The following is a 109,939-nucleotide window of genomic DNA, read 5'->3' as shown; positions in this document are numbered from 1 at the left end:
TGAGGCCCGGCGCGTTCGTCTCCCACTGCGGCTTGCCGAAGTAGGAGTGCGCCGCCCCGGTCGCCACGATCAGGTAGTCGTAGGGGTAGTCGCCGGCCTGCGTCGCCACCGTGCGGGCGTCCAGGTCGACACCGGTGGCCCGCGTCATCACCACCCGCACATTGGCCTGACGGGTCAGCACGTGGCGCAGCGGCCAGGCGATCTCCGACGGCGACAGCGCCGCCGTCGCCACCTGGTAGAGCAGGGGCTGGAACAGGTGATAGTTGCGCTGGTCGATGAGGGTGATCTGGCAGTCGGCTTTGGCGAGCGCCCGGGCCGCCTCCAGTCCGCCAAAGCCGCCGCCCACGATCACGACGCGGGGTTTCTCGGCCTGGGGCATGGGCATCTCCGGTTGCGTTCCTGGCCATCTAGAGGCCGCGCGGCCAGTTCCTGCAAGGCGTCGAACCACATTTGGCGAACGCTGTCCGAGAGCGCATGATGTCGAACAATTGTTTGAGGAATCCCGGCCGGGGGGCCGGGACGATTTCATAGGTGACATTGGTGGGCAGCGAACATTTCGACGTGCTGATCGTCGGGGCTGGGCTCTCGGGCATCGGGGCGGGCTATCACCTGCAGGCCAACTGCCCGGGGAAGACCTATGCGATCCTCGAGGGGCGCGAGGCGATCGGCGGCACCTGGGACCTGTTCCGCTATCCCGGCATCCGTTCCGACAGCGACATGTACACCCTCGGTTACGCCTTCAAGCCGTGGCGCGAGGCCAAGGCCATCGCCGACGGTCCCTCGATCCTCAAATACGTTCGCGACACCGCCGTCGAGAACCGCATCGACCGCCACATCCGCTACGGCCACCATGTCAGCTGCGCGTCCTGGTCCTCGGCCGACGCCCGCTGGACGGTCGAGGCGCAGGTCGGTCCGAACAAGGAAGTGGTCCGCCTGACCTGCAACTTCCTTTTCATGTGCACGGGCTACTACGACTACGCCGAGGGCTACACCCCGCAGTTCGAGGGCGCTGACCAGTTCCAGGGCCAGATCGTCCATCCGCAGAAGTGGCCGGAGGATCTCGACTATTCCGGCAAGAAGGTCGTGGTGATCGGCAGCGGAGCGACCGCCGTGACCCTGGTCCCCGAGATGGCCAAGACCGCCGCGCACGTGACCATGCTCCAGCGCTCGCCGACCTATGTGGTCTCGCGCCCGGCCGAGGACGCCGCCGCCAACTGGCTGCGCGCCAAGCTGCCGGCCAAGCTCGCCTACGGCATCACCCGCTGGCGCAACGTCCTGTTCGGCATGCTGTTCTTCAACCTGGCCCGCAAGAAGCCCGAGAAGACCAAGGCCCAGATCATCGACATGGTGCGCCAGCACCTGGGCCCGGACTACGACGTCGCGACCCACTTCACGCCGCGCTACAACCCCTGGGACCAGCGCCTCTGCCTGGTGCCGGACGCCGACCTGTTCGACGCCATCAAGGACGGCTCGGCCTCGGTGGTCACCGACCAGATCGAGACCTTCACCAAGACCGGGCTCAAGCTGAAGTCGGGCCAGGAACTGGACGCCGACGTCGTCGTCACCGCCACCGGCCTGAAGCTCCAGCTGCTCAGCGGCCTGCAGGTCACCGTCGACGGCGAGCGCGTCGATATGGCCAAAACGATGAGCTACAAGGGCATGATGTACAGCGGCGTGCCGAACCTGGCCTCGGCCTTCGGCTACACCAACGCCTCCTGGACGCTGAAGTGCGACCTGACGTGCGAGTACGTCTGCCGCCTGCTGAACCACATGGAGCGCACCGGCCAGCCGATCTGCACGCCCAAGCCCGACCCGACGGTGGGCGAGGCGCCGTGGCTCGACTTCTCCTCCGGCTACGTCCAGCGCGGCATCGACCAGTTCCCCAAGCAAGGCACGAAGAAGCCCTGGAAGCTGCACCAGAACTACGCGCTGGATCTCGTGGCCTTGCGCTTCGGCTCGGTCGACGACGGCGTCATGCAGTTCTCCAAGCCGCCGGCCCGCGCCAGCCAGGACTTGGCCGCCTAAGCCTGGCTGCCTGATCGAACATCGATATGCGGCGGCTTGCCAAGCCGCCGCCCGCCCGTTCTGATAGTCCCCGCCGGCCGCGACGCCGGCCGGGGCGCAGGGGAGGCGGCCATGGGGGCGTTTGCAGGGCGTGCGTTGCCGGGCTGGTACGACGACGCCAAGTTCGGCGTCTTCATCCACTGGGGCCTGTTCTCGATCCCGGCCTTCGCGCCCAAGGTCGGCAAGATCTCCGACATCTTCCAGACCGACTACCGCCGCGCGGTGGCGCTCTCGCCCTATACCGAGTGGTACGAGAACGCGATCAAGTCGCCGGACACGCCCTCGGCCGCGTTCCATCGGGACACCTATGGCGGCGCGCCCTACCGCGACTTCCGCGAGCCGTTCCTGGCCGGCCTGCGCCAGTGGGATCCCGACGCCTGGGCCGAGGCGATCGCCGGCTCGGGCGCGCGCTATGTGGTGCTGGTCACCAAGCACCACGACGGCTTCTGCCTGTGGCCCTCGCGCGTGGCCCATCCCCACGCCCAGGGCTGGCGCACGGAACGCGACGTGGTCGGCGAACTGGCCGCCGCGGTCCGCCGCGCCGGGATGCGGTTCGGCGTCTACTATTCCGGCGGCATCGACTGGAGCTTCAATCCCGAGCCGCTGCGCACCCTGATGGACTTCGTCGGCTCGGTGCCCGGCGGGCTCTATCCGGCCTACGCCACGGCCCAGACCCGCGAGCTCGTCGACCGCTACGAGCCCAGCGTGCTCTGGAACGACATCTCCTGGCCGACTGACCAGGGCGAACTCGACGACCTCTTTTCCGCCTACTACGCGGCCGTGCCCGACGGCGTGGTCAACGACCGCTGGAAGACCCCGACCTTCACCGCCCGCCTGCTGCGCCACAAGCTGCCCCGCCTGGTGCTCGACCGGATGATCGAGGCCAAGGCCGCCAAGTCCGGGGGCGGGGCCGACGGGGTGGTGCCGCCGCCCGTGCCGCACAGCGACTTCCGCACCCCCGAATATGTCCGCTTCGCCGACATCCAGGCCCGCAAGTGGGAGGCGACCCGCGGCATGAGCCACTCGTTCGGCTTCAACCGCAACGACACCGAGGCCGACTACGAGAGCCCCGAGCACCTGCTGCTGGAGCTCGTCGACAGCGTCTCCAAGGGCGGCAACCTGCTGCTCAACGTCGGTCCGCGCGGCGACGACGCCCAGATCCCGGCGCCGCAGCTCGACCGGCTCAAGGCGATGGGCGCCTGGCTGCGCGACAACGGAGAAGCGGTCTACGGGACCCGGCCGTGGTCCATCGCCGAAGCGCAGACCGACGCGGGCGCCCCGGTTCGCTTCACCGCGCGCGGTGAGCGCCTGAACGTCATCCCGCTGACCGCGGTCGGCGGCGGCGAGCTGGTCGTCCGCGGCGTGGCGCTCAGCGGCCTGGGCGTGCGGCTCTCGGACGGCTGCCCGGTCGAGCTGCGGGCCGAGGGCGAGGCGACCCGGATGATCTTCGCCCGCCCCCAGACCGGCGCCTTCGCCCCGGCTGTAGCGATCGACGGCGGAGCGCTCGCAAGCCCCAGCGTGGGGCGTTCGAACCCTTGACGGCCAAGTCTGGCGCAGGACCAATGGGCATATGAAGCCTGTCCGTACCCGGGCCATTTACGCCGGCTCGTTCGACCCGATCACCCTCGGTCACCTGGATATCATCCAGAAGGCGCTGCTCACCTTCGACGTCGTGCACGTGGCGGTGGGCATCAATCCGCTGAAGAGCGGCCTGTTCGATACCGAGGAACGCCTCGACCTGATCCGCCAGTCGGTGATGGACCTTGAGTTGGGCGGCCCGCGGGAACTGCCGCCTCAGGTGGAGGTCGGAGCGTTCCAGGGCGAGAGCGTCATCAAGTACGCGCACCGCGTCGGCGCCACCCACATCGTCCGCGGCCTGCGCCAGTCGTCCGACTTCGACGACGAATTCCGCTATCACGGCATCCTCGGCCGGCTCGAACCCAACATGCCGATGATCCACATCATCTGCCGCGAGACCTTCCTGCACGTCAGCTCCAGCACCGCGCGCGAGCTGGCCAGCCTCGGCGAGGACGTCGACTGGCTGGTCACCCCCAGCGTCGAGCGCGCCCTGCGGGCCAAGTTCGGCGAACGCGCGGGCTAGAGGCAGTCAAAAATCCGGTCATCCCGGCGAAGGCCGGGACCCAAGTCGTAGGGCTGCGCCTTGGCGCGTAAGGCACGATCTGCCGCGGATCAATCTGGGGCCCGGCCTTCGCCGGGATGACCGGAGAGGTCCTAACCCAGCCGCAGCCGCACCGGGTCCAGCTCCGTGCGCGGCGCATAGTGGTCGCCGAGCAGCCGGCTGCCCTCGATCGACAGCCCGACGGGAATGACGATCTCGCCTGACGCCTCGGTGACGGCGGCCGCCAGGTCCAGCCGCGCGACCTCGACCCGATAGTCGCGCTTGGGGGTGTCGGCGGCGGTCAGGGCCGCGCCCTTGTCGTCCACCTCGATGGCCGGGTCGGCCAGGAACACCGACAGCATGCCGCCGTGGGCCTGGAACTTCACCTCGCCGAGGAACCCGCCGCGGCCTTGCAGCCGCCCGTCGGCGTCCAGGCTGAGCCCGCCGTCCGCCGCGGCGAACACGAAGGCGCCGTCCTCAGTGGTCTGCGCGCCGCCGCCGACCTCGGTGGTGCCGCCGGTCATGGCGACATAGTTGCGAAAGCTCTGCTTGACGCCCCACTGGAGCGACGCCGCCGGCTTGTTCTGGTCGCTCATCGTCGACTCCCTCCCCATACCGAGCCCGGAAAGTAACATCTCTCACCAAACCCGCAGCCGCTGCTTGCCGCCGTCGTGACAATTCCTTTGCGGTGCGACAGTTTGCCGGCCGCCGGCCACAGGGCCGGCGCGGGGTGGGTATGGTCGACCTTCTGTCGTCGCGCGCCGAGGTTCGCGACATCTATGACGGGTTCAACGGACGCGTGGCCGACGGGCCGCGTTCGCCGCGTCATGGGCCGGCCGCTTCGGCCCGGCTGCCGGTCGAGCATGGCGCCGGCCACTGGGACGTCGTTCGGCTCTACGACTACCTGCTCGTTTGCGTCGCCGACAGCAGCTACGACGACCACTACACCTTGCCGATCCGCGCGCCGGAAGACCTCGTCTCGCTGCGCTTCGTGCTGGCCGGCGGCATCGGCGTGCACGACGACGGCCCCAACGCGGTGCGGATCGAGAAGGGCTACGCCTCGGTCCTGACCCTGCCGGCCGGGCGCGACTACGACCTGCATATTCACGGCCGCGAGCGGCTGGCCTCGCTGACCCTGCATTTCCACGCCGGCAACCTGGCCCGGATCATGGGGCTGGAGCCGGACGAACTGCCCAGGCTGCTGCGCGATCTCGACCGCAGGGGGCAGGGCTTCAACCATCTCGGCATGCGGCTGACCCCGGCCATGCACAGCGCGGTCGGCGACATTGTCGGCGCCTCGTTCAAGGGCGCCCTGCGTCAGCGCTATCTCGAGGCCAAGGTCATGGAGATGCTCTGCCTGCTGGTCGACACGGTCGAGAGTGGCGAGCAGGGCCCTCGCGCCGCTTCGCCGGTCCGCCGCAGCGAGCGCGACAGCCTCTACCAGGCGCGCGAGATCCTGATGGCCGAGTTCGCCGATCCGCCGACCATCGAGGCCCTGGCCCGCCGGGTCGGCATGAACCGGACCAAGCTGCAGGGCGGCTTCAAGGAAACGTTCGGGACCACGGTGTTCGACTTCTGCCAGGGCCGGCGCATGGAGCGGGCCAAGGATCTGCTGCGCGACGGCGGCATGACCATCGCCGAGATCGCCGAATCGGTGGGCTACGAGCACCCGACCAACTTCACCGCCGCGTTCCGCCGCCGGTTCAACGCCGCGCCCAAGGACTTCCGCCGAAGGTAGCGCGGGGCGGGGGTGTCACCTGCGGTTGCTGCACTGCAGCGACTGACTGCATCGCGCATCAGAATGGCTGCTTGGCGCATCATTCGCAGAAGCGTCACACGCCTATGGTCCCGCCTCGAAAATTGCGCGCGCCGGCTGGAGCGGCGTCGCGCGCCTGTCATTCGGGAGGGGATTCCTATGACCATGAGCACCAAGTCGCGCCTGCTGGCCGCCTCGGTTCTGATCTCGGCGACGGCGCTCACCGCCGCGCCGTCCTATGCGCAGTCGGCTCGCGACAGCGCCGTCGTCGACGAACTCGTCGTCACCGCCCGTAAGCGGACCGAAAGCGTCCTCGACGTGCCGATGAGCATCAACGTCGTCGGCGAGCAGGCCATGCAGAACATGGGCGCCGAAAGCTACACCGCCCTGCTGGGCTCGGTGCCCAGCCTGACCGCCTACCAGAACGGCCCGGGCCGCACGCGCCTGTCGATCCGCGGCGTCACCAACGGCGGCGGCAACGACAACGACACCCAGAACCAGGAAACCGTCGGCATCTACATCGACGAAATCCCGATCTCGATGGGCGCGCTGAACCCGGAACTGGCGCTGTTCGACCTCGAGCGCGTCGAAATCCTGCGCGGACCGCAAGGCACCCTCTACGGCGCCGGTTCGATGACCGGCACCGTGCGGATGATCACCCATCGTCCGCAGTTCAACGTCCTCAACGGCAAGGTCGAGTACGGCGTGTCGAGCGTCAACGAGGGCGGCGACGGCTTCTCGCTGAAGGGCCTGCTCAACGTGCCGGTGGTCAACGACCGCATCGCGATCCGCGCCTCGGGCTACTACACCAAGACCCCGGGCTACATCGACAACGTCACGACCGGCGAAAAGGACGTCAATGACGGTCTGGCCCGCGGCGGCCGCGTCGAGGCGCGCTTCCAGGTCACCGACGACTTCACCGCCGACCTCTCGTACTTCAAGCATCACTACAAGGACGGCGGCCGTCCCGAGGATCTCGAGCGCGTGCCGGGCCTCGGCCGCGACTACACCTCGAGCGACGGCTACGACGACAAGCTCGACATCTACAACCTGACCCTCAACTACGACCTGGGTTTTGCGAACCTGGTCTCCTCGACCTCGTATTTCGACCGCACGACGGTCAACAAGCGCTCGCTCGACGGCCTGCTGGGCACGATGCCGGGCGTGAAGCCGAGCCCGCTGGTCGACACCACGGATTCGACCTACTTCGCCCAGGAAATCCGTCTCGCCTCGCAGGGCGATGGTCCGTTCAGCTGGGTGGTCGGCGCCTTTACCGACAAGAAGGACATCTTCTATCTGAACACCGTGCCGGTGCCGGGCTTCGACGCCGCCATGGGCATCAACTCGAACGACTTCGGCGCGCCGACCGACAACCCCTACTGGGGCTATGACGACCTCGAGGTGAAGACCTACGCCCTGTTCGGCGAGCTGACCTATGAGATCGGCAAGTGGAGCGTCACCGGCGGCCTGCGCTACTTCAACTGGGAACAGAAGTACAAGCTGTACGCCTCGGGCTTCTTCAACGGCGCCGTCCCCAGCGACCCGCCGCGCCGCACCTCCAAGGAAGACGGCTACAACCCGAAGCTCAACGTCTCCTATGACGTGAACGACGACTTCATGGTCTACGCCCAGGCCGCCCGCGGCTTCCGCTATGGCGGCATCAACACCCCGGTGCCGCAGGACGTCTGCGCCGCCGAGCTGGCCGACTTCACCCGTAGCGGCGGCGACCCGAACACCTTCGCGGCCGACAAGGTCTGGAACTACGAAGTCGGCGGCAAGGGCTCGTTCGCCGACGGCCGCGTCCGCGTCAACGGCGCCTACTTCCACCTGGTCTGGGACGACATGCAGACCCAGCGGGCGCTGGATTGCGGCTTCGGCTTCCGTGAGAACGTCGGCGGCGCGACCAGCGACGGCGTCGAGCTGGAGTTGACCGCCAACCCGATCCAGGGTCTGACCCTGACGGCCGGCGGCGCCTACATCGACTCCAAGCTGTCGACCGACGTGGTGAACCTCAAGGCGAAGAAGGGCGACAAAGCGCCGTTCGTGCCGGAGTTCACCTTCAGCGGCTCGGCCGAGTACGTGTTCCCGATCAGCGACGACATCGACGGCTTCGTCTACGCCGGCTACCAGTACATGGGCGAACGCTTCACCCAGTTCAGCCCGGCCCAGTCCTCGTATCGCAAGATGGACGCCTACAACGTCGTCAACCTGCGCGCGGGCTTGACCCACGAGGGCATCGAGTTCTCGGTCTATGCGAACAACGCGCTCGACAGCCGCGGCGTGATCCGCGCGCTGCCGGCCAGCCCGTTCGATCCCGAGGCGCGCATCCGCATCGTGCCGCGCACGATCGGGGCCAACATCCGGGTGCCGTTCTAACCATCGGAGCCGGCGGGGCGACCCGCCGGCTCTGCGACTGACAAAGGGGAGGGCCGCCGTGGCCGTGCAACTCGTTCGACGCGCCGTGCTGGGCGCGGCCCTCACCCTGGCGATGGCGGGCCATGCGCTCGCCGCGACACCGGTGGTGATGACCACCGACCTCGGCGTCGTGGAGCTCGAGCTCTATCCGGACAAGGCGCCGGTCACCGTCGCCAACTTCCTGCGCTACGTCGACGAGGGCCGCTTCGACGGGGCGACCTTCTACCGCGTCGTCCGCGCCGGGACCGATCCCAATCCCAAGGCCCCGATCCAGGTGATCCAGGGCGGCATCGACACCGACGCCCACCGCGGCCAGATGCTGCCGCCGATCGCCCACGAGACCACCGCCATGAGCGGCCTCTCGCACGCCGACGGCGTCATCTCGATGGCCCGCGACGGCCCCGGCACCGCGACGTCGGAGTTCTTCATCACGGTCGGCGACAACACCAGCCTCGACTTCGGCGGCGCCCGCAATCCCGACGGTCAGGGCTACGCGGCCTTCGGCCGGGTGACCAAGGGCATGGACGTGGTCCGCAAGATCCAGTCCCAGCCGTCCGACGCGCCGCCGCCGGTGGTGTTCGTAAAAGGACAGATTCTGGAACGTCCCGTCGAAATCCTGACGATACGCCGCAAATAGGAGCCCGATTGTGAAGTTCAGCGCACTTTCCGCCATCGCCCTGACGATAGCTCTTAGCGCCGGTCCGGCCCTCGCCGACGACCGCGCCGACGTCGCCAAGGTGCTGGCCGACGCCAGCGCCGGCTGGAGCCGCGGCGAGCTCGACACCTTCATGGCCAGCTACGAAAAAGCCCCGCAAATCAACTATGTTAGCGGTGGAAAGGTCATCCAGGGCTACGACGCGATCCGGGCCATGTACGCCCCGCGTTTCGCCGATCCGAAGGCCATGCCCAAGCTCTCGACCGAGGTCGTCGACTTCGATCCGCTGGGCGCCAACTACGCCGCCGTGGTCGGCAGGTTCAACCTCGACCTGCCGAATGGCGAGAAGGCCAGCGGCCTGTTCAGCCTGGTGTTCCACAAGACCGCCGAGGGCTGGCGAATCGTCTCCGATCACTCGGGCTGAGGCTTGGGCGGCCCGGCCTTGCGAGCCCGGGCCACCGCCGCCTCCAGGGCCGCGTCGTCCAGCCCGCCCTGGATGAGATAGGGCCCGACCAGATAGGCCGGCGTACCCTTCAGGCCGAGCGCGAAGGCCTGGTTTCCGTGCGCCGCAAGTTGACGGTCTATCTCTTTGTCGTATTGGACTAAATCCGCATCGAGGCGGGTCGGGTCGAGGCCCGCCTCGACGGCGATCCGGCGCACCTCGGCGGGGTTCAGCGGGGCGTTGTCGGCCATCAGCGCGCGGTGCATCGCGAGGTACTTGCCCTGCCGCTCGGCGGCCAGCGCCGCCCGCGCCCCGATCGTCGACTGCTCGCCCAGGATCGGCCAGTCCTTGTAGTGCACGCGGACCTTGGGATCGCGTTCGACCAGCCGCTCCAGCGCCGGATCGGTCCGCCGGCAGATCGGGCAGCGGTAGTCGGTGTAGAGCACGACCACGACGTCGGCGTCGGCCGGGCCGACCCGCGGCGTTCCCGGGTCGCCCAATACGTCGGCGACCACCGGCGTCAGGGTAAGCTGCAGCGCCGGCGGCGGCCGGTTCTGGAGGACGAAGGTGATCGCCAGCCCGATAACGACCGCGGTCGCCAGCACCCGCTTTGGATGGGCGTCGGCCCAGTCGGCGAGGGAATCGAACAGTCGCTTCATAGCTCTGGGCGTAGGGGCGGGCGTGGGGGCAGTCTAGGCCCGCCAGGCGCCCTAGACCATGCGATCGACCAGATGGTCGCTGTCCTGAGTTTCCAGCGCGCGCACGTCCTCGCGCCACAGCCGAGCGCGATAGGCCCTGCCGGTGACCCGCAGGTCGCCCAACAAGACGGCTCCGATCTCGCGCGGAGGCGGACGAACGGGCGGCGTAGGGGGCCGGCGGTCGGCGGTCATGTCCTTCCAAACGTGCCGGCGTCCCTTGTGGTTCTTGGGATGGTGAACGTCGGGGGCTAGCTCGCGCCCAACTCCGCCGCCAGCCAGTCGAGGAACGTTCGCGCCGACGGAGACAGCGGCCGGGTCCGGTGCGGGATGGCGGCGAATCCATCGGGAAAGTCCGCGAACTCGGCCACGGCGATCAGCCGGCCGGCGGTCAGGTCGGCGCCCGCCAGCCGGCGCTCGGCCATGGCCACGCCCATGCCCGCGGCCGCGGCCTGTAGGCAGAGATGGGTGTGCGGGAAGCTGACCTGGGCGGGAGCCTCGACCGTCAGGCCGGTGAGTTGGCTCCACTGGGTCCAGGCTCCGGCGGTGTGGTCGTGCGCGATGCGCCGCCCGACGTGCAGGACGCCGTTCCGCCGCTCGAGCGGATAGTCGGGCGCGGCGACTGGGCCGAAACTGGCGTCGGCCAGCCGGATCGCCCGGGCCCGGTCCTCGGCCGGGTAGGGCGCGCGGTCCCACAGGATCACCAGGTCGGCGTCGCGTTCCTCGCGCATCTCCCTGGCCGAGGTCATGGAGAGTTGCAGCCGAACATCCGGATATCGCTCGGAAAAGCCCGACAGGCGCGGGGCCAGCCAGCCCATCGCGAAGCTGGCGCTGCAGGCGATCCGCAGGGCCGGGGCGCGGGCGTCGCGCACCACCTCGGCATAGGCCTCGCCCAGATCGTCGAACGTCCGGCCCACTGCCGCCGCCAACCGCTTGCCGGCGGCGTTGGGGGCCAGGCCCGTGCCGACCTTGTCGAACAGCGGGACGCCGGCGTCCAGGCGAAGGGTCTGCAACTGCTTGCTGACCGCGCCATGGGTGCGGCCCAGCTCCTCTGCCGCGCGGCCGACCGAGCCCAGGCGGGCGACGGCCTCGAAGGCGCGGAGCGCCGAGAGCGGCGGCAGACGGGGGCGCATCACGATCGTCCTTGTTGAATTCGGCTCACGAATAGCACGACCCGAACTCGGTTTTGACGAATGCTGTAAGGAAATAGGTCTCCGCACATTCAAGCGAGTGTGAGGAGAAGTGACGGATGGCCATCGGTGGCGATGTCGATTACGAGCAGACGGGCGCAGGCTATGGCGCCCAGCGGCGGCCCGATCCCCTGCTGGCGCAGCGTATCCGCCAGGCCCTTGGCCCGGCGCGGACCGTGCTCAATGTCGGGGCAGGAGCTGGGTCCTACGAGCCGGAAGACTGCTACGTCCTGGCGGTGGAGCCGTCGGCGGTGATGCGGGCTCAACGGCCGCCGGGGGCTGGCCTGAGCATCGAGGGCTTCGCCGAAGCCTTGCCGCTCGACGACGCCAGCGTCGATGCAGCGATGGCGGTCGCCACCGTTCACCAATGGCGCGACCTGGCCAAGGGGCTGGCCGAGCTGCGGCGCGTGGCGCGCGGTCCGGTCGTGGTCGCCGCCTTCGACGGCGCGGTGCTGTCGCAATGGTGGCTCAACGACTATGCGCCCGAACTGCTGGCCGCCGAGCAGCAGCGCTACCCGGACATCGACGTGATCGCGGAGGGTCTCGGCGGCCAAGTGAGCATCGAGACCGTGCCGATCGCCGCCGACTGCGTGGACGGCATCACCGAGGCCTTCTACGCCCGGCCCGAGCGCCTGCTGGACCAGGCCGTCCGTCGCGCCCAGTCCTCCTGGGGGTTCGTCGCGCCCGAGGTCGAGCCGAGGTTCGTGGCGGCCCTCTCGGCCGATCTCGCCTCCGGCGCCTGGGATACGCGCTACGGCCATTGGCGGCGGTTGCCGACCTATGACGGCTCGCGGCGGCTGATCATCTCGCGTCCATAAGGCGGAGGCCTGTCTTGCGCCTGTCGCGAACCGATATGTAGGCTGTGGTGACAACGCCAGGAGCCGACGCATGAAGTTCAAGCAGCTTGGCCGGACGGGCCTCTACGTTTCTGAGATCTGCCTGGGGACCATGACCTTCGGCGGCAACGAGGAGGCCGGCATCTGGAAGGCCATCGGCTCGCTGCCCCAGGCCGACGTCGACGCGATCATGGGCAAGGCGCTGGACGCCGGCGTGAACTTCTTCGACACCGCCGACGTCTACTCGTTCGGGGCTTCCGAGCAGCGGCTTGGACAGTCGCTGAAGAACCTCGGCGTCAAGCGCAGCGACGTGGTGCTGGCGACCAAGGTGTTCGGCCAGATGGGGCCGGGCCCCAATGATCGCGGCGCCTCGCGTGGTCACATCATGGACTCGGTCAAGGCCAGCCTGGAGCGGCTGCAGACCGATCACATCGACCTCTATCAGATCCACGGCAACGACACGGTCACGCCCATCGACGAGACTTTGCGCGCGCTCGACGACCTGGTGAGCCAGGGACTGGTTCGCTACATCGGCGTCTCCAACTGGGCCGCCTGGAAGATCGCCAAGGCGCTGGGGCTGTCGGAAGCCAAGGGCTATGCCCGCTTCGAAACCCTGCAGGCCTACTACACCATCGCCGGCCGCGACCTTGAGCGCGAGCTGGTCCCGATGCTGACGTCCGAGCAACTGGGCCTGATGGTCTGGTCGCCGCTGGCCGGCGGGCTGCTGTCGGGCAAGTTCGGGCCAGGCTCGAACAATCCCGAGAACGCCCGGCGCACCAATTTCGACTTCCCGCCGGTGAATCTCGACCGGGCCTGGAGCTGCGTCGAGGTCATGCGCGAGGTGGGGCAGGCGCACGGCGCCTCGGTGGCCCGCGTGGCGCTGGCCTGGCTGCTGGCCAAGCCGCACGTGATGAGCGTGATCATCGGCGCCAAGACGGTCGAGCAGCTCGACGACAACCTCGCCGCCGTCGGCCTCGAACTGACGGCCGAAGAGATCCAGCGCCTCGACGAGGTCAGCGAGTTGCCGGCCGAGTATCCAGGCTGGATGTTCGCCCGCCAGGGCGGCGCGCGCGTCCCCGCGCCGTTCACGCCGAAGGCCTGAGCGTGCCCGAGCCGTCCACGCCGATCGCCGTGGTGCGCGGCGCGCCGACGCCGCAGGTCCAGGCGCTGTTCGCCGCCTTCGTCGAGCGGCTCGGGCCGCGCGTGCGCGTCGCCGGGGTGGTCGAGGAGGAGCCGGCCCCCGGCCACGCCCAGCTGCGCAGCCTGGCCGACGGGCGCCGCTTCGAGGTGTTCCAGGCGCTGGGCCGCGGCTCCAAAGCCTGCAGCGTCGACGCCGGCAGCATCGTGACCGCCTGCGAGGCGGTGCGCGGCGACATCGCCGCCGGCTGCGACCTGGTGGTGCTGAGCAAGTTCGGGCGGCTCGAATCCGAGCGCACCGGCCTCAGCGACGCCTTCGCGGCGGGGCTTGAGGCCCAGGTCCCGATCCTGACGTCCGTGGCCCCCAAGTTCGATCCTATCTGGGCCGCCTTCGCCGCGCCGCTGTTCGTCATGCTGCCGCCGCAGCTGGAGGCGCTCGACGCCTGGTGGCGGGGCCTGGAGCGGCGGGCCGCCTAGTCGCGCAGCCGTCGGCGCAGGCGCATCGCCTCGCGCTCGTCGACTCCCGGCGGATAGGCCAGGCAGGCGTCCCAGCGCCGCGCGCCGCACCGCGCGCAGGGCGCCTTGATCCGCGCCGCGACGTCGGCGACCGGCGTCTGCAGCCCGCCGTCGCCCAGGGTGTAGAGCCGGTGCGCGATCCTCAGCGGATCATACCGCCGCCGCCACCCGCATCCGCCGCAGGAGAGCAGCACCACGCATCCGGGAAAGTACCGGGCCTGGTCGAGACGGGGGGCGGGCAGGGGAAGCTTGCGGTCGGGCGGCGTGGGAAACATGCTGCACGAAAACAAAACAAGAACATCTTCGCCATGGCCCCAGGGTGGCTGCGGCGGCTGGGCGCCACCCTCCGTGGTGAGCCCAAGAGCCGCATGCGGGGCGGCGGGTGCAAACCCGGATGTTGTTAGAATTCACGATTGAGCCGACCGGAACACTACGGCAATCTCTTGTGTAGGCAGGCGTCAAGGGTGTCCGGATGCGGATGATTTACCTGGTGCTCGTACACGAAGGTCGAGAGCAGCTCGACGCATTAGTTGATCGGCTCGCGCCCCTAGGCAGTTCGGACAGGGTCATCATTCACGCAGACCGGCGCTCGAAGCTGTGGCGAAGTCTGCGCGATGATCCACCTCCCGACCAAGAGCGTGTGCATGTCATCGGGAATCCCGTCGCGGTGCGGTGGGGCCATCGAAGTCTGCAGACCGCGATCGGCCTGCTGATCGATCGAGCGCTTGGTTTCGATTTCGACTACGCACACCTGGTCAGCGGCGCAGACTGGCCGGTCGCTTCACGGCAAGAGATCTTGCGAGATCTTGGATCCGCTCAGCCGCCGCTTTGCTACATCGACGCCGAGTGTGGGCGCGAGGAAGACCGGATGCAGGGCTTCCGCATCGACGCCCGCTGGCTGCGAGCCGATGCAGAGCGCGATCCCCTGATCTTCTGGATGAAGCCGCACGTCGAGCGCTTCTCCCGATGGCTGGACGCCAGGCGCCGCGGCCTTGGCGACCGGTCCCGGCCCTGGGGGCCGTGGTTCAAGGGCGAGACCTGGTGGTCGTTGCCGAAGGAGGCGCTGCACGTGGTCGCAGTGGAACTGCGAAAGCTGAACGGGTCGAGCCGCCTCGTCGGCACCTACATCTGCGAAGAGCATGTCATCCCGACGATCGTCGCCGCCAAGTTTCCGGATCGGCTGACCGACAGCCGGCGCTACATCGACTGGACCGGTTGCAGCGACAGCCCGCGTCTCCTGGAGCGTGGCGATCAGGAGGCGATCGTCGGGAGCGGGGCATGGTTCGCCCGCAAGGTCGCGCTCGCGCACGACGACTTCTTCCTGCGGCTGCCGCCGTTCAGTTGATGATGTTCGCCTCGTCCGCGTCAGGCGTGCGGGGAGGCGGGCTCGCTGCGCTCTGGCCGCGGACCCGGACCAGCGCGTAGCTGATCGCCAAGGCCAGAACCAGGGCGGCGGCGCCTATCAGGGTTGTCCAGGAGGTGTGTCCAAGGTCGATGAGCATGACGTGCCGCACGACCGCGATCATCGCTACGACCACGATGATCTCCACCTGAACCTGAAATCCGGTGAAGAACGTGGTCAGGCTCTTGAGCAGCTCGAGGCCGAGCATGAGCAGCAGCACGCCGGCGAAGACATGCTCGATCGCCGATTGCACCTCGCCGAGCGTGTCGATCGACCCGAGCGAGCTCGTCATGCGCTCGACGAACAGCGCGTACAGGATCCAGGTCGCCACCAGGATCGAGGTCACCACCAGCAGCTGAGCGGCGAGGATGACGATCGCTTGGCTGACGTGGACGACGCGCTCGCTGGCCGTCCACAGGCCCCGCAGCTTTCGGACGTCTTGGTCTGCCATTGGAAGTCCCGTTGCGAGTTCGCCGGCGCGTACGGCGCTGTCGGACGAGCAAACCATCCGCCGCCTGACCCAGGCATCGGGCGTAACCCTGAGGTCGCGTCGCGGTATTGCGCAGCCTGGCGGCCCCTCCGTTGGGTCCGTCTGGGCGTGGCCCGTCTGGTGGGGAGCCGGCCGCTGAGCCTGGATCAGATCAATTTGGTCTAGATCGAGGGTTTCGCCCGATACTGCGGCGTCTGTTCCTGCGCTTTCATCCGCGGGTTCACTCTACTCCGCAAGGGCGGCGGGACCTGTTCCTTGCGGTCGGCAACGAGGACTTCAGATGAAGACGTTGAAGACTTTCGCGGCGCTCGGGATCGGAGCGACGCTGTGGGCCGCGCCTGCATTCGCGTTGGCCCAGGACCCGGCCTCGCTCAAAGGTCTGGTCATTTCGAACGACGGGACCACCATGGTCGTCCGGACCGACGCCGGCGATACGTCGGTGGCGCTCACCGGCGAGACCAAGGTGCGCGGGGTGACCGGCGTGCTGGGGGTGCGCGGCAGCGACTATCCGACCAGCGCGTTGATCCGCGGATTGCCGGTCGAAGTCGTGACCACCCCGAACGGCGAGGCGGTCACGGCGAGCGAGGTCACCTTCAAGACCAGCGACCTGAAGACCGCCCAGCAGATTTCGGCCGGCCTGGTGAGCACCGACGCCGCCGTCGCCGCCAACTCCGAGCGGATCGACAATGTCGGCGTCCTGGTGCCCGCCGGCAGGACCAAGGTCTACTTCCCGGTCGGCAGCGCCACGCTGTCGGAAAAGGGCAAACAGGACCTCCAGGCCATCGCCGAGCAGGCGAAGGGCATGAAGGGCGCCTATCGACTGGCCGTGGTCGGTCGGGCCGACAAGTCCGGAAACGCGGCGGCCAACCAGCGGCTCAGCGAGGCCCGCGCTGCGGCGGTCACGGAATATCTCCAGCAATCGGCGGCGATCTCGCCGGCCAACTTCATCCCCACCGCCGCGCTGGGCTCCGCGCCCGTCGCCCAAGACCCCGACGTGCCCAAGAACGCGGCCGAAGCGCGCCGTGTCACGGTCACGATCGCGGTCAGCAAGTCGTCGCAGAAAACAGCGGCCAAGTGAGCCGGAGCCCGGGCCCGCGCTGCGGGTCCGGGCCGCCGCCGTCCGTCCGGCTGGATAAGCCAGTTTGATCAGGTGATCGTCGCCGCAGGCGAGGCTTATCCATCGGCGAGGCCCGTCGCCCCTCGGTCAGCCGCACAAGAGAACAGCATTCGCAAAAGGGCCTAGAAGTATATCGGCGCCTGCGCCGCCGGGCGTTTCATGGCGTTGCAGAAGGAAATTGCCGCCAAACACGGTGGCCGGCGTTGATTGACCCGCAGTCTCGGCTGTTGGGAGGATCAAGTAAATTCAAGGTTGTCGTTAGAACTCATCCGGTGGGCGCGCCCCATTCCTCAGTGTTCGACCTGATGCCTCCCCCTAAGGCGAAGGCATAGCGTCCGTTCAGCGTGCAGTGATCCGTCGCAATTCTGATGCGGGATATGATCATGGCAGGAACAGTCGCGGGCAAAGCCGATTCACCGCCGCCTGTCGTTGGCGCAGGAAGCGCCAAGCCCAGGGCGAAGGCCTCGAAGACGACCAGGAACATTGTGTTGCTCCTGCTCGCCGCCGCGGTCATCGGGGCGGCGGTCTTTCTATGGATGACGTTGCGGGCGCCGGCGCTGCCCGTCGGGTTTGCGCAGGGCAATGGCCGCTTGGAGGCGACCCAGATCTACGTTTCCACCAAGTATCCTGGCCGTATCGCCGAGGTGCTGGTGAAAGAGGGGGCCACCGTCGAAGCGGGCCAGATCGTGGCCCGCATGGACACCAACGCCCTCGAGGCGCAGCTGCGCGAGGCGGAGGCGCAGATCCGGTCGGCGCGGGATTCCCGCAATGTCGCCCTGGCCCAGGTGGCGGTGAAGCGCGCCGACTACAATTTCGCGGCCAAGCAGGACGTGCGGTCGCGCGAACTGGTGCCGCGGGGCGCGGTGAGCCAGCGCGAGGCCGAAATCGACCACGCCGCCAGCCTGTCGGCGCAGGCGCAGCTGGAAGGCGCGCAAGCTCAGGCGGTGCAGACGGTCTCGCAGATCGATGCGGCGAGCGCGACGGCCGACCGGCTCCGCGCCGAGATCGCCGACAGCGTGCTGCGTGCGCCGATCCGGGCGCGGGTCGAGCGCCGTCTGGCCGAACCGGGCGAGGTGCTCGGGGCGGGCGGACGCGTCTACTCGGTCAACGACCTCAGCGACGTGTTCATGTACGTCTACCTGCCCGAGGACGTGACGGGGAAGGTGCCGCTCGGCTCCGAGGCCCGCATCGTGCTGGACGCGGCCCCCGACTATCCGGTCCGCGCCTTCGTCTCCTACGTCTCGCCGATGGCCCAGTTCACGCCGAAGACCGTGGAGACGGCCGAGGAACGGCATAACCTGACCTTCCGCGTGAAGCTGCAGATCGATCCGCAGCGGCTGCGCCAGTTCGAGCCGCTGGTGAAGACCGGACTGCCCGGCGTCGGCACCGTGCGCTGGGACAACGGCAAGGCCTGGCCGGCGCAACTGCAGCCGAAGGCCACCGTGCCGCAGAACCTCTGGAAAACGACGGGCGCAGCTCCCGGAGCGCAGTAGTGGACGTGCGCACCAGCGAGGAGGGTTGGTCGCTTCCGACCGACGGCGTCGACCGCTGGGTCGCTCGCGTCGCTGGTGTCAGCCAGTCCTACGGCAAGGCGGTCGCACTCGACGACGTCACGCTGGACATCCCCGCCGGCAAGATGATCGGCATGATCGGGCCGGACGGGGTCGGGAAATCGACCCTGCTCGGCATGCTGGCCGGCGTGCGGAAGATTCAGACGGGCCAAGTCGAGGTCCTGGGCGGCGACATCGCCGACCGCGCCTTCCGCAACTCGGTCTCCTCGCGCATCGCCTACCTGCCTCAGGGGCTCGGCAAGAACCTCTATCCGACGCTGTCGATATTCGAGAACATCGACTTCTTCGGGCGGCTGTTCGGTCAGTCGAAGGAGGAGCGGGAGTGGCGGATCGACGATCTGCTGCGCAGCACCGACCTGGAGCCGTTTCGCGGCCGTCCGGCCGGCAAGCTCTCGGGCGGCATGAAGCAGAAGCTCGGCCTCTGCTGCTCGCTGATCCACGACCCTGATCTGCTGATCCTCGACGAGCCGACGACCGGCGTCGACCCGCTGGCGCGGCGGCAGTTCTGGGAGCTGATCGACCGCATCCGCGAGCGCCGTCCGACCATGAGCGTGCTGGTCGCCACCGCGTACATGGACGAGGCCCAGGGCTTCCAGTGGCTGGTGGCGATGAACGCCGGCAAGGTGCTGGCGACCGGGACGCCGCGCGAAATGCTCGACAGCGTCGGCGCGACCAACCTGGAGAGCGCCTTCATCCGGCTGCTGCCCGAGGAGGCGCGCCGCGGGCATCGTGAGCCGGTCATCACGCCGTTCCAGCCGAGCGGCGGTCCGCCGGCCATCGAGGCGCATGGACTGACCCAGAAGTTCGGCGACTTCACCGCCGTCGACCATGTCGATTTCCGCATCGAGCGCGGCGAGATCTTCGGGTTCCTGGGCTCCAACGGCTGCGGCAAGACCACGACCATGAAGATGCTGACCGGGCTGCTGCCGCCGAGCGAGGGCGAAGCGCTGTTATTCGGCCAGGCGGTCAAGGGCGGCGACGTCGAGTCCCGCCGGAATGTCGGCTTCATGTCGCAGGCCTTCTCGCTCTACACCGAGCTGACGGTGCGCCAGAACCTCATGCTGCACGCGCACCTGTTCGATCTCCCGCCGGCTGCGGGGAAGGCGAGGGTCGAGGAACTGCTGGGCGATTTCGGACTGGAGTCCGTCGCCGACACCTTGGCCGAGAGCCTGCCGCTTGGCATTCGCCAGCGTCTGTCGCTGGCGGTCGCGGTGCTGCACGAGCCGGGCGTGCTGATCCTCGACGAACCGACGTCCGGGGTCGATCCCGTCGCCCGCGACGGCTTCTGGGAACTGCTGATCCGCCTCTCGCGCGAGAAGGGGGTGACGATCTTTCTGTCGACCCACTTCATGAACGAGGCCGAGCGCTGCGACCGCATGTCGATGATGCACGCGGGCAAGGTGCTGGCTCAAGGACCGCCCGCGGCCCTGGTCGCCGAGCGCGGGGCGGCCAATCTGGAGCAGGCGTTCATCGGCTACCTGGAGGACGCGGCGGCAGCCAAGGCGCAGAAGGACGCCGGCGGCGTCGTGGCCGCCGAGCCGCCCCCGCCGCCCGAGGCGCCGGCCGTTGGCGAGGCCGCCAGCCACGCCGAGCCGAGCCGTTTCAGCGTGGGCCGGATCTGGGCTTTCGCGCGCCGCGAAGCGATCGAGCTGAAGCACGACACCGTGCGTCTGGCCTTCGCGGTGCTGGGCCCGATGCTGCTGATGATCGTGTTCGGTTACGGCATCTCGCTCGACGTCAACAATCTGACCTATGCGGTGCTGGACTTCGACCAGACCCAGGCCAGCCAGCGCTACGCTGACGCCTATCGAGGCTCGCAGTACTTCGACGAGAAGCGGCCGATCACCGACTACCGGGAGCTCGACCGGCGGCTGCGCAACGGCGAGCTCAGGTTCGCGATCGAGATTCCGTCGGGCTTCGAACAGGACCTCAATCGCGGCCGCACGCCCACGGTCCTGGCCTATATCGACGCGGCCCAGCCGTTCCGGGCCGAGACCTCGCGCACCTACATCGAGAAGGCGACCAGCGACTACGAAATCCAGCTGCGCCAGGACAAGGGCCTGCCGCCGCGCGTCCAGCCGGTCAACTTCAACACCCGGGCGCTCTACAACCAGTCGTTCGACAGCATCTACGCGATGGTTCCCGGCGACCTGATGCTGCTGCTCATGCTGATCCCCAGCATGCTGACCGCGCTCAGCGTCGTTCGGGAAAAGGAGCTGGGCTCGATCGCCAATTTCTACGCGGCCCCGGCGACCAAGGCCGAGTTCCTGCTCGGCAAGCAGTTGCCGTACGTGGTCATCGCCCTTGTCCAGTTCGTGATGCTGGTCGCGCTAGCGGTGATCCTGTTCCAGGTGCCGATCAAGGGCAGCCTCGGGACCCTGGTGCTGGGCGGCGTGCTCTACGTCCTGGCGACCACGGGCTTTGGGCTGCTGCTCTCGGTGTTCGCCGCCACCCAGACGGCGGCGATCTTCGCGGCGGCGATCATCACCATCCTGCCGGCGGTGCAGTTCTCGGGGATGTTCGTGCCGGTGTCCTCGCTGACCGGAAGCGCCGCCCTGGTCGGTAAGATCTTCCCGAGCACCTACTTCCAGGCGATCAGCGTCGGCACGTTCACCAAGGCCCTCGGCCTGGCCACGCTGTGGCCCAGCCTGGTCGCCCTGGCCGCCATCGCGATGGCCTATTTCGCGCTCTCGGTCGCGCTTCTGCCCAAGCAGGAGAAGTGAGATGCGGCAGCTGGCCCATATCTTCCACCTGGGGCTGAAGGAGCTGCTCAGCCTCGCGCGCGACCCGGTGCTACTGTTCCTGATCGTCTACAGCTTCACTTTCTCGGTCTACACCCCCGCCAAGCGCGCGGTGATGGACGTGGTCAACGCCTCGATCGCCATCGTCGACGAGGACAACTCCGAGGCGGCTCGCAACATCAAGGAGGCGATGCTGCCGCCGATGTTCCTGCCGGCCAAGGAGATTTCGTTCGCCGAGATCAACCGGGCGATGGACACCGGCAAGTTCACCTTCGTCGTCAACGTTCCCCCCGACTTCCAGGAGGATCTGGCGCGCGACGCGCAGCCGGAGGTGCAGATCATCGCCGACGCGACCGCGATGAGCCAGGCGGGCCGCGGGCCGTCCTACATCCAGAACATCATCAATCAGGCCGTGCAGGGGTTCTGGCCCGGCGCCAACAAGCCCGAGAACGCCCCCCTCGTCGAGCTGAACAGCCGCGCGCGCTTCAACCCGAACTTCGAGCAGAGTTGGTTTGTGGCCATCAACCAGGTGATCAACAACATCTCGGTGCTGGCGATCTTCCTGACCGGCGCGGCCGTGCTGCGCGAGCGCGAGCACGGCAACATCGAGCATCTGCTGGTGATGCCGCTGCGGCCGTTCGAGCTGATGTTCGCCAAGATCTGGGCCAACGGGCTGGTGGTGATCGTCGCGGCGATCCTGTCGCTGTTCCTGGTGGTCAAGCTGACAATCGGGGTGCCGATCCGCGGGTCGATCCTGCTCTTTTCGGCGGGGCTCGTCGTCTACCTGTTTTCGGTGACGGCGCTGGGAATCATGCTGGCCACCATGGTGCGGTCGATGCCGCAGTTCGGGTTGCTGGCGTTCCCGGTGTTCATCGTGATGAGCCTGCTGTCGGGCGGCAACACCCCGCTCGAGAGCATGCCGGTGTTCCTGCAGAACGTGATGCAGTTCGTCCCTTCGACCCACTTCGTGAGCTTCTCGCAGGCGGTGCTGTTCCGCGATGCGACGCCCGCGATGGTCTGGCCCGAAATCCTGAAGATGTTCCTGATCGGCTCCGCCTACTCGGTGCTCACGCTCTCGCGGTTCAGGAAGATGCTCGCAGCTGTGCAATAAAGAGGTGCGGCGGTGATGAAGACTAATGCGTGGAGGACGACGGCCTCGACCAGCCTGTTGGCGGCCGCTGCGGCGGGCCTGCTGGCCAGTTGCACGATGGGCCCCGATTACCTGCGGCCGCAGGTGCAGACGCCGGCCGAGTTTCGGGCGCAGCTGACCCCGGCCGAGGCGACGTCGTATGCCGACCTGCCCTGGTGGAGCGCCTTCCAGGATCCGGCGCTGCAGAAGCTGATCGCCGAGGCGGTCAACAACAACTACGACGTCCAGATCGCCGCCGCGCGTATCGAGCAGGCCCGCGCCAACCTCGGCGTGGTCCGCTCCCAGGCGCTGCCGCAGGTCGACTACCGCGTCGGATTGAATGGCGAGCGAACGGTGGTCCAGGGGCTGAATTCCGCCGACGACGTGGACATCGGCACGCTCGGCGCCGCCCTGGAGGCGTCGTGGGAACTGGACCTCTGGGGCCGGATACGCCGGGCTACCGAAGCGACCAACGCCAAAGTCTTCGCCGAGGAAGAGGTCCGCCGCGGCGTGATGCTGTCGCTCGTGACCGACGTCGCCATCGGCTACTTCCGCCTCCTTCAGCTGGACCGCGAACTGGCCGTCGCGAAGGAGAGCTCGACCACCTATCGCGGCACCTTCGACCTGTTCAATCTGCGCTACGAGGCGGGACGCGACAGCAACCTGCCGGTCCAGCGCGCCCAGGCTGTCTACAACGCCAGCCTCGCGCGTAGCGCCGACCTGGAACGGCAGATCCAGCAGCAGGAGAACGCGCTGTGCATCCTGCTCGGCAGCTATCCGCGGGCCATCGAGCGGGGTGGGCTGATGGCCCAGGCGCTTCCGCCCACGCCGCTGGGATCGACCAGCGACATCCTGCAACGCCGGCCCGACATCCGCGCGGCCGAGCAGGAAATGGTCGCTGCCAATGCGGAGATCGGCGTCGCCGTCGCCAACTACTTCCCGCGGGTGGGACTGTCGGCGCTGCTGGGCGGCGAGGGGTTCCGCATCGGCGGCGACAACAGCTCGTTCGGCCTATGGGGCGCAGCGTTGGGCGTCGCCGGTCCGATCTTCAACGGCGGTCGGCTAAAGTCCGTTTATGAAGGCCGCAAGGCTTATTGGGACGAGACGGTGGCCCAGTATCGCAAGACGGTGCTGGTCGCGTTCTCCGAGACGTCTGACGCTCTGGTCGCGCAGCAGCGCCTGGCGGCCCGCCGCCAGGCGCTGGAAGCGCAGATCGTCAGCCTGCGACAGGCGAACGACCTGGCCCTGACCCGCTACGACGGCGGCCGCGCCAGCTACTTCGAGGTGCTCGAGGCTCAGCAGCAGCTCTACCCCGCCGAGGGCGAACTGGCGCAGACGCAGGGCGAACAGCTGATCGCTTCGGTCAATCTCTACAAGGCGTTGGGCGGAGGCTGGCGGCTCACCGACGACGAGTGGAAGCGACAGACGCCGTAGTCCGTCCCGGACCGCGACGGGCGTTCGGCGTGCTTCAGGCGCCTTTCGCCGAAGTGGGCGGGAAATCACCGATGGCGCAGGCTTCGGCGCGGGCCGAGGCTCAACGGCGCCAAGCCATCAGGACAAGAGATCATGTCCGACCGAAGCGCGCAGTCCCAGGAGGCCGAGGCCTCTGCTCAGGGCAAGATGAAGGGCAAGGAGTACCTTGCCGAGCTGGAAAAACTCCAGGTCGAGCTCTGCATTCTGCAGGAATGGATCAAGAGCACCGGACAACGGGTGATCATCGTGTTCGAGGGGCGCGACGCAGCCGGCAAGGGCGGGTTGATCCGCGCCCTGACCGAGCGCGTGAGCCCGCGCGTGTTCCAGGTGGTCGCGCTTTCCGCCCCCTCCGATCGCGAGAAGAGTCAGCTCTATCTGCAGCGATACCTGAAGTGGTTTCCGGCGGCCGGCGAGGTGATCATCTTCGATCGCAGCTGGTACAATCGGGCCGGCGTCGAGCGGGTCATGGAGTTCTGCAGCCGCAAGGAATGTAAGCGGTTCCTGCAGCTGGTTCCGAAGATGGAAGAGCTGGTCGTCAAGGAGGGCATCATCCTCCTGAAGTACTGGTTGGAGGTCGGCAACGCCGAGCAGAAGCGCCGCTTCGCCGCCCGGATCGACGATCCGCTGCGCCAGTGGAAGCTGTCGCCCATCGATCTGCCTTCGCGCGAGCGGTGGTACGACTATTCGCGGGCGCGGGACGACATGCTCGATGCGTCCGACACCGACCTGTCGCCTTGGTACATCGTTCGGTCCGACGACAAGAAGCGCGCACGGCTCAACTGCATCGCCGATCTGCTGTCGCGCATCGACTACAAGCCGGTGCCGCGCGAGAAGGTGAAGCTGCCCGAGCGTTCGGACAAACACGCCTACGACGACAAGGAAACGATGAAGCACCGCCGCTGGATCGAGGAGCGGTACTGACGCTCAGGCGACCGTCTCTGCTTGCCGCGTCGAAAAGGCCTCCACGGCGTCCTCCAGATCGTCAAAGACCATGTCGCCGCCGATCTTGCTGACGATGCCCGCCCGCGTCAGCGTTTCGAGCGGTTCCTGGTGCAGTTCGACCATCGCGAACTTCAGGCCGTGCGCCTCGGCGAACATCCGGACGTCGTCGAGCATCAGGACGGCGGTGCTGTCGATCTGCGGCGTCGACGCGCCGTCGAAGATGAACCACACGGTGTCGGGCGGCAGGTCTTCGATCACCTGCCGGATCCTAGCTTTCACATAGTCGACGTTGAAGAACAGCAGACTGCCCTGCAGCAGGAAGACGCAGAGCCCGGGGATCGGCTGGGAGTCCTCGTAGCGGTGCAGCTTGTAGAAGCCCTCGCGGCCGGGGATCCGGCCCAGCAAGGCGTCCCGGGGCTGGAGGCCCTTCATGATCACGTAGAGCAGGGTGGCGGCGATGGCGACGATCACGCCGTTGAGCACCCCCAACACCACCACGCCGGCGATGCTGATCATCGCGAAGGCGAATTCGATGCGGCTGATGCGCCAGAGCTCCCGCAGGGTCTGCAGATCGATGAGGCTGACGGCCGCGGACGCCAGGATAGCGCCGAGCGCCGGCGCGGGGAGGAGGGCGATGGCGTCTGCGAGAAAGAGCACTGAGAGGGCGAGGGCGGCGGCCGACACCAGGCCGGCCACCTGCGTCTTGCCGGCCATCATGTCGTTGACCGCTGTCCGCGAGTCGGACGCCGTCACCGCGAAGCCTCCGAAGAACCCGGAGGCGACGTTGGCCGCCCCGAAGCCGACAAGTTCGCGGTTGGCGTCGACCGGATACCGGTTCTTCGCGCCGAAGCTGCGGGCGGTGACGATGCCTGCGCCAAAGCTCACGATGAGTACGGCGACCGCGCCGAGAAACAGGTCGACGATGGAAACACCGTGCGGGATCGGCGCGACGGGCATCGGAAAGCCTGGCGGGATCTTCCCCACCACGGCGATGCCCAGCCCCTTGAAATCGAACATCGCCGAGAGCGCGGTGGCCAACCCGACCGCGACGAGCGGCCCCGGGATCGCTGGGGCGATCGCGCCCATAACCCGGAGCAGCACGAACAGCGCGCCGCCCAGCAGCAGAGAGGGCCAATGGATGAGCTCGGCCTTCGTCGCGATTTCCCATAGCGGCCTCAGGAGACCGTCGCTCTCGATCTTCACGCCGGTGAATCGCCCCAGCTGGCCCACGAGGATCGAGAGCGAGATTCCGGTCATGAACCCCGCCAGAAGCGGGCGCGAAAGGAAGTTGGCGATGAAGCCGAGGCGCAGAAGACTGGCCACGAAGCACAGCACGCCGACCAAGATCGCGATGGCCGAGGCGACGACGACCCGATCCCCCGTGGCTGTGACGCCGAGGGAGACCAGCACCGCTGTCAGCATCATGACCGTCCCAGCGTCAGGACCGACGATGAGCTGTCGCGACGAGCCGAAGAACGCGTAGCCCACGACGGCCAGGATGCTCGAGTAAAGTCCGACTTCCGGCGGCAACCCCGCGAGGGCCGGGTAGGCGATGGCGCTCGGCAGTCCGACGGCGGCGATGGCGAGGCCGGACATGACGTCGGACTGCAGCCATCCGATGCGATAGCCCTTGAGGCTCGAAATCAGCGGCACGTCGATCTTCATGACGGCAGCGGTAGGCCTCCCATCGGCCGCCCGCATCGGGTTCACACCTTAGGCAAGGCTGCAAACGACCTGAGGTATGGAGCCCACGTCATGCGAGCCTGCGGCGACCCGTCCGAGCGGTCGCCAAAGGCTTTGCGGAATAAGGGAAGGAATGGTGGATGCGACAGGGATTGAACCTGTGACCCCCTCGGTGTGAACGAGGTGCTCTCCCGCTGAGCTACGCATCCGCCGCAGGAAGGGTGCGCCTATAGCCGCTAGCTTTGCGCCGGGCAAGCGGTCAGAAGCCGAACACACGCATTTGCCATCTGATCGAAGTGATCGACCAGGATGTCGGGGGCCAGTTCGGCCGCCGGAATCTCGGTGTAGCCGAAGCTGACGAGGATCAGCGGAGCCTTGGCGGCGCGGGCGGCGCCGGCGTCGGTGGAGGCGTCGCCGACCATCACGGACCGCTCGATCCGCCCGCCCGCCGCCTCGACGGCGAAAATCAAGTGACGGGGGTCCGGTTTCGGCGCCGGAGCGGAATCGGCCCCGACCACGGCGTCGAAGAATCGGGCGAGGTCGAGCTTTTCGAGAATCGGCGTCGACAGCCCGGTCAGCTTGTTGGTGCACACCGCTAGCTTCGCGCCTGCCGACTTCATCTGGGTCAGGCACTCGACGACGCCGGGATAGGGGCGGGTCAGGTCGGCGCTGTGCTCGTTGTAGTGAGCCAGGAAGCGCTCGAAGAGCGCGGGCATGTGGTCGGCGGACAGTGGTCGGCCCTGGGCCGCGAACCCGCGCTCGATCAGCCGGCGGGCGCCATGGCCGATGAACGGCCGGGCCTCGTCCAGCGGCAGGGGGGCTATCCCTTCCTGCTGCAGGATGACGTTGAGCGTCCCGATCAGGTCGGGCGCGGAATCCACCAGGGTTCCGTCGAGGTCGAAGGCGATGGTCGCGCCGTCCAGCGCGCTGAGATCGGTCAAGGAAACGCTCCGTCGAAACCGCTCGCCGTTTCGGCTAAACGCCGCATGATTGCAACATCCGCCGACTCGTAAGGACCGACCCATGACCAGACGCGCCGCTGTGATTATGGCCGCCGGCCAGGGCACGCGCATGAAGTCGCCGACGCCGAAGGTGCTGCACAAGGTCGGCGGGCGCACCATCCTCGACCGGGTGATCGACACCGTGCAGGCTAGCGGCTGCGAGCGGATCGTCGTGGTGGTCGGCAACCACAGCCCCGGCGTCCGCGCCCTGGTCGAGGCGCGCCTGGGGCCGGCCGCGGTGGCGGTGCAGGACCCGCCGCTGGGCACCGCCCACGCCGCGCTGGCCGCGCGCGAGGCGTTGGCCGACTTCGACGGCGACGTGTTGATCCTCAACGGCGACTGCCCGCTGCTGGAGGCCCATCATCTCGAGCCGCTGTTCGACCTGCGCGCGGCGGGCGTCGACATGGCGATGATGGCGTTCGAGCCCGTCGACCCGCTGCTCTACGGCCGCGTGCTGCGCGGCGCCGACGGCCATGTGCTGCGGATCGTGGAGGCCAAGGAAGCCAAGCCGGAGGAGCTGGCCGTCAAGGTCTGCAACGCCGGCATGATGGTCGCCGACCGCGGCCGCATGTTCGGCTGGCTCGCGCAGGTCACCAACGACAACGCCAAGGGCGAGTACTACCTGACCGACACCGTGAAGATCGCGGTCTCCGAGGGCGGCCTGGTCAAGGCCTCGATCGCGCCGGAGAGCGCGGTCATGGGCGCCGACACCGCGATGCAGCTGTCGCAGGCCGAAGCGGTCTTCCAGCAGCGCCGGCGCGCCCACTTCCTGGCCGACGGCGTGCAGATGCTGGCGCCTGAGACCGTCCATTTCAGCTGGGACACCCAGATCGCGGCGGCGGCCCTGATCGAGCAGTTCGTGGTCTTCGCGCCCGGAGTCAGCGTCGAGACCGGCGCGGTGATCCGCGCCTTCAGCCATCTGGAGGGAGCAGTGGTGAAAGCCGGCGCCCTGATCGGCCCCTATGCCCGCCTGCGCCCCGGCGCCGAGATCGGCGAGGAGGCGCACATCGGGAACTTCGTCGAGGTCAAGAAGGTCAAGGTCGGACCGGGCGCCAAGGCCAATCACCTGTCCTATCTCGGCGACGGCACGGTGGGGGCCAAGGCCAACCTCGGGGCGGGCACGATCTTCTGCAACTACGACGGCTTCGACAAGTTCGAGACCCATGTGGGCGAGGGGGCCTTCGTGGGGTCGAACTCGGCCCTGGTCGCGCCGGTGACCATCGGGGCCGGGGCCTATACCGGCTCGGGCTCGGTCATCACCCGCGACGTGGCGCCGGACGCCCTGGCCCTGGAGCGCAGCGCCCAGGTCGAGAAGCCCGGCTGGGCCGCGCGCTTCCGCGCCGCGAAGCAGGCCAAGAGGGCGAAGAAATAACGTCGCGGCCCGCCCGCGCTTGGCCTATGTCACCGCCATGAGCACTGCAGACGACCAGAAGCGCGCCGCCGGCGAGGCAGCCGCCGCCCTTGTCGAAAACGGCATGACCGTCGGCCTGGGCACCGGCTCGACCGCCGCCTGGTTCGTGAAGGCGTTGGCGACCCGCGAGCTGGACATCGTCGGGGTGCCGACCTCGCTGGCGACCGCCGAACTGGCGCAAAGCCTGGGGATCCGCCTGGGCGAACTCGGCCAGGTGAAGTCCATCGACCTGACCGTCGACGGCGCGGATGAGATCGGCCCGGCCCTGTCGCTGATCAAGGGCGGTGGCGCGGCCCTGCTGCGCGAGAAGCTGGTCTGGGAAGCCTCAAGGCGTTGCGTGGTCATCGCCGACGCCGAAAAGCGCGTCGCCAAGCTGGGCAAGTTTCCGCTGCCGATCGAGGTCGTGGCCTTCGGACACGAGACCACGGCGCTGCGGATCTGCGACGCGCTGGCCGAGTGCGACCTGGGGATTGCGCCGCGCCTGCGGCTCAAGGACGGCGCCCCGGTGAAAACCGACGGCGGCAACCTCATCTATGACGCAGCTTGCGGGCGTATCGAGGACCCCGCCCAGCTGGCCGACGCGCTGAAAAGCGTGACCGGCGTGGTCGATCACGGCCTCTTCCTGGACCTCGCGGACATGGCCCTGGTGGGCACGCCGGACGGCGTCGTCACCCTCGAGCCGTAAGGAGTCATCTGTGGCGAAGTACGACTACGACCTCTTCGTGATCGGGGCCGGCTCGGGCGGCGTGCGGGCCGGACGGCTGGCGGCGCTGTCGGGCGCCAAGGTCGGCATGGCCGAAGAGCACCGCGTCGGCGGCACCTGCGTGATCCGCGGCTGCGTGCCCAAGAAGTTCATGGTCTACGCCTCGGAGTTCGCCAACCAGGCGCAGGTCGCCGAGGGCTATGGCTGGAGCGTCGGCGAGGCGCAGTTCGACTGGAAGCGCTTCCTTGAGGCCAAGGACCGCGAGATCGCCCGCCTGTCGGGGATCTACGTCACCAACCTCAGCAACGCCGGCGTCGAGATCGTTCACGCCAAGGCCCGGCTGAAGGACGCCCACACCGTCGAGCTGGTCGGCAAGGGCGAGGTCACCGCCGAGAAGATCCTGATCGCCACCGGCGGACGCCCCTGGACGCCGACAGAGTTCGCCGGCACCGAGCACATCATCACCTCGGAAGAGGCCTTCCATCTGCCCGAGTTGCCCAAGCGGATCATGGTCGCCGGCGGCGGCTATATCGCCGTGGAGTTCGCCGGCATCTTCGCGGGGCTGGGCGTCGACACGACCCTGGTCTACCGCGGCCCGAACATCCTGCGCGGCTTCGACGACGACATTCGTTCGCACGTCACCGAGGAGATGAAGAAGCGCGGCGTGAAGATCATGCTCGGCTGCCAGCACCAGAGCATCGAGAAGACCGCCAGCGGCCTTGTCAGCCACATGGACGGCTGCGGCGACATCGAGACCGACGTCGTGATGTTCGCCACCGGCCGCAAGCCGTACGTCGAAGGGCTCGGCCTGGCGACCGCCGGCGTCGCGCTGAACGAGGCCGGGGCCATCGCCGTCGACAAGTTCTCGAAGACCAACGTCGAGAATATCTGGGCGGTCGGCGACGTCACTGACCGGATCAACCTGACCCCGGTGGCGATCCGCGAAGGCGCGGCCTTCGCCCAGACCGAGTTCTACGGCAACCCGACCAGCTTCGATCACGACATGGTCGCCTCGGCCGTCTTCTCGCAGCCGCCGGTCGGCTCGGTGGGCCTGTCGGAGGCCGACGCCCGCCATCTTCATGGCAAGGTCGACATCTACCTGTCCCGCTTCAGGCCGATGAAGACGACCTTCTACGGGGGCGACGAGCGTTGCATGATCAAGCTGGTGGTGGAGGCGGGCACCGAGAAGATCCTCGGCTGCCACGTCGTGGGGCCGGATTCGCCGGAGATCATCCAGATGGCCGCCATCGCGCTGAAGATGGGCGTGACCAAGCCGCAGTGGGACTCGACCTGCGCAGTACACCCGACCCTGGCCGAAGAGCTGGTGACGATGCGCGACAAGTACGTGCCCCAGGGCGCGGCGGCGTGACGGCGGCGCAGGTCGGCGCTCCGGTCCGGGAGACCTCCTGGTACGGCTGGGTGCTGGCCTTCGCCTTTGTGCTGGCGCCGGTCGCCGGCTGGGTCGGGCCGCTGGCCTTCGCGCCGATCGTCGGCCTGACCGGACTGCTGAGCCTCGGCGCACTGCGCGGCTACGAGCGCGACCGGCCGGCCGCCCTGGCCATCCTGGTGCTGGCGACCTGGGCCCTGGTCTCGATGGTCTGGAGCCCGTTCCAGCCATCCAAGGCCGGGCAGGTGACGGCGATGAAGCTGATCCTGCAGGGCGTGCTCTACTGGGCGCTGTTCCGGGCGGCCGGGTCGATGACCGCCGACAGCCGCAGCTTGGCGCTGCGGATCTTCGCCTGGGGTATGGCGCTGCTCGGCGCGCTGCTGGCGATCGAGGCCCTGACCGGCGCCGGCGTCTATCAGGCGCTGCGCAATGTGATGAACGATCCGATCCGGCCCGACCTGGCGGTCAAGAACGTCGCCCAGGGCGGCTTCGTGCTCGCCGTGCTGACCCCGGCCGCGGCGTTGGCCGGCTGGCGCACGGGCGCGGGCGTCTGGCCGGGCGTGTTGATGGCGGCCGGAATCTTGGGGGCCAGTTTCGGGTTGGACGCCGACGCCCCGGTCATCGCCCTGGTCTTCAGCGCCCTGGCGGTCTGGGCGGTCTGGCGCTGGCCGGTCTGGGCGCCGCGGATGATCGGCGGCCTGGCGGCGGTTCTGTTCCTGGCCGCGCCGGCGGTGGTTTGGGGCACGCGCCAGCTCGGCTGGTTCCAGGCGCTCGAGCGCGAGGTGCCGCTCTCGTGGTCGATGCGCATGGGCTATTGGCGTCACGCGGCCGACTGGATCGGCGACCATCCGCTGCGCGGCTGGGGCATCGACGCCAGCCGCATGTTCGGACCCGGCATCACCCTGCATCCGCACAACGGCCCTCTGCAGGTCTGGCTCGAGCTCGGCCTGATCGGGGCGATGGCGGCCGCGGTGTTCTGGTTCGTGGCCATCGCCAGTCAGAGCCAGGTCCGGCGCGATGTCGGCCGCGGCGTCGCGGTCGGTACAGCGGTCGCCTACCTGACCTTCTCGGCTGTCTCATTCGGCGTCTGGCAGGAATGGTGGCTGGCGGTGGGCGGTCTGGCGGCGGCCGGATGCATGGCGGTTCAGCGACAGGGCCGGGGCGAAAACGCCTAGCAGGGCCCCCAACGCCTTCCTACGTCATCGACTGCGTAATCATTCTGGGTTTAGAAGCCTTCGCCCGTTCGTCGTGCGGGCGCGGAGTTGAGCCATGACCGAACATTGGACGCCTGCCTCCTGGAGGAACAAGCCCGCCAAGCACGTGCCGACCGACTATCCGGATCTGGCCGAGGTGGCGAAGGTGGAACAGGTGCTGCGCGGCATGCCGCCGCTGGTGTTCGCCGGCGAGGCCCGCCGCCTCAAGAGCCTGCTGGGCGACGTCGCCGAGGGCCGCGCCTTCCTGCTGCAGGGCGGCGACTGCGCCGAGAGCTTCAAGGAATTCCACGCCGACAACATTCGCGACACCTTCCGCCTGATCCTGCAGATGGCGGTGGTGCTGACCTTCGCCGGCGGCAAGCCGGTGGTGAAGGTGGGCCGCATGGCCGGCCAGTTCGCCAAGCCGCGCTCCTCTCCCGTCGAGACGATCGACGGCGTCGAGCTGCCGTCCTATCGCGGCGACATCATCAACGGCATGGAGTTCGACGAGGCTTCCCGTCGTCCCGATCCGCAGCGCCTGCTGCAGGCCTACGGCCAGTCGGCGGCGACGCTGAACCTGCTGCGCGCCTTCGCCGGCGGGGGTTATGCCGACCTCTACAACATCCACCGCTGGACGCTCGGCTTCGTCGCCGACAGTCCGCAGGGCGCGAAGTACCGTGAGCTGTCGGAGAAGATCAGCGAGGCGCTGACCTTCATGGCCGCCATCGGCGTGACCCCGGAAAGCCAGCCCGACCTGCACCGCGTCGAGTTCTTCACCAGCCACGAGGCCCTGCTGCTGGGCTTCGAGGAAGCGATGACCCGCGTCGATTCCACCTCCGGCGAGTGGTACGACACCTCGGCGCACCTGGTCTGGATCGGCGAGCGCACCCGCCAGCTCGACGGCGCGCACATCGAGTACTTCCGCGGCATCAAGAACCCGATCGGCGTCAAGTGCGGCCCGACCATGGAGCCCGACGACCTGCTGCGGCTCATCGACGTGCTGAACCCGAAGAACGAGCCGGGCCGCCTGACGCTCTACGGCCGCTTCGGTCACGACAAGATCGCCGAGCGCCTGCCGCGCCTCCTGCAGGCGACCAAGAAGTCCGGCCGCTCGGTGGTCTGGGCCATCGATCCGATGCACGGCAACACCCTGACCGCCGCCAACGGCTACAAGACGCGGCCCTTCGATCGCATCCTGTCGGAGGTGAAGAGCTTCGTGCAGATCGCCGAGGCCGAAGGCGTGCACCCGGGCGGCGTCCACCTGGAGATGACCGGCCAGAACGTCACCGAGTGCCTGGGCGGCGCGCGGGCGCTCTCTGAAGGCGATCTGGCCGACCGCTACCACACGCACTGCGACCCGCGCCTCAACGGCGAGCAGGCGCTGGAGTTGGCCTTCCTGGTGGCCGAGAAGCTCAAGGAAGAACGCCTGGAAGCGGCGCTGCGCGCGGCGATCTGACCGCATGGGCGGCATGGCGAGGTCGGCGGGCCGTTCCGCGTTCGGCGGCGACCCGGCCAGCTACCACGCCGTCCGGCCGGCCTATCCTGACTGGGTCTACGAGACGCTGTGCGGTCGCTGCGGCCTGCGCGCGGGCGCGGCGGTGTTCGAGGTCGGCGCTGGGACGGGGACCGCCAGCGAGCGGCTACTGGCCTTGGGAGCACGTCCGTTGCTGGCGATCGAGCCGGATCCGCGGATGGCCGGCCACTTGCGCGAACGGATCGCTTCGAGCGAACTGCAGGTCTTACTCAATGCCTTCGAGGACGCGGACCTGCCGTCAGGCGCCTTTGACCTCGGCGTCGCGGCGACGTCGTTCCATTGGGTCGAGCCGGCCAGGGGCCAAGCGAAAGCGCTGCGCCTGCTGAAGCCCGGCGGCTGGTGGGCGATGGTCTGGAACGTGTTCGGGGACGCGGCGCGGGCGGATCCCTTTCACGAGGCGACGGTGAGCCTTCTGGGAGGCGAGACCAGCCCTTCGGCGGGGGCTCCCGGCGGGCCGCCGTTCGCGCTGGATGCAGATCGGCGGCGCGCCGAGCTCGAGGCGGCGGGCTTCGAGGAGATCGGTTTCGAGGCTCGCCACTGGACCCTGGTCCTCGATCCGCCTGCCGTTCGCGCTCTCTACGGCACGTTTTCGGACGTCGCCCAGCACGAACCTGCCGATCGCGAACGCCTGCTGGACGCCCTGGCCGAGATCGCCGCGCGTGAGTTTGGGGGGCGGGTCGAGCGGAACATGGTGACGGCGCTGCACACGGCCCGACGGCCGCTTGTGCCAAAGGCGCCACCCGGCGCCTGAAAAAGCGGCGCCGGGCAAAACCCACCCTTGCGGCGGGCGCCGGAAGGCTTCACGTTCCGCGCCTCTTTGAAAACCGGTGAGATCATGGCCGACCCGGCCCAGGCTGCTCTTCCCTCGGGAGAGCGCGAAATCGACGTTGTGCGCAAGGAAACGGCGGAGCTGTGGAAGCTCTCGTGGCCGGTCGTGCTGTCGCGCCTGGGCATCATGGTCATGGGTCTGTCCGACGCCATCGTCGTGGGCCGGTTCTCGGCGACGCAACTGGGTTATCATGCCCTGGCCTGGGCTCCGACCAGCGTGGTGGTGACCATGTGCGTCGGCCTGCTGACCGGGGTGCAGGTGATGACCGCCCGCCGGATCGGGCAGGGGCGGCGCGAGCTGACCGGCGCGGTGCTGAGGCGCGGCCTGTCGTACGGCTTCTGGATCGGCGTGGTCTCGATGGCCATCACCCTGGCGGCCGGCCCGACCTTCCTGCACGTCATCGGTCTGGAAAAGGACCTGGCCGACGGCGCGGCCAAGGCGATGCTGATCTTCGCCCTGTCGCTGCCCGGCTACGCGTTCAGTGTGGCGGCCAGCTTCTGGCTCGAGGGACTGGGCAAGCCCAAGCCCGGCGCGGTGATGATGTGGCTGGCTAACGGCGTGAACCTGGCGCTGCTGCTGGTCCTGGTGCCCGGCAATTTCGGCCTGCCGGCGTTGGGCGCGGTCGGCGGCGCCTGGGCGACGACCGGGGCGCGGACGTTCCTGGCCCTGGCGATGCTGGCCTACATCTGGCGCATGCCCGAGGCGCGGGCGCTGGGCGTGTTCAACAAGCCCGAACGCGACAAGCCCGCCGAGGTCGAACAACGGCGCATCGGCTACGGCGCCGGGGCCTCGAACTTCTTCGAGGTCGCGGCCTTCGCCTCGATGAACATCTTCGCCGGCTGGATGGGCGGCTTGCACGTCGCGGCCTGGGCCGTGGTGCTCAACGTCGCGGCCCTGGTGTTCATGGTGCCGCTGGGCCTGTCGACCGGCACGGCGGTGATGGTCGGCCGCGCCTATGGCGCGCGCGACGCCCGCGGCGTGACCCGCGCCGGCCTGATCGGCTTTGGCATGACCGCCGTCTTCGGCCTGGTGATCTCGCTGGTCATCTGGCCGACCGCCGGCCTGATCAGCCAGGCCTACACCTCCGACAAGCTGGTGCTGGCCATGGCCGCGGCGGCCCTGGTGCTGTCCTGCCTGTTCTTCCTGGTCGACGCCCTGCAGGTGGTCATCGCCCAGGCCCTGCGGGCGCGCGGCGACGTCTGGCTGCCGACCTTCACCCACCTGACCAGCTATGTCCTGGTGATGATGCCGCTGGCCTGGTTCCTGGCGATCCACCTGAAGATCGGGCTGAACGGCATCGTCTGGGCGGTGATCGCCGCCTCGTTCCTCTCGGCCGGCCTGCTCAGCGCGCGGTTCTGGATGCTGGCGCGCCGCGGGTTGTAGCGGAACTATTTTTCGCGCGGTGAACCGTCGATTCACGCTGATCTGCGAGGGTGCCGCCCATGGTTCTCTCGCCGAAGATCGCTGCTCGCTTCCTGCTCGTCGCCGCCGCCCTGGTGTGCGGCATCGGCATGATCACGCCCGGACTGCAGGGGGTGGAGAAGAACTTCGTGCCCGCCGACAAGGCTGCGCACTTCATCGCCTTCTATGGCCTGACCGCGCTGATGATGGTCGCGTTCCCGAAGAACCGCCGCCTGGAAATCACCCTGGCGGCGGTCATGTTGGGCGGCTCTATCGAGGTGGCGCAGATGTTCACCCATCGCGGCGTCAGCTTCAGCGACCTGGCCGCCGACGCGGCCGGCGCATTCGCCGTCTGGGTTCCGATGTGGATCCAGTCGCTGCGCAGCCCGCCGGTGGTCGAGCGCCGCCGCCGGGCCAGCGACCGGGTTCCGGAAACCTCGGCCGCAGCCTGATTGAGCGGCGGATCTCCTACCGCTCATCCCGGCGAAAGCCGGGACCCAAGCAAACTCGCAAGCAAGCCAGCGGCGCTCCAATCATGGTCGAAGCGCCGCTTGGGTCCCGGCGTTCGCCGGGATGAGCGAAGAGGGGGCGCGAGCTCTGGCTTTCCGGCGGCCTAGGCCTCGACGCCCAGGATCCAGCCTTCTTCGGTCTCGGCGTCGACGATAACATCGGCAGCCGTGTTCTTCGCGCCGAAGATCGCCCCCAGCTTGCCGGTCTCGTCCAATCGCGCGAAGTGCTCGGCCGTGACGCGCACCTGCGCCTGGTCCTTGATCTCGCCTGGCTGCGGCTGGGCCTTGTAGATCGACGGATAGACCTCGGCGACCACCACCTCGACGCCCGCCAGGTCGGCTTCGGTCAGCGCCTTGAAGCCGCCCTCGAACGGCCAGACCTTCACGGCTTCGCCGCGGGCCAGCTTCAGGCGGCGCACGGCGGGGATGCCCAGGATCGCCTGACCGCCGACGGAGCCGTTGTAATAGAGCTTCCAGATCGACGCCGCGCCCTTGGCCGCCAGGTCCGCGTGGCGGAACTCCGGCAGGTCGTCGGGTCCATGGGCGCGGGTGCGCTTGGGCTGCAGCGTGGTCAGCGCGTCCTTCGGCGGGCAGCCCCAGAACGGGAATGGGCCGCCGGTCAGCCGGCGGTTGATCTCCGAGCCGACGCCGAAGCGGTTGTTGGTGTTGTCGGCCTTGTCCTTGACCATCTTGTCGAGCTGGTCCCAGACCGCGCGCCAGGGCAGTTCGCCTGGCAAGGCCAGCGCCTTGGCCAGGCCGCGCGGGAATCCCAGCGGGAAGTCGAAACCGACCAGCACGCGCTCGCCGCGCTTCTGGAAGTCGTCGAGGATCTCCGCCAGCTTCTTCTCGGCCTCGGCGCGGGTCGAGGGGTTGAAGGCTTCGAACGACAGCCGGAACCGCAGGTCGCGCTTCATGACCCCGATCCAGACGGAGTCGGGGCCGGTCGCGGGCTTGGCGGCCGCGCTCCAGTCGACGATCACATAGGCGCTGAACAGGCGGGACACGCAGAACTCCGGCAGTAACTAACCCAGGGCTTGTAGCGGCTCGTTCCTGAGCGGCCAACGTCCTCAGAAAAGCTTGACCAGCATCTTGCCGAAGTTCTCGCCCGAGAACAGCTTCAGGAAAGCCTCGGGCGCGCGGTCGATCCCCTCGAGCACCGTCTCGCGCCATTGCAGCTTGCCGGCGGCGTGCCACTCGGCGAGGTCGTGGTGGAAGGCCTGCAGCAGGTCGTAGTGGCTGGAGACGATGAACCCCTCCATGCGGATCTGCTTGCCCACCGCCTGGGCGATGTTGCGCGGGCCAGGCGGCGGCGTGGTGGCGTTGTACATCGAGATCATGCCGCACAGCGCAAAGCGGGCGAAGGGACGGGCGGAGTTCAGCGCGGCCTCCAGGTGCTCTCCGCCGACATTGTCGAAATAGACGTCGATGCCTTCGGGAGCGGCGGCTTCCAGGGCCTTCATCAGGTCGGGCGCGGCCTTGTAGTCGATGACCTCGTCGACCCCCAGTTCGTCTTTCAGGAAGCGGACCTTCTCGGCCCCGCCGGCCGAGCCGATCACCTTGTGGCCCTTGAGCTTGGCGATCTGGCAGACCATCGAGCCGACCGCGCCGGAGGCGGCCGAAACGAACACCACGTCGCCGTCCTTCAAGGCCGCGACCCGCAGCAATCCGGCATAGGCGGTCATGCCCGGCATGCCGGCCGCGCCGAGGAACGCCTGCGGCGGCAGCCCCATGGTGTCGAGCTTCTGCACCATCGAGGCGTGGGCGTTGAAGGCCTCGCGCCAGCCGTAGTTGGACTGCACCAGGTCGCCGGGCTTGAAGCTCTCGTCGCCGGAAGCGATCACCGTGCCGACAGCGCCCCCATGCATGGCTTCGCCCAGCGCGAAGGGGGCGGCGTAGCTCTTGGCGTCGCTCATGCGGCCGCGCATGTAGGGGTCGACGGTCATCCAGTCGTTACGGACCTGGACCTCGCCGGCGGCGGGCGGGGGCAGGGTGACGGACGCCAGTTCGAAGTTGTCGGCGTTCGGCGTGCCGACGGGGCGGCTCTTGAGCCGGACCTCGCGCGAGGTGGTCATTGCGGTGTCTCCCTTGCCCGCCTGTCGTCCGTTGCGGCCCATGTTGGCGCTCAGCGCAGGTGGCGTCGAGTGGGGCTTCCGTGTAAGCCGCGGCGCTAGAGTTGGTTGCGGAGCGAATCCATGGGCGAACCCCTGCGAGGCGGCGTGATCGGCGCCGGCGTGTTCGGCGGCCACCATGCGCGCAAATATGCGGGCGCTGAAGGGGCTGTGCTGTCGGCGGTGCTCGACACCCATCACCCCGATCGCGCCGCGGCTCTGGCCGTCCCGCTGGGCGGCCGGGCGTTCCACAAGCTCGACGAGTTTCTCGAGGCTTGCGACGTCGTCACGGTCGCTTCGCCGGCCAGCGCCCACATCGAGGGCGCGCTGGCGGCGCTGAAGGCGGGCAAGCCGGTCTACATCGAAAAGCCGATCGCCATCAGTCTGGCCGACGCCGACAAGATCATGGCCGAGGCCGCCAAGCAGAACCTCGTCGTCGCCTGCGGCCACCAGGAGCGGGTGGTGTTCCAGGCCATGGGCCTGTTCGACATTCCCGAGCAGCCGCTGCGGCTGGAATCGATCCGCCACGGCACGCCGTCCGAGCGCAGCCTCGACGTCTCGGTGGTGCTCGACCTGATGATCCACGACCTGGACCTGGCGCTGTCGCTGTCGAGCGCCCAGCCGGTGGCGGTCGAGGGCGAGGGGACGGTCGACTTCTCCGGCGGCTGGGACCAGGCGCGGGCCGAGGTCACGTTCGACGACGGCTTCACCGCCGTGTTCGACTCCTCGCGCATGGCGCTGGAGCGCAAGCGCAGCATGAAGCTCGTCTACCCGTCCGGCGAGGTCGAGATCGACTTCATCAGCCGCAAATTCCGCAACACCACGGGCTTCGCGCTGAACGAGGACTATGCCGACGCGCCGGCGGTGAAGGACACCCTGGCGACCAGCGTTGAGGGCTTCCTAGCGGCCGTGCGGGGGGAGGCTCCTCGCCCGATCGTGACCGCCGATGAAGCGGCCCGGGCGCTCGATCTGGCCCTAGCCGTCGAACAGGCGCTGGAGGATCGGGGCTAGCGGCGTTAGGCTTGCTCAACCCCATCGGTGGAGCACGGCCATGACCAAGTTCGCCTACGACTTCGAGTTCCACACCATCGAAGGCGGCCATCTGCCGCTTGAGACCTATCGGGACAAGGTCGTGCTGGTGGTGAACACGGCCTCTCAATGCGGTCTGACCCCGCAGTACGACGGCCTCGAGAAGCTCTACAGCGACTATCGCGATCAAGGGTTCGTGGTGCTGGGCGTGCCCTGCAACCAGTTCGCCGGTCAGGAGCCGGGCACCGAGACCGAGATCAAGGAATTCTGCGAGACCCGCTTCAACGTCGACTTCCCGCTGACCGGCAAGACCGACGTCAAGGGCGACACCGCCCACCCGTTCTACAAATGGGCGAAGGAAGTGCTGGGCGAGCCTGCCGAGCCGGTCTGGAACTTCCACAAGATCCTGGTCGGCAAGGACGGCAAGCTGATCCGCGCGTTCGGCCCGCGCACCGAGCCGCTGGACGACGAGGTCGTCGGCGCGATCAAGGCGGCGCTGTAGGCAGGTAGCGGAACTCCACCAGGAACACCCGCTCGCCGCGTCCGTGGCGGGCGACCGACATCAGGTCGTCGAGGTCGGCGAAGCCGGACGCGCGAGCCAGATCGGGCGTGACGTCGGCCAGGTCGATCTCGCACAGACGCGTCACCTCGACCTGCCCAGGCCCCAGCGCATAGCGGCCGCCGAGCCGCACGCGAGGCGACTGCCAGATCCGGATGCTGCAGGTGATCTCGCCGAGCATGATCGGTTCGCGCAGTCGAGGCGTGAAGCTCAATGCCATGCCCCACGCTTCGGCAGGGGCGGGGCCAAGTCAACGAAGTAGAGGCTTACATGCGTACGGTCGGACTGTTGGGCGGAATGAGCGCCGAGAGCACCACGCTCTACTATCAGGCCATGAACCGGCTGGTCCGCGAGCGGCTGGGCGGCCTGCATTCCATCCAGCTGCTGATGTGGTCGGTGGATTTCGCGCCGATCGCCCAGATGCAGGCCGACGGCGACTGGCAGGCGGCCGGCGAGGCGCTGGCCAAGGCCGCTGCGAAGCTCGAACTGGCCGGCGCCGAGGCGATCATGATCGGCGCCAACACCATGCACCTCGTCGCCGACCAGGTGCAGGCCGCGGTGAGCGTGCCGCTGATCCACATCGCCGACGCCACCGCCGATGCGGTGAAGTCGGCCGGCTGCTCGCGGCCGCTGCTGCTGGCCACCCGCTTCACCATGGAGAAGCCGTTCTACCGCGATCGCCTGAAGACCCACGGCGTCGAGGCCTCGATCCCCGACGATGTAGAACGCGAGCGGCTGCACGCGATCATCTATGACGAGCTGTGCCAGGGCGTGATCTCGTCGGCCTCGAAGGCCGAGGTGCTGGCGATGATCGCCCGCGCCGCTGACGCCGACTGCGTGATCTTCGGCTGTACGGAAGTGGGGCTGCTGCTGTCGCCGGACGACCTGGATCGCCCGGTCATCGACACCGCGCTGGTCCACGCCCAGGCCGGCGTCGACTTCGCCCTCGGCTAGCGCGTCACAGCAGCCGCTCGTCGCTGCCCAGCTGGAAAGGCGCCTCTTCGTCGTCATCGTCGTCGAATGGCGCAGCCGACGGCCCTGGCATGGACGCCGCGACGCGCGGCGCGATCGGGCGGCGCAGGATCGCCTCGGCCCGCGCCAGCCAGCGGTTGGCCTCCTGCATGGCGTCGCCCGGCGAGATGGCGCGCCGACGCGCCTCGTCGCCGGCCAGCCACAGGTCCAGGTCGAAGTCGGGATGGTGCGGATCGTCGAAGATCAGCCGCAGCGTGACGCGGGCGGCGTGCTCGAGGGTCTGGTCCAGGGCGCGCCGCGGCTCGCCGCGATAGGCCCGCGCCACCACCTGGCCATCGACGATGACCTCGGCGCCCATCAGTTCGTCCAGCCGGTAGATCAGAAGCCAGGCTCCGGCGTCCCAGGCCACCGCCATCAGTCCCGTCGAGGTGTTGAAGCCTGCGCCGCGCCCGCGGCCGCGGGCGATGATGACCGCCTCGGCCGGCCCCTTGAGGACCCGCTTCAGCGCGCGCCGGATGCGCCGCTCTTCGTCCATCAGCCAGGCCGCCGCGCTGCCCAGCAGCGTGACGACGACGCCAGCCAGCGCCAACAGCAGGAAAAGCCTGGGCCATTCGCTCATGCGCTGACGCTAGCGCCGTTCGCCAGAGCCGAGAAGAGCGGCCGCCCGCCAATGATTGAAGTGTCACGCAGGTGGTGTCTCATATGCCCGAAGACTTTCAGATCACCTGACGACAGGAGCGCGACATGGGTCTGCTGGACGGAATTCTGGGCGGCGCGGGCGGCGAGGGCTCGCCGATCGGCGCGATCACCGACCTTCTCGGTCAACAGCAGGGCGGCCTGGGCGGCCTGATCGGCGCCTTCGAACAGGGCGGCCTCGGTGAAATCGCCAAGTCGTGGGTCTCGACGGGCGGCAATCTGCCGATCTCCGCGGACCAGATTCAGTCGGTGCTCTCGTCTGGGATGCTGGCCGACTTTGCGGCCAAGCTGGGCGTCGACCCGCAGGCGGCGGCCGGCACGCTGGCGCAGATCCTGCCGCAGGTGATTGATCATCTGACGCCCGACGGCCAGGTCCCGGCCGGAGGTCTGGCAGGAGCGCTGGGCGGCCTCGGCGGTCTCGGCGGCGTCGCCGACCTGCTCGGCAAGCTCAGAGGGTAAGGGGTCAGGCGCTGGGGTCGCTCGACCACCAGCGCTTGAGACGCCTCAGAACGCGCCAGCTGACATAGATAACGCCGACCGCGCAGAGCAGCAGCACGGTCGCCACGGCGAGCGCGATGTGCGGCTGGCTCAGCACCAGCCAGAGTCCGCCGGCGGTCATCACGTCCTCGAAGCCGCTGACGGCGATGTTGCTGACCGGCTCGGGACTGGTGTTCACCGCGGCGCGGGCGCTGGCCTTGGCGCTGTGGCTCAGCAGTGCTGCGCCGCCGCCGAGCATGAACACGATCACCTGCCAGGCCGGGTCCGACGCATCGACGATGGCCAGCGCCAGCAGCGCCCCGCCCAACGGGCGGATCAAGGTGTGGGCGCCGTCCCAGAGGCTGTCGAACCACATCACCTTGTCGGCGACCAGTTCGGCGATCGCGCCCAGGCCGGCGACGCCGATCACCCAGGGGTTGGCCAAGGCGTCCAGCGCCTGGACCTTCTGCGGCAGGTCGATGAGCCCGAAGCGCATGGCCAGACCCGCGGCTGCGATGCATGCGTAGAGCCGCCAGCCCGCCAGAAAGCTCAGGCTCGCCGCAACCCCGACCAGCTCGGCCGCGCCCATAGCGGATCTCCCAGCAGCTTCTCGCGGTCACGCTAGCCCCGAACCACCGGGAGGAGAAGCTCAGCGCTGGAAGTTGAAGACGTAGGCTTCCTGCAACATGTTGTTCTCGCGCATGAACTCGGCCATCGACTCGTAGGTCGCGGTGCGGACCGTGGCGTCCTGGTCGTCGGTCCGCAGCCGCTGGTCGGCGATCGGGCCGAACATCCGTACGACGGCGTTGGTCTTCACGACCGTCGGCTTGTAGTGGGCCTTCAGGTTGGCGGTGATCCGTTGCGGATCGTCCGTCTGCCAGATCGCCGCGCCGATCACGTTCAGCATAAAGTTGTTGCAGTTCTGGTACTTGCGCGCCCACGGATTGGCGACCAGCGAGTAGGCCGGGTTATGGACCTTCTGGTAGGTCGGGCTGTCGATCACCGCCAGGATGCGGCGCTGCATCTCCGGGCTCGGGATGATCACCGCCATGTCGTCGACGGTGGAGCCGCGGGTGAAGTCCAGCGGGAAGTCCTGCACCAGCCGGCTCTCGGTCTTGGACCAGTCCGAGCCGTTGCCCGCATAGAGGTTGTAGACCGCGTAGCCTTTGATCGTGCCGCCGTCGGCGGTCTTGATGTCGCGATAGACCCAGAAGGCGCCGTGGGTATAGGCGATGCCCTCGGGCAGCTGGTCGCGCATGCGTCCGGCGCGGAACACCATCGCCACTCGCGCGCCCTTTGCGGCCAGGTCGCGCTCGACCTGCTTGGAGAAGGCGGCGGCCTGTTCGGCGCTGAGGTGCGGGGAGATCGCGCGGACCGAGCTGTCCTGCGCGCTCGCGGGGACGGCGGCGCAGCTGAGCGCCGCCGCGGCCAGGGCGGCTTGAAGGGCTTTCATCAGGGATTCGGCTTCTGCGCGTTGTAGGGCACGGCCGGCATCGGGTCGGGCGACACCACGACCTTGTCGTCGACCTTGAGCGGCCCGGACGCGAAGTCGGCCGAGGCGCCGGCCGCTTCGGAGAGGCCGCCGCCGACCGCGGCCGATCCCGCGCCTGCGCTCGCCACCGCCGAGCCACCGACGACCGAGGCGCCAGCCGCGGCGCTGACGGGCAGGGCGGCGACGCCGACCACCGCCTGCACGCCGGCGGCGGCGAGGTGACCGGTTGCTTCCGAAGAGGCGCCGCCTGCGGCCGATGCGTTGGCCGCGCTGTCCTGGGCCAGGGCCTGGGCGCCGGACGCCGCCAGGGCGAGCGTCGCAATCATGAGAACTCGCATGGGGAACACCTCCGATGAATTCATGGTGCAGCTAGGATCGGGCCGGAATTGCGGCAACCGCTTTGCGACGAACTAGACCTCCAGCTCGACGACCAGCGGGACGTGGTCGGACGGCTTGTCCCAACCGCGGACGTCCTTGTGGATCACGCAGCCGCGCAGCAGGTCCGCCGCCTGAGGCGAGAGCAGGGCATGGTCGATGCGGATGCCGTTGTTCCGTTGCCAGGCGCCGGCCTGGTAATCCCAGAACGTATAGGCCCCGGGCGCGCCGTCGGCGGTCATGTAGGCTTCGGTGAACCCCAGCCACTGCAGCGCGCGGAAAGCCTCGCGGCTTTGCGGCTGGAAGAGCGCGTCGCCCAGCCAGTTTTCCGGATGAGCCGCGTCGCGCGCCTCGGGAATGACGTTGTAGTCGCCGACCAGGGCCAGCGGCTCCTCATAGCTCAGCAGTTCGCGGGCGTGGGCGTTCAGCCGCGCCATCCAGTTGAGCTTGTAGTCGAACTTCTCGGTGCTGATCGGGTTGCCGTTGGGCAGGTAGATCGAGGCCACCCGCACCGGGCGCGGCCCGCTGATCACCGCCTCGAGATAGCGCGCCTGCTCGTCGGAATCATCGCCCGGCAGGCCCTTGCGGACATCCTCAAGTGGGGCCTTCGAGAGGATGGCGACGCCGTTGTAGGTCTTCTGGCCGTGGACGGCGACGTTGTAGCCGAGGCGCTCGAACGCCTCGGCCGGGAATTTCTCGTCGACGCACTTGATCTCCTGCAGGCAGGCGACGTCCGGAGCGGCCTCCTCGAACCAGCGCAGCACCGTCTCGAGGCGTGCGTTGACAGAATTTACGTTCCAGGTCGCGATGCGCATCGACTGCTCCAGATTGGGGTCGGGACGCTAGAGGCGCCATCTCCGCGGCTCAACCCCTCCGAACGTACGTGACCTCGCGGCAATGATGGTCTAGCTACCTGCGACCAAATGTCATTGCACGGGGGTATTCATGTCGCGTTTTGCAAAGCTGGCCATGGTCGGCGCAGCAGTGCTGACTGCGGCGCCGGTTGGTGCGTTCGCTCAGGGCCGGCCGGCCAAGGCGTCTAACGCGCAGAAGATGCAGGAAGCCGCGTCGGCCGAGGTGCCGCGTTGCACCCGCAAGCTCGGCACGCTTTCGATCACCAACGGCGACGATCCGCGCGGCTGGAACCAGTACAACCTCGCCCCGCCGGCCAAGCTGCTGCGCTCGATCGTCCAGCGCTCGGGTTGCTTCAACCTGGTCGACCGCGGCGCGGGCCTCAACGCCGCCCAAGCCGAACGCGACATCGGCACCGGCCTGGGCATGCAGCGCGGCTCGAACGTCGGCCAGGGCCAGATCAAGGCCGCCGACTACGTGCTCGTGGCTGAACTGCAGGCGGCCGACGGCAACGCTGGCGGCTCGGCTCTGGCCGGCATCGCCGGCGGCCTGATCGGCGGCACCGCCGGCGCGCTGGTCGGCGGGATCAAGACCCGCAAGCTGGAAGCCAACACCGTGCTCTCGCTGACCAACGTCCGCACCACGGAAACCGTGGCGGTGACCGACGGCTACGCGGTGAAGAACGACATCGGCTGGAGCGCCGGCGGCGGCGGCTTCGGCTCGACCGGCTTCGGCGGCGCCGTGGGCGGCGGCTACGAGGACACCGAGACGGGCCGTATCGTCACCCTGTCCTTCATCCAGGCCTATTCGAAGATGGTCAACGAGCTGGGCCTGGTGGCCAACTCGGCCGGCTCGGCCCAGGCTTCGCCGACCAAGACCTTTACGGCCACCGCTCCGGTCAACATGCGCCGTTCGCCCGACGCCAAGGGCGCGATGGTCCGCGCGTTGCAGCCGGGCGCCATCCTCTATCCGACCGGCCAGAAGGAAGGCCTCTGGTGGGAGGTCGCCGACGAGAACGACAATGTCGGCTGGGTGCTGAACACCAAGCTTGAGCCCTCGCGCTAAGGGCTCGAAAGGGGCGGGGGCCGCGGCTCCCGCCCTTTTTGATTCCGGTTAGATCGAGAAGCTGACGCCGCAGCCGCAGCTGGACTTGGCGTTGGGATTGCGGACCTTGAACTCGGCTCCGGCCAGCTCGTCGACGAAGTCGATCTCAGACCCCTTGAGCAGCACCAGCGACATCTCGTCGACCAGGGCCGCAGCGCCGTCGCGCTCGATCTTCAGGTCGTCAGGCTCGGCGGCGTCGACCAGATCGAACTGATACTGGAAGCCGGAGCAGCCGCCGCCCTCTACCGCGATGCGCAGCATGATCGGCTTGCCTTCTGCGGCGCCGATTTCGTGCAGCCGCTTGGCGGCCGCGGACGAGAGTGTGAGTTCGGTCGTAGTCATACTGCGGAAAACCTCTGCCTGGACTATATGAGATCGCCAAGCCCTTCGTCCAAGAGGGCGTCGTCAAACCGAGACCCGATGATCCTTCCGCCCCGCGCGCCGTACGCCGAAGATTCCGCAAAATCCTTGGGCCGCAAGGTTTCCGAGCCGGAGAGCCGCACTCGCACGCCTTTCGCCCGCGACCGCGACCGGATCATCCATGCGACGGCGTTTCGGCGACTCAAGGAGAAGACTCAGGTCTTCGTGGCGCATGAAGGCGACCATTTCCGCACCCGCCTGACCCATTCGCTGGAAGTGGCGCAGATCGCTCGTTCGGTCGCCACGGCCCTGGGCTTCGAGGCTGACCTCGCTGAGACCATCGCGTTGGCCCACGACCTCGGCCACCCGCCGTTCGGCCACGCCGGCGAGGACGAGCTGCAGATCCAGATGGAGAAGTACGGCGGCTTCGACCACAACGTGCAGACCTTCCGGGTCGTCACCAAGCTGGAGCGCCGCTATCCGGGCTGGGACGGCCTGAACCTGACGTGGGAGACCCTGGAAGGGATCATCAAGCACAACGGTCCGGTGGCCGATAAGCTCGACCGGCCGTCGTGGGCCTCGATCGCCGAGTTCAACAAGGACTACGATCTGAGACTGTCGACCTGGGCTTCGGCCGAGGCGCAGGTGGCCGCCCTGGCCGACGACATCGCCTACAACAATCACGACGTCGACGACGGCGTCGCCGCCGGCCTGTTCACGCTCGACGACCTGCTGGACGTGCCGCTGATCGGGCCGATCCTGGCAGGGGTCTATAAGGACTATCCGGGCGTTGACCCTGTGATCACGCGCCTGGAGGCCGTCCGGCGCATGATCGGGGCCATGGTCGACGACGTTTTGGCTGAGACTCATCGCCGCGCCCTGGAGGCCAAGGTCGCCACGCCGGAGGACGTGCGCAACATGGACCACGCGCTCGTCTCCTTTTCGCGGGACATGAGCGAGGACCTGTCGCGACTGCGCGAGTTCCTGATGAACCGCATGTACCGGTACTGGAAGGTCAATCGAACGCGCAGTCAGGCCCGCCGCATTCTTGCCGAGATGTTCCAGTTGTTCATGGCCGAACCCGACGTCCTGCCGACCGAGTGGTTCGCTCGCTCGCAGAACCGCGACGAGGCCGGGCGGGCGCGAGTAGTGTGCGACTACATCGCAGGGATGACCGACCGGTTCGCCATCGAAGAGCACCGCCGACTTTTCCACCTCGACGTCTGGAATTAGGCGTAGGGCTGGCTTCGAAGCCCGGTTCCCTTCGGTAAACTCACTGAAACGCCGCGCGCGATTCGCGCTGCGGCCACCGAGTCCTTTTCGGAGCCTTCCATGTCCGACCCCGATCGCGGCGCCTATACCCCCCCGACCGACGCGCCGCTGTCCTTCGACGCGCGCCAACCGGTGCGGGGCGGCGGTCCTGCGCCCGTCATGCTGATCCTGAGCGCGCTGGTCCTCATCGCGCTCGTCGTCGCCATCGTCATGTTCTACCGCTCGGGCGTGCGCGAGGCCGGCGAAGCGCCGCGCACCGTCGGCGCGCCGGTTGCCGAGATGAAGGCCGCGCCGCCGGCCGAGGCCCAGCCGGCCGATCCCGCCGCCGGGCTGCAGATCTATCATTCCGAGGATGGCTCGGAGGCCCCGGCCGCGCCGAACTTCACCGCGCCGCCGGAAACGCCGCAGGCCCGGCCGGCTCCGGTGACCGTGCAGCCGCCGCCGCGTCCGGCCCCGACCTCGCCCGTCTCGGCCGCGCCGATCGGCCCGACCACGTCGGGCGGCCTGCGTCCGGCCGTCGCGCCGCCCGCCGCTCCGGTGACCAAGGTCACGCCGCCTGCCGCTCCGGCGCCGAAGTCGATCGACGCGGCCCTGGCCCAGGCGCCGGCGCCCAAGCCCGCCGCCGCCGGCAGCGGTTCGGCCTCGGTGCAGATCGGCGCCTTCTCGTCGCAGGCGCTGGCGGACTCGGAGTGGAGCAAGGCCGTCGCGGGCGCCCCCGGTAAGGGCAAAAAGGTCGAGGCGGTCCAGAAGGGGACCTCGACCCTCTACCGCACGCAGGTCACCGGCTTCGCCAGCCGCGCGGACGCTTCGGCCTTCTGCGACAAGCTGAAGGCGGCCGGCAAGAACTGCTTCGTGAAGTGACCAGCGCGGCGATCCTCGGCTGCTCGGGCCTGACGCTCTCGCGGGAGGAGGAGGCCTTCTTCCGCGACGTGCAGCCGTGGGGGTTCATCCTCTTCGCGCGCAATGTCGAGACGCCGGACCAGGTGCGCAAGCTGGTCGACCAGCTGCGCGCCACGGTCGGCAGGCCCGACGCGCCGGTGCTGATCGATCAGGAGGGCGGCCGGGTCCAGCGCCTGGGGCCGCCGCACTGGCGGCGCTACCCGCCAGGGCGCGCCTACGGCGAGCTGGCGTCCAACGATCCGCTGCTGCGCCGGGAGATCACCCGGCTTGGCGCGCGTTTGCTGGCCCATGACCTAGCCACGCTGGGCATCAACGTTGACTGCGTGCCGGTGCTCGACGTGCCGGTGGCCGGCGCTCACGACGTCATCGGCGACCGTGCCTACGCCAAGACCCCCGACGGGGTGGCGCTGCTCGGCCGCGCCGCCTGCGAGGGCCTGATCGCCGGCGGCGTGCTGCCGGTCATCAAGCACATCCCCGGCCATGGGCGGGCGATGGCCGACAGCCACCACGATCTGCCGGTCGTGAACACGTCCTACGACGAGCTCGACGCCTGGGACTTCGCGCCGTTCAAGATGCTCTCGGACATGCCGATGGCGATGACGGCGCATGTCGTCTACTCGGCCGTCGACGCCAAGCTGCCGGCGACGACGTCGAAGAAGGCCATGCGCCAGGTGATCCGCGGGGCGATCGGCTTCGACGGCCTGGTGATGAGCGACGACCTGTCGATGAAGGCGCTCGGCGGCGAGTTCGCCGATCGCGCCCGCGCCTCGCTGGCCGCCGGCTGCGACGTTGTCCTGCACTGCAACGGCGACATGGCGGAGATGAAGGCCGTGCTGGCCGGGACCAAGCCGCTGTCCGGCCAGGCGCTGCGCCGCGCCAAGGCCGCGCTCGGCCGGCTGGCCAAGGTCCCAGAGCCCTTTGACCTCGAAGAGGCTCGCGCCCGGTTCGACGCCGCCTTCGACGGAAGGTGGGCTGCGTGAGCGGCTTCCAGCCCACGCTCGACTTCGAAGCCGCGAACACAGCGGCCGAGGACGGCGATGCGCTGGTCATCGACATCGACGGCTACGAAGGGCCGCTGCACGTCCTGCTGGCCCTGGCCCGCAATCAGAAGGTCGACCTGCTCCAGCTGTCGATCACCAAGCTGGCCGACCAGTATCTGAGCTTCGTTCAGCAGGCGCGGCGGGTGCGGTTCTCGCTGGCCGCCGACTATCTCGTGATGGCCGCCTGGCTGACCTACCTCAAGTCTCGGCTGCTGCTGCCCAGGCCCGAACGCCCCAAGGCCGAGGAGCTTCCGGCCGAGGAGATGGCCGCCCAGCTGGCCTTCCGGCTGGCCAAGCTCGACGCCATGCGCAAGGCCGCCGACGCCCTGCGCGACGGGGCCCAGCTGGGCCGCGAGGTGTTTGTCCGCGGCGACCCTGAAGCGATCAAGGTGGTTCCGTCCACCCGCCTGGAGGGCGACCTCTACGGCCTGATGAGCGCCTACATCGACCAGCGCCGCAAGGAGCAGGGCCGCCACTACACGCCGCGCGTCCAGCAGGCCTATCCGCTGGAGGACGCCCGCGACCGCCTGCGTCACATGCTGCCTGACCTGGAGCGCTGGACCCCGCTGACCGGCGTTGCGCCGCTGCGGCCGACCGGCGAGGGGCCGAGCCAGGCCTCCTATGTGGCCTCGACCCTGTCCGCCAGTCTGGAACTGGTCAAGGAGGGCGCGCTGGAGACCCGCCAGCTCGAAGCCTTCGCCGACATCTATCTGCGGGCTCGCAAGGAGCTGCGGCCATGAGCGGCGACACCGAACGCCAGATCGAGGCGCTGCTGTTCGCCGCCGCAGGTCCGCTCAGCCTGGAAGACCTCGCCAAGCGGCTGCCGGCCGACGCCGACGTGCCGGCGGCGGTCGCCGCCCTGCAGAAGACCTACGAGGGCAGGGGGGTGGAGCTGGCCAGCGTCGCCGGCCGCTGGCGCTTCCAGACGGCTGAGGACCTGGCCTTCCTGATGACCGAGGAGCGCGAGGAGCCGCGGCGCCTCTCGAAGGCCGCCCAGGAGACCCTGGCGATCATCGCCTATCACCAGCCCGTCACCCGCGCTGAGATCGAGTCGGTGCGCGGCGTGCAGGCCAGCAAAGGCACGCTCGACGTGCTGCTGGAGCTTGGACTGGTGCGCATGCGCGGTCGCCGTCGCACGCCGGGCCGTCCCGTGACCTACGGCACCACCGACGCCTTTCTCGAGCACTATGGCTTGGCGAACCTCGGCGATCTGCCCGGGGTCGCGGAGATGAAGGCGGCCGGGCTGCTCAGTCTCGACCTGCCGCCGGACTTCAACGTTCCCAACCCTTCGGGGCTCGGAATGCCCGAGGAAGACCCGCTCGGAGATGACGAAGCGCCCGAGTTCCACACCGATTTCTTGGGCGAGGACGATCCGGCGCAGTAGGACGCGTTGGCGTCTTGCAGCGTGACCGACTATATTCCGTTCTCAACAGGGGGCGGGCGCGCGGCCGCGGGTGGCCGCCGACGTTAAGGAGTTTGGCCTGATGGGCTCATTTTCGATTTGGCACTGGCTGATCGTTCTGGTGGTCGTGGCGCTGCTGTTCGGCGGCCGCGGCAAGCTTTCGGGCATCATGGGCGACGCCGCCAAGGGCATTCGCGCGTTCCGTGACGGCCTGAAGGACGAGCCGTCCTCAGCGGAAAGCAAGCCGCTGCCGAACACCGAGCGCGAGAAGGACGAAGCGCGCGGCTAACCGCGCCCGTCCCGTCCAACATTTCGCCCGCGCCGGTTCCGACCGGCGCGGGCTCTTACGTCTAGGCTGCCTCACGAATGCTTCCCGAGATCGGCGGGCTTGAACTCCTGGTCATCGCGGCGGTCGCTCTGATCGTCGTGGGCCCCAAGGACCTGCCTGTAATGCTGCGCAAGCTCGGCCAGTTCACGGCCAAGATCCGCGGTATGGCCAACGAGTTCCGCGCCAGCTTCGACGAGATGGCGCGCCAGTCCGAACTGGACGAGCTGCGCAAGGAAGTCGAAGCCATGCGCCGCGGCCAGCTGGCCGACACGGCCGCGGCCGATGCGTCCAAGGCCCAGGTCGACCAGGTCTTCAAGGAGATCGGCGACAGCCTGCAGGGCAGCGGCGTCCAGTTCCCGCCGTCGGTCGCCCAAGCCTACGACCCGCCGGCCCCCGAGCCCACGCCCGAGCCCACGCCCGAGCCTGCGCCCATCGTCGAAGAGGCCAAGCCGAAGGCTCGCGCCGCAAAGCCCAAGGCGCCAGCCGCCGCTAAGCCTGCGACCAAGGCGTCTGCGTCCAAGGCGTCTACGCCCAAGGCCGCCAAGGCCAAGCCGAAGTCCGCCGCAAAGCCCAAGGCGGGAGCCAAGGCGTGAGCAATTCCTACGATCAAGACGAATCCGAGATCGAGGCCTCGCGCGCCCCGCTTCTCGATCACCTGGTCGAGCTGCGCTCGCGCCTGATCGTCTGCGTGCTGGCCATGGCCATCGGGTTCGCGATCTGCTTCGGGTTCTCCAAACAGATCTACATGTTCCTGCTGCATCCGTTCGCCATCGCCGCCCAGTTGCTGGCGGCCGAGCAGGCGGCTCACGCGCAGCAGGCCGCCGGCTTCGACATCGCCAAGTTCCTCTCTGGGACCAAGGACCTGTTCCTGGCCCTGATCGGCGCGCGCGAGGTGCCCGAGGTCGCCGGGGCCGAGAAGCTGAAGCTGGTGTTCACCGCGCCGCTCGAATTCTTCTTCACCAAGCTGAAGCTGGCCGGGTTCGGCGCGGTGGTGCTGACCTTCCCGGTGCTGGCCTGGCAGGTCTACGGCTTCGTCGCGCCGGGTCTCTACAAGCGCGAGCGCAAGGCGTTCCTGCCGTTCCTGCTGGCCTCGCCGACCCTGTTCCTGATGGGCGCGGCGCTCGTCTACTACGTGATCCTGCCGTTCGTGCTGTGGTTCTCGCTGTCCCAGCAGATCGTCGGCGACGCGGGGGTCACGGTCGAGCTGCTGCCCAAGGTCTCCGATTACCTGAGCCTGGTGACGACGCTGCTGCTGGCCTTCGGCCTCTGCTTCCAGCTGCCGGTGGTGCTGACGCTGCTGGGCATGGCCGGCCTGATCTCGTCCAAGGCGCTGTCGTCTGGCCGCCGCTACGCCATCGTCGGGGTGTTCGTGGTCGCGGCCATCGTCACGCCGCCCGATCCGATCAGCCAGACCATGCTCGCGGTGCCGATCATCCTGCTCTACGAGATCTCGATCTGGTGCGTGAAGCTGATCGAGATCCGCCGCAAGCGCGAAGAGGACGAAGCGGGCACGGACGTGGCGGTGGTCTGAGGGCGCGAGGGGTTGGCCCGCTAACCAACGCGCTCTAGAGAAGTCCGCTTACTCCCACCTGCGGCGATCCCATGCACGACATCCGAGCCATTCGCGAAACCCCCGAGCTTTACGAGAAGGCGTGGGCGGCGAAGGGACGATCGGGCGCCGCCGCTCAAGCCGTCGAGCTGGACGCCAAGCTGCGCGCCGCCAAACTCGCCCTGGAGACCGCCCAGAGCCGCCGCAACGAGGCTTCCAAGTTGATCGGCCAGGCCAAGGCCAAGAAGGACGAAGCCGAGGCCGAGCGGCTGATGGCCGAGGTCGAGCAGGTCAAGGGCGTGCTGGCCGAACAGGCCGAGGTCGAGCGGGCCGTCTCGACCGAGCTGCAGGACCTGCTGGCCGCGCTGCCGAACATTCCGCTGCCCGACGTGCCCGTCGGCGCCGACGAACACGAGAACGTCGAGGTCCGCCGCTGGGGCGAGCCCTTCGCCATCTCCAATCCCAAGGATCACGTCGACCTCGGCGACGGCCTGGGTCTCATCGACTTCGAAGCCGCAGCACGCATGAGCGGCGCGCGGTTCGTGGTGCTGAAGGGCCAGATCGCGCGGCTTGAGCGGGCCATCGGCCAGTTCATGCTCGACCTGCAGACCCAGGAGCACGGCTACACCGAAGTCTCGCCGCCGTTGCTGGTCAACGACGCGGCCGCCTACGGCACCGACAAGCTGCCGAAGTTCGGCGACGACCTGTTCAGGACCACTGACGGCCGCTGGCTGATCCCGACCGCCGAAGTGCCGCTGACCAGCATGGTCATGGACCAGATCGTCGCCGAGGAAGAGCTGCCGCTGCGCATGACCGCGCTGACGCCGTGCTTCCGCTCTGAGGCGGGGGCTTCGGGCCGCGACACCCGCGGCATGATCCGCCAGCACCAGTTCTACAAGGTCGAGCTCGTCTCGATCACCGCCCCGGACAAGTCTCAGGAAGAGCACGAGCGGATGGTCGGCTGCGCCGAAGCCGTCCTCAAGGCGCTGGAACTGCCGTTCCGCACCATGCTGCTCTGCACGGGCGACATGGGCTTCGGCGCCCGCAAGACCTACGACCTGGAGGTCTGGATCCCGTCGGAAGGCCGCTACCGCGAGATCAGCTCCTGCTCGAACTGCGGCGACTTCCAGGCCCGGCGCATGAACGCGCGGACCAAGAAGGCCGGCGAGAAGGGCACGCGCTTCGTGCACAGCCTGAACGGCTCGGGCCTGGCCGTCGGCCGGACGCTTGTGGCTGTCATGGAGAACTATCAGGACGAGAAGGGCCGCATCGCCATTCCGCAGGCGCTGCACCGCTATCTTCCCGGCCTGACGCATATCGGTGGCGAATGAGAATCCTCCTGACCAACGACGACGGCATCCACGCTGAAGGCCTCGTCGCCCTGGAGAACATCGCCCGCGCGCTGACTGACGACGTCTGGATCTGCGCGCCGGAGTACGAGCAGTCCGGCGCCAGCCGCGCCCTGACCCTGTCCGACCCGGTGCGGGTGCGTAAGCTCGACGATCGCCGCTTCGCCACCACCGGAACCCCGACCGACTGCGTCATGCTGGCGGTGACCGAGCTCATGGGCGGGCTGAAGCCCGACCTGGTGCTGTCGGGGGTCAATCGCGGGGCCAATCTGGCCGAAGACGTGACCCTCTCGGGCACCGTCGCCGGCGCCATTGAGGGCATGGCCATGGGCATCCCCTCGATCGCCCTGTCCCAGACCGGCTGGCCGCTGGTCGACGGCCAGGACATGTTCGCCCCGGCCGAGCGCTTCGGCCCTGGCATCGTCAAGCGGCTGGTCGAGATCGGCTGGCCCAAGGACGTGGTGATGAACGTCAACTTCCCCTCGCGGGACCCGGACGAGATCACCGAGGTCGAGGTCACCCGCCAGACGTTCCGCAATGTGGCCGTGCGCCACGCCGAGAAGCGCACCGACCTGCGCAACCGCGACTATTACTGGATGGGCTTCCGCCACGAAATGTCGCAGCCGGCCGACGGGACCGATCTGCGGGCCATTTACGACGGTAAGATTTCCGTCACCCCCTTGCATATCGACCTGACTCACGCCGAAACCGTCTTTCGCCTGAAGGGCGTGCTCGGGGGCGCGCCGCCGAAGGCCTGAGGCGGATATGGGCAAGCAAGACGACAACGGCGAAGAGGGGCGGGACGTCCAACTCGCACGACTGGTGCTGTCGCTGCGCGCCCAGGGCGTCAGCGACCCGGCCGTGCTGGCGGCGCTCGAGTCGACCCCGCGCGAGCTGTTCACCCCGGACCTTTTCAAGGAAAGGGCTTTCGAGGATTCGGCCCTGCCGATCGCCTGCGGTCAGACGATCAGCCAGCCTTTCATCGTCGGCCTGATGAGCCAGGCGCTGCAGGTCGAGCCGCGCTCGCGCGTGCTGGAGATCGGCACGGGCTCCGGCTACCAGACCACCATCCTCTCGAAGATCTCGCGGCTGGTGTACACGGTCGAGCGCTACCGCACGCTGCTGGGCGAGGCCGAGGCCCGCTTCAAGCAACTGGGCCTGACCAACATCATCACCCGCTTCGGCGACGGCGGGTTGGGCTGGCCAGAGCAGGCGCCTTTTGACCGCATTTTGGTCACAGCGGCGGCGCCGGATGAGCCCAAGGCCCTGCTTTCACAACTGAAACCCTCGGGCATCCTGGTCGCACCCGTCGGCAAGGGCCCGGTTCAGAGGCTGATCCGCTATCTCGGCGACGGGGCGGGCGGCTTCCGGGCCGAACACATGACCGACGTCCGCTTCGTTCCTTTGCTCGACGGCGTCGCCAAGGAGCCGTGAGGTACGACTAATTGGGTGGCCTGGGCGTCGGCCGTAACCCATCATTAACCCTGACGCCTCGACTGATTCCGATCCAATGTTCTCCGGAGCGGCGATGACGCTTTCTCTTTCGCGTACGGTTTTGTTCCTCCTGGCCGGCACGGCGCTGACCGCCTGCACCACGGCTGAGCCCGTACGTCCGAACTTCCCGACCCGGCCCAATCCGGCGCCCAGCCAGCCGCCGCCAGTGACGCCGCCGGTCGTGCGTCCGTCCGAGCCGCTGCCTGAGGCGCGGCCGACGCCGCCGGTCTCGACCACGCCATTGCCCAGCATCCAGCCGGCGCGCCCGTTGCCGCCGCCGACGACCACTCCGGCCCTGCCGCCCGCGCCTCCGGCCATGCAGACCGTCACCCGCACGACGGTCGCGGGCCGCGTGGTCGACACCGCCGGACCAGCCAAGGACTACACCGTCAAGAAGGGCGACAACCTCGACGCCATCGCCCGCACGCTGGGCACCGACCGCAAACAGCTGGCCGAGGACAACAATCTCAAGGCGCCGTACGCGCTGCGTCCCGGCCAGGTGCTGAAGGGCCCGCGCACGGCCAACAGCAAGGCCTATGTGGTGGAATCGGGCGACACCCTGTTCGCCATCGCCCGCCGGTTCAGCGTCACCGCGGCGGCGATCGCCGAGGCCAACGAACGCGACGTCGACGCCCCGCTGTCGCCGGGCCAGCGCCTGATCCTGCCGGACGGCTACAAGGACAGGGGACCGACGGTCGTCCGCACCCAGGTTCCGGTGGCCTCCAGCAGCAGCTACGAGCCGCCGCCCGCGGCGACGCCGCCGTATACGCCCCCTTACACGCCGCCGCGCACCACCCAACCTGCGCCGCCGCCTGTCGTCGACCAGCCGGCGACCACCGTGCGCATGCGCGTCACCGGCAAGGTGGTCGACACCGAGGGCAAGCCGAAGACCTACACGGTCAAGAAAGGCGACAACCTCGACGCCATCGCCCGCAGCCTCGACACCACCCGCAAAGATCTGGCCGACGACAACAAGCTGAAGGCGCCTTACGCGCTGCAGCCGGGTCAGGTGCTCAAGGGCCCGGCGACCAAGGCCAAGGCCTACGTGGCCGGGCAGGGCGACACCATGGCCCTGATCGCCCGTCGCTTCGGCGTCACCCAGAAGGCCCTGGCCGACGCCAACGGCCTGCGGGTCGGGGCGTCGATCAAGGCTGGCCGCCAGGTGATCTTGCCGGCCGGCTACCGCGACCGCGGAGCAATCCGCGAGGAAGTCGCTGCGCCGCGCCCGACGCCGGCGCCAGCGCCGCCGCCGTACACGCCGCCGCCTGTCGCACCTGCGCCTTACACGCCGCCTGCGACCACGACGCCGCCGCCCTACACGCCGCCGCCAGCGACCACGCCTGCGCCCGCCTATCCGACGCCGGTTCGTCCCGCGCCGCCGCCGCCGCCGAAGCCTGCGACCCCGGCTCCCACGCCGAGCACGCCGGCCCCGACCAGCGGCACGCCGACCGACGCTCAGATTTCCAGCTTCGGACGCGGCCGCTTCGTCTGGCCGGTGCGCGGCGATCTGGTTTCGGACTACGGCCCCAAGGGCACCGGCCAGCGCAACGACGGCATCAACATCCGCTCATCGCAGGGCGAGACGGTTCGGGCTTCCGCGGCCGGCGACGTCGTCTACGCCGGCGACCAGGTGCCGGGCTTTGGCAACCTGGTGCTGATCAAGCACGCGGACGGCTGGGTCACGGCCTACGGTCACCTGGCGCGCGTCGATGTGAAGATGCAGCAGAAGGTCGTGCAGGGGCAGCAGGTCGGCCAGGTCGGCTCGACCGGCGGCGTCTCCGAGCCGCAGCTGCACTTCGAGGTGCGCTACGCCCCGACGCCGCAGGAGCGCGCGCGGCCGATCGATCCCAAGCTGGTGCTGCCGAAGTAGGGTAGGGCGGCTTCTCCCGGTGGGGAGAAGCCCGTCAAGCCATGGTCAGAGCGGCAGGTGCTTGCCCTGTTCGCCGGCCAGATCGCGGATGAACTGGTAGGCGACGCGGCCGGAGCGCGAACCGCGCAACTGGGCCCACTGCAGGGCGCGGCGGTCGAGGTTCGGGTCGGTCAGCTCGTAGCGCTGCGCATAGGCGTTGACCGCCGCCAGGTAGGTGGCCTGGTCCATCGGCGGGAATCCGATCCACAGGCCGAAGCGGTCCGACACGCTGACTTCTTCTTCGGCGTCCTCGGCCGAGGCGACGAGGCCGCGGTCCTCGGTGTTGGTGCGCGGCATCAGGTGGCGGCGGTTCGAGGTCGCCACGAACAGCACGTTGCTCGGCGGACCGGAGACGCCGCCTTCCAGCGCCGACTTCAGGGCCTTCGCGGCCGCGGCGCCTTCCTCGAACGAAAGGTCGTCGCACAGCACCACGAAGCGCTCGGAGCGACCGCGCAACTCGTCGAACAGCGACGGCAGTTCGGTCACCTGGTCGCGATCGACCTCGACCAGCTTCAGGTCCGGCGCGTTCTGCGAGATCTGCATGAACGCGGCCTTGGAGATCGAGCTCTTGCCGGTGCCGCGCACGCCCCAGAGCAGGACGTGGTTGCTGGGCAGGCCCTTGGCGAAGCGCTGCAGGTTTTCGAGGAACCGGTCCTTCTGGCGCTCGATGCCAAGCAGGGATTCGAGCGGCAGCGGATAGTCGGGCGCGGGATGGAAGGCCCCAGTCACGGGATCGTGGCGGAACAATCGCGCCCCTTCGAACGAGGGGGCTACTTTGGCCGGCGGCGCCAGTCGTTCAAGGGCTTCGGCGATGCGGACGAGAACAGGTTTCAACGCGTCTTCCATAGCGAAGGTGCTTAGCCGCACGGCGCTTCCATTGCAAAACGAAGACGCAGCGCATAGCTTCCGCCGACCTGAAAAACCGGGCCGAGACGCGCCCGACTATTGAGCTTCGGAGCGCCATGTTCGCCACTCCCGCCTTCGCCCAGACCGCCGCCGGCGCCGCTACCGGCGGTACGGAGGCCATGTTGATCCAGTTCCTGCCGCTGGTTGGCCTGGTCGTTCTCTTCTACTTCCTGATGATCCGTCCGCAGCAGCGCCGGATGAAGCAGCACCAGCAGATGATCACCAACCTGAAGCGCAACGACACCGTCGTGCTGAACTCGGGCGTGATCGGCAAGGTCGTGCGCGTCGAGGACAAGGAGATCGGCCTCGAAATCGCCCAAGGCGTCACCATCAAGGTGGTGAAGGGCATGATCGCCGAGGTCCGCGTCCGCGGGGAACCGGCGCCGGCCAACGACTCCAAGGCCTAAGGGCGCGACGCACACATGATCAATCTTTCGCGCTGGAAGGTGATCGCCGTCGTATTCGCGGCGATCTTCGGCGTGGTGTTCACCCTGCCGAACATGCTGCCCGCCAATGTGCGCGACAGCCTGCCGGGCTTCATGCCCAAGCAGACGCTCAATCTCGGCCTGGACTTGCAGGGGGGCTCGCACCTCCTGCTCGAAGTGGACACTGCGGCGCTCAAGCAGGAGAAGCTCTCCAACCTGCTGGAAGACGTGCGCACCCAGCTGCGCGAGGCCAACATCCAGTTCGCCGAGCTGCGGCTGGTTAATGATCAGGTCAGCGTGCTGATCAATGATCCGGCCCAGGCCAACACCGCGGTCAACAAGCTGCGCAGCACGGTCGCGGCGGCTACGGCCGCGGCGCCGGGCGGCAGCGGCATCTCGGTTTCCTCGGCCGGCGGCGGGCGCATCGTGCTGTCGCTGTCGCAGGACGCGATGAACGCCGAGGCCGGCCGCGCGGTCGATCAGTCGATCGAGATCCTGCGCCGCCGGATCGACGAACTGGGCACCAAGGAACCGACCATCGTCCGTCAGGGCGTGAACCGCATCGTGGTCCAGGCTCCGGGTGAAAGCGACCCGCAGCGCCTGCGCGACGTGATCGGCCAGACCGCCAAGCTGACCTTCCAGATGGTCGACGAGACCGTGACGCCGGAAGACATGGCCGCCGGCCGCGTGCCGCCCGGTTCGGCCCTCTACCCGAGCGACGACGGTTCTACGCAGGCTTACGTCCTGAAGAAGCGCGCGCTGGTCACGGGTGAGATGCTCACTGACGCCCAGCAGCAGTTCGACCAGCAGTCGGGCCAGCCGGTCGTGTCGTTCCGCTTCAACGGCCAGGGTGCGCGCCGCTTCGCCGACGCCACTACCCAGAACCTCGGCAAGCGCTTCGCCATCGTTCTCGACGGCAAGGTGATCTCCGCCCCGGTCATTCAGAGCGCCATCACCGGCGGCAATGGTCAGATCAGCGGCAACTTCACCCCGCAGACCGCCAACGATCTGGCGATCCTGCTGCGCGCCGGCGCCCTGCCGGCGCCGCTGAAGGTGGAACAGCAGTCGACGGTCGGCGCCGAACTCGGGGCCGACGCCGTGAAGGCGGGCATCATCTCGCTCGTCATCGGCGGCGTCGCGATCATCGTCTTCATCATCCTGGCCTACGGGCTGTTCGGGGTGTTCTCGGCCATCGCGCTGATCGTGAACGTGCTGCTGATCTTGGGGATCATGTCGCTCACACAGGCGACGCTGACATTCCCCGGCATCGCCGGTCTGATTCTGACATTGGCCGTGGCGGTCGACGCCAACGTGCTCATCTATGAACGGATACGCGACGAGGCCCACGCCGGCAGATCGCCGATCGCGGCCTTGGAGCACGGCTATTCCCTGGCCCTGGTCTCGATCATGGACGCCAACATCACCAGCGCCATCTCCGCGCTGATCATGTTCCAGTTCGGCTCCGGCCCGATCCGGGGCTTCGCCTGGACGCTGCTCATCGGGGTCGTCACCTCGGTGTTCACCGCCGTCGTCATCACCCAAGTGCTTATCGGTCTGTGGTTCCGCGCCACCCGGCCGAAGGCGCTGCCGATCGTCTAGGATTTGAGAACATGTGGCCTCTGATCCGAATTCTGCCGCGCGAATTCCACTTCAACTTCGTGCGTCTGGCGCCCTACGCGGCGATCTTCTCGGCGATCCTCATTGTGCTCTCGGGCGTGTCGTTCTTCACCAAGGGCCTGAACCTGGGCATCGACTTCATCGGCGGTTCGATGATCGAAGTGCAGACCGTGGGCCCGGCCGACATCGGCGCCCTGCGTCAGACGATGATGCGGGTCGGCGGCGAGGACGCTCAGGTCCAGCAGTTGGGCGCGCCCAACGGCGCGATGCTGCGCTTCCGCACCGCCGAGGGCGTTGACCCCGTCGAGGGCGCCGAAGCCATCAAGACCGAGCTTTCCAAGTCCTTCCCCGGCATCACCTTCAAGAAGGTCGAGGTCGTGGGGCCGAAGGTATCGGGCGAGCTGATGACCAGCGGCTTCATGGCCCTGGGCGTCGCGGTGTTCCTGATGCTGCTCTACATCTGGTTCCGCTTCCAGCTGCAGTTCGGCCTCGGCGCCGTGGTGGGCGTGTTCCACGACGTGCTGCTGACCTTGGGCATGCTCTCGCTAACGCACCTCGAGTTCTCGATGACCTCGATCGCGGCGCTGCTGACCGTGATCGGCTACTCGATGAACGAAAAGGTCATCACCTTCGACCGGCTTCGCGAGAACCTGCGCAAGTACAAGACCGCGCCGTTGGCGGACATCATCAACAAGTCCGAGAACGAGCGTCTGTCGCGGACCCTGATCACCGGCACCACGGCGATTCTGGCCCTGTCGGGCGCGGTGTTCTTCGGCGGTCCGGTGCTGCTGCCGCTGGTCGTGACCATGGTGTTCGGCGTCGTCGTCGGCACCTACTCGTCGATCTACGTCGCCCTGCCGATCATCCTGCTCTGGGGTGTGAAGCGCGGCGACGAGCCGGCCGAGCCGCTCAAGCCCATGACCGCCCGCTAGGCGCGCCATGGCCAGGGACGCCCCTCAGATCGACGCCTACGGAGACGGCGGCTTCCGCCTCTCCACCGGCCGCCACGAGGGCTCCCTGCTGATCGTGCGCGACGAGGCCAGGACCTGGCCCGTCCGTACGATGGGCGAGCTGTCGCCCGACCACTTCGCGGAGATCATCGCCGCGGGCCGAGGCGAGGTGGAGTTCGTGCTGCTGGGGGCGGGGATCCACAACGCCCTGCCGCCGCGGGCGGTGCGCGAGGCCCTGCAACGGGCCGGCATGGGCCTCGAGTTCATGGACACGCCGGCCGCCTGCCGGCTCTACAACATCCTGACGGCCGAAGGCCGCAAGCTCGCGGCCGCCCTGATCGCCGTCTAAGCTTGGCTTTTCGACGGCTGCGAAGCGCCCTATACCCGATCCCCAAGGGCTGGAAACAAGAGGGGCATCGACATGCAGGGACTGCTGTCCAATTTCCGCAACACCATGATCGTGAGCTTCCTGCTCGCTGTGATCATGGTCGTTGGTTACATGAGCCATTACGGCTCGGCTGACGCGATCTTCTGGCAGGCGGTGTTCCGCTGGATGCACACCTTCTTCGGCATCCTCTGGATCGGGCTGCTGTACTACTTCAACTTCGTCCAGATCCGGAAAATGCCGGACATCCCGGCCGAGCTGAAGCCCGCCGTCTCCAAGTACATCGCGCCCGAGGCGCTGTTCTGGTTCCGCTACGCGGCGCTGGCCACCTGGATCATGGGCGTGATCCTGGCCTTCAACCGCGGCTACCTGTTCCAGGCGTTCACCCTGGGCGCGCTCGACGGCTTCTCGGTGCCGCAGCACACCTTCATCGGCGTCGGCATGTGGCTGGCGACGATCATGTTCTTCAACGTCTGGGTCTTCATCTGGCCGAACCAGAAGATCGCCCTGGGCATCGTCGACGGCGACGCCGACGCCAAGGCCAAGGCCGGCAAGCTGGCCATGCTGTTCTCGCGCACCAACACGCTGCTGTCGCTGCCGATGCTGGTGACCATGACCATGAACCAGACCATCTTCGGCTAATTCCCGAACAGGTCTAAGATCGGAAGGCCCGCCCCACCCGGCGGGCCTTTTGCTTGTGTGAGATGCCTGAGACCCAACCCGCCGCCGACCTGGACGACCAGGCCCGCCGCCTCGACCCCGAGCGCTGGCTGTCCAGCCGCTTCATCGCCGACCCCGCAGCCCGCGCCGACGCCATGGCGGTCTACGCCTTCGACTATGAGCTCGCCCGCGCGCCGAAGGTCGCGTCCAACGCGTTGATGGGCGAGATCCGCCTGACCTGGTGGCGCGAGGTGCTGGACGAGGTGTTCGAGGGACGGCCCGTGCGCCAGCATCCCACCGCCCAGGCGCTGGCCGCCGCCATCGACCGTCACGCCCTGCCGCGCGAGCCGCTGGAGGCGATGATCGACGCCCGCTATCGCGAACTGGACCCTGCGCCGATGAATCTCGCCGACGCCCTGGAATGGGCGCGCGGCTCGGCTGGCGGCGCGGCTCGCGCCGTCGCGCGGATCCTCGATCCTCAAGCCGATTTCGCCCGGGCGGAACGGGCGGGTGAGGCCTGGGCGATCGGCATGCTGATGGGCACCGCGGGCATGGAGGGGGAGGCCGCCCACGCGGCGCTGACCGAGGCGCTCGCCGCCGGGCAGGGGATGTCGGTGGCCGCGTTCCCGGCCGTGGCCCACGCGACCTTAGCGCGGGTCAGGGCGCAGGGGCGGCGAGCCTCCGATTTGGAGGCCCGCCTGCGCCTGTTCTGGGCCAGCGCCCGGGGGCGGCTCTAGCAGCCTACTCGGCGGCCAGAGCCGGCGCGCCGGCGACCCAGGCGTCGAGGTCGGCGAGGGCGCGCTCGCCCACCGCCAGCTTCTTGTTGCGGCCGCGCTCTTTGGCGCCGATGCGGCTGCCGTCGTCGCGACGCTTCGGGCCGGCGGCGTCCAGCGGCGGCAGCAGGCCGTAGTTGATGTTCATCGGCTGGAACGAGCCCTTGCCGGCGTCGATGTGACCGCCGGTGATATGGCCGATCAGCGCCCCCAGCGCCGTGGTGGCGGGCGGGGCCTCGATCGGAGCGCCCAGGCGCTCGGCGGCGGCGAAGCGGCCGGCCAGCAGGCCGACGGCGGCGCTCTCGACATAGCCCTCGACCCCCGTCACCTGACCGGCGAAGCGCAGCCGCGGCTGGGTCTTCATCCGCAGTTGACCGTCGAGCAGCTTGGGGCTGTTCAGGAAGGTGTTGCGGTGCAGGCCGCCAAGCCGCGCGAACACCGCCTTCTCCAGGCCAGGAATGGTCCGGAAGATCTCGGTCTGCGCTCCGTGCTTCAGCTTGGTCTGGAAGCCGACCATGTTCCACAGCGTGCCGAGCGCATTGTCCTGGCGCAGCTGAACGACGGCGTAGGCCTTCACGTCCGGATTGTGGGCGTTGGTCAGGCCGACGGGCTTCATCGGCCCGTGACGCAGGGTTTCGCGGCCGCGCTCGGCCATCACCTCGATCGGCAGGCAGCCGTCGAAATAGGGGACGTTCTCCCAGTCCTTGAACTCGGACTTCGGACCAGCCAGCAGGGCGTCGATGAAGGCCTCGTACTGGGCCTTGTCCATCGGGCAGTTGATGTAGGCGGCGGTGTCGCCGGCTGGGCCGGCCTTGTCGTAGCGCGACTGACGCCAGCAGACGTCCATGTCGATCGAGTCGAAGTTCACGATCGGGGCGATGGCATCGAAGAACGCCAGCTCGCCTTCGCCGGTCAGCTGCAGGATCGCCTCGGACAGCGCCGGCGAGGTGAGCGGGCCGGTGGCGACGATGACATTGTCCCACTCGGCCGGCGGCAGGCCGGCGATCTCTTCGCGTTCGATGGTGACCAGCGGGTGGGCTTCCAGTCGCGCCGTGACCGCCTGCGAGAAGCCGTCGCGGTCGACGGCCAGGGCGCCGCCCGCCGGCACCTGGTTGGCGTCGCCGCAGCCCATGATGATCGAATCCAGCTTGCGCATCTCGGCGTGCAGCAGCCCGACCGCGTTGCCCGTCCAGTCATCGGCCCGGAACGAGTTGGAGCAGACCAGTTCGGCCAGGCCGTCGGTCTGGTGCGCGTCGGTCTTCCGGACCGGGCGCATCTCATGCAGGACGACCGGAACTCCGGCCTGGGCGACTTGCCAAGCGGCTTCGGAACCGGCCAGGCCCCCGCCGACGATATGAACTGGTTTGATCGACATGCGTGGCTATCTAGCAACGATCGTAACACTTCGCGAGCGGGGCCTTGCGAAGGTTGACCTCGCCCACCAGAATCCGCAGCCAAATAGCGGCCGACTCGTTTAGACGACGGCTCGGCCAGAGGATTGAGATGAGCGCGTTTTCGGCGACTGACGCCGCTTTCGAGGGTTTCCGACTGACGCGCGAACGCCCGAGGACGGTCCTTGTCTGGGCGGTGCTGTGCTTCCTCGTCAGCATCTGCAGCGCGATCTACCTGACCACCGCCGGCCGCGAGGCCAGCGCCCTGCTCGAGGCGGGGCCGGCCGACACGCCCGACCCTGCCGCGCTGGGCCAGATGGTCACGGTGCTGTTCCCGATGATGATCTTCGGCCTGCTGTTCCAGTGCCTGATGGCGGCGGCGGTCTATCGTGTGACCCTGCGTCCCGAGGATCGCGGCTTCGCCTTTCTCAAGCTCGGCATGGACGAGGTCCGGCTCGCCCTGCTGACGTTCGTCTACTTCCTGCTGGCGCTCGCCGCGGTCATCGCCGCGGTGCTGGTCGCCGGTCTCATCGCGGCCTTGGTGATGATGCTGGCCGGTCAGGGGGCAGGCGCGATGATGGGCATCGTCATCGAGTTCTTTATCCTGGGCGTCCTGTTCTACACCGCCGTGCGGCTGTCGCTGGCTCCGGCCATCACCTTCGCCGAGCACCGCCTGGCGATCTTCGACTCCTGGCGGCTGACCAAGGGACAGTTCTGGAAGCTGACCGGCGCCTATGTCCTGGCGATCTGCGGCATCATCGCCATGTCGCTGCTGGTGCTGGTGATTTTCGCGGCCGCGGTCGCCATCGCCAAGGGCGGCGACCTCCAGGCCGCGGGCAAGATGTTCAGCCCGGACAGTACGTCCGTGCAGTCCTACTTCACCCTGACCACGGTGCTCTACCTGCTGGTCTCGGGCTGGCTGACCGCGATCTACTACGCCGTGGTGATCGCCCCCGCCGCCGTGGCGTATCGGGGGCTCACCAAGGCGGCTGACGCCTAGGCGTCAGCGCTCGGCCGGGCCTTCACCCGCTCGCGCCAGGCCTTGAGGTTGGCGAACTCGTCCTCGACCGGCAGGCCGATCCATTCGGCGAAGTCGACGGTCGAGAGCAGGCAGATGTCCGCCATGGTGTAGCTGTCGCCGACCAGGAACTCGCGGCCTTCAAGCTCGCGGTCCAGATACTTCTGGGCGCCCTGATAGGTCTCCTTGTTCGACTCGCCGAAGTCCTTGAACTGGGTCAGCAGCGCGGCCGTGTAGGGGTGCGCGTGGCGCCAGAAGTTGCCCACCGGCATCATCACCGCAAACTCGACGCGGCGGATCCACTGGTCGACCAGCGCCTTCTCGACGGCGGTACGGCCGAACAGCGGCGGCTCGGGGTGGGTCTCTTCGAAGTAGCGGCAGATGGCCACGGTCTCGGAGATGCAGGTTCCGTCGTCCAGCTCGAGGGCCGGCAACTGGCCCATCGAGTTCTTGGCCCGGAAGTCTGCAGACTTGTGCTCGCGCTTCATCATGTTGACCGGCGTCTCGGGCAGGTCAACGCCCTTCTCGGCCAGGAAGATGCGCACGCGGCGGGGGTTCGGCGCCGGCATCGGCGCGCCGTAAAGTTTCATTGGGTCGCTCCCTAATCGCTAAAATATGGGAGCGAGGCTATTTCGAACGCGCGTTTGAATGCAAGCCTCATCGAACCCCGTGACGTGAGAGTCCGAAAGCCGCGAGCGACGGGGAGGGCCCGGTGCTAGGATCGACCCATGAGTGATGGCTTCGCCCTGTTCGACACCGCCATCGGCGTCTGCGGCGCGGCCTGGAACGCCCGCGGCCTCACGGGCGTGATGCTGCCGCTGAGCGAAGGCGGCGATCCCCGCGCGCGCATGGCCCGCCGCCATCCGGAAGCGGAGGAGCGCGAGCCGCCGCCCGCTGTGGCCGAGGCCATCGCCGGGATGCAGGCGCTGCTGCGGGGGGAAAAACGCGATCTGCTGGAAGTGGGGCTCGACGACGGGGCGATCGCGCCGCTGGCGGCGCAGGTCTACGCCATCGCCCGAGCGATCCCGCCGGGCCAGACCCTTACCTACGGGGACATTGCGCGCCGACTGGGCGACGTCAGCCTGTCGCGCGCCGTAGGCCAGGCGCTGGGCGCCAACCCCTGGCCGATCGTGGTGCCATGCCACCGCATCCTGGCGGCCGGAGGCCGCAAGGGCGGCTTCTCGGCTCCCGGCGGCGCCGACACCAAGCTGCGCATGCTGGAGATCGAGGGCGCGCTGGCCCCCGACACCCTGCCGCTGTTCGGCGGTCGTTAGGCCCGCAGCTTCGCCCGCCGCTCGTTGCGGCGCTTGTCGTGCTTTTCGAGGATCTCGGCCAGGTAGCGCCCGGTCCAGCTCTTGGGGCTGGCCGCGACCTGCTCGGGGCTGCCCTGGGCGACGATCTCGCCGCCGCCGTCGCCGCCCTCGGGGCCGAAGTCGACGATCCAGTCAGCAGTCTTCACGACGTCGAGGTTATGCTCGATGACGACCATGGTGTTGCCCTGGTCGGCCAACTCGTGCAGCACCTCGAGCAGCTTCTTGACGTCCTCGAAGTGCAGGCCGGTCGTCGGCTCGTCGAGGATGTAGAGCGTCTTGCCGGTCGCCCGCCGCGACAGCTCCTTGCTGAGCTTCACCCGCTGGGCCTCGCCGCCCGACAGCGTCGTCGCCGACTGCCCGACCTGGACGTAGCCCAGGCCGACGCGCTTCAGCGTCTCCATCTTGTCGCGCACGGTCGGCACAGCCTTGAAGAAGTCGGCCGCCTCTTCGACGGTCATGTCCAGGACGTCGGAGATCGACTTGCCCTTGAACAGCACCTCGAGCGTTTCGCGGTTGTAGCGCTTGCCGTGGCAGACGTCGCAGGTGACGTAGACGTCGGGCAGGAAGTGCATCTCGATCTTGATCAGCCCGTCGCCCTGGCAGGCCTCGCAGCGGCCGCCCTTGACGTTGAAGCTGAACCGGCCAGGGCCGTAGCCGCGGGCCTTGGACTCCGGCAGGCCGGCGAACCAGTCGCGGATCGGCTGGAAGGCGCCGGTGTAGGTCGCCGGGTTCGAACGCGGCGTGCGCCCGATCGGCGACTGGTCGATGTCGATGACCTTGTCGAAGTTCTCCAGCCCCTCGATCTTGTCGTGCGGGGCCGGGGCGTCCGAGGCGTTGTGCAGCCGCCGGGCCGCGGCCTTGTAGAGCGTCTCGATCGTGAAGGTCGACTTGCCGCCGCCGGACACGCCGGTAATGCAGGTGAAGGTCCCGACCGGGATCTCCGCCGTCACGTTCTTCAGGTTGTTGCCGGTGGCCCCGACGACGCGCAGCACCTTCTTCTTCGAGATCGGCCGGCGGTCCTCCGGGATCTCGATCTCGCGGACGCCCGACAGGTACTGGCCGGTGATGCTGCTGGGATTGTCCATCACCTGCTGGGGCGTGCCTTCGGCCACGATCTCGCCGCCATGGACGCCGGCGGCCGGGCCCATGTCGATGACGTAGTCGGCGGTCATGATCGCCTCTTCGTCATGCTCGACCACCAAGACCGAGTTGCCGAGGTCGCGCAGGCCCTTCAGGCTCTCCAGCAGCCGGGTGTTGTCGCGCTGGTGCAGGCCGATCGACGGCTCGTCCAGCACGTACAGCACGCCGGTCAGGCCCGAGCCGATCTGGCTGGCCAGCCGGATGCGCTGGCTCTCGCCGCCCGACAGCGTGCCCGAGGCGCGGCTCATGTTGAGGTAGTCGAGCCCGACATTGACCAGGAACCGCAGGCGGTCGTTGATCTCCTTCAGGATCCGCCGGGCGATCTCCATCTGCTTTTCGGTCAGATGGTTCTCGAGGTCGGTGAACCATTCGCCGGCGTGGCGGATCGACAGGCGGCTGACCTCGCCGATGTGCTTGCCGTCGATCTTCACGGCCAGCGCTTCGGGCTTCAGGCGGTAGCCGTTGCAGGCCTCGCAGGGGGTCTCGGACTGATAGCGGCCGAGTTCCTCGCGCACCCAGGACGAATCCGTCTCGCGCCAGCGGCGCTCCAGGTTTGGCAGCACGCCCTCGAAGGTCTTGTTGACCTCGTACTTACGGGCGTTGTCGTCATAGACGAACTTGATCTTCTCGCTGCCCGATCCGTACAGCACCACGGTCTTGGCGCCCTCGGGCAGCTTCCACCACGGCATGTCCATCGAAAACCCGTAGTGCGCGGCCAGCGCCTGCAGGGTCTGGGTGTAGAGCGGCGAAGGCCCCTTGGCCCAGGGCGCGATCGCGCCCTTGTGCAGGGTCTTGTCCTTGTCGGGCGTGATCAGGTCCGGGTCGAAGGCCAGCTTGGCCCCCAGGCCGTCGCAGACGGGGCAGGCGCCATAGGGGTTGTTGAACGAGAACAGCCGCGGCTCGATCTCGCTGATCGTGAAGCCCGAGACCGGGCAGGCGAACTTCTCGGAGAAGATCAGCCGCTTGGGTTCGCTCTCGCCCTCGGCCGTGTCGGCCCACTCGGCGGTGGCGATGCCGTCGGCCAGCCGCAGCGCGGTCTCCAGGCTGTCGGCGTAGCGCGTCTCCATCCCGCCCTTGGTGACCAGGCGGTCCACGACCACGTCGATGTCGTGCTTGAACTTCTTGTCGAGCGCCGGGGCGTCCTCGATCGGATAGAACTCGCCGTCGATCTTCAGCCGCTGGAAGCCGGCCTTCTGCCACTCGGCGATTTCCTTGCGGTACTCGCCCTTGCGGCCGCGCACCACGGGGGCCAGCAGGTAGATCCGCTCGCCGTCGGGCAGGGCGGTCAGTTTGTCGACCATCTGGCTGACGGTCTGGCTCTCGATCGGCAGGCCGGTGGCCGGCGAGTACGGGATCCCGACCCGCGCCCACAGCAGGCGCATGTAGTCGTGGATCTCGGTCACCGTGCCGACGGTCGAGCGCGGATTGCGGCTGGTGGTCTTCTGCTCGATCGAGATCGCCGGGGAGAGACCTTCGATCAGGTCCACGTCCGGCTTGCTCATCAGTTCGAGGAACTGACGCGCATAGGCCGAGAGGCTCTCGACATAGCGGCGCTGGCCCTCGGCGTAGATCGTATCGAACGCCAGCGAGCTCTTGCCCGAGCCTGAGAGCCCGGTCAGCACGACGAGTTCGCCGCGCGGAATGTCGACGCTGACGTCTTTCAGATTGTGCTCGCGGGCGCCGCGGACACGGATGAAGTTGAGCTGTTCGGCCATGTTTTTCCGGAAAACGCTTGCAGCCGCTGATGCCCTCAGCGGCTCCCGTCCAATGTAGTTCCGAGACTCACCGATAACACGGGAACGTTAGGGGAACAAACCCGCTGCGGCGATATCACCGGCAGGTTCTAGCGCGCGGACCGCACAAACCTGTCACCAGTCTTGTCAGCAGGGCCATGATTTCCGCTCGACTTACGCGGCGGAGGGCCGAGCACGCTTTCGTCCAAAGAACGACGGAGGATGCCCATGGAACTCACCAGACAGCGGCGCTTCGTGACCCCGATGGCGGGCGAGAGCGTGCAGGACCTCGCCGCCAGGGCGCTGCCTGACGAGCCGCTGGACAGCGCCGTCGACCAGATCCGCAGTTGGAACCTCCACATCTTCGCCATGCGCAAGCCGGCCGGTCTGATCCTCGGCAGCGACGTGGTGTTCGTGGAGCCGCCGCGGCGATGAGCGCCGAGGCCGTGATCGCCGGAGCGGAGATCGCCGCCGGGCATGACGGCTCGGCCGAACTGGTCTTGCGCCTGCGCTATCCGAACGGCGGCGAGGGCGTGCTGGTGTTGGAGGCCGAGAAAGGCCTGGAGCTGATGGCCGCCTGCGGGGCGGCGCACCTGGATGAGCTGGCCGGGCATTCCTGGCGCAAGCTGCTGGAGGAAACATGTTCGACGTGATCGTGCGTAACGGGCTCGTGGTCGACGGGTCCGGCGACAAGGCCTTCAAGGGCGACGTGGCGGTGAAGGACGGCCTGATCGCCGCGGTCGGCGAGGTGTCCGGTCCGGCCCGGCGCGAGATCGACGCCGGCGGGCGGGTCATCGCCCCGGGCTTCATCGATCCGCACACTCACTTCGATGTCCAGCTGCTGTGGGACGGCGCGGCGCGCCCAGCTCTGGAGCACGGAGTCACCTGCATCGTGCCGGGCAACTGCTCACTGTCGCTGGCGCCGCTGAAGGCCGCCGACCGCCCCAAGGTCGTGGGGATGTTCCAGCAGATCGAGGAGATGCCGCCCGAAGCCTTCACCCAGGCCTTCGACTGGAGCTGGGAGGACTTCGCCGGCTATCGCGACGCCATCGCCCGCAACTTGTCGATCAATGTCGCGCCGCTGGTCGGCCACAGCGTCATCCGCCTGTGGGTGATGGGCGAGGCGGCCCAGCAGCGCACGGCGACGGCTGAAGAGACCGCCGCCATGCAGGCGGTCCTGCGCGAGTGCCTGCAGGCCGGCGCCGTCGGCCTCTCGACCAGCTTCGTCGATCTCGACGAGCACGGCCGGCCGGTGCCCAGCCGCTTCGCCGACTTCGCCGAACTGGACGCGCTGTCGGCGGTGCTCGGCGAGTTCGGCCGCATGCTCCAGTGCGTGCCGGAATTCTACGACGTCGACATCACCATCGCCCGCATCGACCAGCTGTCCGAGCTGTCGCTCAAGCACGCCATTCCGACCACCTTCTCGCCGGTGTTCGACAACACCTCGACCCCGGACAACGCCCCGCGGATCCTGGCCCGGGTCGAGGAACAGTTCGCCCGCGGCGCGCGGGTCTGGCCGCAGATGCAGACCCGGCCGATCGACATCAGCTTCTCGCTGCTGCGGCCCAGCCTGTTCTTCGCGCGGCTGCCGCGCTGGGTGCGGGTGCTGCGCCAGCCGCTGGAGGCGCGGCTCCACTCGCTGACCGATCCCGAGACGGTGGCCAAGATGGTCGAGGACCTCGGCCCCGACGGCGGCCAGCGGATGATGGGCGGTCTGATCGTCCGCGGCGGCGACGCCGCGCCGGCGGAGATGGTCGGCCGCACCCTGGGCGAGATCGCCGCCGAACGCGGCCAGGTCCCGGCCCAGGCGCTGATCGACATCTCGCTGGCCCACGGCCTGGATGTAGCGTTTCTGGCGGCCGACATGGGCCACGAGGCCACCGACCGCATCGGCCCGATGCTGGCTCACCCGCTGGTCCACATCGGGGCCAGCGACGGCGGCGCCCACATCGCCTCGTTCTCGACCTATGGCGACACCGGCTATCTGTTCAGCGAGTTCGTCCGCAAGGGGCTGATGAGCCTGGAGCATGCGGTCCGCAAGATCACCGCCGAGACCGCCGACATCTGGGGCCTGAAGGGCCGCGGGCGGCTGACGCCGGGCCACGCCGCCGACATCGTGGTCTTCGACCCGCAGACCATCGACCGGGCTGAGGAGCGCCCGGTGTTCGACATGCCGGGCGAGGGGATGCGCTACGTCCGCGACGCCCGCGGCATCGACGCGGTGCTGGTCAACGGCGAGGTGGCCTATCTGGGCGGGGCCTACACCGAGGCGCGGTCGGGGGTGGTCTGCGTCTAGCCATCGGCGTGGCCCAGGCTTGACGAGTCGATTTACACGTGTAATCCAATTGCGAACTACAAACGTAATTTGGAGGAAGCGATGCAGACGACGGTCATTCCGCAGCCCGATCCCATGAACCCGGTCGTCGTGCCGGAGTTCGAGCGGCTGAACTTCGCCCAGGTGTTTCTCGACGCCTCGCGCCTGAACCAGGGCGTCATGCTGGTCCTGATGGTCATGGGCGTGGCGGCGGTCGCGCTGTGGGCGCTGGGGTTCGGCCGATCGCTGTCGGCGCAACCGAGCCGTTCGGTGGGCGGCCTGCGCTATCTGAAGGGCATGTGGGTCGGGGCGCTGCTGCTGGGCCTGTTCGGCGCGTCCTTCACCCTGGTCAGTGGCTTCATGGGCTTGGCCAACGTGCGGCCGACCCCGGCCATGGCCGTGCTGGCCCCGGGCTACGCCGAGGCGATGTTCCAGGTCATGCTGGGATTGGCGGCGTCGGCCCTGGCGGTCATCTGCCACCAGGACCTCGACGCGCGTCTGCGCCGGCTGGCGGCGTGATCGGCATCACCGAGGCCGAGCGCCAGGTGATGGAGGCGCTCTGGTCCGGCGGCCCGCTGACCCCCGACGAACTGGTCAAGGCCGTGGCCCCGGCCCAGGGCTGGGGCGAGGCGACGGTCAAGACGCTGGTCAATCGCCTGCTCAAGAAGGGCGCGATCGCCTCACGCAAGCAGGACGGCCGCACGCTCTACGCTCCGCTGGTGGCTCGCGACGAGTACGTGACCGCCGAGAGCCAAGGCCTGCTCGACCGCCTGTTCGGCGGCGAACTGGCCCCGATGGTCGCGCACTTCGCCCACCGCCAGGCGCTGTCGGACGAGGAGAAGGCTCGCCTACGCCGGCTGCTCGACGAGCTTGACCGCGAGTAGCTAGCCCTCGCGCCGCTCGTAGCGGGGCGGGCGCTTTTCCAGGAAGGCGGCGACGCCTTCGCCGAAGTCGCCGTCCAGGCTGGCGAGGATCTGGTTGCGGTCCTCCATGGCGATGGCCGCTTCCAGGCCCTGGGCGTCGATGGCGTGGTTCAGCGCCTCCTTGGTCAGGCGCAGGCCTAGCGGCGTGGCGTGCAGCATGTCGGCGGCGAAGCTCTGCGCCTCGGCCTGCATCGCCTCCGGCGCGACCACCCGGCTGACCAGGCCCAGCTGGTAGGCGCGCTCGGCGTCGATGAAGCGGCCGGTCAGCATGAACTCGGCCGCCACCGACGAGCCGACCATCCGCGGCAGGAAGTAGCTGACCCCGATGTCGCAGGCCGACAGCCCGATGCGGATGAAGGCGGCGTTCATGCGGGTCTTCGGGGTGGCGATCCGCACGTCGCTGGCCAGGGCCAGGGCGAAGCCGCCGCCGCTGGCCGCGCCGTCGACGCAGGCGATGATCGGCTGCGGGCAGCGGCGCATGGCGATGACGATCTCGCTGATCTGCCGCTGGCCGGTCAGGCTGGCGCCGACCGAGCGGCCGCCCGGCGCGGCGGTGTTGCGCTCCTTGAGGTCCAGCCCGGCGCAGAACGCCCCGCCGGCGCCGCACAGCACCACCACCCGCACGTCGCGCCGCCAATAGAGCCCGACGAAGAAGTCGCGCAGCTCCTCGACCAGCTTGCGGTTCAGGGCGTTCAGCCGCTCGGGCCGGTTCATGGTCGCCCAGACGACGTCGCCGTCCTGGCGCAGGTCGAGGTGTTCGTACATCGCAGGCCCTCCGAACTTTCGAAGGAGCCTGCGCCCGCCGCCGCCGCGTCAGGCAAGCGGCGGCTATTTGGCCTTGAGCTCGTCGGCCTGCTTCAGCACCCGCAGGGCGTTGCCGCCCCAGAAGCCGGCCAGCTCGTCCTTGGTCCAGCCCGCCGCGACCAGCCGCTCGGTGAGGGCCGGGAAGTAGGTGATGTCGTCGAAGCCCTCGATGCCGCCGCCGCCGTCGAAGTCGCCGGAGACGCCGATGTGGGCCTTTCCGGCGACCTGGGCCGCGTGCTGGATGTGCTTCATCAGGTCGTCCATGTTGGCGCGCGCGATCGGGTACTTGGCCTCGATGGCGTTGCGCGCGGCGCGATAGGCTTCGCGCTTGTCGGCCGGGATGTCGCGGACCGGGCCCCAGGTCTTGTTGAGCTCCGTCAGCGCCGCCCGGCGCTCCGGAATGTCCGGCATGTCCTTCATGTAGCCGGAGAAGGCGTTGATCTGGATGACGCCGCCCTTGGCGGCCAGCTTGCGCAGCAGGTCGTCGGGCGCGTTGCGCGGGTGGTTGTAGATCGCCTTGGCGCCCGAGTGCGACAGGATGATCGGCGCCTTCGACAGGTCCAGCATCTGGTCCAGCACCTGGTCGGAGGCGTGGCTGGCGTCGAGCAGCATGCCCAGGCGGTTGGCCTCGGCCACGAACTGCTTGCCCTCCGCCGACAGACCGCCGTGGATCGGGCCCTTGGGGTCGGTGGCGCTGTCGGCCAGGTCGTTGTTGGCGAAGTGGACGGGAGAGATCATCCGCACGCCCATGTCGTAGAAGGTCTTCATCAGCGTCAGGTCGCCAGCCACCGGCGAGCCGTTCTCCATGCTGATGTAGACGAAGCGCTTGCCGCTCTGGCTGATCGTCGCGGCCTCGTCGGCCTTGGTCGCCAGGGCGAAGATGTCGTGGTTCTTGGCGACCATCTCGTGGATCACCATGGTCCGCAGCAGGGCGTGGTCGCGCGCGGCGATGTTGCCCTCCTTGGTGTTGGCGCCCTGCGGGGTGAACACCACGAAGAAGCCGCCGTCGACGCCGCCCTCGACCATCCGCGGATAGTCGACCTGGCTGCCGTCCTCGACCTTGTTGCGGGCGCGGATATCGAAGCTGGGATTGGCCTCGTTGGCCGGCGTGTCGAAGTGGGTGTCCAGCACGATCAGGTTCTCGTGCAGGATCTTGGTCTCGGGCTTGACCTTGGGGGCCTGGGCCAGAACCGGCGAAGCGCTCGCGAGCAGGACCGCGAGCGGAAGACCAAACTTGAACACCAACGCCACTCCCCGAAACTTGAAGGCCCGAACCTTCAGCATTCCGGGGAGTCTGCGCAAGCCTCAGTTGCGGGCCCGCAGGCGAGCGCCTGATTTTCAGGCGGCGTCGTGAAAGATCACGCCCAGGGTGTGGCGCTGGCCGCTGCGCAGCTGGCTGACGCCGTGGCGCATGACGACCCGGTAGCTGCCGCGCGTTCCGCGCACCGGCCGGTGGTGGACCGCGAAGATCAGGCCGTCGCCCTGACACAGCGGCGCGACCTCGGCTCGCGACTGCATGCGCGGCCGCTGTTCGGTCAGCACGAACTCGCCGCCGGTGAAGTCGCGGCCCGGCTCCGACAGCAGCACGGCGAGCTGCAGCGGGAAGACGTGCTCGCCGTAGAGGTCCTGATGCAGGCAGTTGTAGTCGCCGGGCCCGTACTGCAGCAGCAGCGGCGTGGGCCGCTGTTGCCCCGCCTCGTGGCAACGCTGCAGGAACGCGGCGTGGTCGTCGGGGTAGCGCACCGCGATCCCCATCGTCTCGTTCCAGCGATTGGCGATCGGGACCAGGCGCGGATAGAGCCGGGTCCGCAAACCGCCGACCAGAGGGGGCAGGGGGTAGGCGAAGTACCGGTACTCGCCGCGCCCGAACCCGTGGCGGCTCATCACCACCCGGCTGCGAAAGCCGTCCTCGCGGCCATAGAGGCCGGCGATCGACGCGCACTCGTCCGGCGTCAGCAGGCCGGGCAACAGCGCCGAGCCCTGCGCGTCGAGGTCGCGCTCGACCTGGGGCCAGTCGAAGGACGCCAGGCGCCCTTCGCCGGTCGGGATGGAGGCCAGGGCGCTCACGCCGCGGCCTCGCGATCCAGCAGCGCGCGCTTGCGCTCGACGCCCCAGCGATAGCCCGACAGCGCCCCGTCGTTGCGCACCGCCCGGTGGCAGGGAATGGCCACCGCCAGGGCGTTGGCCGCGCAGGCCTGGGCTACAGCGCGGACCGCCGTGGGCTTGCCGATCTTCGCCGCGACGTCCGCATAGCTGGCGGTTTCGCCGGCCGGGATCTCGGCCAGCGCCTGCCAGACCCGCTGCTGGAACGCCGTGCCGCGCACGTCGAGCGGCAGGTCGAGGCCGAGCCGCGGTTGCTCGACGAAGCCGACGACCTGGGCGACCAGCGCCTCGAACGCCGCATCGCCGCCGATCAGCTCGGCCTTGTCGAAGCGGTCCTGTAGGTCGCGCAGCAGCTCGTCCGGATCATCGCCGAACAAGATGGCGCAGACGCCCTTGTCCGTGGCCGCGACCAGGATCGAGCCGAGCGAGCACTCGCCGACCGCGAAGCGGATCTGCGCGGCCTGCCCGCCGGCGCGGAACCGGGTCGGGGTCATGCCCAGCACCTTGTCCGACTGCTCGTAGAAGCGGCCGCCGGAATTGAAGCCGGCGTCGTAGATCGCTTCGGTGATGGTGCCGGTCTCGCTCAGCGCCCGGCGGACCCGCTCGGCGCGCCGCGCATCGGCATAGGCCTTGGGCGTCACGCCGGTCACCGACTTGAAGATCCGGTGGAAGTGGAACGGGCTCATGCCCGCCTCTGCGGCCAGGACTTCCAGGCCCGGCGCCTCTTCGGCGCTCTCGATCAGCCGGCAGGCGGCGGCGACGGCCTCGGCGTTGCGCTGCGCCAGCGGCGCCTGGTCGGGCTTGCAGCGCTTGCAGGGGCGAAAACCCGCGGCTTCGGCGTCTTCGGTGGTGGCGTGGAAGGCGACGTTCTCCGGCCGCGCCGGCCGCGCGGCGCAGGAGGGCCGGCAGTACACGCCCGTGGTGCGCACGGAATAGAAGAACGCGCCGTCGGCGGCGGCGTCGCGGGCGGCCAATGCGGCCCAGCGGGCGCTCTCGGTCTCGAATGCGATCTGCATCTCAAATGCTCCATCGATCTGGTGAGCGATGGGATAGGCCTCCGTCAGGACCGTGAAACTCCGGCTCTTGCTTTCAAATCCGCATGGCCGACGCCGATCGCAAGCGCCACCGCAACGACAGGTCCGGAAACCGCGATTTGCGATCCCGCCCGCCGGCCCCTATATCGGACGCTCACCGCAAGGAGACGGCAGCACCATGGACATCGCGACGGACACCCACCTCGTCCCGAACGCCCCTCTGTCCACGGTTTTCCATGTCCGCCTTTCTGACGCTCGACAGCCTTTCGTACAAAACGCCTGACGGCCATCCGCTCTTCGACGACCTGACCCTCGCCTTCGGGGCCGAACGCACCGGCCTCGTGGGGCGTAACGGCGTGGGCAAGACCACGCTGATCCGGCTGATGCTGGGCGAGATCTCGCCCGCCGCCGGGTCCGTCGTCGTGCGCGGCCGTGTCGGCGTGCTGCGCCAGGCCCTGGCGCCGCCGCCGGGCGCGAGCGTCGCCGACGTCCTCGGGCTGGCCGGCGACCTTGCGCGCCTGGGCCGCATCGAGGCCGGCGAGGGCACAGAAGACGACTTCGACGACGCCGACTGGGCCTTGCCCTCGCGATTGGAGGCGGCCTTCGCCCAGGTCGGCCTGCCGGGCCTCGAACCGGGGCGTCTGGCCGCCGAGCTCAGCGGCGGCCAGGCGACCCGCGCGGCGCTGGCCGGCCTGCTGGCCCGCGAGCCTGACCTGCTGCTGCTCGACGAGCCGACCAACAACCTCGACGCCGAGGCCCGCGCGCTGATCGCCCAGGTGCTGGCCGGCTGGAAGGGCGGGGCGGTGGTGGTCAGCCACGACCGCGCGCTGCTGCGCCAGATGGACCGCATCGTCGAGCTGACCAGCCTGGGCGCCAAGGTCTACGGCGGCGGCTACGACCTCTATGCCGAGCGCAAGGCGCAGGAGGAGGCCGCCGCCGCCCGCGACCTCGCCGACGCCGAGCGGGCCTTGGCCCGCGTCGAGCGCGAGAGCCAGGTCGCACGCGAACGCAAGGACCGTCGTGACGCCGCCGGCCGCAAGTTCGCCGCCAAGCGCAGCGAGCCGAAGATCCTGCTCGGCGGCATGGCCGAGCGCGCCGAGAACTCCGGCGCGCGTGAGGGGCAGGTGGCCGCGCGGCTGCGCGAACAGGCCGCCGGCGATCTGGCCGAGGCGCAGGGGCGCGTCGAACGCTTGCGGCGACTGGCCTTCGAGCTGCCGCCGTCAGGCCTTGCGGCGGGCAAGACGGTGCTGGCCTTCGACGACGTCGCTTTCGCCTATCCCGGGGCGCGGCCAGTCCTGCAGGGGGTGTCGCTGCGCGTCACCGGCCCGGAACGGGTCGCGATCACCGGCCGCAACGGCGCCGGCAAGTCGACGCTGATCGGACTGGCGACGGGGGAGCTGGCGCCGAGCGCCGGCCGCGTCACCCACGGCGCCCGGGCGGCCCTGCTCGACCAGAAGACGGCCATGCTGCGGCCCGGCGAGACGCTGGTGGCGGCCTTTCAGCGCCTGAACCCCGGCGCCACGCGCAACGACGCTCACGCTGCGCTGGCCCGCTTCCTGTTCCGCAACGTCGCCGCCGAGAAGCCGGTCTCGGCGCTCAGCGGCGGCGAGCGGCTGCGCGCGGCCATGGCCTGCATGCTGATGTCGGAGACGCCGCCGCAACTGCTGGTGCTGGACGAACCGACCAACCACCTGGATCTCGACTCGATCGCGGCGGTGGAGGCGGCGCTGCGCGGCTACGACGGGGCGATCCTGGTGGTCAGCCACGATCGCGACTTCCTGGACGCCATCGACGTCGATCGCGAAGTGCGGTTGGGCGCGGACTAGGCCTGGCTGGCGTCCACGGTGACGGCGGCGATCAGGCCGTCGGGCACGACGTCGCGCACCACGCTCGCCAGCCCGATCCGGACCGGCAGCTCGCCGCCGTCCTTGACCAGCAGCGTGGTGGCGATCTGGCTCGGTTGACCGCCCTGCAGCACCGCCTCGAGCGCGGCGGTCAATTCGGCGCGGTCGCGTGGGCGGGCGATGTCGGGCAGCCGACAGGAGACCAGTTCGTCGACCGAGAAGCCGAGCAGCCTGGCGAAGCCCGCATCCAACGTGGTCAGCACGCCGCGCACATTGAGCCGCAGCACCATCACCTGCGGCAGCATCGACAGCGCCGCGTCCAGCGCCCGCGCCTCGTGCAACTGGGCCTGCATCTCGCGCTCGGCGGTGCGGTTCTGGATCAGCACCGCCACCCCGCCTGGATAGGGGAAGGCGCGGAAGGCGTAGCGGCGCACGCCAGGGGCGTCGCCCGGCGCCTCGAACTCCAGCGTCTCGCCGCTGCGCAGTGCGCGCTTGAGCTGTTCGCCCATCAGCGTCCGTGCGGTGGGTGGAAACAGCTCCTCCCAGAAGCGGCCGACGATCTGCGAGGCGCTATGGCCGACCAGCGCTTCGAACACGTGATTGACCGCGGTGATGTGCAGCTGGGCGTTCAAGGCCATGAAGGCCTCGGTCACATGGTCGAGGATCGCGTGCTGGCTGGTTTCAAAGGACGGCGCCTGGTCTTCACGCTGGTGAAATGGGGCGTCCTCTTTCGAGGCTGAGTAGTAGTCGGCCGACACCAGGACAACTCTTGGTCGTCCGTGGTGAGTGACGATGACCGGGCCGCCTAGTGCTCGATCCTGCCACTGCCCGAAGTTCCGGCTGATCTCTCCGGCTGTGACGACCGAAGTTTCTCCGTGGCCGTTGTTCATCTCTGCTTCGAGCTTCGCGTGAATTCCGCGGAGTGCGCAATTCCCGGAAGGCTCGCCCCCAAGCCTAACTACGCTTAACCAAACGCTTGCGTTGCTTCGTAGCCGAGTGCAACCCAAAAACGACGTGAGAACTGAACATCGTCTTTTCCCAAAAGTCGCGCATTTTGCGTACTTTGCGCGATTACTCTGCGAAAACGCGAGAGGTCGCATGATCCCTGAACGGCAAGGCTCAAGAAATGAGCAAGAGGTGGGGACATGCGGGCTTCAGGCCGCAGGAATAGCTTCAGGAATGACGAGCAGGGCGTAGCCGCCATCGAGTTCGCCTTCGTCGGGCCGATACTCATCGTGCTGATGTTCGCGATCGTCTGCTACGGCGGATACTTCTGGATCGCCCATGCCGTACAGCAGTTGGCGAACGACAGCGCCCGCGCCGCGATCTCCGGACTTGACGATACAGAGCGGCGCACCTTGGCGCAGAGCTCGCTGACCGCGGGCATGAACGACTATGCCTACCTCAATCCCGCCGGGGCGGTGGTCACCATCGCCCGCACCAACGAGCGCCTCTCGGTCAAGGTCGTCTACGACGCGTCGGACTCCGGCTTCTGGGGCATGGCCAAGCTGGTTCCGATGCCGTCGCCGAAGATCGAGCGCAGCGCCGCCGTGCGGCTGGGCGGCTACTGATGCGCCTGCGTCCCACGCCCCTGCGCGGCCTGGCCGAGGACACCGGCGGCAGCGTCTCGATGATGATGGCGATGAGCTTCATCACTCTGCTGGGCGCCGCGGCGCTCGCCGTCGACGTCGGGTCGCTGTTCCTGCAGTCGCGTAAGCTGCAAGGGATCGCCGACCTGGCGGCGATTTCGGCGGCCCGCGACGTCGGCAGCGCCACCTCGGCCGCGCAGGCGACGGCCGCCGACAACGGCTGGGGGCGGCCGCTGACCGTCCAGGTCGCGCTCGGCCGCTACAATCCTGACCCGTCGGTCTCGCCCAGCGCGCGCTTCCAGGCCGGCGGATCCAATCCCAGCGCGGCGCGGGTCACGGTCAGCGGCGAGGCGGACCTGTTCTTCGGCCGCCTGCTGCTCAACCGGGACACCATCACTCTGACCCGCCGGGCGACGGCGGCGCGGGCCGACATGGCCAGCTTCTCGATCGGCACGCGCCTGGCCTCGCTGCAGGGCGGGATCGCCAACCAACTGCTCAGCGGCCTGACCGGCAGCACGGTGTCGCTCAGCGTCATGGACTACAACGCCCTGGCGGGGGCCAAGGTCGATCTCTTCAAGTACTCCGACCTGCTGCGCCTCAACGCCGATCTCGAAGCCGCCTCCTATGACAAGGTCCTCGGGACCGATATCTCCACCGGCAAGGCGCTGAAGATCCTCGGGGACGTCCTGCAAGGCAGCGGCGACATCCAGGCCGCCAGCGCCGCGCGCAAGCTGGCCGTGGCGGCCGGCGACGGCAAGAAGATCAAGCTGGATGCATTGCTGGACCTTGGCCCCTATGGGACCCAGGACCACGTGGCCGGCGGCAGCGGCGCGAAGATCCAGCTCGCCGCCCAGGACCTGGCCAACGCCCTGGTGGTGCTGGCGGGCGAGGGGCGGCAAGTGAAGCTGGACCTCGGCGCGAGCGTGCCGGGCGTCACCGACGTCGACGTCTGGCTGGCGATCGGCGAGCGGCCGAACAACTCGCCCTGGCTGACCGTCGATCGCGACGGCCAGGTGGTGGTCCGCACCGCCCAGACCAGGCTCTATCTGAAGGCCCAGGCGCTGAGCGTGCTCGGCCTGCTCGGCGCCCAGCCGATCACCCTGCCGGTGCTGGTCGAGGCCGCATCGGGCGAAGCCAAGCTGTCCGGCATGGAGTGTCCCGAGAGCCTCTCGGCCCAGGCGGCGACGCTGTCGGTGCGGCCGAGCGTCGGGCGGCTCGTGATCGGCGAGGTCGACACCAGCAAGCTCAACGACTTCAAGCAGAACCTGACCGTCTCGCGGGCCAAGGTCGCCGACCTCTTGCTGGTCAAGGCGACGGCCAAGGCCGACGTGCAGATCGGCGGTCAGTCGTGGAAGACCGCACGCTTCACCCGCGCCGACATCCAGGCCGGGACCATCAAGACCGTCGCCACCGACGACATCGCCAAGGCGACCGTTTCCAGCCTGCTCGGCAATCTGGATCTCGACGTCGACATCCTCGGGATCGGCCTCGGGCTTGGCCCGATCACCTCGGCGCTGTCGGGGACGCTGGGCGCGATCGCCGCGCCGCTGGACGGGGTGCTCAACGCCCTGACCGGCCTGCTCGGCGTGCGGCTCGGCGAGGCGGACGTACAGTTGAACGGCCTGCGGTGCCGCGATGCGGCGCTGGTGGCTTGAGGGGGAGGGGAAACCAAGATGATCGGCCCGCTGTATGACGAGGTCGAGGAGTCCGGCGCAAGCGGCGAACCGCCAGACGCCGGCCCGATAGACCTGGACCTGGGCCTGCCCAAGGCCGCGCCGGCCGCCGGACCGCCGACGCCCGCCAGCATCCGCAGCCGCCTGCACGTGATCTGCGCGCTCTACGCGCACACGCCGCAGCCGGACCGCCGCCTGGCGCTGCTCGATCACCTCGAACGGATGACCCTGGAGGCGGCCGAGTCGCTGGCCGCGCACCTGCTGGCCAGCGGGTGGCGGCCCCGGGACACGCCCGAGGCCGCCTGACGCTGTGGGCCTAGGCGGCGGCCTTCCGCACGACGCGGAAGGTCCCGTTGGCCCGCGCGCAGGGTTCTCCGTCGGCGGTGACGAAGGCCTGGGCGAAGGCCAGGGTCGAGCCCGGCTTCACGAACACGGTGTCGAATTCCAGCCACTGGCCGATCTTGGCCGCGCCCAGGAAGTCGAGGGCGAGGTTGACCGTGACCAGGCTGGCGTCCGGCCCCAGCCGATGCGCGCAGGAGAGCCCCATGGCGTTGTCGGCCAGGGCGCTGATCAGCCCGCCATGCACCATGCCGCGGCTGTTGGTGTGGGCGGCCTCGGCCACCAGCCCCAGCACGACGGCCGTGTCGGTGCGGCGGCTGTAGATCGGCTCCCAGGGGGCGGTGACCGGACTTTGCCGGAAGTGCCGCTGGAAGCCGGGCGGGATGCGGACGATCTCCTGCATCATCCCATGCCTCACGCCGCCGCGGCGAGCTTGGCCAGGCTGGCGATGGTCTTGGCCACCGCCTGGGCCGCCTCCGCGCCTTTGGTCAGGAAGTGCTCGCGGAAGAAGGTTTGGTGCACGTCGTGCTCATGGAAGTGGTGCGGCGTCAGCACCACCGAGAACACCGGAACCTCGGTCGTAAGCTGGACCTGCATCAGGCCCGAGATCACCGTCGAGGCGACGAAGTCGTGGCGATAGATGCCGCCGTCGACCACGAAGCCGGCCGCCACGATGGCCGCGTACTTGCCGGTCTTGGCCAGGGTCTGGGCGTGCAGCGGGATTTCGAAGGCGCCGGGCACCTCGAACCGGTCGATGGCGCTCTCGGAGAAGCCGAGGCCGCCGATCTCCTTTAGGAAGCCCTGATAGGCGTTGTCGACGATTTCGCTGTGCCAGCCGGACTGGACGAACGCGATGCGCGCCAGACGGAAGGCGCCGTTGGCGGTGGGGACTTCGAAGTGGGTGACAGTCATGGTCAGATCCCTGAGATGGGTTGAAACCACGACTCAGGGAGACGCTAGGCCCCGGCCAGGGGAATCCCAGCGCACGGATGCGCCAAGGACTGGCCGTCGCCAGCGGTTCTCATAACCGGACTCTAACCGTCGGCCCCGGGATCACACCGGAATCTGCTGTCCCTGCCGGCCTATCGGCCGCCAGGCGCCCGCGGGCTCGTGCGGCCAAGGCCGCCATTACCGCCGGTGGGGACTTTCACCCCGCCCTGAGAACGCGGTCGCCGGAACAGCCCGACGACCAGGCCAAACTAGGCTCATGACCCAGGGTCAAACAAGCGTTTAATTTCTACGCCGAGCCTCAGCAGGGCTATCAGCCCGAAGAGGCGAGGGGCCTCTATGCCCGCTTGTTCAGCGTGATCGAGGTGGCCGAGGGCGCGGGCGCGGCGACGCCGCCGCGGCCATAGCCAGAGCCGGTGTTGCGCTTGGAGGCCACTTCCTCGGCGATCGCCCGCACCAGTCCCTCGGTGACGGTCTTGGCGGCGTCCAGGGCGCGGCCCTGCCGGGCCAGCACCGCGTCGAACGCCTCGGTGGCGCGGATCAGCCGGGTGCGCTGCATCAGCGGCGCGCCGGCCACCAGGTTCGGGTTGGCGCGCACGCGGGCCGACTCATGGCGGTAGATGTTGGCCAGCTTCGAGGTTTCCTCGATGTGCATCGCCGCGTCCTGCGGCCGGCGCTCCTCGAACGCCAGCGCTTCGTGCGCGATCAGCTCGGTCAGGCGCTCGGTCAGAACGATCAGTTGTTCGACGCGGTCGGTCGCGTCCGTGGCGGAGATCGCCATGCCAAACTCTCCTAACTCAAACCTTGAAGCTTCAACATTTCCTGGGCGACGCGGTCGGACAGACCCACGCCCCCGGCCTTGCTCACCTGCTTGGCCATGGCGTCGCTCATGAACGACTTGAACGCCGCCTCGCCGTGGCCGCCGTTGAACGGGGCCTCGGCGCCGACGTCCTTGAACATCTGGGTGAACATCACCGACAGGAAGGACGTCTCGAAGTCCTTGGCGGTCTTCTCGATCTGGCCGCGCTTGGCCAGCTGTTCGGCGGTGAGTTGCTGCGTCGCCGGGGTCGGAATGCTGAAGGTGGAGCCCAGGTCCATCACATCACCTCGATGTCGGCTTGCAGCGCGCCGGCCGCCTTGATGGTCTGCAGGATCGAGATCATGTCCCGCGGCGTGACGCCCAGGGCGTTCAGCCCGGCGACCAGGCTGGCCAGCGAGGCGCCGTCGCGCAGGGTGATGAACTTCTTGCCCTTCTCCTCGTCCACCTGGACGTCGGACTGCGGCACCACCGCGGTGCGGCCTTGGCTGAACGGGGCAGGCTGGCTGACCGCCGGGCTCTCGCGCACGGTGATGGTCAGGTTGCCCTGGGCGATGGCGACGGTGGAGACGCGGACATTCTCGCCCATGACGATCACGCCGGCGACTTCGTCGATCACCACCTTGGCCGGGCTGTCGGTCTCGACGCTCAGGTTCTCGACCTGCGACATGAACGAGACCATGTCCTGGCCGCCCGGCGAGCGGAGCGTGACGATGGTCGGGTTGTCGGCGCGGGCCGAGCCGGGGAAGCGGGTGTTGACCGCGTCGGCGATCTTTCGGGCGGTCGAGAAGTCGGGATTGCGCAGGGTCATGCGCAGTTCGCCCATGTTGGCCATCTGGAAGCCGATCTCGCGCTCGACGATGGCCCCGCCGGCAATCCGCCCGGCCGTGGGCACGCCCTTGGAGACCGACGAACCCGACGCGCCGCCGGCCGAGATCGAGCCGGTCTGCACCGTGCCCTGGCTGACCGCATAGGCTTGGCCGTCGGCGCCCATCAGCGGGGTCACCAGCAGCGTGCCGCCCTGCAGGCTCTTGGCGTCGCCCATCGCCGACACCGTGGCGTCGATCGGCGCGCCGGTGGCGACGAAGGCGGGCAGGCGGGCCGTCACCATCACGGCGGCGACGTTCTTGGTGTTGAGGTTGGTGTCGCGGGTGTTGACGCCCAGCCGCTCGAGCATGGCCTCCAGGCTCTGGCGGGTGAACGGGGCGTTGCGCAGGCTGTCGCCGGTGCCGTTGAGTCCGACCACCAGGCCGTAGCCGACCAGCATGTTGTCGCGCACGCCCTCGAATTCGACGATGTCCTTGATCCGCGACTTGGCGAAGGCCGGCCCCGAAACCAGGGCGGCGGCGATGAACGCGGCGCTGAAGAGGCGGAAGGTTCGACGCATGGGACCTCGACGCAATACGGACGGCAAATAGCTTGCTGGTCCCTTGCGACGGGCGTGCCAGTTCAAATAGTCAGCAAAATCAATGGTGAGGCTTGGGTCGGCGCCGCGCGGGAGGCGCCTGGCGGCAGAAATTGCCCGGCATTAACCATACCATAAGCTTGCCCCGAGAGATTTGGGACGAAGCATGGTAGAGGGCCTTTCATGAAGGTCAGCGGAACAAGCGGCGTCGGATCCGCCGCCGGACCGGGCAAGGCTAAGCCCGCCGGTGGAGAAGGGTTCCAGATCGCCCAGCCCCCAGCGGCTGCGGGCGCAGCGCAGGTCGCTCGCGCCGGCGGCGTCGGCGGCGTGATGAGCGTCGATGCTATCCTTGCCCTGCAGGACATCGGCGGGCCGTTGGAGCGCCGCCGCCGCGCGGTCGGGCGCGCCGGCAAGATCCTCGACGTTCTCGAAGACGTGAAGATCGCACTCCTTTCCGGCGACGTGTCCGTAGACGATCTAGAGCGCCTGAAACGGGCGATCGCCGACGAGCGTCAGGGCTGCGATGACGAACGCCTAGAAGGTGTATTGAACGAGATTGAAACCCGTGCTGCCGTTGAGCTAGCAAAACTCGAGCGCGCGAATCGTGCGGCGTAATGGCCTACGGAGAGCGAGGTTCGTTGAAAGCGGATTTCTATTTGGTATAAGCGGCCCGCGTTTCGTCGGGTTGATGTACCGAGGGGGCTTGAGGCGTCTATGAGCACGGCCACGATGTTGGCGGAAAAGCCTGAATATCGTCCTTCCGAGGACGAGGAATTCATGAACGAGCGGCAGCTCGAGTATTTCAAGCAAAAGCTGCTGAACTGGAAAGAGGACATCCTGCGGGAGTCCCGGGAAACTCTGGCTCACCTACAGACCGAGACAGAGAACCATCCTGACCTGGCGGATCGGGCGACGTCGGAAACCGACCGAGCCCTGGAGCTCCGCACCCGCGATCGCCAGCGCAAGCTGATCTCAAAGATCGACGAAGCGCTGCGGCGGATCGAGGACGGATCGTACGGCTACTGCGAGGACACCGGCGAGCCTATCGGCGTCGCCCGCCTCGAAGCCCGTCCGATCGCGACGCTGAGCCTCGAAGCCCAGGAGCGGCATGAGCGCCGCGAACGGGTCCACCGGGACGACTAGGTTTCAAGGGCGGTCTTTCGGGGCCGCCCTTTTTCTTTGCGGGGCGATGATGGTTTCGCGGCGGCGAATTTGGCCGCACGCACGTCCCGGCTCTAGTCCAGCTCGATGACGGACGTTACATGACAGGCATGTCCACGCGCCTCGTCATCGCCGCCATCCAAGCCAACCCGACCGTGGGCGCGATCGCCCACAACGAGGCGCTGGCCCGTGAACGCCTGGCGCAGGCCAAGGCGGCGGGGGCCGACATCGCGGTCTTCTCCGAACTCTTCATCAACGGTTATCCGCCCGAGGACCTGGCGCTGAAGCCGGCTTTCTGGGCCGCCGGCAAGGCCGCGGTCGAGCGGCTGGCCCTCGACACCCGGGACGGCCCCGCCGCCCTGGTCGGCGTCATCTGGCCCAACGCCAAGCCGGGCGGACGTCCGCACAACGCCCTGGCCTTCCTCGCCGAGGGCGAGATCAAGGGCCTGGCCATCAAGGGCGACCTGCCCAACTACGGCGTCTTCGACGAGAAGCGCGTGTTCGAGGCCGGCGCCTCGGCCAGCGTCTTCGAATGGAAGGGCGTCAAGCTCGGCGCGCCGATCTGCGAGGACATCTGGTCGGCGGCGATCTGCGCCGACCTCAAGGCCCAGGGCGCCGAGATCCTGCTGGTGCCCAACGGTTCGCCGTTCCGCCGCACCGCCGACCATGAGCGGATGGGCGTGGCCAAGGCCCGCGTCGCCGAAACCGGCCTGCCGATGCTCTACGTCAACGAGGTCGGCGGCCAGGACGAACTGGTCTTCGATGGCGGCTCATTCGCGCTCTCGGCGCAGGGCGAGGTGGTCATGCGCCTGCCGATGTTCGAGGAAGCCTTCGCCCTGACCGTCTGGGAAAAGGGCCAGGGCGGCTGGGCCTGCGTCGAGGCGCCGATGGCCGACTGGGTTTCGGGCCCGGAAGAGGTCTACCGCGCCATGGTCCTGGGCCTGCGCGACTACGTGAACAAGTCCGGGTTCCCGGGCGTGCTTCTGGGCCTGTCCGGCGGCGTCGACTCGGCGATCAGCGCCGTGGTGGCGGCCGATGCGCTCGGCCCCGACCGCGTCCGCTGCTTCATGCTGCCCTCGCGCTACACCAGCCAGGACAGCCTCGATGACGCTGAGGACTGCGCCAAACGCCTGTCCATTCGCCTCGACGAGATCTCGATCGTCCCGGCCATCGACGCCTTCGCCCAGATGCTGACCCCGCATTTCGAGGGCAAGGCCCCGGACCTGACGGAAGAGAACATCCAGGCCCGCGCCCGCGGCGTCTCGCTGATGGCGCTCTCCAACAAGCTCGGCCTGATGCTGATGACCACCGGCAACAAGTCGGAGATGGCGGTCGGCTACGCCACGCTCTACGGCGACATGTGCGGCGGCTACAACGTCCTCAAGGACATCTACAAGACCGAGGTCTACGCCGTTTGCGACTGGCGCAACGCCAACGATCCCTATGGCGTCGCCGCCGATCCGATCCCGGAGCGCATCCTGACCAAGGCGCCGTCGGCCGAGCTGCGTCCCGACCAGAAGGACCAGGACAGCCTGCCGGAGTACGCCGAACTCGACGCCATCCTCCACGGGCTGGTCGAGGAGGAGGCGACCCTGGACGAGATCGTCGCCCGCGGTCACGCGCCCGACACCGTCGAGCGCATCCAGCGGCTGCTCTACAATTCGGAATACAAGCGCCGGCAGGCCGCGCCGGGCGTGAAGGTGGGGGCCCGGGCCTTCGGCCGTGATCGCCGCTATCCGATCGTCAACGGCTTCCGGGACGTCGTCAGCAAGTGATCGCACCTGTCATCGAGACCGAGCGGCTGATCCTGCGGCCGCACGCCAAGGCCGATCTCGACGACTGCGCGACGCTGTGGCGCGACCCTGACGTCATTCGCTACATCGGCGGCCGAGCCTTCACGCGTGAGGAATCCTGGGCGCGGCTGCTGCGCTACGTCGGCCACTGGCGTGAGATGGACTTCGGGTTCTGGGCGATCTGCGAAAAGCCGTCGGGCCGCTTCGTCGGCGAGCTGGGCCTGGCCGACTTCATGCGAGACTTCCAGCCGGGCTTCGGCGACACGCCGGAAATGGGCTGGGTGCTGAGCCCGTCCGTCCACGGCAAGGGCTACGCCAGCGAGGCGATCGCCGCGGCCCTGGCCTGGGCCGACGCCAACCTGGCCGGCGGGCGCACGGTCTGCATGATCAGCCCGCAGAACGAACCCTCGCTGCGCGCCGCCGACAAGGCCGGCTTCCGCGAGTACGCCCGCGCCGACTATCACGGCGAAGTGGTGCTGCTCGAGCGGGTCAGGAAGGGCTAGATCCTCCCCCTTTGGGGGAGGTGGCTCGGCGCGCAGCGCTGAGACGGAGGGGGACTGCTCTCTGACAGCTGAGTCAAAGTCCCCCTCAGTCAGCCATGCGGCCGACAGCTCCCCCAGTGGGGGAGCATCTGAAACGTCAGGTCAGATGGACGACGTCTGCGGCGGCGTCGGACCCGGCGGGCACGCCGCGGCGCAGGGCCGGGATGATCTCATCGATCGTGTCGACCGCGACCCAACTGTGCATGAAGCTGGGCGGGGTCAGGTGCTGGTCGACCGTGTGCTGGAACAGGTGGAACAGCGGTTCCCAGAAGCCGTCCGGATTGTAGAACACCACCGGCTTGCCGTGCAGGTCCAGGCGCCGCCAGGACAACAGCTCGACCACCTCTTCCAGGGTGCCGATGCCGCCGGGCAGCACGACGAAGCCGTCCGAACGCTCGAACATCATCATCTTGCGCTCGTGCATCGACTCGACGGTCACTGTCTCGACGACGTCCAGCCGGCGTTCGCGCTCCTTCAGGAAGGCCGGAATGATACCCAGCACCTTGCCGCCGGCCTCATGCGCGGCGATGGCGCAGGCGCCCATCAGGCCGACCCCGCCGCCGCCGTAGATCATCGTCAGCTTCGCCGCCGCCAGGCCGCGGCCGAGCTCGGCCGCGCTCGCCAGAAGGGCCGGATCGGCCGCATCCGAAGAGCCGCAGAAGACGCAGACGGAGTCGAGGCGGTCGGGCGCGTCGCCCATTTGATGAAGCTCCTGGAGAATCAACGCGGCGCGCTTGCGAAGGCGCCGGGAAAGACCGATTAGCTAGGCCGAGATCCAAGGAGTTTCAAGCTGACCCGACGCCGCGCCACCTTCCGCTTGCCGCTGCTGACGGCGATCGCCCTGGCGCTCGCCGCCTGCGGCCAGGAGCCGGCGCCGAGCGCTCCGACGCCCGCCAAGGGCGCGCCGACGCAGGCCGACGCCGGCTACCTGACGCCGCCGGTGGTCAGCCAGGTGCGGCTCGACGGCGAGAGCTTGCTGGTCAATGGCGCGGCGCCGGCGGGGGCGCGCGTGCGGCTGGCGACGCCGGAAGGCGAAGCGTTGTTCGCTGACGCCGATTCCAAAGGCTTCTGGGGGCTGACGACGCCCCGCGGAACCCAGCCGCAGATCTATGGCCTGTCTGCCACCACGGGCGGCCGCACGGTGCAGAGCGAGGGCTACCTGTTGCTGACGCCCGATGGCGAGGCCGCGCTGCTTCGGGCTGGAGCCGGCGCGCTGCGCGTCGGGCGAGCGGGCCGCAACGACATGGATGCAGTCGATTTCGACCGCGAGGGCGGGGCGGTGGTCTCGGGGCGCGCCCCGGCCGGCGCGGCGCTCAGCGTCCATGTCGACGGCCGCAAGCTGGCGGAGGGGCGCGCCGACGCCCGCGGCCGCTACGTCCTGTCCCTGACCCAGGCGCTGCCCGCGGGTCGTCGCCAGATCGACGTCTTCGGCGACGCCACCGAAAATCCGGTCGAGATCGAGGCGACGCCGGCGGCCGCCCTCGCCAGCGGTCCGTTCCGCGCGACCTCAGTGCCGGCCGGTCTGCGCGTGGACTGGATGACCCCGGGCGGCGGCGTCCAGTCGACCATCCTGCTGAAGTGAGCCTGCTATGACCCCGGCCATGGCTGCGCGCCGCCAGCCCGACGCGATTGCTCCGGCGTCGGTGAAGTTCGATTTCTGGCGCTCGATGGGCGATCTGGCCGCCCTGGTCATGCGCTCGGGCGCGCCGGGTCTGCGCTGGCGCGTGGCCGCATCCCTGGCCCTGGTGTTCGCGGGCAAGGCGGCGGGCGTCGCTGCGCCGGTCGCGCTGGGCGATGCGATCAACCGCCTGGCGCCTGGCGCAGGGCAGGCCGCTGCCCTGGGCTTCGATTTCGTCATGCTGGCGGCGGCCTTCGCGGCCTTGCGACTGGTGTCGGCCTTCGCGCCGAACCTGCGCGACATGATCTTCACCGTCGTCGCCCAGTCGACCATGGCCAAGGCGGCGACCGAGACCTTCGCCCATACGCTGGCGCTTGGGCTCGACTACCACCAGGGCAAGCAGACCGGCTCCCTGGCGCGGGTCATCGACCGCGGCGCGCGCTCGACCGACTTCCTGATGCGCAGCGTGGTCTTCAACCTGGGCCCGACGGCGATCGAGCTGGTGCTGGCCATGGCGGTCATGGCCATGCGGCTGGACTGGCGCTTCGCCGCGACGGCCTTCGTCACCATCGTCCTCTACGCGGTCCTGACCTTCAAGATCACCGACTGGCGGCTCAGCCACCGGCGCGAGCTGAACGAGGCCGACAGCCGCAGCGCCGGTCTCTCGGTCGACGCCCTGCTGAACTACGAGACGGTCAAGACCTTCGGCTCGGAGGAACGCACCGTCGACCGCTACGAGGCGGCGATGGCCGACTATGTCCGCGCCGGCGTCCGGGCCAACGCCTCGCTAGCCATGCTCAACGCCATCCAGGCCCTGATCCTGAACCTCGGCCTCGCCCTGATGACCATCATGGCCGGCTACGAGGTCATGAACGGCCGCATGCGGATCGGCGACGTGACCATGGCGATCCTGCTGCTGATCGGGATCTACGGCCCGCTCAACATGCTGGGCTTCAACTATCGCGAGATCCGCCAGGCCTTCATCGACATGGAGCAGATGGTCCAGCTGCGCGCGGTGAAGCCCGACATCGTCGATGCGCCGGACGCGCGGCCGTTGCCGCCGGCCAGCGGCCGCGGGGCCGACATCGCCTTCGAGGACGTCGAGTTCCGCCACGACGCCCGCTCCACCGGCCTGATCGATGTCAGCTTCCACGCCCCGCCCTGCGCGACGGTGGCGCTGGTCGGCCCGTCCGGGGCCGGCAAGACCACGGCCATCCGCCTGGCCCTGCGCCTGATCGACCCGCAGAGCGGCGCGATCACCCTCGACGGCGTCGACCTGCGGAAGGTCCAGCAGAGCTCGCTGCGACAGGCCATCGCCCTGGTGCCGCAGGACGTGGCCCTGTTCAACGACACCATGGCCGCCAACATCGCCTTTGCGCGACCGGGGGCCAGCCTTGCGGAGATCCGCGCCGCGGCCGAGGCGGCCGAGCTCGGCGGCTTCATCGACAGCCTGCCGAACGGGCTCTCCACCCTGGTCGGGGAGCGCGGCCTGAAGCTCTCGGGAGGCGAGCGTCAGCGCGTCGGCATCGCCCGCGCCCTGCTGGCCGATCCGCGCCTGCTGATCCTCGACGAGGCGACCAGCGCCCTCGACGGGCCGACCGAGGCCGCCATCCAGGAGACCCTGCGCAAGGTCCGCGCCGGCCGCACGACCCTGGTCATCGCCCACCGCCTGTCCACCATCGTCGATGCGGACCTGATCCTGGTCCTGCGCCGCGGCCGCATCGTCGAACGCGGCCGCCATGCCGAACTGCTGGAAAAGGGCGGCGAGTATGCGGCCCTTTGGCGTCGCCAGACCCGCGAGGCGTGACGGCGGCCGTCGACTGGGTCTAGGGTCCGCGACCCGAGTTGCTCAAGGCGCGCCGATGTTCAATCCCAATCCCTGGCTGAAGCTGTCGATCGACGCCTTCTGGCTCGGGGCCGAGTCCAGCCAGGTGGTGGCGCTGCGCATGATGAAGCTGGCGGGCGGCGGGGCAGGGGCCGCAACTGAGGCCCAGCGCATGGTCGCCGAGAAGGTGTCGGCGGCGATGGCCGCGCAGACCGAACTGGCGCTCGGCGCGATGAGCGGCTCGCCCCACGCCGGTCCGACCAAGGCCATGGCGATCTACCGCCGCCGCGTGCGCGCCAACCGTCGCCGGCTGGCGCGCGAGGTCTGAGCCTCTACTCGGCGGCCTTGGCGACTTCGGTCTCGCCGGCCGTCGCAACGTCGCTGCTGCGCCGCTTGCGCCGGCGCAGGCCCAGGCGATCGGCCAGCCAGCCGAACCGCTGGCCGTAGACCTTCGGGGCGGCCAGCATCACCGGCGTCAGGATCAGCGTCAGCAGGGTGGCGAAGGACAGGCCCCAGACCACCGCGCCCGACAACTGCACCCACCACTCGGACCCGGGCGCCTTGTACTCCAGGTGCAGGCCGTGGAAGTTCGGGTGCAACTGGAACATCAGCGGCAGCAGGCCGACCACGGTCACCAGCGTGGTCAGCATGACCGGCCGGAACCGCTGGGTCGCCGCACGCACCGCCGCCTCGTCGGCCGGGAAGCCCGCCCGCCGCAGCTGGTAGTAGGTGTCGACCAGCACGATGTTGTGGCCGACCACCACGCCGGCCAGGGCCACCACCCCGGTCCCCAGCATGATCACCGAGATGTAGTCGAAGGTGTGGTGGATGTTGACCACCACGCCCAGCAGCACGCCGACCGTCGACAGCGCTACCGCCGACAGCGTCACCACCACGCCGTAGAACGAGTTGAACTGCCAGAGCAGGATCACGCCCATCAGGAACAGCGAGACCGCCATGGCGGTCACGAAGAACTTCGCCGCCTCCTGGCCTTCCTCGTCGGCGCCGGTGAACTTCCAGCGCACGTTCGGATCGATGTTCGCCTTTTCCAACCAGGGCCGCAGCTCGGCGATCTTGTGGCTCGCCGCTACGCCCTCGATGGTGTTGGCCTGGATGACCGCCAGCCGCTGGCCGTCGCGCCGTTGCAGCGTCGTCACCTGCTGGGCCGGGGCCAGCTTGATGAAGTAGCTGGCCGGCACCGGGCCGAACTGGGTCGGGATCTTCAGGGTGTCGAACGCCGCCACGTTGCGGCTCTCCCGCGGGAAGCGGACGCGGATGTCGAGCTCGTCGTCGGCGTCGTCGGGCCGGAAGCGTCCGACCAGCACGCCGCCGGTCACGAACTGGATCGCCTGGCCGACGGTCAGCACGTCGACGCCGTAGCGGCCGGCCGCCTCGCGGTCGACGGTCATGTTCCACTCGATGCCGGGCGAGGTGCGGTTGTCCTCAAGCTCGTGCAGTTGGCGGTCGGTCGCCAGTTTGGCCTTCACCAGGTCGGCGGCCTTGTTCAGCGCGGCCGGGTCTGGGCTGCGCAGCTCGACCTGCACGTCCTTGCCGGTCGGCGGGCCGCCCTGCGGCTCGCGCACCTCGACCTCGACACCGGGAATGCCCGCCACCCGCTTGCGCACCTCGTTGGCGATGTCCTTGCCGACGAGGCCGAGCTCGAGCCGCTCCTCATAGTCGACGAAGTCCAGGCTGATCCGTCCGATGGTGTCGTTGGGGATCGAGTTCGGCCCGCCGCCGGGACTGGCGGTGCCCGAGCGCACGAAGATCGAGTTGACGCCCTTCTGGCCGATCAGCCGGCTCTCGACCTGACGCACGATCTGGTCCTGCGCCTGCGGCGACAGGTTGCCCCGCGCCTTGACGTAGACCGAGACGTACTCCGGGTCCTGCTGCAGGAAGAACTCGGTCGGCTTGTTCTCGGCGCGGAAGGCGATGACCACCAGCACGATGATCGCCAGCGTCGCGAACATGGTCGTGGTCGGGTGCCGGCCGAGCGTGTCGACCGTGCGCGCGTACCAGCCCATGAAGCCGGTCATCTCGCGCGGGTCGCCGCGTTCGGACTTCTCGATCTCGGCCAGATGCGCTTCGTCGACCGCGGCCTTGCGGCCGAAGATCGAGCCCAGCGCCGGGGTGAAGATCAGCGCGATGAAGATCGACGCGCCCAGCACGTAGAACAGCGTCATGGGCAGGAAGCTCATGAACTTGCCGGGGATCGAGTTCCAGAACAGGAACGGCAGGAAGGCGCACAGCGTCGTCAGCGTGCCGTTCAGCACCGGCCAGAACATCCGCTTGCCGGCCGCGGCGAAGGCTTCCTCCTTGGACATGCCCTCGGCCATCTTCCGGTCGGCGTACTCGACCACCACGATGCCGCCGTCGACCAGGATGCCGACCGCCAGCACCAGGCCGAACATCACCATCTGGTTCAGGGTCACGCCGGTGGCGTTGAGCATCAGGAAGGCCAGCATGAAGCAGGCCGGGATCGCCGCGCCGACCATCAGACCCTGGCGGATGCCCAAGGTCGCGACGATGATCAGCATGACCAGGATGGTGGCGATCAGCAGGCCGCTCTCCAGCACCACCAGGGTGCGGCCGATGAAGTCGCTCTCGTCGAAGATGTAGGAGACCTTGACCGTTTCGGGCCAGCGCTTCTGCTCCTCGGCGACGACCTTTCGGACCTCCTTGACGGTGTCGAGGACGTTGGCCCCCGAACGCTTGGCGACGTCCACGGAGAAGGCCGGCTGGCCGTTGAAGCGGGTGATGTAGTTGGCTTCCTTGAAGGTGCGCCGCACATCGCCGATGTCGCCGACGGTGATCAGCCGGTCGCCGTTCTTCTTGATCGGCAGGGCCAGGATGTCGGCCGGCTGGTTGACCACGCCGGGCACCTTGACCGCGAACTTGCCGGCCCCGGATTCCAGGTTGCCGGCCGGGACCAGCTGGTTGTTGCGGCCGATGACCTGCGCCAACTCGCCGGGCGAGACGTTCGCCGCCTCCATGCGCACCGGATCGATGGTGACTTCCAGCAGCTCCTCGCGGCCGCCGTTCAGATAGACCTCGAGCACGCCCGGCGTGCTCTCCAGCCGGTCCTGCAGCGTGCGCGAGATGTGGAACAGCGTGCGTTCGGGGGCCGCGCCGGACAGCACGATGCCGATGATCGGCTCGCCGGAGGCGTTGGCCTCCTCGATGATCGGCTCCTCGGCGTCAGGCGGGAACTTGCCGCGGGCCAGGTCGACCTTGGCGCGGACCTCGCCCAGGGCCTTGTCCTTGTTGAAGTCCGCCTCGAACTCCAGGTTCACGATCGCCATGCTCTGGCGGGCGACCGCGTTCATCTCCTTGACGCCCTCGATCGTCTGCAGCTCGGTCTCCAGCGGCCGCACGAGCAGCCGCTCGGCGTCCTCGGGACTGACGCCGGGATAGGGCACCACCACGGTGATGAACGGGAAGTCGATGTTCGGGTTGGATTCCCGCGGCATCGACAGATAGGCGAAAAATCCGAACAGGCTGGCGATCAGGGTGACGGCCAGCACCACCTTGCGCCGCTTGATCGCGCCATCGATCAGAGGTCCGATCATAGCCTCGTCTCCTGATGAGCAGGGGCGCGCCTAGCTCGCCGCGGCCACTCGAACCTTTTGTCCTTCGGCCACGTACGACTGGCCGACGGTGATCACTCGGGCCGGGCCGCGCAGGCCGGTCACCCAGATGCCCTGCGGGGTCTCCTCCAGCACCTTGATCGGCGCGAAGGCGACCTTGTCGTCGGCCAGCACGTAGCGCACGCCCTGGCGGCCGGCGGCGTCGAGCACCAGCGACGATAGCGGCACCAGGTGGGCCGGGCCCGACCCGGCGTTGATCCGCACCGCCGCCGACAAGCCCGAGCGGGTCATCTGCGGGTTCGCGGTGGTGATCTCGATGCGATAGGTGCGGGTCTGGGCGTCGGCCTCGCGGGCGGCGTAACGGACCTTGCCGGCCAGGGTCTCGCCGGAGGTGAGCTGGGCGCTGGCGGTCGAACCGACCTTGACCTTCGAGGCCTCGGTTTCCGGCAGATCGCCGACGATCAGCAGCGGATTCAACTCGATCATCGTGCCGCAGGCTTGCCCTGGGGCCAGATAGGCGCCGACCTCGGCGTCGCGCTTGTCGAAGACGCCGTCGAACGGCGCGCGGATGCTCATCTGCTCGACGCCCAGCTCGGCCTGGCGCACCGTGGCCGAGGCGCTGTCGAGATTGGCCTGATCCTGCAGCACCTGGGTCTGCGAGCGATAGCCCTTGGCCGCCAGCTCGGCGGAGGCCTTCTGTTGCAACTGGCGCGAGCGCATGTTGGCGCGGGCCTGATCCAGCGTCGCCTGACGGGCGTCGACGTTCAGGCGGCACAGGACCGTGCCCTTGCGCACGAACGACCCTTCGACAGCGGGGGTGGCGGCGACGACGCCGGCGGTTTCCGAGCGGACCACGACGCTGCGCGCGGCTTCGGTGCGGCCGCGGATCGCCACGAGGTACTCATGCGTCGCTTCAGGGGTCAGGACCGCCTGCACGGTCGCCAGGGCGTCAGCGCCGGCGGTCTTGGCTTCGGCCTTGCCGGACTTACCCGAACGGCTGACGAGCGTGCCGACGGTGAAGGCCAGAACCAGCACCACAACCACGGCAATGACAAACAGGTACTGTGATTTGATACGCATTCAGTCGTTTCCCCCCGGGCAGCAACGAAGTCGCGACCGCATCTGAATCGCAGTCGTACGCCCGGACCGCAGAAATCAGCTTTTGACGTCTTCTGATGCCGCCGTTCTGCGACTGCAAATGAAATCGCGGACAGACAACCTAAAGGACGGATAATGTGCCCCCGGCGCCGCAGGATTGCAGCATGGCCTTGCTTGCTCTTTAACGCCGCGGACGCTCCAATAACCGTCGTCTGCAAGGAAAGAACGCCACCGTGAAATACCTGCACACCATGGTTCGGGTTACCGACCTCGACGCCTCGCTGGACTTTTACTGCAACAAGCTGGGCTTGGTCGAAGTCTCCCGAGCCGAAAATCAGGGCGGGCGATTCACCCTGGTGTTCCTCTGCGCCCCGCAGGACCGCGAAGCGGCCCTTGCGGCCAAGGCCCCGATGGTCGAGCTGACCTACAACTGGGACCCCGAGGACTATCAGGGCGGCCGCAACTTCGGCCACCTGGCCTATGCGGTCGACGACATCTACGCGACCTGCCAACGGTTGGCGGACGGCGGCGTGACGATCAACCGCCCGCCGCGCGACGGCCACATGGCCTTCGTCCGCTCGCCCGACGGCATTTCGATCGAGCTGTTGCAGGCCGGGCCGCGCAAGGATCCGGCCGAGCCTTGGGTCTCGATGCCGAACACGGGCGCGTGGTGAGCGGCCGCCTTTCGGGGCGCTCGGCGCTCATCACCGGCGCGGCCGGCGGTATCGGCCTGGGCTGCGCCCGCGCCTTCGCCGCCGAGGGCTGCGACCTCGTCCTGCTCGACCTCGACGAGGCGCGGGTGACGGCGGCGGCGGAAGAACTGGCTCTGGCCAGCGGCCGGCAGGTTCACGCCCTGGCCTGCGACCTCGCCGACGCCGACGCCGCGCGCAAGGCGGTGATCCGCGCCGCCGGGCTGCTCGGGAAGATCGACGTGCTGGTCAACAACGCCGGCATGCTGGTCGCCGGCGACATTCTCGACGCCGAGCTCGAGGACTTCGACCGGGTGATGGCGGTCAACCTGCGCGCGCCGTTCGTGGTCGGTCAGACGGTCGCCCGCCACATGGTCGACGCCAAGATCAGGGGCTCGATCATCAACATGTCCTCGATCAACGCCGTGCTCGCGATCCCCGGGCAACTCGCCTACGTCGCCTCCAAGGGCGGCCTGGCGCAGTTGACCAAGGCCATGGCGCTGGGCCTGGCGCCGCACGGCGTCCGGGTGAACGCCATCGGGCCCGGCACCATCGTCACCGACATCCTCAAGGGCGTGCTCGAGAACGACGACGCCCGTCGCCGCGTGCTCCAGCGCACGCCGCTCGGCCGCTTCGGCGAGGCCGACGAGATCGGCCGCGTCGCGGTGTTCCTGGCCAGCGACGACAGCTCCTACATCACCGGCCAGACCATCTACCCCGACGGCGGCCGCCTGGCGCTGAACTACACGGTGCCGGTCGAGTGACTTTTCCCTCCCCTTCATGGGGAGGGACAGACCGCAGCGCGGTCAGGGTGGGGCAGGGCCGCTCGATCCCCACCCGTCTCGACGCTTTACGTCGATCCACCCTCCCCACAAGGGGGAGGGAAGGTTATTAGCCCCCAATGCTGCGCCTGACCGAAATCAAGCTTCCCCTCGACCATCCCGAGGCCGCGCTCCGCGCCGCGGTCCTGGCCAAGTTGGGGATCGTCGACGCCGACCTGTTGTCGATGCAGCTTTTCCGCCGCGCCAACGACGCGCGACGCAAGTCGGCGATCCTGATGGTCTACACGGTCGACGTCGTGGTGACCGACGAGGCCGCGGTGCTGGCCCGCCACGCCGGCGACCGCAACGTCCAGCCGACGCCCGACATGGCCTACCGCCACGTCGCTCAGGCGCCGGCGGGCCTCGCCAAGCGCCCGGTGGTGATCGGCGCCGGCCCCTGCGGGCTGTTCGCCGGTCTGATCCTCGCCGAGATGGGCTTCAAGCCGATCATCGTCGATCGCGGCAAGGTCGTGCGTGAGCGCACCAAGGACACCTGGGACCTCTGGCGGCGCAGCAAGCTGCACCCGGAATCCAACGTCCAGTTCGGCGAGGGCGGGGCGGGCACCTTCTCGGACGGCAAGCTCTACAGCCAGGTCAAGGACCCGCGCTTCCTCAGCCGCAAGGTGCTGAACGAGTTCGTCGCCGCCGGCGCTCCGCCCGAGATCCTGACCGAGGCCCATCCCCACGTCGGCACCTTCCGGCTGGTGACCATGGTCGAGGCCATGCGCGAAAAGGTCGAGGCGCTCGGCGGCGAGTACCGATTCGAGCACAAGGTCGAGGACTTCGACATCGTGGAGGAGGGCGGCCAGCGCCGCCTGCGCGGCCTGCACCTGCAGGACGGCGGCTACATCGCGGCCGACCACGTGGTCCTGGCGCTCGGCCACAGCGCCCGCGACACCTTCCACGCGCTCTACGACCGCGGCGTCCACATCGAGGCCAAGCCGTTCTCGCTCGGCTTCCGGATCGAACATCCGCAGTCGTGGATCGACCGCGCCCGCTTCGGGACCAACGCCGGGCACGAGGACCTGGGCGCGGCGGCCTACAGCCTCTCGCACCACTGTTCGAACGGCCGCACGGTCTACAGCTTCTGCATGTGCCCGGGCGGCACGGTGGTGGCCGCGACGTCGGAGCCGGGCCGCGTCGTCACCAACGGCATGAGCCAGTATTCCCGCAACGAGCGGAACGCCAACGCCGGCATCGTCGTGGGCATCACCCCGGACGAGGACTATCCCGGCCACCCGTTGGCCGGCATCGAGCTCCAGCGCCGCTGGGAGTCCCAAGCCTTCGTCGCCGGCGGCGGGACCTACGCCGCGCCCGGCCAGCGGGTCGGCGACTTCCTGGCGGGCAAGCCCTCGACCGGCCTGGGCGAGGTCGTCCCGTCCTACCGCCCGGGCGTCACCCCGACCGATCTGTCGACCTGTCTGCCGGACTACGCCATCGCGGCTATCCGCGAAGCCCTGCCGGTCTTCGCGCGCCAGATCCCCGGCTTCGACCACGCCGACGCCGTGCTCACCGGGGTGGAGACCCGCACCTCGTCCCCGGTCCGCATCACCCGCGGCAAGGACTTCCAGAGCCTCAACACCGTCGGCCTCTATCCTGCCGGCGAGGGCGCAGGCTACGCCGGCGGCATCCTCTCGGCCTCCATCGACGGCATCAAGGTCGCCGAAGCTGTGGCGCGGAGCATCGTGAGCGCGGACTAGCCGGGCGGCTCGTTTGGGAGTGATCGCCGAAGGCGGGGGGGCGGCGGTCGGCCGTCGCCGATGTCCAATTTATACAAGGCGCTGAGAGCATGACGGCGTAACCAAAGCCCAGGCGCCGAGAGGGCGCGCGGGGGGCTGGATCATGAATGCGCGGTATCGTGGGGTTTGCCTGGCGGCTCTGTTGCTCGCGCTCATGCCATCCGAAGGCGCCCAGGCGGCCAAGCCGCTGATCAACCTCGGACCGAAGACCGCGCCGGTCAGCCCGCCGCTGGAGTTCGCCGCCGGCGATGATCTCTCCCAGCTTGGCGGCTCGCTGATCTGGCAGAACGAGCGCGACGCGGCCCGCGGCCTGCGACAGGTGGTGATCCCGTCGTTCCAGGTCGAGTTCGTCACCCACTCCGGCGCCGCCTCGACCGGCCAGGGCCTGTCGCAGTCCCAGGTCAGCTACAGCCTGAACGGGCCCGATGCGGCCGACATGCAGGCGATCACCGACGCTTTCTACGCCCACTTCGTTGCGGATCTGGCCGCGGCCGGCGTCACGGTCATTCCGTTGGACGACGCGATGGCTCGCAGTCCGGGGCTCGTGCGGCTGATGAACATGGCCAAGCCGGCCCCATACGCGCGAGGCAAGGCCAATCGCAGCGCTTTCTACTCGCCGCCCGGCCTGAAATTCTACTTCACGCCCAACGACGGCCGGGCCAAGGCCTTCGGCGACACCATGACCACCACCGGCTCCCAGGTGCCCGAGGAGATGGCCATGAACGAGCTCGGCGCCGGCGTCATGGGCGTGCGCATGGTGGTGGACTTCGCCGAGATCCAGGCCCGCGGCCGCGGCGTGCTCGGCATGCGTCCGATGACCGCCAAGGTGTCCAGCAAGGCCAATGTCGCGCTGCTGCCGGTCGACACGCAGATGTGGGTGATCACGCCCAAGGCCAAGTCGACCCCCATGGATCTGGGGCACCGGCTCCGCTACGCCCTGACCTCGCCGGTGGTCATGCCGGACTCGGTGGTTTCCGCCGTCGACACCACCACCAACGCCAGCAAGCTCAATGACGCGGTCGGCTCGGCCATCGGCGTTCTGGCGGGCGTCGGCGCCACGAAGACCCGCACCTATGAGGTGACCGTCGACCCCGCGGCCTGGAGCCGAGACGTCTCGGCCGCCATCGAGCAGGTCGGCGACCTGCTGATCGCCCGCCTTAAACAGGACCTCTAGAGGGCGCCCCCTCGATCGGCAGGCTCCGCTTGGCGAACCAGGCGACGATCAGGCCGAACGCCAGCATGGCCAGGCCGTTCTTGATCAGCCCCTCGACGCTGAACGTCGAAATCCGGCCGATCGCCGACAGCGGCATGACCACGTAGTTCATGACCGCGTAGATGACGACGCCGTAGGCCAGGCCCCAGGGGATCCAGTCCCGCCGCAGCCCGGGCGCGACCAGGCTCGCGCAGACGAACACTGCGGCGATGATCAGGCCCATCAGTTCCTGCAGCGCCGCGCCGAGCACCGCCGTCGCGACGCCGCCGTCGAACGCCGCCTTGCCGATCAGGCCGCTGGCGATGAAGTGCAGGATCGTGGTCAGGCTCGCGCCGCTGATCAGCATCGCCGCGCCGATGTCGAGGGTGGCGGCGACGATCCCGCCCAGGACGATCGCTGTCAGGATTGAGCGCTTCGAAGCCACGCGTTTCCCCCGTCCTGCCGCGGACACGGCCAGGCTAGTTCAGGAACGGCGTTCGCTCAATCGGGGCGCTTGGGCGGGTAGGCGTGCAGGATCCCGTTCGGGTCCTCGACGCTCGTCTCGCCGACATAGTTGGGGCCGACCGGGACCTTGCCGTGGCCGCCGGGGATGTCGAGCACGTAGGTCGGCTGGCAGAGCCCGGAGTAGCGGCCGCGCAGGGCCTTCATCAGCGCGCGGCCCTCGTCGAGGCTGGTGCGCTGATGGCTGGTGCCCGGCGCCAGGTCGCCCTGGTGCAGGTAGTAGGGCCGGATGCGGTTCTCGACGAAGCCGCGCATCAGCGCGCCCAGCGTCTCGGGATCGTCGTTTACGCCCTTCAGCAGCACGCTCTGGCTCAGCATCGGCAGGCCGGCGTCGATGATCCTGGCGCAGGCGGCGCGGGCGGCGTCCGTCAGTTCGCGCGGATGGTTGGCGTGCAGGGCGACATAGACCGCCTTGCCGTCGCACTGGATCGCCGCGACCAGTTCGTCGGTGACGGCGGCGGGGTCCACCACCGGCACGCGGGTGTGGTAGCGGACCACCTTCACGTGGGGGATCGCCGCCAACCTGGCCGAGAGGTCCGCCAGCCGCCGCGGCGACAGCACGAACGGGTCGCCGCCGGTGACGATCACCTCCCAGATTTCCGGTCGCTGCGCGATGTACTCGAACGCGGCGTCGAGCTGATCGGGGGTCAGGTTGGACAGCCCCTCGGGCCCGACCATCTCGCGCCGGAAGCAGAAACGGCAATAGACCGCGCAGGTGTGGGTCGGCTTCAGCAGCACCCGGTCGGGATAGCGGTGGACGATCCCCTCTACCGGGCTGTGGGCAAAGTCGCCGATCGGGTCGGCGCTTTCCTCGGGCGTGGCGTCCAGCTCGGCCGCGTCCGGCATCAGCTGGCGCGCGATCGGATCGGCCGGGTCGGCGGCGTCGATGAGCTCGGCCATGTCGGGCGTGATGGCCAGCGCATAGCGCGCGGCGACGCGCTCGAGCTCCGGCAGCCGCTCCAGCGGCGCCAGTCCGGCGGCGACCAGGTCGCTCGGTTTGCGAAGCGTGCTCATCGCGCCCGCATATGGCTCATGCGGGGGCCGCGGGCAAATGCGGCCTAGCGCGCGACGTCGGCCACGGGCGTCCAGACCACCTGCTCGATGCGGCTGGCGCTGGTCGCCAGCATCACCAGCCGATCGAAGCCGAGCGCCGAGCCGCAGGCGTTCGGCATGTGGGGCAGGGCGGCCAGGAAGTCCTCGTCGATCGGATAGCGTTCGCCATAGACGCGGGCCTTCTCGTCCATTTCCGCCTGGAACCGCCGTCGCTGTTCGACCGGGTCGGTCAGCTCGCCGAACGCGTTGGCGAGCTCGACCCCGCAGGCATAGAGCTCGAAGCGTTCGGCCACCCGTGGGTCGGCCGCCTTGGGCCGGGCCAGGGCCGCCTCGCTGATCGGGTATTCGCAGAGGATGGTCGGGCGGCCCATGCCCAGGTTCGGCTCGATCTTCTCGACCAGCACCTTCGAATAAACGTCGGCCCACACGTCGTCGTCGGCGATCCGCACCCCGGCCTGCATCGCGGCCCGGGCCAGCCCGTCGCGGTCGGTCTCGCCGCTCGCCGCGACCGTGGCCAGCAGGTCGATGCCGGCGTGGCGCTGGAAGGCCTCCTGCAGGCTCAACCGTTCGGGTTCCTGGAAGGGGTCGCTGGATAGCTGCCGATAGGTGAGGGTCCTGGCCCCGGCCGTCTCCGCCGCCAGCCGCAGAAGATCGGCGCAGTCGGCCATCAGTTGTTCGTAGGGCTCGCCGGTGCGGTACCACTCCAGCAGGGTGAATTCCGGATGGTGCAGCGGCCCGCGCTCGCGGTTGCGCCAGACCCGCGCGAAATCGAAGATCCGCGTCTCGCCCGCCGCCAGCAGCTTCTTGCAGGCGAACTCGGGCGAGGTGTGCAGGTAGAGCGGCGAGGTCTCGCCGGAATTGCCAATGATTTCCGTGGCGAAGGCGTGCAGATGGGCTTCGTTGCCGGGCGAGAGCTGCAGCGCCGCCCCCTCGACCTCGGTGAAGCTCCGGTCCTCGAACCAGCGCCGTACGGCTCGGGTGATCGCGCCGCGCGCCAGCAGGAACGGGCGGCGGTCCTGATGGATGTCGGCCCGCCACCAGGGCGATTGAGAAGTCATCGGCGCAGGCGTCCCTTATGCGGCCATTTCGATCATGACTGGCGAATTTCGCCTTCATCGTATAGGTGCGCGCCAAGACCGCCGCTCGGCGGAATCGCGCGAGGCCGATGCCCGGCCTCCCAATAGGCTCGAGGACGAACTACGTGAAGGTCGCTGCCAGCTCGCTCAGGAAAGGCGCCGTCGTCGATATGGACGGCAAGCTCTATGTCGTCCTGACCGCCGAAAATATCCACCCCGGCAAGGGGACCCCGGTCACCCAGCTCAACATGCGCCGCATCGCCGACGGCGTGAAGGTGTCCGAGCGCTGGCGCACGACCGAGCAGGTCGAACGCGCCTTCGTCGACGACCGCAACTACAACTTCCTCTACCAGGACGGCGAGGGCTACCACTTCATGCAGCCCGAGACCTACGACCAGGTCGTGGTGTCCGAGGAAACCGTCGGCGACAACGCGCCGTGGCTGACCGACGGTCTGACGGTGGTGCTGTCGGTGCACGAAGGCGTGCCGATCGCCATGGAACTGCCGCGTCTGGTGACCTTCGAGATCGCCGAGACCGAGCCGTCGGTGAAGGGCCAGACCGCTTCGTCGTCGTACAAGCCCGCCATCCTGACCAACGGCGAGCGCATCATGGTGCCGCCGTACATCGCCCCCGGCACGCGCGTGGTGATCCTCACCGAAGACTGGACCTACCAGGAACGCGCCAAGGACTAAGACTTCCGCGAGGCGGGGATCAGGCGAAGCGCCTGGCCCCCGCCACGCACAGCACCACTGCGGCGGTCACCGCCGCCATCGACCAGCCGACGGGCTCGCCGAGCAGGCTCGCCGCCAGGGCCAGGCCCATGAAGGGCTGCAGCAGCTGCAGCTGCCCGACCGCCGCCACGCCGCCCGCGGCCAGGCCGCGGTACCAGAACACGCATCCGATCAGCATGCTGAACAGCGAGACATAGGCCAGGCCCGTCCAGGCCTGCGCGCTGACCGCTGCAAAGTCCACAGGGCGGCTCAGCAGCGCCGCCGGGGCCATCAGCGGCAGGCAGAGCAGTAGCGACCAGCAGACCGCCTGCCAGCCGCCCAGCCGGCGCGAGACGCGGCCGCCTTCGGCGTAGCCCAGGCCGCAGACCACGATGGCGGCGACCATCAGCAGGTCGCCCTGCATGGAGCCTTCGCCGCCCTGGCTGAACGCGAAGCCCGCGACCAGCGCCGCGCCGATGACGGCGAAGATCCAGAACGAGCGCTTGGGCCGCTCGCCGCCGAGCAGCACCGCGAACACCGCCGTGGTCAGCGGCAGCAGGCCGACGAACACGATCGAGTGGGCCGCGGTGACGTGCTGCAGGGCCAGCGCGGTCAGCATCGGGAAGCCCAGCACCACGCCCAGGCCCATCATCGCCAGCGGGGCCAGGTCGCGTCGCTCCGGCCTCGGCGCCCGGAACAGCGCCAGCAGCCCGATCGCCAGCAGGCCGGCGATGGTCGCCCGCGCCGCGGTCAGGAACGTCGGCGACAGGTCGGCGACGGCGACCCGGGTTGCGGGCAGCGAGCCCGAAAAGATCGCTACTCCCAGAAAGCCGTCGAGCCAGCCGCGCGCCTTGGCGTCCATGTCCATGTCTCCGTTCGTGGCGGGTATGCGCCGATGGATGCTCGATCAGCCAGGAACGGTGCGGTACAATTGCGACAAACTGTACTGATCAGGATGGCGATACGGATGACGGTCGAGGGTGACGGCACACGCGTCGAGAAGGTGATGGGCGCCATCCGCCAGCGTATCGCCGCTCGGGCGCTGCAGCCTGGCGCGAAGGCTCCGTCGATCCGCGCCTTCGCCGAGGCCATGGGAGTTTCCAAGTCCACGGTGGTGGAGGCTTACGACCGGCTGGCGGCGGAAGGCGTGATCCAGGCGCGGCGCGGGTCGGGTTTCTATGTCGCCGGCCGCACGCCGCCCCTGGCGCTGGCCGACATCGGGCCGCGGCTGGACCGCTCCATCGACCCGCTCTGGGTGTCGCGCCATTCGCTGGAGGCGCGGCCCGACGCCCTGATGCCGGGCTGCGGCTGGCTGCCGAGCGCGTGGATGCCGCAGGACGCGGTGCGGCGGGCGCTGCGCAGCCTCGCCAGGGCCGATCACGCCTACCTGACCGACTATGGCCCGCCGCTAGGCTCGCCAGCCCTGCGTCAGCTTCTGTCGCGGCGGCTGGCCGAGCACGGCGTCGACGCGCCGCCTGGCCAGATCATGCTGACCGAGTCGGGCACCCAGGCGATCGACCTCGTGTGCCGGTTCCTGCTGGAGCCTGGCGACACCGTGATCGTGGACGATCCCTGCTATTTCAACTTCCACGCCATGCTGCGCGCGCATCGCGCCAAGGTCGTCGGCGCGCCCTGGACGCCGCACGGGCCCGATCTCAAGGTCTTCGAGCGGACGCTGATCGAGCACCGGCCACGGCTCTACATCACCAACTCCGGTCCGCAGAACCCGACAGGCGCGCAATTGTCCCCGGTGGTCGCCCACCGCCTGCTGAAGCTGGCCGAGCGGCATGGCGTGACCATCATCGAGGACGACATCTACGCCGACCTGGAGATCGAGCCGGCCCCGCGACTGGCCGCCTTCGACGGTCTCGACCGCGTGGTCCACATCGGCAGCTTCTCCAAGACGCTGTCGGCCGCCGCCCGCTGCGGCTTCATCGCGGCGCGGGGCGGTTGGATCGAGGATCTCGTCGACCTCAAGGTCGCCACCTCGTTCGGCGGCGGGCAGCTGGCGGCCGAGTTGACCTACGCCATCCTCATCGACGGCGGGTACCGCCGCTATCTCGCGGGCCTGCGCGAGCGACTGGCGCGGGCTCGCGGCGAGGCGCTGCGGCGCCTGCGCGGGCTGGGGTTCGAGCCGTGGCTGACGCCGCAGGCCGGGATGTTCCTCTGGATGGCGTTGCCTGCCGGCCTGGACGCCGCGCCGGTCGCCCAGCGCGCCTTGGCCGACGGCGTCGTCCTCGCGCCGGGCGACGCCTTCAGCCTCTCGCAGTCGGCGCGGGGCTACATGCGCTTCAACGTCGCCCAGTGCGCAGACGGCCGGGTCTACGAGGCGCTGGAGCGCGCCATGCGCTCCTAGGAGGCCTCGCGTCGGGCGGTGATGATCTTCACCGGCTGGGCCAGCATCTCGCCCTTCATGACGCCCTCGCCGGCGGTGGGCGAGGTGGGGGAGGCCAGGATCTTCTTCACCGTGTCCATGCCGTCGACCACCTTGCCGAAGGTCGCGAAGCCCAGGTTGTCGCCCGACTGCTTGGGATCGGCGTCCATGTAGGTCATGTCGCCGACGCAGATGAAGAAGTCGGAGGTGGCCGTCCCGGGATCGGTGCGGCCCATCGAGATCGCCCCGTTGACGTGCGACAGGCCGGTCTTGGTGGTCGGCTCGTGCGCGATCGGCTTCAGCACCCGTTTTGGATCGTTCTGCACGCCGCCCTGCACCAGGCCGTACTCGGGCGCGTTCGGGACCTTGGACGCCCGATAGAAGGTGGCTCCGTCGAAGCGTTTTTCGTCGACGTAGCGCAGGAAGTTGTTCGCCGTGATCGGCGCCTTGTCGGGGTAGAGCTCCAGCACGATAGGGCCGTCCGCCGTCTCCAGTCGGACCTTCACCGGGCTTGCGGCGGGCTGGGCCGCGGCCGGGACGGCCGCCATCGCCGCCATCGCGCCTAGAAACACCCGTCGCTTCATCGTCTCACTCCCGGTTCGAGCGGCAGCTTAGCGCCCGGCGTGGCCATGGCAACGCGCCGCCAGATAGTCGCCAATGAAACGATCTGATGAGTGCAGAGAGGCGCTGTTCAATGAACGCGCTCAATTATGTGAAGTCGAAATTGTCACGCTTGAAATACAGACTGATCTAGATAGCGGCACTGTGCGTGTCGCTAGGTCTCTAGTTTGTCATGCTTGCGTGGTTGGATTTCGAGTTATGCGTAGTGAGGGTTCGTCGGCTGGCCAGGATTGCGCCGGATACCTGGAGGTGAGGGCCAGGCCCTTGCTGAGGTCTGAGGCCGGCGTCGTCGCGGGCCAACTCGCCGGGGTCCTCGCGTTGGATGCGACCGATCAGATCTCCCTGAATCTGGCCCTGCTTGGCGACTACCGGCACGCCAAGACCCTGGCGACGCGCCTGTTGGGCGCCGGGGTGGACTGGTCGATCGATCCTTCTCCGGAAGGCCTGGGCGGCAAGCAGCGCGCGGCGAGGTTCACCGTCACCATCGGTCAGGCGCGCGCGATCGGCTCGGTGCCGGCTCTGGTGCTGCTGGCGGCCGTGCTCAGGCGCAGCGCCTAGCGGGGGCGCTAGACTCGCCGGGCGATCAAGCGTCGCCGTTTGAAGTGCGCCTGCAGCGGCTCGTCGAAGAGCTTGAGCGCCGCCCACGACGCCGCCGCAACGAGCACGACGCGAACAACCGCTTCGGGGATGGACGCAGGCTGCTGCGGCAGGCCAACGGCCAGGCTGGCGCCTGCCAGCATCCCCAGGAGCGGAATGTGAAGGATGTATAGCGGGTAGGAGATGCGGCCGGAGACGTCCGCCCACAGCGCGCCTAGCCTGGTGGCGGGTTCGCGGTTGGCGCCGCCCAAGACGAGCGCGGGATAAAGCACCAGCACCGTGAGCAGGCGGGCGATCTCCGCATCCTTTGGAATGGCGAACGACGCCAGCATCAGCGCCGACCCCAGCATTGGGCCGATCCGCAGCCACGGGGCGTGGACCCTCTCCAGCAGCGCGCCAAGGAAGAAGAAGAACGCGACGCGCGGAAAGCCCCAGGCGATCGCATCGCGGGTGTCCGGGGCGCCTGCATAGATGGCCCCCTGGAAGACCAGGAAGATCGCGCCCAGCGCCGCGACGAGCGCCGCAAGCCGCCATCCGCGCAGGCGCGGCGCCATCACGGCGAAGGCCAGGTTGGCGCACAGCTCGAGGAACAGCGTCCACATGGGCGAATTGAGCGGCCAGCTCTGGGTGTCCCAGACAACCGGAACCACAAGCAGGCCGGCGACGACGGATGCTGCGAAGTTTGGCGGCAGATCGCCGTCGGTGGTCGCCGCCTTTGCGATCGCCACGACGACCGCCAGGCAAACGCTGGCGAAGATCAACGGGTACAGGCGCTGAAGTCTGATGACGGCGAAGTCCGGCACGCTCATCGCATCGCCGAGCTTTCTGCCGTAGGCCCGCGCCACCACGAAGCCGCTCAGGATGAAGAAGAAATCCACCGCGAGGTAGGCGTGCGGGAAAGCGAAGTTGGGGCCGAACCACTCGGCTCGGTGGTAGAGCACGACGCAGATGGCCGCGAGGCCGCGCAAGGCGTTCAGGGTCAGCAGGAGGTCGGGGCGCATAGGCGCTCATGCCACTTGCGGTGCGGATCGTCCACACAGCTCAACTGCTAGTGGGTCGTCTCGAATGTTGGGAGGGGGCGGGCGCTGCGCCCAAAAGTCCAAGTGGCTCCCCGAGCAGGACTCGAACCTGCGACAAGTCGGTTAACAGCCGACTGCTCTACCAACTGAGCTATCGGGGATCACGTTGGAGGCGGCGATATACCCAGCA

Annotated in this window: 114 protein-coding genes, 2 tRNA genes and 1 riboswitch (1 of these 117 only partly in view); of the genes, 73 read left to right on the top strand and 43 right to left on the bottom strand. The window is 68.6% G+C overall.

Annotation, left to right across the window (positions count from 1 at the left end):
- Positions 1-379, bottom strand: the 5' end (the start) of a protein-coding gene (locus ACSQ2H_RS13260; RefSeq protein WP_436061858.1) for an NAD(P)/FAD-dependent oxidoreductase. The gene continues 722 nt to the left of window position 1, outside the view; the window shows 379 of its 1,101 coding nt (coding positions 1-379); it begins with the start codon at positions 377-379; its stop codon lies off the left edge, out of view.
- A 161-nt stretch (positions 380-540) separates the two neighbouring features.
- On the opposite strand from ACSQ2H_RS13260, the gene ACSQ2H_RS13255 reads away from it, so the two are divergent.
- The 3 genes from ACSQ2H_RS13255 to coaD all read left to right on the top strand — a co-directional run bounded on the left by ACSQ2H_RS13255 (position 541) and on the right by coaD (position 4,165).
- A complete protein-coding gene (locus tag ACSQ2H_RS13255) occupies positions 541-2,025 on the top strand; it encodes a flavin-containing monooxygenase (protein ID WP_436061857.1) in 1,485 nt (494 codons plus the stop codon).
- 111 nt (positions 2,026-2,136) lie between these two features.
- Positions 2,137-3,603 (top strand): alpha-L-fucosidase, encoded by a 1,467-nt coding sequence (locus tag ACSQ2H_RS13250; RefSeq protein WP_436061856.1) that lies wholly within the window; start codon positions 2,137-2,139, stop codon positions 3,601-3,603.
- A gap of 31 nt (positions 3,604-3,634) precedes the next feature.
- Positions 3,635-4,165, top strand: coding sequence for a pantetheine-phosphate adenylyltransferase (gene coaD / locus ACSQ2H_RS13245; RefSeq protein ID WP_436061855.1), 531 nt, complete (start codon positions 3,635-3,637; stop codon positions 4,163-4,165).
- Positions 4,166-4,296: 131 nt separating this feature from the next.
- On the opposite strand, the gene ACSQ2H_RS13240 is transcribed toward coaD, so the two are convergent.
- Positions 4,297-4,779 carry an HtaA domain-containing protein gene (locus tag ACSQ2H_RS13240; RefSeq protein ID WP_436061854.1) on the bottom strand — a complete coding sequence of 161 codons (483 nt, stop codon included), beginning with the start codon at positions 4,777-4,779 and terminating at the stop codon, positions 4,297-4,299.
- 140 nt (positions 4,780-4,919) lie between these two features.
- On the opposite strand from ACSQ2H_RS13240, the gene ACSQ2H_RS13235 reads away from it, so the two are divergent.
- The 4 genes from ACSQ2H_RS13235 (at position 4,920) to ACSQ2H_RS13220 (ending at position 9,433) form a co-directional block, all read left to right on the top strand.
- The gene (locus tag ACSQ2H_RS13235) at positions 4,920-5,921 is read left to right on the top strand and encodes a helix-turn-helix transcriptional regulator (RefSeq protein ID WP_436061853.1); all 1,002 of its coding nucleotides are present in this window, start codon (positions 4,920-4,922) and stop codon (positions 5,919-5,921) included.
- 177 nt (positions 5,922-6,098) lie between these two features.
- Positions 6,099-8,315, top strand: coding sequence for a TonB-dependent receptor (locus tag ACSQ2H_RS13230; protein ID WP_436061852.1), 2,217 nt, complete (start codon positions 6,099-6,101; stop codon positions 8,313-8,315).
- Positions 8,316-8,373: 58 nt separating this feature from the next.
- Positions 8,374-8,991: a peptidylprolyl isomerase gene (locus ACSQ2H_RS13225; RefSeq protein ID WP_436061851.1), complete on the top strand. Its 618-nt coding sequence runs from the start codon at positions 8,374-8,376 to the stop codon at positions 8,989-8,991.
- Positions 8,992-9,001: 10 nt separating this feature from the next.
- Positions 9,002-9,433: a YybH family protein gene (locus ACSQ2H_RS13220; RefSeq protein ID WP_436061850.1), complete on the top strand. Its 432-nt coding sequence runs from the start codon at positions 9,002-9,004 to the stop codon at positions 9,431-9,433.
- Here the strand turns inward: ACSQ2H_RS13220 and ACSQ2H_RS13215 are convergent.
- Positions 9,421-10,110: a DsbA family protein gene (locus tag ACSQ2H_RS13215; RefSeq protein WP_436061849.1), complete on the bottom strand. Its 690-nt coding sequence runs from the start codon at positions 10,108-10,110 to the stop codon at positions 9,421-9,423. The genes ACSQ2H_RS13220 and ACSQ2H_RS13215 overlap by 13 nt on opposite strands.
- A gap of 287 nt (positions 10,111-10,397) precedes the next feature.
- The gene (locus ACSQ2H_RS13210) at positions 10,398-11,279 is read right to left on the bottom strand and encodes a LysR substrate-binding domain-containing protein (protein WP_436061848.1); all 882 of its coding nucleotides are present in this window, start codon (positions 11,277-11,279) and stop codon (positions 10,398-10,400) included.
- Between the two features lie 116 nt (positions 11,280-11,395).
- Between ACSQ2H_RS13210 and ACSQ2H_RS13205 the strand changes: the two genes are divergently transcribed.
- The 3 genes from ACSQ2H_RS13205 to ACSQ2H_RS13195 all read left to right on the top strand — a co-directional run bounded on the left by ACSQ2H_RS13205 (position 11,396) and on the right by ACSQ2H_RS13195 (position 13,786).
- On the top strand, positions 11,396-12,154 hold the full coding sequence (locus tag ACSQ2H_RS13205) for a class I SAM-dependent methyltransferase (RefSeq protein ID WP_436061847.1): 759 nt from the start codon (positions 11,396-11,398) through the stop codon (positions 12,152-12,154).
- Positions 12,155-12,224: 70 nt separating this feature from the next.
- Complete coding sequence (locus ACSQ2H_RS13200; protein WP_436061846.1) at positions 12,225-13,274, top strand: aldo/keto reductase; 1,050 nt, start codon at positions 12,225-12,227, stop codon at positions 13,272-13,274.
- A gap of 2 nt (positions 13,275-13,276) precedes the next feature.
- Positions 13,277-13,786, top strand: coding sequence for a DUF2478 domain-containing protein (locus tag ACSQ2H_RS13195; protein ID WP_436061845.1), 510 nt, complete (start codon positions 13,277-13,279; stop codon positions 13,784-13,786).
- Here ACSQ2H_RS13195 and ACSQ2H_RS13190 read toward each other — a convergent pair.
- Positions 13,783-14,100, bottom strand: coding sequence for a hypothetical protein (locus ACSQ2H_RS13190; RefSeq protein WP_436061844.1), 318 nt, complete (start codon positions 14,098-14,100; stop codon positions 13,783-13,785). The two genes, ACSQ2H_RS13195 and ACSQ2H_RS13190, sit on opposite strands and share 4 nt — an antisense overlap.
- Positions 14,101-14,297: 197 nt before the next feature.
- On the opposite strand from ACSQ2H_RS13190, the gene ACSQ2H_RS13185 reads away from it, so the two are divergent.
- On the top strand, positions 14,298-15,170 hold the full coding sequence (locus ACSQ2H_RS13185; RefSeq protein ID WP_436061843.1) for a beta-1,6-N-acetylglucosaminyltransferase: 873 nt from the start codon (positions 14,298-14,300) through the stop codon (positions 15,168-15,170).
- Here ACSQ2H_RS13185 and ACSQ2H_RS13180 read toward each other — a convergent pair.
- Positions 15,163-15,678 carry a phosphate-starvation-inducible PsiE family protein gene (locus ACSQ2H_RS13180; protein WP_436061842.1) on the bottom strand — a complete coding sequence of 172 codons (516 nt, stop codon included), beginning with the start codon at positions 15,676-15,678 and terminating at the stop codon, positions 15,163-15,165. The two genes, ACSQ2H_RS13185 and ACSQ2H_RS13180, sit on opposite strands and share 8 nt — an antisense overlap.
- 319 nt (positions 15,679-15,997) lie before the next feature.
- Between ACSQ2H_RS13180 and ACSQ2H_RS13175 the strand changes: the two genes are divergently transcribed.
- Complete coding sequence (locus ACSQ2H_RS13175; protein WP_436061841.1) at positions 15,998-16,795, top strand: OmpA family protein; 798 nt, start codon at positions 15,998-16,000, stop codon at positions 16,793-16,795.
- Between the two features lie 304 nt (positions 16,796-17,099).
- On the opposite strand, the gene ACSQ2H_RS13170 is transcribed toward ACSQ2H_RS13175, so the two are convergent.
- Positions 17,100-17,318 (bottom strand): hypothetical protein, encoded by a 219-nt coding sequence (locus ACSQ2H_RS13170; protein WP_436061840.1) that lies wholly within the window; start codon positions 17,316-17,318, stop codon positions 17,100-17,102.
- A 4-nt stretch (positions 17,319-17,322) separates the two neighbouring features.
- Here ACSQ2H_RS13170 and ACSQ2H_RS13165 point away from each other — a divergent pair, with 4 nt between their 5' ends.
- The 5 genes from ACSQ2H_RS13165 (at position 17,323) to ppk2 (ending at position 24,669) form a co-directional block, all read left to right on the top strand.
- A complete protein-coding gene (locus tag ACSQ2H_RS13165; protein WP_436061839.1) occupies positions 17,323-18,327 on the top strand; it encodes an HlyD family secretion protein in 1,005 nt (334 codons plus the stop codon).
- Positions 18,327-21,128, top strand: a complete 2,802-nt coding sequence (gene rbbA, locus ACSQ2H_RS13160) for a ribosome-associated ATPase/putative transporter RbbA (protein ID WP_436061838.1) — start codon at positions 18,327-18,329, stop codon at positions 21,126-21,128. The genes ACSQ2H_RS13165 and rbbA overlap by 1 nt, the downstream gene beginning before the upstream one ends.
- Before the next feature lies 1 nt (position 21,129).
- Positions 21,130-22,257, top strand: a complete 1,128-nt coding sequence (locus tag ACSQ2H_RS13155) for an ABC transporter permease (RefSeq protein ID WP_436061837.1) — start codon at positions 21,130-21,132, stop codon at positions 22,255-22,257.
- A 15-nt stretch (positions 22,258-22,272) separates the two neighbouring features.
- Positions 22,273-23,709, top strand: coding sequence for an efflux transporter outer membrane subunit (locus ACSQ2H_RS13150; RefSeq protein ID WP_436061836.1), 1,437 nt, complete (start codon positions 22,273-22,275; stop codon positions 23,707-23,709).
- Positions 23,710-23,841: 132 nt separating this feature from the next.
- Positions 23,842-24,669 carry a polyphosphate kinase 2 gene (gene ppk2, locus ACSQ2H_RS13145; protein WP_436061835.1) on the top strand — a complete coding sequence of 276 codons (828 nt, stop codon included), beginning with the start codon at positions 23,842-23,844 and terminating at the stop codon, positions 24,667-24,669.
- Positions 24,670-24,672: 3 nt separating this feature from the next.
- On the opposite strand, the gene ACSQ2H_RS13140 is transcribed toward ppk2, so the two are convergent.
- The 3 genes from ACSQ2H_RS13140 to gph all read right to left on the bottom strand — a co-directional run bounded on the left by ACSQ2H_RS13140 (position 24,673) and on the right by gph (position 27,314).
- Entirely contained in the window at positions 24,673-26,355 is a 1,683-nt protein-coding gene (locus tag ACSQ2H_RS13140) for a SulP family inorganic anion transporter (RefSeq protein WP_436061834.1), read from the bottom strand.
- Positions 26,356-26,507: 152 nt separating this feature from the next.
- A tRNA-Val gene (locus ACSQ2H_RS13135) sits at positions 26,508-26,582 on the bottom strand.
- 27 nt (positions 26,583-26,609) lie between these two features.
- The gene (gene gph / locus ACSQ2H_RS13130) at positions 26,610-27,314 is read right to left on the bottom strand and encodes a phosphoglycolate phosphatase (protein WP_436061833.1); all 705 of its coding nucleotides are present in this window, start codon (positions 27,312-27,314) and stop codon (positions 26,610-26,612) included.
- A gap of 82 nt (positions 27,315-27,396) precedes the next feature.
- On the opposite strand from gph, the gene glmU reads away from it, so the two are divergent.
- From glmU to ACSQ2H_RS13090, 8 genes are all read left to right on the top strand, one after another.
- Entirely contained in the window at positions 27,397-28,746 is a 1,350-nt protein-coding gene (gene glmU, locus ACSQ2H_RS13125) for a bifunctional UDP-N-acetylglucosamine diphosphorylase/glucosamine-1-phosphate N-acetyltransferase GlmU (RefSeq protein WP_436061832.1), read from the top strand.
- Between the two features lie 37 nt (positions 28,747-28,783).
- Positions 28,784-29,470, top strand: a complete 687-nt coding sequence (gene rpiA, locus ACSQ2H_RS13120) for a ribose-5-phosphate isomerase RpiA (protein WP_436061831.1) — start codon at positions 28,784-28,786, stop codon at positions 29,468-29,470.
- Between the two features lie 10 nt (positions 29,471-29,480).
- Positions 29,481-30,857: a glutathione-disulfide reductase gene (gor, locus tag ACSQ2H_RS13115; protein ID WP_436061830.1), complete on the top strand. Its 1,377-nt coding sequence runs from the start codon at positions 29,481-29,483 to the stop codon at positions 30,855-30,857.
- Positions 30,854-32,050, top strand: coding sequence for an O-antigen ligase family protein (locus ACSQ2H_RS13110; RefSeq protein WP_436061829.1), 1,197 nt, complete (start codon positions 30,854-30,856; stop codon positions 32,048-32,050). Before gor ends, ACSQ2H_RS13110 begins: the two co-directional genes overlap by 4 nt.
- Before the next feature lie 94 nt (positions 32,051-32,144).
- Entirely contained in the window at positions 32,145-33,524 is a 1,380-nt protein-coding gene (locus tag ACSQ2H_RS13105) for a class II 3-deoxy-7-phosphoheptulonate synthase (protein WP_436061828.1), read from the top strand.
- 4 nt (positions 33,525-33,528) lie between these two features.
- Entirely contained in the window at positions 33,529-34,353 is an 825-nt protein-coding gene (locus ACSQ2H_RS13100) for a class I SAM-dependent methyltransferase (protein WP_436061827.1), read from the top strand.
- An 84-nt stretch (positions 34,354-34,437) separates the two neighbouring features.
- Positions 34,438-35,814 (top strand): MATE family efflux transporter, encoded by a 1,377-nt coding sequence (locus ACSQ2H_RS13095; protein ID WP_436061826.1) that lies wholly within the window; start codon positions 34,438-34,440, stop codon positions 35,812-35,814.
- A gap of 59 nt (positions 35,815-35,873) precedes the next feature.
- Positions 35,874-36,284 (top strand): VanZ family protein, encoded by a 411-nt coding sequence (locus ACSQ2H_RS13090; protein ID WP_436061825.1) that lies wholly within the window; start codon positions 35,874-35,876, stop codon positions 36,282-36,284.
- A gap of 161 nt (positions 36,285-36,445) precedes the next feature.
- Here ACSQ2H_RS13090 and ACSQ2H_RS13085 read toward each other — a convergent pair whose 3' ends face one another.
- Entirely contained in the window at positions 36,446-37,345 is a 900-nt protein-coding gene (locus ACSQ2H_RS13085; RefSeq protein WP_436061824.1) for a cobalamin biosynthesis protein CbiG, read from the bottom strand.
- A 63-nt stretch (positions 37,346-37,408) separates the two neighbouring features.
- Complete coding sequence (locus ACSQ2H_RS13080; protein ID WP_436061823.1) at positions 37,409-38,413, bottom strand: NADP-dependent oxidoreductase; 1,005 nt, start codon at positions 38,411-38,413, stop codon at positions 37,409-37,411.
- Positions 38,414-38,533: 120 nt separating this feature from the next.
- Here ACSQ2H_RS13080 and ACSQ2H_RS13075 point away from each other — a divergent pair, with 120 nt between their 5' ends.
- Positions 38,534-39,460, top strand: coding sequence for a Gfo/Idh/MocA family protein (locus ACSQ2H_RS13075; RefSeq protein ID WP_436061822.1), 927 nt, complete (start codon positions 38,534-38,536; stop codon positions 39,458-39,460).
- 40 nt (positions 39,461-39,500) lie between these two features.
- Positions 39,501-39,980, top strand: a complete 480-nt coding sequence (locus tag ACSQ2H_RS13070) for a glutathione peroxidase (protein WP_436061821.1) — start codon at positions 39,501-39,503, stop codon at positions 39,978-39,980.
- Here the strand turns inward: ACSQ2H_RS13070 and ACSQ2H_RS13065 are convergent.
- Positions 39,964-40,257, bottom strand: a complete 294-nt coding sequence (locus tag ACSQ2H_RS13065) for a hypothetical protein (RefSeq protein ID WP_436061820.1) — start codon at positions 40,255-40,257, stop codon at positions 39,964-39,966. The two genes, ACSQ2H_RS13070 and ACSQ2H_RS13065, sit on opposite strands and share 17 nt — an antisense overlap.
- 50 nt (positions 40,258-40,307) lie before the next feature.
- On the opposite strand from ACSQ2H_RS13065, the gene ACSQ2H_RS13060 reads away from it, so the two are divergent.
- Positions 40,308-40,991: an aspartate/glutamate racemase family protein gene (locus tag ACSQ2H_RS13060; protein WP_436061819.1), complete on the top strand. Its 684-nt coding sequence runs from the start codon at positions 40,308-40,310 to the stop codon at positions 40,989-40,991.
- Between the two features lie 4 nt (positions 40,992-40,995).
- On the opposite strand, the gene ACSQ2H_RS13055 is transcribed toward ACSQ2H_RS13060, so the two are convergent.
- Positions 40,996-41,628, bottom strand: a complete 633-nt coding sequence (locus ACSQ2H_RS13055; protein ID WP_436061818.1) for a hypothetical protein — start codon at positions 41,626-41,628, stop codon at positions 40,996-40,998.
- Between the two features lie 125 nt (positions 41,629-41,753).
- On the opposite strand from ACSQ2H_RS13055, the gene ACSQ2H_RS13050 reads away from it, so the two are divergent.
- Entirely contained in the window at positions 41,754-42,164 is a 411-nt protein-coding gene (locus ACSQ2H_RS13050; protein WP_436061817.1) for a YidB family protein, read from the top strand.
- Positions 42,165-42,168: 4 nt separating this feature from the next.
- Here the strand turns inward: ACSQ2H_RS13050 and ACSQ2H_RS13045 are convergent, their stop codons facing one another.
- The 4 genes from ACSQ2H_RS13045 to xth form a co-directional block, all read right to left on the bottom strand.
- Positions 42,169-42,771: a DUF4126 domain-containing protein gene (locus tag ACSQ2H_RS13045; RefSeq protein WP_436061816.1), complete on the bottom strand. Its 603-nt coding sequence runs from the start codon at positions 42,769-42,771 to the stop codon at positions 42,169-42,171.
- 60 nt (positions 42,772-42,831) lie between these two features.
- Complete coding sequence (locus tag ACSQ2H_RS13040) at positions 42,832-43,635, bottom strand: DUF2145 domain-containing protein (protein WP_436061815.1); 804 nt, start codon at positions 43,633-43,635, stop codon at positions 42,832-42,834.
- Complete coding sequence (locus ACSQ2H_RS13035) at positions 43,635-44,012, bottom strand: hypothetical protein (RefSeq protein WP_436061814.1); 378 nt, start codon at positions 44,010-44,012, stop codon at positions 43,635-43,637. The genes ACSQ2H_RS13040 and ACSQ2H_RS13035 overlap by 1 nt, the downstream gene beginning before the upstream one ends.
- A 72-nt stretch (positions 44,013-44,084) precedes the next feature.
- On the bottom strand, positions 44,085-44,864 hold the full coding sequence (gene xth, locus ACSQ2H_RS13030) for an exodeoxyribonuclease III (protein WP_436061813.1): 780 nt from the start codon (positions 44,862-44,864) through the stop codon (positions 44,085-44,087).
- A 130-nt stretch (positions 44,865-44,994) separates the two neighbouring features.
- On the opposite strand from xth, the gene ACSQ2H_RS13025 reads away from it, so the two are divergent.
- Positions 44,995-45,966 (top strand): CsgG/HfaB family protein, encoded by a 972-nt coding sequence (locus ACSQ2H_RS13025; RefSeq protein WP_436061812.1) that lies wholly within the window; start codon positions 44,995-44,997, stop codon positions 45,964-45,966.
- Between the two features lie 48 nt (positions 45,967-46,014).
- On the opposite strand, the gene erpA is transcribed toward ACSQ2H_RS13025, so the two are convergent.
- Positions 46,015-46,347 carry an iron-sulfur cluster insertion protein ErpA gene (gene erpA, locus ACSQ2H_RS13020; RefSeq protein ID WP_436061811.1) on the bottom strand — a complete coding sequence of 111 codons (333 nt, stop codon included), beginning with the start codon at positions 46,345-46,347 and terminating at the stop codon, positions 46,015-46,017.
- A 78-nt stretch (positions 46,348-46,425) separates the two neighbouring features.
- Here erpA and ACSQ2H_RS13015 point away from each other — a divergent pair, with 78 nt between their 5' ends.
- From ACSQ2H_RS13015 to ACSQ2H_RS12960, 12 genes are all read left to right on the top strand, one after another.
- The gene (locus tag ACSQ2H_RS13015) at positions 46,426-47,598 is read left to right on the top strand and encodes a deoxyguanosinetriphosphate triphosphohydrolase (RefSeq protein WP_436061810.1); all 1,173 of its coding nucleotides are present in this window, start codon (positions 46,426-46,428) and stop codon (positions 47,596-47,598) included.
- 99 nt (positions 47,599-47,697) lie between these two features.
- Positions 47,698-48,498: a cell division protein FtsN gene (gene ftsN, locus ACSQ2H_RS13010; RefSeq protein ID WP_436061809.1), complete on the top strand. Its 801-nt coding sequence runs from the start codon at positions 47,698-47,700 to the stop codon at positions 48,496-48,498.
- Positions 48,495-49,517: a beta-N-acetylhexosaminidase gene (nagZ, locus tag ACSQ2H_RS13005; RefSeq protein WP_436061808.1), complete on the top strand. Its 1,023-nt coding sequence runs from the start codon at positions 48,495-48,497 to the stop codon at positions 49,515-49,517. Before ftsN ends, nagZ begins: the two co-directional genes overlap by 4 nt.
- A complete protein-coding gene (locus ACSQ2H_RS13000; RefSeq protein WP_436061807.1) occupies positions 49,514-50,317 on the top strand; it encodes a segregation and condensation protein A in 804 nt (267 codons plus the stop codon). Before nagZ ends, ACSQ2H_RS13000 begins: the two co-directional genes overlap by 4 nt.
- Complete coding sequence (gene scpB, locus ACSQ2H_RS12995) at positions 50,314-50,961, top strand: SMC-Scp complex subunit ScpB (protein WP_436061806.1); 648 nt, start codon at positions 50,314-50,316, stop codon at positions 50,959-50,961. Before ACSQ2H_RS13000 ends, scpB begins: the two co-directional genes overlap by 4 nt.
- Positions 50,962-51,061: 100 nt before the next feature.
- Complete coding sequence (locus ACSQ2H_RS12990) at positions 51,062-51,268, top strand: twin-arginine translocase TatA/TatE family subunit (protein ID WP_436061805.1); 207 nt, start codon at positions 51,062-51,064, stop codon at positions 51,266-51,268.
- Between the two features lie 77 nt (positions 51,269-51,345).
- Entirely contained in the window at positions 51,346-51,900 is a 555-nt protein-coding gene (gene tatB / locus ACSQ2H_RS12985) for a Sec-independent protein translocase protein TatB (RefSeq protein ID WP_436061804.1), read from the top strand.
- Entirely contained in the window at positions 51,897-52,838 is a 942-nt protein-coding gene (gene tatC / locus ACSQ2H_RS12980; protein WP_436061803.1) for a twin-arginine translocase subunit TatC, read from the top strand. The genes tatB and tatC overlap by 4 nt, the downstream gene beginning before the upstream one ends.
- A 71-nt stretch (positions 52,839-52,909) precedes the next feature.
- On the top strand, positions 52,910-54,187 hold the full coding sequence (gene serS, locus ACSQ2H_RS12975) for a serine--tRNA ligase (RefSeq protein ID WP_436061802.1): 1,278 nt from the start codon (positions 52,910-52,912) through the stop codon (positions 54,185-54,187).
- Positions 54,184-54,963, top strand: a complete 780-nt coding sequence (surE, locus tag ACSQ2H_RS12970) for a 5'/3'-nucleotidase SurE (RefSeq protein WP_436061801.1) — start codon at positions 54,184-54,186, stop codon at positions 54,961-54,963. Before serS ends, surE begins: the two co-directional genes overlap by 4 nt.
- A 7-nt stretch (positions 54,964-54,970) precedes the next feature.
- Positions 54,971-55,639, top strand: coding sequence for a protein-L-isoaspartate(D-aspartate) O-methyltransferase (locus ACSQ2H_RS12965; RefSeq protein WP_293400729.1), 669 nt, complete (start codon positions 54,971-54,973; stop codon positions 55,637-55,639).
- A 94-nt stretch (positions 55,640-55,733) separates the two neighbouring features.
- The gene (locus ACSQ2H_RS12960; protein WP_436061800.1) at positions 55,734-57,569 is read left to right on the top strand and encodes a LysM peptidoglycan-binding domain-containing protein; all 1,836 of its coding nucleotides are present in this window, start codon (positions 55,734-55,736) and stop codon (positions 57,567-57,569) included.
- Positions 57,570-57,614: 45 nt separating this feature from the next.
- On the opposite strand, the gene ACSQ2H_RS12955 is transcribed toward ACSQ2H_RS12960, so the two are convergent.
- Positions 57,615-58,454 carry an ATP-binding protein gene (locus tag ACSQ2H_RS12955; RefSeq protein WP_436063573.1) on the bottom strand — a complete coding sequence of 280 codons (840 nt, stop codon included), beginning with the start codon at positions 58,452-58,454 and terminating at the stop codon, positions 57,615-57,617.
- A gap of 116 nt (positions 58,455-58,570) precedes the next feature.
- Here ACSQ2H_RS12955 and yajC point away from each other — a divergent pair, with 116 nt between their 5' ends.
- The 6 genes from yajC to ACSQ2H_RS12925 all read left to right on the top strand — a co-directional run bounded on the left by yajC (position 58,571) and on the right by ACSQ2H_RS12925 (position 63,288).
- Complete coding sequence (gene yajC / locus ACSQ2H_RS12950) at positions 58,571-58,921, top strand: preprotein translocase subunit YajC (protein WP_436061799.1); 351 nt, start codon at positions 58,571-58,573, stop codon at positions 58,919-58,921.
- A gap of 15 nt (positions 58,922-58,936) precedes the next feature.
- Positions 58,937-60,538: a protein translocase subunit SecD gene (gene secD, locus ACSQ2H_RS12945; RefSeq protein ID WP_436061798.1), complete on the top strand. Its 1,602-nt coding sequence runs from the start codon at positions 58,937-58,939 to the stop codon at positions 60,536-60,538.
- A gap of 11 nt (positions 60,539-60,549) precedes the next feature.
- Complete coding sequence (secF, locus tag ACSQ2H_RS12940) at positions 60,550-61,488, top strand: protein translocase subunit SecF (protein ID WP_436061797.1); 939 nt, start codon at positions 60,550-60,552, stop codon at positions 61,486-61,488.
- 7 nt (positions 61,489-61,495) lie between these two features.
- Entirely contained in the window at positions 61,496-61,855 is a 360-nt protein-coding gene (locus tag ACSQ2H_RS12935; protein WP_436061796.1) for an Mth938-like domain-containing protein, read from the top strand.
- Between the two features lie 72 nt (positions 61,856-61,927).
- Complete coding sequence (locus tag ACSQ2H_RS12930; RefSeq protein WP_436061795.1) at positions 61,928-62,533, top strand: urate hydroxylase PuuD; 606 nt, start codon at positions 61,928-61,930, stop codon at positions 62,531-62,533.
- A 62-nt stretch (positions 62,534-62,595) separates the two neighbouring features.
- Positions 62,596-63,288, top strand: a complete 693-nt coding sequence (locus tag ACSQ2H_RS12925; RefSeq protein ID WP_436061794.1) for a squalene/phytoene synthase family protein — start codon at positions 62,596-62,598, stop codon at positions 63,286-63,288.
- A 4-nt stretch (positions 63,289-63,292) separates the two neighbouring features.
- Here the strand turns inward: ACSQ2H_RS12925 and trmFO are convergent, their stop codons facing one another.
- A complete protein-coding gene (gene trmFO, locus ACSQ2H_RS12920; protein WP_436061793.1) occupies positions 63,293-64,699 on the bottom strand; it encodes a methylenetetrahydrofolate--tRNA-(uracil(54)-C(5))-methyltransferase (FADH(2)-oxidizing) TrmFO in 1,407 nt (468 codons plus the stop codon).
- Between the two features lie 128 nt (positions 64,700-64,827).
- Between trmFO and ACSQ2H_RS12915 the strand changes: the two genes are divergently transcribed.
- Entirely contained in the window at positions 64,828-65,715 is an 888-nt protein-coding gene (locus ACSQ2H_RS12915) for a hypothetical protein (RefSeq protein ID WP_436061792.1), read from the top strand.
- Here the strand turns inward: ACSQ2H_RS12915 and ACSQ2H_RS12910 are convergent.
- Positions 65,712-66,323 carry a glutathione S-transferase family protein gene (locus tag ACSQ2H_RS12910; protein WP_436061791.1) on the bottom strand — a complete coding sequence of 204 codons (612 nt, stop codon included), beginning with the start codon at positions 66,321-66,323 and terminating at the stop codon, positions 65,712-65,714. The two genes, ACSQ2H_RS12915 and ACSQ2H_RS12910, sit on opposite strands and share 4 nt — an antisense overlap.
- Positions 66,324-66,461: 138 nt before the next feature.
- On the opposite strand from ACSQ2H_RS12910, the gene ACSQ2H_RS12905 reads away from it, so the two are divergent.
- The gene (locus tag ACSQ2H_RS12905) at positions 66,462-67,007 is read left to right on the top strand and encodes a methylated-DNA--[protein]-cysteine S-methyltransferase (RefSeq protein WP_436061790.1); all 546 of its coding nucleotides are present in this window, start codon (positions 66,462-66,464) and stop codon (positions 67,005-67,007) included.
- Here the strand turns inward: ACSQ2H_RS12905 and uvrA are convergent.
- Positions 67,004-69,901, bottom strand: coding sequence for an excinuclease ABC subunit UvrA (gene uvrA, locus ACSQ2H_RS12900; protein WP_436061789.1), 2,898 nt, complete (start codon positions 69,899-69,901; stop codon positions 67,004-67,006). The genes ACSQ2H_RS12905 and uvrA overlap by 4 nt on opposite strands.
- A gap of 246 nt (positions 69,902-70,147) precedes the next feature.
- Here uvrA and ACSQ2H_RS12895 point away from each other — a divergent pair, with 246 nt between their 5' ends.
- From ACSQ2H_RS12895 to ACSQ2H_RS12875, 5 genes are all read left to right on the top strand, one after another.
- On the top strand, positions 70,148-70,354 hold the full coding sequence (locus ACSQ2H_RS12895) for a hypothetical protein (protein ID WP_436061788.1): 207 nt from the start codon (positions 70,148-70,150) through the stop codon (positions 70,352-70,354).
- Positions 70,351-70,572: a hypothetical protein gene (locus tag ACSQ2H_RS12890; RefSeq protein WP_436061787.1), complete on the top strand. Its 222-nt coding sequence runs from the start codon at positions 70,351-70,353 to the stop codon at positions 70,570-70,572. Before ACSQ2H_RS12895 ends, ACSQ2H_RS12890 begins: the two co-directional genes overlap by 4 nt.
- A complete protein-coding gene (locus ACSQ2H_RS12885; RefSeq protein ID WP_436061786.1) occupies positions 70,560-72,215 on the top strand; it encodes an N-acyl-D-amino-acid deacylase family protein in 1,656 nt (551 codons plus the stop codon). The genes ACSQ2H_RS12890 and ACSQ2H_RS12885 overlap by 13 nt, the downstream gene beginning before the upstream one ends.
- A gap of 81 nt (positions 72,216-72,296) precedes the next feature.
- Positions 72,297-72,752 carry a MotA/TolQ/ExbB proton channel family protein gene (locus ACSQ2H_RS12880; RefSeq protein ID WP_436061785.1) on the top strand — a complete coding sequence of 152 codons (456 nt, stop codon included), beginning with the start codon at positions 72,297-72,299 and terminating at the stop codon, positions 72,750-72,752.
- Complete coding sequence (locus tag ACSQ2H_RS12875) at positions 72,752-73,117, top strand: BlaI/MecI/CopY family transcriptional regulator (protein ID WP_436063572.1); 366 nt, start codon at positions 72,752-72,754, stop codon at positions 73,115-73,117. The genes ACSQ2H_RS12880 and ACSQ2H_RS12875 overlap by 1 nt, the downstream gene beginning before the upstream one ends.
- Here ACSQ2H_RS12875 and ACSQ2H_RS12870 read toward each other — a convergent pair whose 3' ends face one another.
- The 4 genes from ACSQ2H_RS12870 to ada all read right to left on the bottom strand — a co-directional run bounded on the left by ACSQ2H_RS12870 (position 73,118) and on the right by ada (position 77,079).
- Entirely contained in the window at positions 73,118-73,921 is an 804-nt protein-coding gene (locus tag ACSQ2H_RS12870; protein WP_436061784.1) for an enoyl-CoA hydratase/isomerase family protein, read from the bottom strand.
- A 63-nt stretch (positions 73,922-73,984) separates the two neighbouring features.
- Positions 73,985-75,202, bottom strand: coding sequence for a dipeptidase (locus tag ACSQ2H_RS12865; RefSeq protein ID WP_436061783.1), 1,218 nt, complete (start codon positions 75,200-75,202; stop codon positions 73,985-73,987).
- Positions 75,203-75,298: 96 nt separating this feature from the next.
- Positions 75,299-76,027, bottom strand: coding sequence for a 2OG-Fe(II) oxygenase (locus ACSQ2H_RS12860; protein WP_436061782.1), 729 nt, complete (start codon positions 76,025-76,027; stop codon positions 75,299-75,301).
- Entirely contained in the window at positions 76,024-77,079 is a 1,056-nt protein-coding gene (ada, locus tag ACSQ2H_RS12855; RefSeq protein WP_436061781.1) for a bifunctional DNA-binding transcriptional regulator/O6-methylguanine-DNA methyltransferase Ada, read from the bottom strand. Before ada ends, ACSQ2H_RS12860 begins: the two co-directional genes overlap by 4 nt.
- Before the next feature lie 254 nt (positions 77,080-77,333).
- On the opposite strand from ada, the gene ACSQ2H_RS12850 reads away from it, so the two are divergent.
- The gene (locus ACSQ2H_RS12850) at positions 77,334-78,923 is read left to right on the top strand and encodes an ABC-F family ATP-binding cassette domain-containing protein (RefSeq protein WP_436061780.1); all 1,590 of its coding nucleotides are present in this window, start codon (positions 77,334-77,336) and stop codon (positions 78,921-78,923) included.
- On the opposite strand, the gene ACSQ2H_RS12845 is transcribed toward ACSQ2H_RS12850, so the two are convergent.
- Positions 78,920-79,831 (bottom strand): type II toxin-antitoxin system prevent-host-death family antitoxin, encoded by a 912-nt coding sequence (locus ACSQ2H_RS12845; RefSeq protein ID WP_436061779.1) that lies wholly within the window; start codon positions 79,829-79,831, stop codon positions 78,920-78,922. The two genes, ACSQ2H_RS12850 and ACSQ2H_RS12845, sit on opposite strands and share 4 nt — an antisense overlap.
- Positions 79,832-80,086: 255 nt before the next feature.
- On the opposite strand from ACSQ2H_RS12845, the gene ACSQ2H_RS12840 reads away from it, so the two are divergent.
- Genes ACSQ2H_RS12840 through ACSQ2H_RS12830 form a run of 3 tightly spaced genes read left to right on the top strand, consistent with a single transcriptional unit; the run spans position 80,087 to position 82,509 of the window.
- Entirely contained in the window at positions 80,087-80,512 is a 426-nt protein-coding gene (locus ACSQ2H_RS12840; RefSeq protein ID WP_436061778.1) for a TadE/TadG family type IV pilus assembly protein, read from the top strand.
- Entirely contained in the window at positions 80,512-82,185 is a 1,674-nt protein-coding gene (locus tag ACSQ2H_RS12835) for a TadG family pilus assembly protein (RefSeq protein WP_436061777.1), read from the top strand. Before ACSQ2H_RS12840 ends, ACSQ2H_RS12835 begins: the two co-directional genes overlap by 1 nt.
- A gap of 18 nt (positions 82,186-82,203) precedes the next feature.
- Entirely contained in the window at positions 82,204-82,509 is a 306-nt protein-coding gene (locus ACSQ2H_RS12830) for a hypothetical protein (protein WP_436061776.1), read from the top strand.
- 10 nt (positions 82,510-82,519) lie between these two features.
- Here ACSQ2H_RS12830 and ACSQ2H_RS12825 read toward each other — a convergent pair whose 3' ends face one another.
- From ACSQ2H_RS12825 to ACSQ2H_RS12805, 5 genes are all read right to left on the bottom strand, one after another.
- Positions 82,520-82,948, bottom strand: a complete 429-nt coding sequence (locus ACSQ2H_RS12825; RefSeq protein WP_436061775.1) for a PaaI family thioesterase — start codon at positions 82,946-82,948, stop codon at positions 82,520-82,522.
- Between the two features lie 8 nt (positions 82,949-82,956).
- Entirely contained in the window at positions 82,957-83,454 is a 498-nt protein-coding gene (locus ACSQ2H_RS12820) for a 6,7-dimethyl-8-ribityllumazine synthase (protein WP_436061774.1), read from the bottom strand.
- A gap of 101 nt (positions 83,455-83,555) precedes the next feature.
- Positions 83,556-83,711: riboswitch (FMN riboswitch) on the bottom strand.
- 116 nt (positions 83,712-83,827) lie between these two features.
- Positions 83,828-84,271, bottom strand: a complete 444-nt coding sequence (locus ACSQ2H_RS12815; RefSeq protein WP_436061773.1) for a flagellar basal body protein — start codon at positions 84,269-84,271, stop codon at positions 83,828-83,830.
- A gap of 11 nt (positions 84,272-84,282) precedes the next feature.
- On the bottom strand, positions 84,283-84,588 hold the full coding sequence (locus ACSQ2H_RS12810; RefSeq protein WP_436061772.1) for a rod-binding protein: 306 nt from the start codon (positions 84,586-84,588) through the stop codon (positions 84,283-84,285).
- The gene (locus ACSQ2H_RS12805; RefSeq protein ID WP_436061771.1) at positions 84,588-85,694 is read right to left on the bottom strand and encodes a flagellar basal body P-ring protein FlgI; all 1,107 of its coding nucleotides are present in this window, start codon (positions 85,692-85,694) and stop codon (positions 84,588-84,590) included. The genes ACSQ2H_RS12810 and ACSQ2H_RS12805 overlap by 1 nt, the downstream gene beginning before the upstream one ends.
- 201 nt (positions 85,695-85,895) lie before the next feature.
- Between ACSQ2H_RS12805 and fliX the strand changes: the two genes are divergently transcribed.
- From fliX to ACSQ2H_RS12785, 4 genes are all read left to right on the top strand, one after another.
- A complete protein-coding gene (fliX, locus tag ACSQ2H_RS12800) occupies positions 85,896-86,327 on the top strand; it encodes a flagellar assembly regulator FliX (RefSeq protein ID WP_436061770.1) in 432 nt (143 codons plus the stop codon).
- 99 nt (positions 86,328-86,426) lie between these two features.
- On the top strand, positions 86,427-86,855 hold the full coding sequence (gene dksA / locus ACSQ2H_RS12795; RefSeq protein ID WP_267229712.1) for an RNA polymerase-binding protein DksA: 429 nt from the start codon (positions 86,427-86,429) through the stop codon (positions 86,853-86,855).
- 128 nt (positions 86,856-86,983) lie between these two features.
- On the top strand, positions 86,984-88,648 hold the full coding sequence (locus tag ACSQ2H_RS12790) for an NAD+ synthase (RefSeq protein WP_436061769.1): 1,665 nt from the start codon (positions 86,984-86,986) through the stop codon (positions 88,646-88,648).
- Entirely contained in the window at positions 88,645-89,169 is a 525-nt protein-coding gene (locus tag ACSQ2H_RS12785) for a GNAT family N-acetyltransferase (protein ID WP_436061768.1), read from the top strand. The genes ACSQ2H_RS12790 and ACSQ2H_RS12785 overlap by 4 nt, the downstream gene beginning before the upstream one ends.
- 136 nt (positions 89,170-89,305) lie before the next feature.
- Here the strand turns inward: ACSQ2H_RS12785 and ACSQ2H_RS12780 are convergent, their stop codons facing one another.
- The gene (locus ACSQ2H_RS12780) at positions 89,306-89,908 is read right to left on the bottom strand and encodes a TIGR00730 family Rossman fold protein (protein WP_436061767.1); all 603 of its coding nucleotides are present in this window, start codon (positions 89,906-89,908) and stop codon (positions 89,306-89,308) included.
- A gap of 117 nt (positions 89,909-90,025) precedes the next feature.
- Here ACSQ2H_RS12780 and ACSQ2H_RS12775 point away from each other — a divergent pair, with 117 nt between their 5' ends.
- From ACSQ2H_RS12775 to ACSQ2H_RS12765, 3 genes are read left to right on the top strand one after another with little or no spacing between them, the layout of a single operon-like run.
- Entirely contained in the window at positions 90,026-90,790 is a 765-nt protein-coding gene (locus ACSQ2H_RS12775) for a hypothetical protein (protein ID WP_436061766.1), read from the top strand.
- Between the two features lie 7 nt (positions 90,791-90,797).
- Positions 90,798-92,633 (top strand): ABCB family ABC transporter ATP-binding protein/permease, encoded by a 1,836-nt coding sequence (locus ACSQ2H_RS12770; protein WP_436061765.1) that lies wholly within the window; start codon positions 90,798-90,800, stop codon positions 92,631-92,633.
- Positions 92,634-92,688: 55 nt separating this feature from the next.
- Positions 92,689-92,979, top strand: coding sequence for a hypothetical protein (locus tag ACSQ2H_RS12765; RefSeq protein ID WP_436061764.1), 291 nt, complete (start codon positions 92,689-92,691; stop codon positions 92,977-92,979).
- A 4-nt stretch (positions 92,980-92,983) separates the two neighbouring features.
- Here the strand turns inward: ACSQ2H_RS12765 and ACSQ2H_RS12760 are convergent, their stop codons facing one another.
- Positions 92,984-96,220, bottom strand: coding sequence for an efflux RND transporter permease subunit (locus ACSQ2H_RS12760; RefSeq protein WP_436061763.1), 3,237 nt, complete (start codon positions 96,218-96,220; stop codon positions 92,984-92,986).
- A gap of 30 nt (positions 96,221-96,250) precedes the next feature.
- Positions 96,251-97,318 carry an efflux RND transporter periplasmic adaptor subunit gene (locus tag ACSQ2H_RS12755; protein WP_436061762.1) on the bottom strand — a complete coding sequence of 356 codons (1,068 nt, stop codon included), beginning with the start codon at positions 97,316-97,318 and terminating at the stop codon, positions 96,251-96,253.
- Between the two features lie 251 nt (positions 97,319-97,569).
- Between ACSQ2H_RS12755 and ACSQ2H_RS12750 the strand changes: the two genes are divergently transcribed.
- The 4 genes from ACSQ2H_RS12750 (at position 97,570) to ACSQ2H_RS12735 (ending at position 101,759) form a co-directional block, all read left to right on the top strand.
- The gene (locus ACSQ2H_RS12750) at positions 97,570-98,010 is read left to right on the top strand and encodes a VOC family protein (RefSeq protein WP_436061761.1); all 441 of its coding nucleotides are present in this window, start codon (positions 97,570-97,572) and stop codon (positions 98,008-98,010) included.
- On the top strand, positions 98,007-98,789 hold the full coding sequence (locus tag ACSQ2H_RS12745; RefSeq protein WP_436061760.1) for an SDR family NAD(P)-dependent oxidoreductase: 783 nt from the start codon (positions 98,007-98,009) through the stop codon (positions 98,787-98,789). Before ACSQ2H_RS12750 ends, ACSQ2H_RS12745 begins: the two co-directional genes overlap by 4 nt.
- 137 nt (positions 98,790-98,926) lie before the next feature.
- Positions 98,927-100,546, top strand: a complete 1,620-nt coding sequence (locus ACSQ2H_RS12740; protein WP_436061759.1) for an NAD(P)/FAD-dependent oxidoreductase — start codon at positions 98,927-98,929, stop codon at positions 100,544-100,546.
- A gap of 181 nt (positions 100,547-100,727) precedes the next feature.
- Positions 100,728-101,759 carry a hypothetical protein gene (locus tag ACSQ2H_RS12735; RefSeq protein WP_436061758.1) on the top strand — a complete coding sequence of 344 codons (1,032 nt, stop codon included), beginning with the start codon at positions 100,728-100,730 and terminating at the stop codon, positions 101,757-101,759.
- Here ACSQ2H_RS12735 and ACSQ2H_RS12730 read toward each other — a convergent pair.
- From ACSQ2H_RS12730 to epmA, 3 genes are read right to left on the bottom strand one after another with little or no spacing between them, the layout of a single operon-like run.
- Complete coding sequence (locus tag ACSQ2H_RS12730) at positions 101,743-102,222, bottom strand: hypothetical protein (RefSeq protein WP_436061757.1); 480 nt, start codon at positions 102,220-102,222, stop codon at positions 101,743-101,745. The two genes, ACSQ2H_RS12735 and ACSQ2H_RS12730, sit on opposite strands and share 17 nt — an antisense overlap.
- 56 nt (positions 102,223-102,278) lie before the next feature.
- Entirely contained in the window at positions 102,279-103,313 is a 1,035-nt protein-coding gene (locus ACSQ2H_RS12725; RefSeq protein WP_436061756.1) for a lysine-2,3-aminomutase-like protein, read from the bottom strand.
- Between the two features lie 44 nt (positions 103,314-103,357).
- On the bottom strand, positions 103,358-104,410 hold the full coding sequence (epmA, locus tag ACSQ2H_RS12720) for an EF-P lysine aminoacylase EpmA (RefSeq protein ID WP_436061755.1): 1,053 nt from the start codon (positions 104,408-104,410) through the stop codon (positions 103,358-103,360).
- Between the two features lie 143 nt (positions 104,411-104,553).
- On the opposite strand from epmA, the gene efp reads away from it, so the two are divergent.
- Entirely contained in the window at positions 104,554-105,120 is a 567-nt protein-coding gene (gene efp, locus ACSQ2H_RS12715; protein WP_436061754.1) for an elongation factor P, read from the top strand.
- A gap of 19 nt (positions 105,121-105,139) precedes the next feature.
- Here the strand turns inward: efp and ACSQ2H_RS12710 are convergent, their stop codons facing one another.
- A complete protein-coding gene (locus tag ACSQ2H_RS12710; RefSeq protein WP_436061753.1) occupies positions 105,140-106,000 on the bottom strand; it encodes a DMT family transporter in 861 nt (286 codons plus the stop codon).
- A 105-nt stretch (positions 106,001-106,105) separates the two neighbouring features.
- Between ACSQ2H_RS12710 and ACSQ2H_RS12705 the strand changes: the two genes are divergently transcribed.
- Complete coding sequence (locus ACSQ2H_RS12705; RefSeq protein WP_436061752.1) at positions 106,106-107,494, top strand: PLP-dependent aminotransferase family protein; 1,389 nt, start codon at positions 106,106-106,108, stop codon at positions 107,492-107,494.
- On the opposite strand, the gene ACSQ2H_RS12700 is transcribed toward ACSQ2H_RS12705, so the two are convergent.
- On the bottom strand, positions 107,491-108,096 hold the full coding sequence (locus ACSQ2H_RS12700; protein ID WP_436061751.1) for a peptidylprolyl isomerase: 606 nt from the start codon (positions 108,094-108,096) through the stop codon (positions 107,491-107,493). The two genes, ACSQ2H_RS12705 and ACSQ2H_RS12700, sit on opposite strands and share 4 nt — an antisense overlap.
- A 301-nt stretch (positions 108,097-108,397) precedes the next feature.
- Between ACSQ2H_RS12700 and ACSQ2H_RS12695 the strand changes: the two genes are divergently transcribed.
- A complete protein-coding gene (locus ACSQ2H_RS12695) occupies positions 108,398-108,691 on the top strand; it encodes a hypothetical protein (protein WP_436061750.1) in 294 nt (97 codons plus the stop codon).
- An 8-nt stretch (positions 108,692-108,699) separates the two neighbouring features.
- Here the strand turns inward: ACSQ2H_RS12695 and ACSQ2H_RS12690 are convergent, their stop codons facing one another.
- Positions 108,700-109,731, bottom strand: coding sequence for an acyltransferase family protein (locus tag ACSQ2H_RS12690; RefSeq protein ID WP_436061749.1), 1,032 nt, complete (start codon positions 109,729-109,731; stop codon positions 108,700-108,702).
- A gap of 103 nt (positions 109,732-109,834) precedes the next feature.
- Positions 109,835-109,910 (bottom strand) — tRNA-Asn (locus tag ACSQ2H_RS12685).
- Positions 109,911-109,939: the final 29 nt, after the last annotated feature.

The sequence above is a fragment of the Phenylobacterium sp. LjRoot97 genome (assembly GCF_964254345.1).
Lineage (GTDB): Bacteria > Pseudomonadota > Alphaproteobacteria > Caulobacterales > Caulobacteraceae > Phenylobacterium.
Note: the sequence above shows the minus strand (reverse complement) of the source record. Positions and strands in the feature narration are given on the sequence as shown.

Coding starts and splice junctions, on each gene's coding strand:
- ACSQ2H_RS13250 (WP_436061856.1), top strand. CDS start 2,137: ATGGGGGCGTTTGCAGGGCGTGCGTTGCCGGGCTGGTACGACGACGCC.
- coaD (WP_436061855.1), top strand. CDS start 3,635: ATGAAGCCTGTCCGTACCCGGGCCATTTACGCCGGCTCGTTCGACCCG.
- ACSQ2H_RS13240 (WP_436061854.1), bottom strand. CDS start 4,779: ATGAGCGACCAGAACAAGCCGGCGGCGTCGCTCCAGTGGGGCGTCAAG.
- ACSQ2H_RS13235 (WP_436061853.1), top strand. CDS start 4,920: ATGGTCGACCTTCTGTCGTCGCGCGCCGAGGTTCGCGACATCTATGAC.
- ACSQ2H_RS13230 (WP_436061852.1), top strand. CDS start 6,099: ATGACCATGAGCACCAAGTCGCGCCTGCTGGCCGCCTCGGTTCTGATC.
- ACSQ2H_RS13215 (WP_436061849.1), bottom strand. CDS start 10,110: ATGAAGCGACTGTTCGATTCCCTCGCCGACTGGGCCGACGCCCATCCA.
- ACSQ2H_RS13210 (WP_436061848.1), bottom strand. CDS start 11,279: ATGCGCCCCCGTCTGCCGCCGCTCTCGGCGCTCCGCGCCTTCGAGGCC.
- ACSQ2H_RS13205 (WP_436061847.1), top strand. CDS start 11,396: ATGGCCATCGGTGGCGATGTCGATTACGAGCAGACGGGCGCAGGCTAT.
- ACSQ2H_RS13200 (WP_436061846.1), top strand. CDS start 12,225: ATGAAGTTCAAGCAGCTTGGCCGGACGGGCCTCTACGTTTCTGAGATC.
- ACSQ2H_RS13190 (WP_436061844.1), bottom strand. CDS start 14,100: ATGTTTCCCACGCCGCCCGACCGCAAGCTTCCCCTGCCCGCCCCCCGT.
- ACSQ2H_RS13185 (WP_436061843.1), top strand. CDS start 14,298: ATGCGGATGATTTACCTGGTGCTCGTACACGAAGGTCGAGAGCAGCTC.
- ACSQ2H_RS13180 (WP_436061842.1), bottom strand. CDS start 15,678: ATGGCAGACCAAGACGTCCGAAAGCTGCGGGGCCTGTGGACGGCCAGC.
- ACSQ2H_RS13175 (WP_436061841.1), top strand. CDS start 15,998: ATGAAGACGTTGAAGACTTTCGCGGCGCTCGGGATCGGAGCGACGCTG.
- ACSQ2H_RS13170 (WP_436061840.1), bottom strand. CDS start 17,318: ATGTTCCTGGTCGTCTTCGAGGCCTTCGCCCTGGGCTTGGCGCTTCCT.
- ACSQ2H_RS13155 (WP_436061837.1), top strand. CDS start 21,130: ATGCGGCAGCTGGCCCATATCTTCCACCTGGGGCTGAAGGAGCTGCTC.
- ACSQ2H_RS13150 (WP_436061836.1), top strand. CDS start 22,273: ATGAAGACTAATGCGTGGAGGACGACGGCCTCGACCAGCCTGTTGGCG.
- ppk2 (WP_436061835.1), top strand. CDS start 23,842: ATGTCCGACCGAAGCGCGCAGTCCCAGGAGGCCGAGGCCTCTGCTCAG.
- ACSQ2H_RS13140 (WP_436061834.1), bottom strand. CDS start 26,355: ATGAAGATCGACGTGCCGCTGATTTCGAGCCTCAAGGGCTATCGCATC.
- glmU (WP_436061832.1), top strand. CDS start 27,397: ATGACCAGACGCGCCGCTGTGATTATGGCCGCCGGCCAGGGCACGCGC.
- rpiA (WP_436061831.1), top strand. CDS start 28,784: ATGAGCACTGCAGACGACCAGAAGCGCGCCGCCGGCGAGGCAGCCGCC.
- ACSQ2H_RS13105 (WP_436061828.1), top strand. CDS start 32,145: ATGACCGAACATTGGACGCCTGCCTCCTGGAGGAACAAGCCCGCCAAG.
- ACSQ2H_RS13100 (WP_436061827.1), top strand. CDS start 33,529: ATGGGCGGCATGGCGAGGTCGGCGGGCCGTTCCGCGTTCGGCGGCGAC.
- ACSQ2H_RS13095 (WP_436061826.1), top strand. CDS start 34,438: ATGGCCGACCCGGCCCAGGCTGCTCTTCCCTCGGGAGAGCGCGAAATC.
- ACSQ2H_RS13090 (WP_436061825.1), top strand. CDS start 35,874: ATGGTTCTCTCGCCGAAGATCGCTGCTCGCTTCCTGCTCGTCGCCGCC.
- ACSQ2H_RS13080 (WP_436061823.1), bottom strand. CDS start 38,413: ATGACCACCTCGCGCGAGGTCCGGCTCAAGAGCCGCCCCGTCGGCACG.
- ACSQ2H_RS13075 (WP_436061822.1), top strand. CDS start 38,534: ATGGGCGAACCCCTGCGAGGCGGCGTGATCGGCGCCGGCGTGTTCGGC.
- ACSQ2H_RS13070 (WP_436061821.1), top strand. CDS start 39,501: ATGACCAAGTTCGCCTACGACTTCGAGTTCCACACCATCGAAGGCGGC.
- ACSQ2H_RS13065 (WP_436061820.1), bottom strand. CDS start 40,257: ATGGCATTGAGCTTCACGCCTCGACTGCGCGAACCGATCATGCTCGGC.
- ACSQ2H_RS13060 (WP_436061819.1), top strand. CDS start 40,308: ATGCGTACGGTCGGACTGTTGGGCGGAATGAGCGCCGAGAGCACCACG.
- ACSQ2H_RS13055 (WP_436061818.1), bottom strand. CDS start 41,628: ATGAGCGAATGGCCCAGGCTTTTCCTGCTGTTGGCGCTGGCTGGCGTC.
- ACSQ2H_RS13050 (WP_436061817.1), top strand. CDS start 41,754: ATGGGTCTGCTGGACGGAATTCTGGGCGGCGCGGGCGGCGAGGGCTCG.
- ACSQ2H_RS13045 (WP_436061816.1), bottom strand. CDS start 42,771: ATGGGCGCGGCCGAGCTGGTCGGGGTTGCGGCGAGCCTGAGCTTTCTG.
- ACSQ2H_RS13040 (WP_436061815.1), bottom strand. CDS start 43,635: ATGAAAGCCCTTCAAGCCGCCCTGGCCGCGGCGGCGCTCAGCTGCGCC.
- ACSQ2H_RS13035 (WP_436061814.1), bottom strand. CDS start 44,012: ATGCGAGTTCTCATGATTGCGACGCTCGCCCTGGCGGCGTCCGGCGCC.
- xth (WP_436061813.1), bottom strand. CDS start 44,864: ATGCGCATCGCGACCTGGAACGTAAATTCTGTCAACGCACGCCTCGAG.
- ACSQ2H_RS13025 (WP_436061812.1), top strand. CDS start 44,995: ATGTCGCGTTTTGCAAAGCTGGCCATGGTCGGCGCAGCAGTGCTGACT.
- erpA (WP_436061811.1), bottom strand. CDS start 46,347: ATGACTACGACCGAACTCACACTCTCGTCCGCGGCCGCCAAGCGGCTG.
- ACSQ2H_RS13015 (WP_436061810.1), top strand. CDS start 46,426: ATGATCCTTCCGCCCCGCGCGCCGTACGCCGAAGATTCCGCAAAATCC.
- ftsN (WP_436061809.1), top strand. CDS start 47,698: ATGTCCGACCCCGATCGCGGCGCCTATACCCCCCCGACCGACGCGCCG.
- scpB (WP_436061806.1), top strand. CDS start 50,314: ATGAGCGGCGACACCGAACGCCAGATCGAGGCGCTGCTGTTCGCCGCC.
- ACSQ2H_RS12990 (WP_436061805.1), top strand. CDS start 51,062: ATGGGCTCATTTTCGATTTGGCACTGGCTGATCGTTCTGGTGGTCGTG.
- tatB (WP_436061804.1), top strand. CDS start 51,346: ATGCTTCCCGAGATCGGCGGGCTTGAACTCCTGGTCATCGCGGCGGTC.
- serS (WP_436061802.1), top strand. CDS start 52,910: ATGCACGACATCCGAGCCATTCGCGAAACCCCCGAGCTTTACGAGAAG.
- surE (WP_436061801.1), top strand. CDS start 54,184: ATGAGAATCCTCCTGACCAACGACGACGGCATCCACGCTGAAGGCCTC.
- ACSQ2H_RS12965 (WP_293400729.1), top strand. CDS start 54,971: ATGGGCAAGCAAGACGACAACGGCGAAGAGGGGCGGGACGTCCAACTC.
- ACSQ2H_RS12960 (WP_436061800.1), top strand. CDS start 55,734: ATGACGCTTTCTCTTTCGCGTACGGTTTTGTTCCTCCTGGCCGGCACG.
- ACSQ2H_RS12955 (WP_436063573.1), bottom strand. CDS start 58,454: ATGGAAGACGCGTTGAAACCTGTTCTCGTCCGCATCGCCGAAGCCCTT.
- yajC (WP_436061799.1), top strand. CDS start 58,571: ATGTTCGCCACTCCCGCCTTCGCCCAGACCGCCGCCGGCGCCGCTACC.
- secD (WP_436061798.1), top strand. CDS start 58,937: ATGATCAATCTTTCGCGCTGGAAGGTGATCGCCGTCGTATTCGCGGCG.
- secF (WP_436061797.1), top strand. CDS start 60,550: ATGTGGCCTCTGATCCGAATTCTGCCGCGCGAATTCCACTTCAACTTC.
- ACSQ2H_RS12935 (WP_436061796.1), top strand. CDS start 61,496: ATGGCCAGGGACGCCCCTCAGATCGACGCCTACGGAGACGGCGGCTTC.
- ACSQ2H_RS12930 (WP_436061795.1), top strand. CDS start 61,928: ATGCAGGGACTGCTGTCCAATTTCCGCAACACCATGATCGTGAGCTTC.
- ACSQ2H_RS12925 (WP_436061794.1), top strand. CDS start 62,596: ATGCCTGAGACCCAACCCGCCGCCGACCTGGACGACCAGGCCCGCCGC.
- trmFO (WP_436061793.1), bottom strand. CDS start 64,699: ATGTCGATCAAACCAGTTCATATCGTCGGCGGGGGCCTGGCCGGTTCC.
- ACSQ2H_RS12915 (WP_436061792.1), top strand. CDS start 64,828: ATGAGCGCGTTTTCGGCGACTGACGCCGCTTTCGAGGGTTTCCGACTG.
- ACSQ2H_RS12910 (WP_436061791.1), bottom strand. CDS start 66,323: ATGAAACTTTACGGCGCGCCGATGCCGGCGCCGAACCCCCGCCGCGTG.
- ACSQ2H_RS12905 (WP_436061790.1), top strand. CDS start 66,462: ATGAGTGATGGCTTCGCCCTGTTCGACACCGCCATCGGCGTCTGCGGC.
- uvrA (WP_436061789.1), bottom strand. CDS start 69,901: ATGGCCGAACAGCTCAACTTCATCCGTGTCCGCGGCGCCCGCGAGCAC.
- ACSQ2H_RS12895 (WP_436061788.1), top strand. CDS start 70,148: ATGGAACTCACCAGACAGCGGCGCTTCGTGACCCCGATGGCGGGCGAG.
- ACSQ2H_RS12890 (WP_436061787.1), top strand. CDS start 70,351: ATGAGCGCCGAGGCCGTGATCGCCGGAGCGGAGATCGCCGCCGGGCAT.
- ACSQ2H_RS12885 (WP_436061786.1), top strand. CDS start 70,560: ATGTTCGACGTGATCGTGCGTAACGGGCTCGTGGTCGACGGGTCCGGC.
- ACSQ2H_RS12880 (WP_436061785.1), top strand. CDS start 72,297: ATGCAGACGACGGTCATTCCGCAGCCCGATCCCATGAACCCGGTCGTC.
- ACSQ2H_RS12870 (WP_436061784.1), bottom strand. CDS start 73,921: ATGTACGAACACCTCGACCTGCGCCAGGACGGCGACGTCGTCTGGGCG.
- ada (WP_436061781.1), bottom strand. CDS start 77,079: ATGCAGATCGCATTCGAGACCGAGAGCGCCCGCTGGGCCGCATTGGCC.
- ACSQ2H_RS12850 (WP_436061780.1), top strand. CDS start 77,334: ATGTCCGCCTTTCTGACGCTCGACAGCCTTTCGTACAAAACGCCTGAC.
- ACSQ2H_RS12845 (WP_436061779.1), bottom strand. CDS start 79,831: ATGAACAACGGCCACGGAGAAACTTCGGTCGTCACAGCCGGAGAGATC.
- ACSQ2H_RS12840 (WP_436061778.1), top strand. CDS start 80,087: ATGCGGGCTTCAGGCCGCAGGAATAGCTTCAGGAATGACGAGCAGGGC.
- ACSQ2H_RS12835 (WP_436061777.1), top strand. CDS start 80,512: ATGCGCCTGCGTCCCACGCCCCTGCGCGGCCTGGCCGAGGACACCGGC.
- ACSQ2H_RS12830 (WP_436061776.1), top strand. CDS start 82,204: ATGATCGGCCCGCTGTATGACGAGGTCGAGGAGTCCGGCGCAAGCGGC.
- ACSQ2H_RS12825 (WP_436061775.1), bottom strand. CDS start 82,948: ATGATGCAGGAGATCGTCCGCATCCCGCCCGGCTTCCAGCGGCACTTC.
- ACSQ2H_RS12820 (WP_436061774.1), bottom strand. CDS start 83,454: ATGACTGTCACCCACTTCGAAGTCCCCACCGCCAACGGCGCCTTCCGT.
- ACSQ2H_RS12815 (WP_436061773.1), bottom strand. CDS start 84,271: ATGGCGATCTCCGCCACGGACGCGACCGACCGCGTCGAACAACTGATC.
- ACSQ2H_RS12810 (WP_436061772.1), bottom strand. CDS start 84,588: ATGGACCTGGGCTCCACCTTCAGCATTCCGACCCCGGCGACGCAGCAA.
- ACSQ2H_RS12805 (WP_436061771.1), bottom strand. CDS start 85,694: ATGCGTCGAACCTTCCGCCTCTTCAGCGCCGCGTTCATCGCCGCCGCC.
- fliX (WP_436061770.1), top strand. CDS start 85,896: ATGAAGGTCAGCGGAACAAGCGGCGTCGGATCCGCCGCCGGACCGGGC.
- dksA (WP_267229712.1), top strand. CDS start 86,427: ATGAGCACGGCCACGATGTTGGCGGAAAAGCCTGAATATCGTCCTTCC.
- ACSQ2H_RS12790 (WP_436061769.1), top strand. CDS start 86,984: ATGTCCACGCGCCTCGTCATCGCCGCCATCCAAGCCAACCCGACCGTG.
- ACSQ2H_RS12780 (WP_436061767.1), bottom strand. CDS start 89,908: ATGGGCGACGCGCCCGACCGCCTCGACTCCGTCTGCGTCTTCTGCGGC.
- ACSQ2H_RS12770 (WP_436061765.1), top strand. CDS start 90,798: ATGACCCCGGCCATGGCTGCGCGCCGCCAGCCCGACGCGATTGCTCCG.
- ACSQ2H_RS12765 (WP_436061764.1), top strand. CDS start 92,689: ATGTTCAATCCCAATCCCTGGCTGAAGCTGTCGATCGACGCCTTCTGG.
- ACSQ2H_RS12760 (WP_436061763.1), bottom strand. CDS start 96,220: ATGATCGGACCTCTGATCGATGGCGCGATCAAGCGGCGCAAGGTGGTG.
- ACSQ2H_RS12755 (WP_436061762.1), bottom strand. CDS start 97,318: ATGCGTATCAAATCACAGTACCTGTTTGTCATTGCCGTGGTTGTGGTG.
- ACSQ2H_RS12740 (WP_436061759.1), top strand. CDS start 98,927: ATGCTGCGCCTGACCGAAATCAAGCTTCCCCTCGACCATCCCGAGGCC.
- ACSQ2H_RS12725 (WP_436061756.1), bottom strand. CDS start 103,313: ATGAGCACGCTTCGCAAACCGAGCGACCTGGTCGCCGCCGGACTGGCG.
- epmA (WP_436061755.1), bottom strand. CDS start 104,410: ATGACTTCTCAATCGCCCTGGTGGCGGGCCGACATCCATCAGGACCGC.
- ACSQ2H_RS12710 (WP_436061753.1), bottom strand. CDS start 106,000: ATGGACGCCAAGGCGCGCGGCTGGCTCGACGGCTTTCTGGGAGTAGCG.
- ACSQ2H_RS12705 (WP_436061752.1), top strand. CDS start 106,106: ATGACGGTCGAGGGTGACGGCACACGCGTCGAGAAGGTGATGGGCGCC.
- ACSQ2H_RS12700 (WP_436061751.1), bottom strand. CDS start 108,096: ATGAAGCGACGGGTGTTTCTAGGCGCGATGGCGGCGATGGCGGCCGTC.
- ACSQ2H_RS12690 (WP_436061749.1), bottom strand. CDS start 109,731: ATGCGCCCCGACCTCCTGCTGACCCTGAACGCCTTGCGCGGCCTCGCG.